Origin of the sequence: Bradyrhizobium sp. YCK136 (assembly GCF_044570075.1) — a bacterium.
GTDB lineage: Bacteria > Pseudomonadota > Alphaproteobacteria > Rhizobiales > Xanthobacteraceae > Bradyrhizobium > Bradyrhizobium diazoefficiens.
The window spans coordinates 4,268,683-4,378,067 of the sequence record NZ_CP172424.1 but is presented as its reverse complement, the minus strand read 5'-3'; the positions used below and the strand labels follow the sequence as shown (position 1 = coordinate 4,378,067).

The following is a 109,385-nucleotide window of genomic DNA, read 5'->3' as shown; positions in this document are numbered from 1 at the left end:
ACGAGGATGACGACGGCGAGGAAGCCGAAGAGGAAGTCGTCGAATCCGTCGGCGGCGACGACGTGATGGAGGAAGTGCCGGAGCGCACCTTCCGTCCGCGCCGCCAGTACAAGATCCAGGAAGTCATCAAGCGCCGCCAGGTGATGCTGGTGCAGGTCGTCAAGGAAGAGCGCGGCAACAAGGGCGCGGCGCTGACGACCTATCTGTCGCTCGCCGGCCGCTACGCCGTGCTGATGCCGAACACCGCGCGCGGCGGAGGCATCAGCCGCAAGATCACCAGCGCCCAGGACCGCTCGCGTCTGAAGGAAGTGGTGCAGGATCTCGACGTGCCCGAGGGCATGGGCATCATCCTGCGCACCGCCGGCGCCGCCCGCACCAAGCCCGAGATCAAGCGCGACTTCGAATACCTGATCCGGATGTGGGAGACGGTGCGCGACCTGACGCTGAAGTCGCAGGCCCCGACCCTCGTCTATGAGGAAGGCTCGCTGATCAAGCGCTCGCTGCGCGACCTCTACAACAAGGAGATCGACGAGATCTCGGTTGCCGGCGAATCCGGCTACCGCGAAGCGCGCGACTTCATGAAGATGCTGATGCCCGCCAACGTCAGCGCGGTGAAGCAGTATCGCGACGGCCAGCCGCTATTCTCGCGCATGGGCGTCGAAAGCCAGTTGGACGCGATGTTCTCGCCGACCGTGCAGCTGCGCTCCGGCGGCTACATCGTGATCAACCAGACCGAGGCGCTGGTCTCGATCGACGTCAACTCCGGACGATCGACGCGCGAGCACCATATCGAGGACACCGCGCTCAAGACCAATCTGGAAGCGGCCGAAGAGGTCGCCCGCCAGCTCCGCCTGCGCGACCTCGCCGGCCTGATCGTCATCGACTTCATCGACATGGACGAGAAGCGCAACAACCGGGCGGTCGAGCGCAAGCTGTCCGATTGCCTCAGGCAGGACCGCGCACGGATCCAGGTCGGACGCATCTCGCATTTCGGCCTGCTCGAGATGTCGCGCCAGCGCATCCGTGCCAGCGTGCTGGAATCCTCGACCGATCCCTGCCCGCATTGCGGCGGCACCGGCCATGTCCGCTCGGTGTCCTCGGTTGCGCTCCAGCTGCTGCGCGGCCTCGAAGAGATCCTGATGAAGGGCGCGACCCACAATCTCGTGGTCCGTACCCGCACCGACGTCGCGCTCTACGTGCTGAACCACAAGCGCGGCCATCTGCGCGACCTCGAAAACGGCTTCAAGGTCACCCTGGCGGTCATCGCCGACCCGAGCGTCAGCGGACCGCAGGCCTACCTCATCGATCGCGGCGAGCAGGTGCATACGCTCGAAGCCGCCAAGGCGCTGCTCGCGGCGCAGGCCGCGGCAAGCCCGCCCCCGGTGGTTGAAGAGGCCTATGACGACGAGGAGTTCGATCCGGAGCTGGAATCCGAGATCGAGTCCGAGGAGACCGAAGGTCTCACTGAAGAGCAGGCTGCCGGCGAGGCGGCCCCCGAGCAGGACGGTCAGCGCCGCAAGCGCCGCCGTCGTCGGCGCGGCCGCGGTGGCCAGCGCGACGGCGAGTTGCGCGAGGATAGCGCGCCCACGCTTCCCGAGCCGGCAATGGTCGCTGGCGAGTCCGAAGAGGACGCCGAGTCCGAGCAGGACGGCGAGGAAGGCGAGGAACAGGCAGCCCGTGGCGAGCAGCAGGGCGGCGGTGAGCGCCGGCGCCGGCGTGGCCGCAGAGGCGGACGCCGTCGGCGTGGGGGCGGCGAGGAAGGTCTTGCCGGCTCCATCGGCGACGAGCTCGGCACCCAATCACCATCGGAAGCGACCGAAGCGGTGGCCGATTTCGACGGCTTTGGCGGCGAGGCTGCGCCTTCGATCGCGCAGGCCGAGCACACCGCCGAGCCGCAAATCGCGCCGCCCGAGCCGCGTGCCGAAGTGCAGGTCGAGGCGCCGGCTCAGCCGGAGCCAGCTCCTGCTGTCGTAACGGCGGAAGAAGAGCCCGCTGACGAGAAGGCCGCGCGGCGTCGCTCCACCGTCAGGGAAAAGGTGAGCTTCCTGTCGAGCAGCCCGAGCGAGCCCGCAACGCCGGTTGCGCAGGCGAGCGAGCCGGTCGCGTCGCCGGCACCTGCGCCCGCACCCGAAGCGGCCAGCGAAACGCCGGCCGCCCCGCGCCGCGCCGGCTGGTGGTCCCGCCGTTTCGGCGGCGGCGAATAAAGTCGGACACAGAATAAAAAACGCCCGGCCAAGCCGGGCGTTTTTCGTTTCACCGCTCGCCAATCCGCTATGGCGGCAGCTCGTCATTACCGAGCGGCGCCATATCGCGCGAGGCGATCTGGCGGAGCTGGTCGTAGAGATCGGGCGCCTCGCTGGTGCAGAGGCAAACGCCTTTTGCGGAAGCTGCCTCGCCGGCGTTGAGGTAGGCGTGGCCCATGGTGCTGTCGAGATAGATGCCGTCGCCCTCACCGAGGATCTCCGGCGCGTAGAACTCGGTGTGGACGGCGACGCGTCCGCTCGTCACCAGGAAATATTCCTCGCCGCCATGGCGCAGCAGCGGGCCGAACTCCTCCAGCGAGCGCGCACGAACCTCGGCCACGATCGGCACCATGCGTTTGCCGATCAGATCGGTGCATTGATAGGTGTAGGTATAGAATTTCGTGGTGATCACCTGCCCCTGCCCGGCCCGGCTGATGCTCCGCCGCGCGGTGACCGGCCGGCCCTGCACAGGCGCCGCGACCGCTGGATTGAACAGCTCGGCGATCTCCATCTTCAGGCCGGAGGTGAGCTGGAGCAGCTTGTCGTAGGTCAGCGACATCAGGCCGTTCTCGACCTTGGACAGGGTCGACAGCGCCATGCCAGTGCGCTCCGCGACCTGCTTGAGCGTCAGGCCGCGGGCCTGGCGCGCCGCCTTGAGGCATTGGCCGAGCTGGGAATTGGCACCTTCGGGCGTCGTTATCTCGCTCATGCAGCAATCCTACCACGGCGATGGAAATATTGTTGGCCTATCCGTCTAATCTTTTCGGCCAAGACGTCCCTTGAGGGGTCCATTTGACGACCCGTTGGGCAGCAGCGCCAGCATTTGGGCACGAAATGCCCCGCTTTGACGATTATTGGTGCGTCGCCTTCACTTTCCGATATGCTAAAATTGTTTTCATAATTTGAAAGGGGATTGGCATTGTCCGGACTTTGCGATTCCAGCGCCGTTGAGCTGCGCCGCCTGCTGGCCGCGCGGGCGATCTCGCCCGTCGAGCTGCTGGAGGCCTGCCTGTCGCGCATCGCCACCATCAATCCTGCCGTGAATGCCGTCGTGACGTTGGACGTATCAGGCGCGCGCAAGGCGGCAACGGCCGCCGAAGCCGCCATCCTGCGCGGCGAGGATCGCGGCGCACTGCACGGCCTTCCGGTGCTGATCAAGGACACCCAGGACACTGCCGGGCTGCGCTCCACCTATGGCAGCCCCCTGTTGCGCGACAATGTACCGGTCGCCGACCAGGGCTCGGTCGCGCGGCTGCGCGCAGCCGGCGCCATCATCTTCGGCAAGACCAACACGCCGGAATGGGCGGCCGGCGGCAACACCCGCAATCCGGTGTTCGGCGCAACCGGCAATCCCTTCGATCCCATGCGCTCGGCAGCCGGCTCCTCCGGTGGCTCGGCGGTGGCGCTCGCCTGCGGCATGGCGCCGCTCGCCTCGGGCTCGGACACCGGCGGCTCCTTGCGCAATCCGGCAGGCTTCTCCGGCATCGTCGGCATGCGTCCGTCCTACGGTCTCGTGGCCAGCGAGAAGCGCGCCTTCGGCTGGTCGAACCTGTCGACCGACGGACCGATGGCGCGCAATGTCGCCGACACCGCGCTGATGCTGTCGGTGATGGCGAGCGACGATGTCCGCGATCCCCTGGCCTATACGCTGCCCGGCGAGCCGGTGCGCAGTCGCGCCGAACGCTGGGCTGCACCGCGCCCCGCGGACCTTGGCAAGCTGCGCCTCGCCTTCACGGAGGACTTTGGCTTCGCCCCGACCGAGCAGGCCATCCGTCGCGTATTCCGCGATCGTGTGGCGAGGCTTGCGCCGCTGTTCGCCGGCTGCCGCGAGGCGACGCCGGATTGCTCCGGCGCCGACGACGCGTTCGCGGTTCTGCGCGCCGGCCTGTTTCTGGCGATGCACGGCAAGAACTACAAAGAGCGCCCCGAGATGCTCGGCCCGAATGTCCGCGCCAATGTCGAGGAAGGCCTGAGCTACACGCTCGAGGATCATGGGCGCGCCGCCACGACGCAGACGCGGATCTATCGCGCCTACCAGACCTTCTTTGAAACTTGCGATGTGCTGATCAGCCCGACCATTACGCTGAGCCCGCGCACCTGGTCGGAGCTCTATCCCGCCGAGATCGACGGCGTGCCGACCAAATCCTATTTCCACTGGCTCGCGCTCGCTTATGCCGTGACGCTTCCCGGCCACCCCGCGATCAGCATTCCGCTCGGCCTCGATGAAGCCGGCCTGCCGTTCGGTCTCCAGATCGTCGGCCCGCGCGGCGGCGACGCCATCGTGCTTTCGGTCGCCGCGAGCATCGAGGCCGCGTTCGCGGGCGATGCGCAATTGTGCCGGCCGGTGCCCGACCTGGCGCGGCTCGCCGCAGCGCCGCCGCTGTCGGCCGCGCCCGGTTTCCTCACCTGGGAATAACCCGACACCAGCCCTGGATGCACCGCCGGCGCAACGGAGACGAGCATGACGGAACTGCCGAGGAAAACCAGCGTCATTGCCTTCGTCCTGCTCTACATCGCCTACTGCATCTCCTACATCGACCGCGCGGCGATCTCGCTGGCGCTGGCGCAGATCGGCAAGGACTTCAATCTGCAGGCCGCCGATCTCGGCATCGTCATCAGCGCGTTCTTCCTCGGCTATGCCGCGATGCAGGTGCCGGGCGGCTGGCTCTCGGATCGCGTCGGCTCGAAATATGTGGTGATCGTCACCATCGTGATGTGGTCGCTGTTCACGGCGTTCACGAGCCTTGCATGGTCGCTGACCTCGCTGATCGCGATCCGCTTCATCTTCGGCATCGCCGAGGGCGGCTTTCCGCCGGCGAGCATCCGCGCCATCGCCGAAGTGTTCAAGAAGGACAGCCGGCCGAAGATGTCGGGGCTGCTGCTGTCGTCCAACTATGCCGGCAGCATGGTCGCGCCGCTGATCATGGCGCCGCTGATCCTCTGGCTCGGCTGGCGCCATGCCTTCAACGCCATCGGCATCGCGGGCATCGTCTTCGCGGTGGTCTATTTCGTCTTCGTCCCCTATCTGGGACGCCCGGGCAAGGCCAATGCAGGCGCGCCAGTGAAGGCCGAAAGCCGCGCGCCGATGCGCGAGCTCATGAAGAATCCGCTGCTGTGGCAGTTGATGGTGGTGTGGTTCGGTCTCAGCTGCGTCAACAAGGGCCTGGATTCCTGGATGCCGCTCTACCTGCTCCAACAGCGCGGGCTCGACCTCAAGACCGTCGGCGTCCTGGCGCCGATCCCGTTCGTGATGGCGACGATCGCGACCGCGATGGGCGGCTGGGTGATGACGACGTTCTTCTCCGAGCGCGAAAAATACCTGCTGATCGGCAGCTCCGCATTGACCGGCATCTTCCTCTACGCCATGTACAAGTCGGAGACGATCACGATGCTGATCGCGTTCCAGTCGCTGGTCTACTTCTTCAAATCCTTCGTGCTGGCCTCGGTGATTGCGCTTCCGACCAAACTGCTCCGCGACGACCAGATCGGATCGGGCGTCGGCATGGTCAATCTCGGCGGCCAGAGCGCGGGCTTCGTCGCCCCCGTCGCGATCGGCTTCATCGTGACCGGAACCGGATCGTTCGATGCGGCCTTCGGCTTCCTGGTGGCGATGACGGCGTTGTCGGTCGTGGTCGCGGCAACCATCAGCACGGCGCAACCGAAGCTCGTACCACAACCGGCCTGACAGGAGCATTCTGCCCATGCAAAGCGCGATCGTTCTCGGCGGCGGCATGATCGGCGTGAGCGCGGCGCTGCACCTGCGGCAGCGCGGCTGGACCGTCACGCTCATCGACCGCAGGGAGCCGGGCCGCGAGACCAGCTACGGCAATGCCGGGATGATCCAGGCGGAAGCCGTCCGCCCCTATCCGATGCCGCGCGACCTCGCCTCGCTCCTGAAGATCGCGACCGGCCGCACCAACGACGTGCGCTACAGCCTGTCGTCGCTGCATCTCCATATCGAGCCCCTGCTCCGCTACTGGTGGCATTCGGCGCCGAAGCGGCATCGTGAGGCGATCGACGCCTGGGCCAGGCTGATCGCCTATGCGACGGCGGAGCACGACATCCTCATTCGCGAGGCCCACGCCGACAATCTCATTCGCCGCGCCGGATACCGGGCGCTGTATCGCGACGCCGCTGCATTGGATCTCTCGATCAAGGCCGCCGAGGAAGACCAGCACGAGTTCGGCGTGAACTTTCGTGTGCTCTCGGGCAGCGAGCTCGCCAAGGCCGAGCCGGTCCTGCGCGACGATCTTCCGGGCGCGATCCATTGGCTCGACACCTGGACCGTGTCCGATCCCGGCGCGCTGGTGACAGCCTATGCCGAGCTGTTCGAGCGCCTCGGCGGCAGGATCGTGCTCGGTGATGCGCAGTCGCTGCAGCAGACTGCAGCCGGCTGGTCGGTCAATACCGATCAGGGACGCATCGATGCCGCGACGGCCGTCGTGACACTCGGGCCGTGGTCGCCCGATCTGTTGTACAAATTCGGCTATCGCATTCCGCTGGTGCGCAAGCGCGGCTATCACATGCACTACAACGGCGGCGCTTCGCTCGACCTGCCGCTGATCGACAAGGCCGGTGGCTACGCCATGGGGCCGATGGCCAAGGGCATCCGCATCACCACGGGCGCGGAGCTGACGAGCCCCGACGCGCTTGCAACGCCGGTGCAGCTCGCCAGCGCCGAAGCCTCTGCGCGGGAGCTGATCGACCTCGGCAAACGCGTCGAGCCCGATCCGTGGTTCGGCACCCGCCCCTGCACGCCCGACATGCTGCCGGTGCTCGGCCGCGCCCCGCTTCACCCCGGCCTCTGGATGAATTTCGGCCACGGCCACCAGGGCTTTACGCTGGGCCCTGCGACCGGGCGCCTGCTCGCCGAGATGATGAGCGGCGAGACGCCGGCAATCGATCCGACGCCGTACCGGCCGGAGCGGTTCTAGCTGCCGGCGTCGCGGCGCGCAGGGCGAGCGCGACTGAGATGCGCGGCAGCGGCCAGATGCAACGCGCGAGGCGGCAATTCCATCAGTCGGCGCGCTCGGCCAGCAGCGTCCTGATGCGGTCGGCATCCTCAGGCGTCGCCGGATTGTAGACGATCATGCTGAGATCGGAGCGGCCCTCGACATTGAAGCTCGAATATTCGAACGACATGGTGCCGTGAACGGGATGCCGCAGCCGCTTGGTGCCATCGCCATGATGGCGCACGTCGTTGTCGCGCCAGAGCGCCGCGAACTCGGGACTGGTGCGGCAGAGCTCGTCGACGAAATCGGCGACATGCGAGACCGCGCCCGCGCGGGCGGCGTCCGCCCGAAACGCCGCCACCACGAAGCGGGCCACACTGTCCCAATCGTACTGCGCGGCACGCACGCGCGGATCGCAGAAGATGAAGCGCAGGATATTGCGCTGTCCCGGCGGGATCGCGCCATAGTCCGTCAGCACGGCGGTCGCGGCGCGATTCCAGGCGACGACATCCCAGGTCGCGGTCCGCACCAGCGCCGGGCTGAATGCGAGTGCATCCAGCACGCGCTGGAGCCGCGGTGAGACGCCTTCGCTCGCCTGGTAGCGCACCTCGGGCGGGCGGCCGAGGCCGATCAGGAACAGATGCTCGCGCTCGACATCGGTCAGCATCAGGGCGCGGGCGATGCGGTCGAGCACGTCGGCCGATGGCGCCCCGCCCCGGCCCTGCTCCAGCCAGGTGTACCAGGTCGGACTGATATTGGCGCGCTGCGCCACCTCCTCGCGCCGCAGCCCGGGCGTGCGCCTGCGGCTGCCGCTGAGGCCGAACGCGGCCGCATCCAGCCGGGTGCGGCGATCCTTCAGATAGGCCCCGAGCAGGTTTTCGGCCGAAGCGGTTTCGCTCATCCTGTTAGCTATTATACCCCGATAAAGTCACTACTTTACCCGGATAATCCTAGCGCAGATGGTCCTCTCCACCAACCCTCTTCCGATCCCTGGAGACTGCTCATGCGTGTATTCGTCACTGGCGCCACCGGCTTCGTCGGCTCCGCCGTCGTTCGGGACCTGATCGCCGCCGGCCACAGCGTCACCGGTCTTGCCCGGACGGATGAAGGAGCGGCCGCCGTCACCGCGTTGGGAGCCGAGGTCCAGCGGTGCGGCCGCCTCCGATGGCGTGCTCCACCTCGCCTTCAACCACGACTTCTCGAAATTCGCAGACAATTGCGAGCTCGACCGCCGCGCCATCCTCGCGCTCGGCGAGGCGCTGAAGGGCTCCGAGCGTCCGCTCATCGTCACGTCGGGCGTGGCATTGCTTGCGCCCGGGCGGCTCGCGACCGAGGACGATGCGGCGGCCCGCCACTTTCCGCGCGTCTCGGAAGCGACCGCCGAAGATCTCAGGGAACGCGGCGTCCGCGCCGGCATCGTGCGGTTGCCGCCCACAACCCATGGCGAGGGTGATCACGGTTTTGTGCCGCGCCTGATCGCGATTGCTCGCGAGAAAGGAGCCGCAGCCTATATCGGCGACGGCATGAACCGTTGGCCAGCTGCCCATCGCGTCGACGCCGCACGCGTCTATCGGCTCGCGCTGGAGCACGGTGCATCCGCTCGCCGCTATCACGCGATCGCCGAGGACGGCGTGCCGTTCAAGGTGATCGCGGAGGTGATCGGCAAACGGCTCGGCGTGCCCGTGGTCTCGAAATCCACTGATGAAGCCGAGCAGCATTTCGGCTGGTTCACGCGATTTGCCGGCATCGACGTTCCGGCCTCGAGCGCGAAGACGCGCGCCCTGCTCGGCTGGGCGCCGCAAGAAAAAGGGCTGATCGAGGATCTCGACCAGCCCTATTATTTCCAGGCCTGACGGCGCTCAGCGCCGCCGTCGGCAGCCTGCGGATCAGTCCGTCGTGATCGCCGTTTCCATGTCGGTCGGATCGATCTGCCGGCTCAGCCCCGCGTTGAGCTTGTCGCGGTCGAGCTCACCCTCCCACCAGGCGACGATCACGCAGGCCACGCCGTTGCCGCAGAGATTGGTCAGCGCGCGGCATTCGCTCATGAACTTGTCGATGCCGAGCACGATCGCCATGCCCGGCACGAGGCGCGGATCGACCACGGCAAGCGTCGCGGCCAGCGTGATGAAGCCCGCGCCGGTGATGCCGGAGGCGCCCTTCGACGTCAGCATCGCCACGACCAGGATCGTGAGCTGCTGGCCGAAGGAGAGATCGAAACCGAGTGCCTGCGCGATGAACAGCGTCGCCAGCGTCATGTAGATGTTGGTACCGTCCAGATTGAACGAGTAGCCCGTGGGCACCACGAGGCCGACCACCGACTTGGAGCAGCCGAGCCGTTCCAGCTTCTCCATCAAGGATGGCAGCGCGCTTTCCGACGACGAGGTGCCGAGCACGATCAGGAGCTCGTCCTTGATGTAGGCCAGGAACTTGAAGATCGAGAAGCCGGCCAGGCGCGCGATGATGCCGAGCACGACGAACACGAACAGCGCGGCCGTGACGTAGAAGGTCGCGATCAGCCCGATCAAATTGAGGATCGCACCGGTGCCGAACTTGCCGATGGTGTAGGCCATCGCGCCGAACGCACCGATCGGCGCCGCGCGCATCACGATGGAGATGACGCCGAACACCGCATGCGCGGCATCGTCGATGAACGAGCGGATCGTGTGGCCGCGCTCACCGAGGCTCATGATCGCGAAGCCGAACAGCACCGAGAACAGCAGCACCTGGAGGATCTCGCCTTGGGCGAAGGCGCCGACCACGGTGTCCGGAATGATGTGCAGCACGAAGTCGACGGACTTCTGACCGGCGGCCTGCTTGGCGTAGGTCGCAACGGCCGCCTCGTTTGCCGCCGCGTTGCCGAAGCCCGCGCCCGGCCTCACCAGGTTGCCGATGATGAGTCCGATCACCAGGGCGAAGGTCGAGACGACCTCGAAATAGACCAGCGCCTTGACGCCGATGCGTCCGACCTTCTTGGCGTCCTGGATGTGGGCGATGCCCGAGACAACGGTACAGAAGATGATCGGGGCGATCACCATCTTGATCAGCTTGATGAAGCCGTCGCCGAGCGCCTTGATCCAGTCGTTGGTGGCAACCGTCGGCCAGAGCCAGCCGACGATGGCGCCGAGCACGATGGCGATCAGCACCTGGACGTAAAGAACCTTGTACCAAGGCTTGGCTGCGGACGGCGCGACCGGCGTCCCCGCCATCGTTGTCGTTGTCATTGTTTCACTCCCCCTCGAAACGCCGGGCCAGCCAAGATCAACTTGGCCGGCCCTGTCAATTGGAACTGCTCGTTCTTGCGCGCTTTACCCGCGGCGATCGACGATCCGGCGAGCCGCCGGCATCAGCGTCGCGCCCAGCGCGTTCTTGACCAGCGAGGCCGCGATGAACGGCGCAAGCCCGACCTGCCAGGCCTTGGACGCGCCAAGACCGAGGCCAAAGGCCAGCCAGCCGAACCCGGCGGCCAGAATGACGATATGGCCGACGGCCATCGCGGCAAACAGCAGCACCACGCTGCGATCCCAGCCGCGCTCGGCGAGCCAGCCGGTCACGAAGGCCGCAGCGATGAAGCCGAACAGATAGCCAGCAGTCGGGCCGACCAGCGGCGCAATTCCACCCACGGGACCTGCGAATACCGGCAGGCCGAGCGCGCCCTCGGCGAGGTAGGCGATCATGGTTGCGCTGCCAAGGCGCCAGCCATAGGCCGCGCCGATCATCAGCACCACCAGCGTCTGCAACGTCATGGGGACGTAAGGCAGCGGCAGGTTCACCTTGGCCGACAGCGCCAGCAGCGCCGTGCCGAGCGCGACCAGCACGAAGGCGCGCAGTGCCCCCACGGTTTCACCAGGCCGGGTCGGCCACATCAATGCGGCGAGAGGAGAATGCGGTGCAGCAGCGGACGGGACAGATCGGTCAGACAAGATGAACTCCGGAGGTAGGGACGAGAACTTGCGGCTATTTAAGCCAGTGAGCGATCCGGTCAACGGCCTCCCGCATCTCCGCCGCCGAACGCGCATAAGAGAACCGGATGAACGAGCGGCCATGGATGGGATCGAAATCGAGGCCCGGCGTTGCCGCGACATGGGCCTGTTCCAGCATCTGCTTGGCGAACTCGAAACTGTCGGAGGTGAAGTCCGAGACATCGGCATAGAGATAGAAGGCGCCGTCGGCCGGCAGGAACCTGGTGAGGCCGGCCTTGGGCAATCCCTCGATCAGGATGCGCCGGTTTTCCTGATAGCCGTGCTTGATCTCCTCCATCTCGGCCGCGCCGTCGAAGGCGGCCTCGGCCGCGATCTGCGACAGCGACGGCACCGAAATCGACAGGTTCTGCTGCAGCCGCTCGATCGGCCGCACCAGGATCTCCGGCACGACCATCCAGCCGACGCGCCAGCCCGTCATGCAAAAATACTTCGAGAACGAGTTGATCACGAGTGCGTGGTCCGACAGCGCCGCCGCCGTCACCGCCGGAAACGCATAGTCGAGCCCGTGATAGATCTCGTCCGAGATGAAGCGGATCTTGGCGTCTTCGGCCGCCGCGATCAGGCCGGACAGCGCCTCGCGGGACATCATCGTTCCCGTCGGATTGGCGGGGCTGCCGACCAGCACACCCTTCAGCGGCGCCTTGCGATGGGCGGCAAGCAGCGCCTCGCCGGTGAGCGCGTGACGCGTCTCGTTCGTGGTCTCGATCAGCACCGGCTCGCAGCCGAGCGCGGTGAGGATGTGGCGGTACGGCGGATAGCCCGGCACCGTCACGGCGACGCGGTCGCCAGGCTCGAACATCGACAGGAAGGCGAGGATGAAACCGCCCGAGGAGCCCGTCGTCACCACGATCCGCTCGGCGCTGACGTCACAGCCATGGGCATCGCGATAGTGCCGCGCGATGCGCTCGCGCAGGCTGGGGATGCCGAGCGCGGAGGTATAATCGATCCGTCCCGCCTCGAGCGCCGCGTGAGCGGCCGCAATCGCGGTCTTCGGCGCGCCGGCCGCGGGCTGGCCGACCTCCATATGGATGACATGGCCCCCGGCGGCCTCGATTCGGGCCGCCGCGGCCATCACGTCCATGACCATGAACGGGGGAACATCGCTACGGCGGGAGGGCTCGAGCCACTGCCCCAACCGGTTCCTCAATGTCGCATCGTGCATCGATTTCTGCTATTTCGCTGGCGGACCGGCCCGTCCGGTCCGGGAAACGGGGCGCTTGCGCCCCAGACTGGCCGCACTGTACGGCTCATAAGGGGTAAGGCTCATAGGCCATATCGCGTATCCGGTCCGCCGCCAATCCCCAAAACCAATCACGAAACTGCTTGCCAAGATCTCTTGCCAAGACCGCTTGACCAAGACCGCTTGATGTTGCTCCAGATCGCATTGCGCAAAAAGGCCTCCGCCCTCACCGCCGTCGTCACCGCCGCGGCGATCGCTTTGCTGCCGCTCCCGGCGGCGCAGGCACAGCAGAAGGGCCCGCCGGTCCTGCGCGACACCGAGACCGAGCAGTTGCTGCGCGAATATACCCGCCCGATCCTGCGCGCCGCCGGTCTGGAGAAGCAGAACATCCAGATGGTGATCATCAACGACGGCTCGTTCAACGCGTTCGTCGCGGACGGCCGCCGCATCTTCGTCAATTACGGCGCGATCCTCCAATCGGAAACGCCGAACCAGATCATCGGCGTGCTCGCGCACGAGACCGGGCATCTGGCCGGCGGCCATCTGTCCAAGCTGCGCGAGCAGCTCGCCAGCGCCCAGACCCAGATGATCATCGCGATGCTGCTCGGCGCCGGCGCGATCGCCGCAGGCAGCGCCCGCGGCGGCAACGCCGGCAACAACGGCCTCGCCAATGCCGGCGCGGCCGCGATCGCCGGACCGCAGGAGATGATCCGCCGCACGCTGTTGTCCTATCAGCGCCAGCAGGAGGAGAACGCCGACCGCGCCGGCGTGAAATTCCTGACCGCGACCCAGCAGTCGCCGAAGGGCATGTACGAGACGTTCAAGCGCTTCACCAGCGAGAGCCTGTTCGCGGCGCGCGGCGCCGATCCCTATCTCCAGTCGCACCCGATGCCCGCCGAACGCGTCGCCTCGCTCCAGGAGTTCGCCAGCTCCAGCCCCTATTGGGACAAGAAGGACGATCCCGCACTCCAGCTCCGCCACGACATGGTGCGCGCCAAGATCTCCGCCTTCATGGAGCGGCCGGAGACGGTGTACCGTCGCTATCCCCAGACCAACGACAGCTTGCCGGCGCGCTACGCCCGCGCCATCAGCACCTATCTGCACGGCGATCTGCGCAGCGCGCTCGCCCAGGTCGACGCGCTGATCCAGGTCCAGCCGAACAACCCGTACTTCTACGAGGTGCGCGGCCAGGCCCTGCTCGAGAGCGGCAAGCCGGCCGAGGCGATCCCTGCCCTGCGCAAGGCCGTCGCGCTATCGAGCAACTCGCCCCTCATCGAGATGTTACTTGGGCAGGCTCTGGTTGGAACCGATAATAAGGCTTACACCGACGATGCCGTTCGGATTCTCCGCGCCGCGGTGGCGCGGGAGCCCGAGGCGCCGCTCGGCTATACCCAGCTCGCGATGGCCTATGGCCGGAAGGGAGATTATGCCGAGGCGGATCTCGCGTCGGCGCAGGCCGCCTACTTGCGCGGCGACAACAAGACCGCCCGCGAGCTCGCCACGCGCGCGAAAACCCGTTTCGCCGTTGGCACGCCCGGATGGGTCAAGGCCGACGACATCGTGGCAGCCAAGCCGCCGCGCAACTAGCCAGAACGACGCCAGACACCACGACGTCACGACACCGAACTTTGAGCCCGCCGGGACGTTTTCCGAAACCTGCTTTGGATAAGAGGATTTGCCTATGCCTTCGCTGCGTCTGCTTGCTCCCGCGCTGTTTGCGCTCGCCATGTTCGGCGCAGCCGCGCCCGCGTCGGCCGACAGCTTCTCCGATGCCCAGCGCACCGACATCGAGGCGATCATCAAGAACTACCTCGTCACTCATCCCGAGGTGCTCGAGGAGGCGATGACCGAGCTCAGCAAGCGCCAGGCCGCGGCGGAAATCCAGAAGCACGAGGCCAGCATAACGCAGAACGCGGACGCGATCTTCAACTCGCCGCGCCAGGTCGTGCTCGGCAACAAGGAGGGCGACGTCACCTTCGTCGAGTTCTTCGACTACAATTGCGGCTACTGCAAACGCGCGATGGGCGACATGCTCGATCTCATGAAGAGCGATCCGAAGCTGAAGGTCGTGCTGAAGGAGTTTCCGGTGCTGAGCCAGGGCTCCGTCGAGGCCGCCCAGGTCGCCGTCGCCGTGCGCATGCAGGATCCCACCGGCAAGAAATATCTCGACTTCCACCAGAAGCTGCTCGGCGGCCGCGGCGCGGCCGACAAGGCACGCGCGCTGCAGGCGGCCAAGGAGGCCGGACTCGACACCGCGAAAATCGAGAAGGATCTCGCCAGCCCCGAGGTGCGCGCCACCATCGAGGAGAACTTCAAGCTCGCCGAGGCGATGGGCATGAACGGCACGCCGAGCTACGTGATCGGCAAGCAGATCGTGATTGGCGCCATCGGTCTCGAAGGCCTCAAGGAGAAGATCGGCGTTGCCCGCTGCGGCAAGGCAACCTGCTGATCACGCGCTTCACAACTCACGCACGCAACGAGGCCGGCTGAAAAGCCGGCCTTTTTGCTGCGCCAAACAATGGCGCGATCCGGCACAATCATTCATCCGGCGTTCAACAAACAAATGCCGCGGAACCGCCGATGTTCCGGAACAACCGATATCTCCTTTCGTTGTTGGCGCGGGCAATGACGCAAATAAACACGTGAGGAGAATCTAAATGTTGAACCGCTTTATGATCTCTGTTGCCGCGCTTGCACTCGTCGCCGGCACCGGACTGGCGAACGCACAGGGCACCATGAACCGCGAGAGCGGCGGCGCCGGCGCGCAGCCCGCGCAGCAAACACAGCCGTCGGGCGGTGCGGCCGAGCGTGGCTCTATGGGCAAGGACTCTGTGACGAAGGAAAAGGGCACCGTCGGTCAGGCTGGCGGCGCCAGCGCCTCGAAGCCGGGTGCGGCCGCGGAAGACAAGGCGCCCGGCGCGATGAAGGACGAGCGCCCGGGCGGCGCGATGCACAAGAACGCCGCCGAGGACAAGGCCGGCGCGACCAAGGGCCAGCGTACCGACGAACGCGCGCAGGGTCAGATGGACAAGTCGCAGCAGGACAAGTCCAAGAGCATGAGCCAGGATACGACCAAGTCCGGCACCAAGGACCACAAGGACATGAAGGCTGAGGACAACAAGGCCGGCACGTCCACCAAGAGCAATGCCGAGAACCGCCCAGGCTCGGGCACCTCGACCGACATGAAGGCCGAGGGCAAGAGTTCGACCTCGTCCTCGACGACGGTCGGCCAGGCCGGCGCTGCCGCCAAGCTCTCGACCGAGCAGCGGACCCAGATCACGTCCGTGATCCGCGAGGAGCGCGTGGCCCCCGTGACCAACGTGAACTTCTCGATCGCGGTCGGCACCCGCGTGCCGCGCGAGGGTATCGAGCTGCATGCCCTGCCGTCCCGCGTCGTGTCGATCTATCCGGAGTGGCGCAGCTACCGCTACGTTCTGGTCCGCGAGCAGATCGTGATCATCGATCCGAATACCTATGAGATCGTCGCGATCCTCGACGTCTAAGGCCGGATGACGGCAACCTCAGGGGCGGGCAGCGATGCCCGCCCCTTTGCGTTCGGCCGACAGCCATGCTTTTGACTGGTTAACAAGCAATTTCCGTAGCTTCCGCACAGGTTTTTGCACCCCGGATGAGGTGCCTGAAGGCCTCTGGGAGGTCCTTCAAGGCTTCCCCTAGGGCGCTTTGTTACCTATAACCCCGCCACGCCGAAACACCTCTTACGGGATTGGAATGGCCGAACCAGCAACCGACACGATCCTCGTTCTCAACGGGCCGAACCTCAACATGTTGGGGACGCGCGAGCCCGAAAAGTATGGTCACGCGACCTTGGCCGACGTCGAGGCGCTGTGCCGGGAGACGGCGGCATCATTCGGTCTCAAGGCCGACTGCCGTCAATCCAACCGCGAGGGCGAGTTGATCGACTTCATCCACGAAGCGCATGCGCGCAAGATGAAGGGCATCATCATCAATGCCGGCGGCTATTCGCACACCTCGATCGCCCTGCACGATGCGCTGCTCGCTGTGCAGATCCCGACGGTCGAAGTGCACGTGACCAACATCCACGCCCGCGAGAGCTTCCGTCATCACTCCTACACCGCGCGCGCGGCCTTCGCCTCGCTCTGCGGTTTCGGCATCGAGGGCTACCGCCTCGCCATCCAGGGCCTTGCCGCCAAGCTCGGCCTCAAGCCCAAAGCCTGACGCTCCCTCCTCACACAGAACATTCGGATCAAGAACATGGCGCGCCAGCCAGACGACAAAGCAGCCGCAAAGTTTTCCAGCGAGGATTCCGCGCTCGTCCGCGAGCTCGCCCTGCTGCTCGATGAGACCAGCCTCACCGAGATCGAGATCGAGCGCGCGGGCCTGCGCCTGCGCGTCGCCCGCAACATCAGCGTTGCCGCGACCATGCCGATGCCGGTCGCTGCCGCTGCCGCCGGCCTGCCGGTGGCCACGGCCGCGCCCGCTGTTGCCGCGGCGGCCGACCTGTCGAAGCATCCCGGCGCCGTCACCTCGCCGATGGTCGGCACCGCCTACTGGGCGCCGGAGCCCGGCGCCAAGCCGTTCATCGAGGTCGGCAGCAAGGTCTCGGTCGGTCAGACGCTGCTGATCATCGAAGCCATGAAGACCATGAACCAGATCCCCTCGTTGCGCGCCGGCACGGTGACGCAGATCCTGGTCGAGGACGGCCAGCCGGTCGAGTTCGGTGAGCCGCTCGTCATCATTGAGTAACGGCCAGGGCAGCTCAGCTGCCCCCGTCGCATTTCGCGCGCCAGTCCCTTAAGGACATCATGTTCGACAAGATCCTCATAGCCAATCGCGGCGAGATCGCCCTTCGCATCCTCAGGGCCTGCAAGGAGCTCGGGATCGCGACCGTCGCTGTGCACTCCACCGCCGACGCCGACGCGATGCATGTACGCCTGTCGGATGAGAGCGTGTGCATCGGACCGCCGCCGTCCAAGGACAGCTATCTCAATGTGCCCGCGCTGCTCGCGGCCTGCGAGATCACCGGGGCGGACGCCGTGCATCCCGGCTACGGCTTCCTGTCCGAGAACGCGCGCTTCGCGGAAATCCTCTCCGAGCACAATCTGCATTTCATCGGCCCCAAGGCCGAGCATATCCGCCTGATGGGCGACAAGATCGAGGCCAAGAAGACCGCCAAGAAACTCGGCATCCCCGTGGTGCCCGGCTCCGACGGCGCGGTCGGTCCCGACGACGATGCGGTGGGGATCGCCAGGAAGATCGGCTTCCCGGTGCTGGTGAAGGCGGCGGCGGGCGGCGGTGGCCGCGGCATGAAGGTCGCGCACAGCGAGGCCGACCTCCTGATGGCGCTGTCGACGGCGGCCAATGAGGCCAAATCCGCCTTCGGCGATGCGTCCGTCTACCTCGAAAAATATCTCCAGAAGCCGCGCCATATCGAGATCCAGATCCTCGGCGACGGCCGCGGCGGCGCGATCCATCTCGGTGAGCGCGATTGCTCGCTGCAGCGCCGCCACCAGAAGGTCTGGGAGGAAGGCCCCTCGCCCGTCCTGTCCGCCGCCGCGCGCGCCAAGATCGGCGAGACCTGTGCGAAGGCGATGCGCGAGATGAAATATCTCGGCGTCGGCACCATCGAGTTCCTGTTCGAGGACGGCGAGTTCTACTTCATCGAGATGAACACCCGCATCCAGGTCGAGCATCCCGTCACCGAGAGCATCACCGACATCGACCTCGTGCTGGAGCAGATCCGCATCGCCGCCGGCGGCGAGCTGCCGGCGAGGCAGGAGGAAGTCCAGGTCATCGGCCACGCGATCGAATGCCGCATCAACGCCGAAAATCCGGTGACCTTCCGCCCCTCGCCCGGCCGGATCCTGCAATATCATCCGCCCGGGGGCCTCGGCGTCCGGATCGATTCCGCCGTCTACCAAGGCTACACGATCCCGCCTTATTACGACTCGCTCGTCGGCAAGCTGATCGTGCACGGCAAGACGCGCGCCGAATGCCTGATGCGGCTGCGCCGGGCGCTGGACGAAATGGTGGTCGAAGGCATCGAGACCACGCTGCCGCTGTTCCGCGCGCTGGTGCGCGAAGACGACATCATCAACGGCGACTACCACATCCACTGGCTGGAGCAGTACCTGGCCGGCAAGGCGGAACCCGCTGCGAAATAGTCTTCCCGCCCCGTGGAACCCTCTCGCCCCAATCGCGTTCTGGACGGTTGGGCAGTTCCAAGGGGGCGTTTTGAACTCCACCGGCGTAACAGGGCGAGACCGTCGTGACCGCTGAGGCGCAGCGGCGGCGCGCATTTTGGCAGATCCTGCTGTTCGCTGCGGGCCTTCTGGTGCTGACTGTGATCAGCGCCGGCTCCGTCTATCTCGTCAACAAGGCGCGGGAAGACAGCAAATCGGTCGTCCACACCATCGAGGTGGAGAACCAGATCAACACCCTGCTGCTCGAAGTCCGACGCGCCGAGAGCAGCGCCCGCGGCTTTCTCCTGACGCAAGGACCGGATTTCCAATCGGATCACGAGAAGGCCGTCGCGGCGATCATTCCGGCGCTCGACAAGCTCACGCGCCAGATCGGCGACAATCCGGCGCAACGCGACAGCATCGAGAAGCTGAGCGCGGCGATCGAGACCCGGCTCGACCAGTTCTCGCGCGAGATGAATTTCGTGAAGCAGGGCCAACCCGACAAGGCCACGGCGCTGATCCGCGAGGCCGCCGCCGGCAACACCACAACCACGATCAGCAACCTGGCCAACGCGATGACCCGCGAAGAGGAACGACTGTTCCGGATTCGCACCGCCAACTCCGACCAGAGCCAGACGCTGGCCGCGTCGATGACCGGCATCGGCTCCGGCCTCGTCGTGGTGCTGGCCCTGATCTCGATCTGGCTGGTGCGGCGCTCGGCCCGCGCCCGTGACGAGGCCGAAATGCGCCTGCGCGATGCCAACGTCAACCTGGAGACCGTCGTCGACGAGCGTACGGCAGACCTGCGCGAGGCCAACAACGAAATCCAGCGCTTTGCCTATATCGTCAGCCACGATTTGCGCTCGCCGCTCGTCAACATCATGGGCTTCACCAGCGAACTCGAAGAACTCGGCGGCGACATTTTCCGCCGCATCGGCAGCCTTACCCGCGTCCCGGCCGACGGGCCACCCCTGGCCCCCGGCGAGATCGCGCTCGAAGGCCCCGACCAGCAGCTTTCAGCGGACTTTTCCGAGGCGCTCGGCTTCATCAAATCGTCGATCGCCAAGATGGACCGGCTGATCTCGGCGATCCTCAACCTCACCCGCGAGGGCCGGCGCGAATTCCAGCCGGAGAAGATCGACATCCGCGAGTTTGTCGAGGCCATCGTGTCGACACTGGCGCATCAGGCGGTGGAAGCGCAGGCCGAGATCCACATCGCGCCCCTGCCGAATATCGTCAGCGACCGCCTTGCGCTGGAGCAGATCTTCTCCAATCTGATCGACAACGCGATCAAATATCTCAAGAGCGGGGAGCCCGGAGAGATCAGAATTCGCGGGCGCACCAAGCTCGGCTACGCTATCTTCGAGATCAGCGACAACGGCCGCGGCATCGATCCAAAAGATCATCAGCGGATTTTCGACCTGTTCCGGCGCGCGGGAACCCAGGATAAGCCCGGACAGGGCATAGGTCTTGCACATGTGCGTGCACTTGTGCGCCGTCTCGGCGGCACCATGTCGGTATCGTCGGAACTGAACGCGGGCAGCACATTCACGATCACGCTGCCCGTCGCCTGGAACGCCAGCAACCGGAACGTAGATCGATGACGCAGCCTGTTACCATCATCATGATCGAGGACGACGAGGGGCACGCCCGGCTGATCGAGCGCAACATCCGTCGCTCCGGCGTCAACAACGAGATCATCCCGTTTGGCAACGGCACCGACGCGATGAGACACCTGTTCGGCGCCGACGGCAGCGGGCTTTCCCAGAAGGGAAATGCCCTCCTGATCCTGCTCGACCTCAACCTGCCCGACATGAGCGGGATCGACATTTTGAAGCAGATCAAGGAAAACAGTCATCTCAAGGCATCGCCCGTAGTCGTCCTCACGACCACAGACGACTCCCAGGAGATCAAGCGCTGCTACGAGCTCGGCTGCAACGTCTACATCACCAAACCCGTCAACTACGAGAATTTCGCCAACGCCATCCGGCAACTCGGGCTGTTCTTCTCGGTCATCCAGGTCCCGCCCGCCGCCACATGAACCAGAGAACGCCGACACTGCTGTATATCGACGACGACGACGCGCTCGCGCGCCTGGTCGACCGCGGCCTGACGCGGCGCGGCTACAGGGTCGTTCATGCCGCGAGCGGCGAGGAAGGCCTCGAGCACATCCGCCGCGCCGGCGCCCAGGACAGCATCGAAAGCGGCATCGACGTCGTTGCGCTCGACCAGTACATGCCGGGTCTCGACGGCCTCGAGACGCTGGAGCAGATCATGGCGATCCCGGGCGCCCCACCCGTGGTGTTCGTCACCGCCTCGCAGGATTCCAGCATCGCGGTCACCGCGCTGAAGGCGGGCGCGGCCGATTACCTCGTCAAGGACGTCAAGGGCGACTTCATCCCCCTGCTTCACGTCGCGGCGGAGGGCGCGCTGCGCCAGGCCGAATTGCAGAATGCGCGCGAGGAGGCCGAAGCCGAGATCCACGCCTCGCGCGACCGCTATGCCGCGCTCGCCGCCGAGCGCGAGATGCTGCTGCGTGAGGTCAATCACCGCGTCGGCAATTCGCTCCAGATCATCGCCTCGCTGCTGCATCTTCAGGCGAGCTCCGCCGGGCAGGAAGAGGTCAAGGCCGCGCTGACCAACGCGATGGGCCGCGTCGCCGCGGTCGCGCAGGTGCACCGCCGCCTCTACACCTCGCAGGACCTCAAGAGCGTCGTCCTGAACCAGTACCTGGACTCGCTGCTCGAGGACCTGCGCCGTTCGGCCGAAGGTAACCGGATGTCGCGCCTGACGCTGAAGGCCGAGCCGATCGAGATCGATCCGGACCGCGCGGTCGCCGTCGGCATCATCGTCAACGAGCTGGTGATGAACGCGGTGAAATACGCCTATCCCGACGGGGCCGGCCCGATCCATGTCGAGCTGACCCTGCAGGACGAGAATCTGCTGCTGGCGATTGCCGATGACGGCGTCGGCGACAACGTCAAGGCCGATCCGCGCTCCACCGGCATGGGCCAGCGCATCGTCGCGGCCATGGCCACCAAGCTCGACGCCTCGGTCGAGCGCGATCCCGCCCACAGCGGAACCCGCATCTTGCTGAGGTTCCCCCGCATACCCGTCGCGCCCGGCAAGAGCAACAGCGCCGCCGCGAGCTGACCCGCGCCCCCATCGCAACCGCATTGCGATCCTGCTATTGTTGCACCATGACTTCGCGCGACTCCGCTTCGTCTGAAATTACGCCGGCCGTGCTGCTGCGCGCCTATGCCTGCGGCATCTTTCCGATGGCCGAGAGCGCCGACGATCCGACCCTGTTCTGGGTCGAGCCGGAATTGCGCGGCGTCATCCCGCTCGGCGGATTCCGCGTGGCCTCGCGGCTCGCGCGCACCGTGCGCTCGGATGGGTTTCGCGTGACCGTCAACACCGCGTTCAAGGCCACGATTGCCGGCTGCGCCGCGCCGCAGGCCGGGCGCGAGGACACCTGGATCAACAAGCGCATCCGCGACCTCTATGGCGGCCTGTTCGAGCTCGGCCATTGCCACAGCGTCGAGGCCTGGCAGGGGGACGACCTCGTCGGCGGGCTCTACGGCGTGAGCCTGGGACGTGCCTTCTTCGGCGAGAGCATGTTTCACACCGCGCGCGATGCCTCGAAGGTCGCGCTGGTGCACCTGGTTGCGCGGCTCATCCACGGCGGTTTCGAGCTGCTCGACACGCAATATGTCACCGAGCATCTGAAGAACTTCGGCGCGGTCGAGATTCCGCGGCGACGCTACACCGCGCTGCTCGACAAGGCGCTGGCGGGCGAGCCCGGCGATTTCCTCAAGCTCTCGCCCGGCGAGGCGATCTCCGGCGCACGCGCGCTCGAGATCATCGCCTCGCGGCAATAGTCGATAGCCGGCTTAGCGACCTAGCGGCCGAACCCGGGGATACCGAACAGGCCTGGCCGCTGCTCCGGTGGCGGCGGCGGTGCCGGTTGCTGCTGCTGGATCGGCGGCAATGGCTGCGGCGGACGCTGCTGCACGGCCTGCTTGGGCGCGGCCTTCTTCTGCGCGGGCGGCGGCGGCGCAGCCGGCTTGGTCGCGGGATCCGGTGCAGCCGTCGCAATGGTCTGCTGCGGCTCTTTGCAGTCGGTCAGCCAGATGTCGTAGATCGGATGCTCGACGCCGTGCAGGCCGGGGCTTGCCGCGTACATCCAGCCCGAGAAGATCCGCTTCACCTCGCCCTGCAAGGTGATCTCGTCGACCTCGACGAAGGCGTCGGTGTTGGCAGCTTCCGTCGCCGGCCGCGTGTAGCAGGCGTCGGTCTTGACCCGCAGCGCGCCGAACTGGACGGTCTCGCCGATATCCTCGTCGAAATTGATGATGCGTCCGGTGATCTTGTCGAGGCCGGAGAAGGTCGCCTTCTTGTTCACGATCTTCTGGGCCGGCGGCTCGGTCACGACCTCGTCGCCCGGCTGCAGGCTCGCCGGCGTCTGCGGCACGGCACCGCCCGGCCCGCCCTTCTGCTGGGGCTGGCGCTGACCGGGCGCGCCCGGCTGGGGGGCGCCTGGCGGCGCGACCGCCACGGGCGGCGGCTGGTTCGGCGGAGCGACGGTGGAGCCTGGCGGCGGCGCCAAAGGCTGGGTCTCGACCGGCCCCGGCATGACATTGCCCTGACGTCCGGGCGGCGGCGCCATCGGACGCGATGGCAGCACGCGGCCCTGCGGCGGCAGCTCGGGGACCTCCTCGTCGTCGTCGGGCACCTGCGGCTGCGGCTGTCCGCGCGGAATGCTGCCGGGCGGCCGCAGCGGCGGCGGATCGGAGAAGATCGTGCCGATCTGCGCCTGTGCGGGCGTCGCAGCCGTGAGCGCAGTGGCGGCCAGAAGCGCCGCAAGACCTGTCAGGGTAAGGGTTCGAACCATCTTCTCGCGCGGCTTCAACAGCGAATCGGGCTTGCTGGACATTCTACAGGGGATACCGCCGCTCGCAGGCCATCCGGTTAACACGCCGAATACGGCGGGGAAAGGGCGGCATTCCTGCCCTGCCCGGCCCCGGCTGGCCAGACCGCCGGCCGAATGGGATAGTCGGACGACCCTTCCCCGGGGGCCGAGGCGGGTCCCGCCCCCCGAACACGCCGTCCAACGATAAACAGAAGCCCCAAGGTCGCTCCCCCATGCCCGTTGTGCTCGATCCCGATGCCGCCGCCGTCTACATGGCCTTCCAGGAGGCCGGCCGCCCCGCCTACGAGACCCTGACCGCAGCGGAAGCGCGCGCCTATTACGCCCAGGCGCGCTTTGCCACCAACCCCGAGCCGCCCGAACTTGCCCGCGTTGCTCCGCTAGCGATCCCGGCGCCGCACGGCACCATCCCGGCCCGCATCTACGTGCCGAAGGACCCGCGCCGGCACGACGGCCTGTCGCCGGCGCTGGTGTTCTTCCATGGCGGCGGCCGGGTGATCGGCGATCTCGACTCCCATGACGTCGTCTGCCGCCAGCTTGCCGTCGAAGCCGCGCTGATCGTGATCTCGGTCGACTACCGCCTCGCGCCCGAGCACAAATTTCCCGCCGCGGCCGATGATGCGATCGCCGCGACCAAATGGATCGCCGCGAATGCGCGCGAGCTCGGCATCGACGCCTCCCGTCTCTCGATCGGCGGCGACAGCGCCGGCGGCAATCTCGCCGCGGTCGTCGCGCTCGCTGCGCGCGATGGCAACGGCCCCGCGATCGCCGGCCAGATCCTCATCTACCCGGCCGTCGATTTCGCCATGACGCACGGCTCCCACAGCGAGCCCGAGACCAGCGTGCTGCTGACCCATTCGGTGATCCGGTGGTTCCGTGACCATTACCTCAACGGCACCGCCGACATCCACGACTGGCGCGCCTCGCCGGCGCGCGCGGAAAACCTTGCCGGCCTGCCGCCCGCTTATGTGCTGACCGCCGGTGCCGATCCCCTGCGTGACGAAGGCGACGAATATGCCGCGCGCCTGAAGCAGGCCGGCGTCAGCGTGACCTACAAGCACTTTCCCGGCCAATTCCATGGCTTCTTCACCATGGGCAAGTTGTTGCGAGAGGCCAATGTCGCGGTCAGCGAGATCGGCGCGTGGTTGAAGGGATTGGGCTAACGACGCCGTTGCGCATGGCTTCCAATCTTCAAACGATCTTCGCCATTCCCCTGCGCGGGCTGACATGGCTCGGCGACCAGGGCACGCGCGCCGTGGCAGCCATCGCCTTCATCGCGGTTGCGGTGCCGCCGCTCGGCGCGCTGCTGCGCCCCTACGTCACCGAAGCGATCTTCCTTCTGCTCTGCATCTCCTTCATGCGCGTCGACCTGGCGGCGCTCTACGGACATCTGCGCCGGCCGGCCCTGGTCGCGGCAGCCACGGCCTGGACCACGATCGGCGTGCCGCTGATCGTCGGGCTGCTCGCACATGTAAGCGGGCTCGACAGAAGCTCGCCCGGCCTCTTCCTCGCGCTGATGCTGCAGGGCATGGCCTCGCCGATGATGGCGGCCCCGGCGCTCGCAGCGCTCATGGGTCTCGATGCGACGCTTCCCCTGGTCGCGCTGGTGACCGCCACCGCGCTGGTGCCTTTCACGGCCTCGTTGTTCGCAAGCCTGTTTCTCGGCGGCATGCTCAGCATCTCGCCGCTTACGCTTGGCCTCAAGCTGCTCGGAATTCTCGCGGCGTCGCTGCTGGCCGCGACCGTCATCCGCCGCTTGTTCGGCACCGAGACGATCCAGCGCCACAAGCGTCCGATCGACGGCATCAACATCGTCATCCTGCTGGTGTTCGCCTCGGCGGTGATGGGCGACGTCGCAGCCGACTTCCTCGCCGCCCCCCTGTTCACGATCGGTGTCGCGCTGCTCGCCTTCGCGGTCTATTTCACCCTGCTCACCGTCACGACGCTGATCTTCCGCCGCGTCGGCTATGAGCGCGCCTTCGCGATCGGCCTGATGGTGTCACAGCGCAATCTCGGGCTGATGCTGGCCGCGACCGCGGGCGCACTGCCGGCCACAACCTGGCTCTACTTCGCGCTCACGCAGTTTCCAATTCATCTTGCGCCCTACCTGCTGACGCCGATCGCGCGCCGGCTGACGGCACACGCAGGTACCTCCGGCCGGGCAGCTGCAGATAGCCCGACCTAGGCATGTGCTCATAGATCCGGGGATGTCTGCTTTCGAGGGTGAACGGGACAGGCGGTCCCACTCTCGGAACTTCACACCCTGTGCCCCAGAGCGGCCATCAAGGAGTGGCGGCTTACGCTCGCTGGCGCTCAGGCGGGGTACTCCCGCCAACATGCGTCAATCCGCCACATAACCCCGGAGGATGATTCTCCCCGAGCGATGCGAACGCTATCCAACGTTGCCTGCGGCTTGGTCGTCGCGTGCCACCCAGAGGCGGGTTTGGAGGAAGTCGTGTTCCGTCCCGATGCTCATGGCATCGCACATTCTCAGCTCACTGCTTTCGGCCAATGGTGTGAGGCCCGAACGGGGCAGCGGCTGAGCGATCACGCTGCGATGGACCGCTTCTCGGTGGAGGATTTCCACAGCTTCTGGCGTCTCTTCCTTGAGTGGTCCGACGTGCCGCGGGACGGTGCAGCCGAGCCCGTCTGCGTCGGCGATGCCTGCGAGACCGCGCGCTTCTTCCCGGATCTTCGTCTCAACTACGCCGAGTGCCTCCTCGCCGGCAGTCCCGGCCAGCCGGTCCTGACAGCCTGCCACGCTGACGGCAGCCGCGACCGGTTCACGCGTGGCGCGTTGCGCGTCGCGGTTGATCGATTGGCAAAGTCGTTGCAGCGGCTCGGTGTGCGCCGCGGCGACCACGTCGTGGCAATCGCACGCAACAATGCCGAGGCGGTCATTGCCTGTCTGGCGACCGCCGCGATTGGCGGGACTTTTGCCAGCTGCGCGCCGGAGATGGGCGTACCCGCTATCCTGGCGCGGTTCGCCCCTCTCGAGGCCGTGGTGCTCTTCGGCTGCCTTCGAGCGGAGCGATGGGATGCGGGAATTCCGGTCGCCGAGCGCGTCCTCGAAACGGCGGCCGGCCTGCCGAGCCTCGCGGCGATCATTGCGCTGGACGATGGCTCGCTGGACGTCGATGAGGGGACGGCACCTCTGCACAGGCTTGCCGATCTGCTCGGTGATGATGATGGTGGCGAGATTGGGCCAAGCTGGCCTCGTCACCCGTTCAACCATCTGCTGTTCACGATGTTCTCTTCGGGCACCACGGGCCCGCCAAAATGCATTCAGCACGGCGCCGGGGGCACCTTACTGGAGCATCTGAAGGAGCACCGGTTGCACTGTGATCTCAGCCACGGCGACAGGCTGTTCTTCCAAACCTCCTGCGGTTGGATGATGTGGAACTGGCAGCTCTCGGCGCTGGCGTCCGGCGTCGAGATAGTCCTCTACGACGGGCCGCTCGCAGCGGCGGACACGTTCTGGCGGATTGTTGCCGAGGAACGTGTGACCGTGTTCGGCACCAATCCCGCCTATCTGCACTTCTGCGAGGAGAAGGGTTTCTCCCCGGGGCGGGTGCTCGACCTTTCTGCCCTGCGCACCATGCTCTCGACCGGCTCGATCCTCTATCCCCGCCAGTACGACTGGGTCAGCAGCAAAGTGAAGTCGTCGATGCCGCTGCAGTCGATCTCAGGCGGCACGGACATCATCGGCTGCTTCGTCCTTGGCAATCCGAATCTGCCGGTCCATCGCGGCGAGGCACAGTGCCGCAGCCTCGGCCTCGATGTCCGCTCGCTGCCACCGCCCGACGATCCGCGGGCGAAGATAGGCGAATTGGTCTGCGCCAACCCTTTCCCCTCGCGGCCCCTCGGCTTTCACGGCGATGCCGACGGCACCCGCTTCCACGCCGCCTACTTTGCTCAGAACCCCGGCTATTGGACCCATGGCGATCTGATCGAGGCCACGCCTCATGGGGGCTGGCGCTTGCATGGTCGTTCAGACGGCGTCCTCAATGTGCGCGGCATCCGCATAGGGACCGCGGAGATCTACCGCATCCTCGATGACGTCGGCGGGATCGTCGAGGCGATGGCGGTCGAGCAACAAGCGGAAGACGAGCCAGGCGGCACACGCATGGTTTTGTTGCTCGTGTTGCGCGAAGGCGTGGTGCTCGACAGCGCTCTCGCCAAGCACATCCGCTCCGAGCTTGCACGCTGCGGCTCGCCGGCCTTCGTGCCGGCGCGTATCGCACAGGTCGACGCGCTTCCTGTTAAATCGCAGCCCGGGATGCGGTGAACGGCCGCCCTGTACGGAATCGCGACGCCCTGCAGAATGCCGAATGCCTTGAGGCCATTGCCAACCATCCGGTTCTGCGAGCGCCTCCGACCGCCAGTGTGTCTCGGGAGCCGACCCCGGTCTGTGGAGTGCTCCCAGACGTTGAGCAGCTGCGGAAAGACCTGCAGGCGATCTGCCAGCGCGTGCTGGACCTGGCTCCCATCGGCTGGTCCGATAATCTTCTGGACCTCGGCGCGGACTCGCTGGCCATAGTCAGCCTGCTCCTGGAGATCGAGAGCTATGCAGGGCATCCGGTGCCACTTTCGGCCTTTCTGCGGGCGCCGTCGATCGAAGGCCTGATCGCGGTCCTCTCCGGCGCGGAGGCAATGACGGCCCAGCAGCTTGGCCGGTCGGGCCTGCACGTCCGTGCCCTCGGTCCGGAGGACGTGGAGCCGGTCTGCCGCTTTCTTGAGGAATCGTTTCGCGGGGCGGGCATCGATGCCACGAAATGGCGCCGTCTGTTCGATCATGGCTGGTCGGATCACACCCGCGGCTTCATGCTTTTCGACGGCAACGCCTTGGTTGGATTCATCGGGGCAGTTGCTGCCCGGCGGCAGGTGAACGAGGAGGCAGTCCTCGTCTGCAATCTGTCCTCTTGGGTTGTACGCGCGCAGTACCGCGGCTGGGGCATGGCGCTGCTCGCATCAATGCTGGATGACGCGAACGCCACATACACGTGCTTCACTCCACAGCCGTCGTCTTGGGCCGCCCTCATCGCACAGCGTTTCAAACCGCTGGACTCGCAGCGCATCGCCATACCGCCATTGCTACAGGCCGCGACCTTGTTCGGCTCGACCCGGCCGATGATCAGCTTCGATCCGGCCGTGATCCGCGAGAGACTGACCAGCCACCAAAGCCAAATCTTCGACGATCACGCGGCGTATGATTGCCTGCAGCTCATCGTCGTCGACGGGCCTGATTACGCCTATCTCGTGGTGAAGCGCCGCGATCAGCGTCTTGCAGCAAGTCGATTGGGACGACTGGCACGGTTTCTGCCGCTCAAAATCCCCTATTCGGACATTCTGCATTGTAGTGCGCCGGTTCTGTTGTTGCGGCATCTCGAGCGCGTCAAGCTGGCGATCTTGCGCCGGCAGCGAACGGTGGCGCTCGTCGCGGAGGCGCGAATCTTTCCGGTCCCACCACGAGGCATGATGCTCCCGATGATCACGTGCTTCCGTTCCCCGTTGATCGCCGACGGCGAGCTCGACAGGCTGTATTCGGAAATCGTACTCCTGCCCATCTGAAGGCGGACATTCGCTTTGCGCATTGTCGACGTCCGCTTTCGTGGCAACGCCGACCTCGCTATCACGCACGCGCGCGGCACATTTACGAGCACACCACCTACCCCGTCCGCGCCGCGCGCCGCAACGCCTGCGGCGGCTGGCCGAACGCGCGGATGAAGGCGCGCCGCATCCGTTCGGGGTCGCGGAATCCGGTCGCCTCCGCAACGAGCTCGATCGCCTCGCGCGAGGATTGCACGCGCTCGCGCGCGACCTCGATCCGCAGCCGCTCGATCGCTTTCGACGGCGTCGTGCCGGTCTCGGCGGCAAAGGCGCGGGCAAAGTGCCGCGCACTCATGCCGGCGCGATCGGCGAGCTCCTCCACCGTGAGCGGCGCGTCGAGATTTTCGCGGGCCCAGGACAACAGCGCACCGAACCGGCCGTTCGGCGCCTTCAACTCCAGCAGCGATGAGAATTGCGACTGGCCGCCGCTGCGGCGATGATAGAGCACGAGTTGGCGCGCGGCCGCCTGCGCGATCTCCTCGCCATGGTCCTCCGTGACCATCGCCAGCGCGAGGTCGATGCCCGCCGTGATGCCTGCCGACGTCCACACATTGCCGTCGCGGGTAAAGATCTGGTCCGGCTCGAACTTCACCTTGGGATAGCGCGCGACGAAATCGCGTGTGCGGCCCCAATGCGTGGTGGCGCGGCGTCCGTCGAGCAGACCCGCTTCGGCGAGTACATAGGCGCCCGAGCAGACGCTGGCGACCCGAACGCCGCGCCGCGCCAGCCGCTGCACGAAGGCACGCGTGACCTCGCAGCGCGCGGCATCCGCTACACCCGCGCCGCCCGCGATGACGAGTGTCGTGATGGCGTTCGCCGATTTGAAATCACGCGCCATCATCTCGACGCCCGAGGAGCTGCGCACCGGTCCCGCATTCATCGCCAGCACCCGCAGCGCAAGCGGCTTGCCGGCGCAGCGTGCTGCGACCTCGAACACCGAGATCGGGCCCGCCGCATCGAGCAACTGGAAATCCGGGAAGATCAGAATGCCGATCATGGTTATGTCCGAAATTGAGGGAATTATGACATTTTGGACAGAAGGGCATCATGCCAGTGTGCCCGCGTCAAGCCCATGATTGGAGGATCTCCCGATGTCGTCCCCGCTCCAGATCGGACTTCTGGTGTTTCCGCGCGTCACCCAGCTCGACTTCACCGGCCCCTTGCAGGTGTTCTCCGCCGTTCCCGGCGCCAAGCTGCATCTGATCTGGAAGCGGATCGAGCCGGTGCCGAGCGATTCCGTGCTGACATTGACGCCCACCACGACATTCGCCGACTGCCCGCAGCTCGACGTGATCTGCGTGCCTGGCGGCGGCGGCACCAGCGATCTGCTCAATGACGAAGCGGTGCTGGATTTCCTGCGCAGGCAGGCCGAAGGCGCCAGGTACGTCACCTCGGTCTGCACGGGGGCACTGGTGCTCGGCGCCGCCGGCCTGCTCAAGGGCTACCGCGCCGCCACCCATTGGAGCGCGATGGAGATGCTCGGCCAGTTCGGCGCAACGCCGACCAAGACGCGCGTCTGCATCGACCGCAACCGCGTCACCGGCGGCGGCGTCACCGCCGGGATCGATTTCGCGCTGACGCTGGTGTCGATCCTGGTCGACCGCACCACGGCGGAAGCGATCCAGCTCCAGATCGAATACAACCCCGCCCCGCCGTTCACGTCCGGCTCGCCCGACACCGCGCCCGCCGAGGTGCTGGCCTTGCTGAGAGAGCGCGGCGCCGCAAATCAGGCCCGCCGCCTCGAGGCGGTCAAACGCGCGGCTGAACGGGTCATCTGATTCCACGCAATCAGTCTCGTGTCCCGGACGCGCTGCAGCGCCTCTTTGCGCTGCGGCGCTGAGCCGGGACCCAGATTGCGGCCCCTGGGTCCCGGCTCAGCGCCGCAGCGTTACACGCTGCACCGCGTCCGGGACACGCAACTCATCCCAACAGAAAAAGGCCGCTCGGTTTCCCAAGCGGCCTTTCCTGTCTTACGGCGGCTGCACATTTCATCGGGCGATTTCGGAACTTCCAGACCGGGGGCCTATCTCCCAATCGAGTCCTGGTCGGCGGCCGCTGCATTTCGGGACAGTCGCGAACTGTTGCCCGAACCGAACGCGATGGTCTCCCATCTCCGTAAGATGGGACCATTGAGCCGCATCGCCGGCGCGAACACAACGGCCGCGCAGCCGGCATCCCCGCTGTTCCCGTTGTCCACAGCGGGATCAGCCGGATGCGCCTGCATCCAATCCGAAGATGACGATTCGACGAAGGCTGGAAGCCTAGCCGGGGGTCCAGGGCTGATAGTCGCCGGTCGCCTTCGGCCGCTTGCCGCCGGCGAGCGTCGAGCCCGAGGGGCGGTAGGCGTTGGCCGTGCCCGTGAGATTCGGCTGGTGCGGCTTTTCCCACTCGCGCGGCTGGTAGTTGTCCTGCGTCGGCGGCACGTCGACGACGTGATGGATCCAGCCGTGCCAGGACGGCGGGATCCGGCTCGCTTCCGCATAGCCGTTATAGATCACCCAGCGCCGCTCGAAGCCGAGCGTCGGGTCGATCGCCCCGCCGCGGGTGCGATAATAGAGATTGCCCTGCTCGTCCTGACCGACCAGCTCGCCGTATCGCTTGGTCCAGAGCTGGGTGCCAAACGTCTGGCCACTCCACCAGGTGAAAAACTTGAGGAAGAACTGTTTCATGCGGCAAGGGCCCTGCTTCGTCGGGTCCTGATGCCATCCGGTCACGGAAATGTCCAGTTCGGCGGCTGCGGCCGTGCCCCACGCGAACGTCGGAGCGCGGCAGCGCCGCCGCAAAGCTGACGCGATCCGTTCATGCCGGGTACAGCGACCGCGTGAAAATCTCCCCTTCACACGCGCACACCCGCGTGAATCCAGGAACCTCCGCCCTTTCAAGGGGTTTGCTCCCTGGAAAAGGAGTTTGAACATGAACAGTCTGAGAGTTCTAGGCGCGGCGGCAGCCCTGGCGCTGGTCCTTCCGATGGCGACACCGAGCTTCGCGCAGGGCCGTGGCGGTGGCCATTTCGGCGGCGGGGGCGGTGCTCACTTCGGCGGTGGCGGCGGCGCTCACTTCGGCGGCGGTGGCGGCGGCGCCCGAATGGGCGGGGGCGGCTTCAGCGCCGGTCCACGGATCGGCGGTGGCGGCGGCAATTTTGCGGCTGGCGCAGTGGCGCGTCCCGGCCTCGGCACTGCTCCGTCGTTCAGCGGTGGCGGTGGCCGCAACTTCGCAGCCGCCGGCAGCAACTGGCAGGGCGGTGGCGGCAATTGGAACGGCGGCTGGCGTCATCATCATCGCGGCGGGTTCTGGCCCGGTTTCGCGGCAGGTGCTGCTATCGGCGGCCTCGGCTCATACGCCTATTATGGCGGCGGGTATTACAACGATCCCTACTACTACGGCGACGACAGCTACTACGACGAGCCGTCGGTGGCGGTCGTTCCCGACAGCGGCGGCGATTCCGCGGGCTACTGCGCGCAGCGCTACCGCTCCTACGACCCGGCGTCGGGCACCTATCTCGGTTATGACGGCCTGCGTCATCCCTGCCCGTAACCGCATCTGCAATGCTTGACAGAAACGGCGTCGCAGTGATGCGGCGCCGTTTTCGCGTGTGCTCCGCTTTCACCAGTTGCGCGTGCACCTGTTCCCGCGACGATATGTACAAGTCGACGCAAACGGACCTTTATTCACCGCACCGTGCATATCTACCCTGATCCAATCCAAAATTGACCCGACCCACGATTCGCGGATATCACCAATGCGGGGACTTCGATCTACTGGGAAAGGTCATGCCGCGTATTCTCGTGGTAGATGACGATCCGATGGTCGGCGCGACCATCGAGGTCCTTCTCCAACGTCAGGGCTTCGACGTTACGCTGGCCGACGGCGGTGAAGCGGGACTGGCTGCGCTGGAAGCGCAGACGTATCACGTGATGCTGGTCGACATCTTCATGCCGCATATGCGCGGCTTCGAATCCATCCGCATCTTTCACGAGCGCGCGCCGGCGATCCCGCTGATCGCGATGTCCGGTTACGCCTTTGCATCGTCGGCCTCGCCCTCTCCCGATTTCCTCCGCATGGCGCTGGAGCTCGGCGCAACGCGTTGCCTGCGCAAGCCGTTCACGCCGGAAGCGCTGCTGACGACAATCCGGGAATGTCTCGCGGGCGAGAGCGCACAGCCGAAGGACAAGAAAGAAGCCCCTTGATTCCAACGCAGCGCGTCATTCTCGGTGCTGGACTTGCAATCCTCCTGATCATCACCGCCGCCTCGATCGGCCTCGACGTCAAGTCGCGGTCCGACTCGGCGTGGGTCAGCCGTACCGTCCAGGTCCAGAAGAAGATCTCCGATCTGCGCGTCCTGATGCGCCGCGCCGAGAGCGCCGCGCGCGGCTACGAGATCTATCGCAGCCCGGCCTTCAGCGACGAATTCCAGGCGGTGCATGCCCAGATCGCGCCGGCACTCGCCGACCTCAAGCGCGGCGTGGGCGACAACCCCGATCAGGTCACGCTGCTGGAGGGCACCGAGCCGCTGGCGCTGCGCCGGGTCGAGATCGCTGCCGAGGCGATGCGCCTGCGCGCCATGAATGACCAGGCCGGCATTGCCGCGCTCAACGGCAAGGCCGAGGGCCGCGGCCTGATGGACACGGTGATGGGCAATCTCGACCGTCTGAGCGCAGAGCAAGAACGATTGCTCGCCGCGCGCTCCCAGGATTCGCGTCGCACCGGCATCGTGCTGCTCGGCATCGATGTCGCCGGCGCGCTCGTGATCCTGCTGCTGGTGGTGATGGTGATGCGCGAGAGCCGGCGCACCGAGGGCGCGCTCAAGAGCACGCTGCTGGAGACCACGGCCGCCAAGGAGCAACTCGAGGCGGCGGTGGCCGAACGCACCGAACATCTGGTCACCGCGCATGACGAGCTCCGCCTGTCCGTCAACGTGCTCCAGAGCACTTTTCGCAGCATGGCGGAGGCGGTGCTGGTCATCGACGTCGACAGCAACGTTCTTCTGTCCAATCCGGCCGCGGAGCGCATGCTGCTGCACCGCACCGGCATGAACCTGAGCAGTCTGCGGGTGCTGTCGGACGTCTTTCATGGCGACGGCGTCACGCCGATGAAGGCCGAGGAGCTGCCTTCGGTGCGTGTGCTGCGCGGCGAGGAGTTCGAAGACCTGGAGATGATCGTCCGCCCGCACAGCGGCAATCAGGTGCGCCACCTCATGATCAGCGGCCGTCCGATGCGGGACGGACAAGGCGAAATCTCGGGCGCCGTGCTGGTCTATCACGATGCGACCACCTCGCGCGAGACCGAGCGGCAATTGCAGCAGTCGCAGAAGCTGGATGCGATCGGCAAGCTGACCGGCGGTGTCGCGCACGACTTCAACAACATGCTGACGGTGATCTCGGGAAATACCGAGACGCTGGTGGCGAGCCTGAAGGAGCAGCCCCAGCTCCAGCGCGTGGCGCGCCTGATCGACGATGCCGCCGAGCGCTGCGCCGAGCTGATCCAGCACCTGCTCGCCTTCGCACGCCGGCAGCCGCTCCAGCCGCGCAACGTCGAGATCAACGCCGCGATCACGGACATCGCAAAACTCCTGCGCCCCACCCTCGGCGAGCAGATCCAGATCGAGACCGTGCTGGAACAGGGGCCGATGACCGCGCACATCGATCCGTCCCGGCTCACCAATGCCGTGCTCAACATGGCGATCAACGCCCGCGACGCCATGCCGAACGGCGGCAAGCTGCTGCTGGAGACCCACCGCGTCGTGCTGGACGAGGCCTATGCGCAGGCCAATGCGGACGTGGTGTCCGGCCCCTACGTCATGCTAGCGGTCAGCGACACCGGCACCGGCATGCCGCTGGACATCCAGGAGAAGGCGTTCGAGCCGTTCTTCACCACCAAGGAGGTCGGCAAGGGAAGTGGCCTCGGCCTCTCCATGGTCTACGGCTTCGTCAAGCAGTCCGGCGGACACATCAAGATCTACAGCGAGGAAGGCCACGGCACCACGATCAAGCTCTATCTGCCGCCGGGCGAAGGCATGGCGGAAGTGGCCGCGACCGTCGCGCCTCAGGCCGAAGGCGGTGCCGAGATCATTTTCGTGGTCGAGGACGATCCACTGGTGCGCAACTTCGTCACCGCGCAATTGCAGAGCCTCGGCTACCAGACGGTTGCCGCGCCCGACAGCCGCGCCGCGCTGCAGGCGATCGAGGCCGGGCAGGCCTTCGATCTCCTCTTCACCGACGTCGTCATCCCCGGCGGCATGAGCGGGCGCGAGCTCGCCGAGGAAGTGGCCAGGCGGCGGCCGGGACTGAAGGTGCTCTACACCTCCGGCTACACCGACAACGCCATCGTCCACCACGGCAAGCTCGACGACGGCGTGCTGCTGCTGACCAAACCCTACCGCCGCAACCAGCTCGCCGAGATGATCCGGAAGGCGCTGGGCGGCGGCGGGATGGCGGTCTAAAGCGTTTTCAAGCGAAGTGGATACCGGTTCGCGTAAAGAAAACGCGTCAAACAAGAATCTAGCGCGTCGCCAGCACCACGGCACCGAGCGTGAAGACCAGCGCCGCGATCTGCCCTGGCCCGAGCGGCTCGTGCAGTGCGATCGCCGAGGCCACGACGCCGATGACCGGTACGGCCATGGTCCCGATCGCGGCAACCGAGGCCGGCAGGCGGGCCAGCGCGGCGAACCAGCTCACATAGGCGATGCAGAACTGCACCACGGTCGAATAGACCAGGAGCCACCAGCCGACCGGCGTCACCAGCTCCAGATGCGAGGTCTCGATCAGCAGACCGACGATCGAGATCGGCAGGCAGCCGATCCCGATCTGCCAGGCCGCGGCCGTGATCGGCGGCAGGCGGATCGGGTACTTTTTCGAGAACACGGTGCCCAGGGCAAAGCCGAGCGCGCCGAACAGCGCCATGATGATGCCTGGCAGCTTCGCCGCGCTGGCGGCAATGCCGTTGCCGCCCATGATCGAGGCGAGGCCCACGAAGGCCATCACCAGCCCCAGCGTGCGCAGAACGGTCGGCCGCTCGCCCAGCACCGGCCAGGCGATGATCGAGGCCCAGACCGGCATGGTGTAGGCGATCAGCGCCGCCTCGCTGGCCGGCAGCCAGAGCAGCGCCAGCCCCATCAGCACCATCCAGCCGGTGACGTTGAGGACGGCGGCGGTCAGCAGCCGCGGCCAGATCTCGCGCGCCACCTTCAGGCTGTCGCCGCGGACCAGGGCGAGCGCGGCCAGCAGACCAGCCCCGAGCACGCCGGTCACCCCGCGCAAGGTCAGCGGCGGCAGCTCGGCGAGCAGGAATTTCGTCACCGGCCAGTTGAAGCCCCAGCCGATCGAGGTGATGGCAAGGAACATCAGGCCGGCCGGGGCGATGCGCGGTCGCAGCACCGGCCGAGTCGAATCAAGCATGTGGGGTACCCGGCAAAATCGAGGTCAGCTTGGCGCGGATTCGCGCCCCCCACCACCACCTCGGCGGGCATGCCTGCCCTCACCTTCCGTAAGGCTACGTGAGTCCTGCTGGCGCAACCCCGCCGGCCAAAAATATACCTGCCCTGTGAAGAGCGGGGTGAAGGGTTCCGATCACGACGGGACACAAATTTTTTCAGTTGGGAATCCCTGAGGACTCACTGATACTTGCCTCCACAACAGGCGCGGGCTTGCCCCCTGTTATCCCCCGCAATCCACCATATTTAGTATTTGATTCAGGAACTCGCACTAGTTCTTGACGGGCGCAACGGAGAGTCCTAGCTTTCGGTCCGTTCGGCGCGAGTGAGTTTGCGTCCCGCCGGCACTCCCCCAAAGGGTCTCGCAAATCGTCACTCCGCCAGCCAGCCAAAGGCAGCGGGATGAGGGCTTGTCTGCCCGCGGTAAGCGGACTTTTCGGGCGCCAGAACGGGCCGGCAACAGGCTCGGATGGCATCGATAGAAGTTGTGACGTTGTGGGGCGTTGAACGCATGTCGCGCGCATCCCGTTGGGGCGGATGAGTGTGGACATGCCGGCGGGTGATCGATGCACGCATCGAGAAACCGCGCCGGGAGAAACTGGGCCGGATCCACCGGCTGAACTGCGAAGCCTTAAGGCCGGACGGCCCGGGAGGAATCGCGAAGCGAAATGTCGACCCGGCTGCCTGAACGGAGGCGGTTCGGTCAAAGATAAGGACGGGGCAAGACCATGCGGATTGAGCGGCGGCACACCACCACGGGACAGTCACCTTACGCCGGGATCGATTTCCGGCTGACCACGTCGGAGATTCGCAATCCCGACGGCTCGGTCGTGTTCAAGCTTGATAATGTCGAGGTGCCGACCGAGTGGTCGCAGGTCGCCTCCGACGTCCTCGCCCAGAAATACTTCCGCAAGGCCGGCGTTGCCGCGCGCCTGAAGAAGGTCGAGGAGGAATCCGTCCCCTCCTTCCTGTGGCGCTCCGTGCCCGACACTGAAGCTCTTAGCCAGCTGCCCGAGAAGGAGCGCTATGTCAGCGAGCTCAGCGCCAAGCAGGTGTTCGACCGCCTCGCCGGCTGCTGGACCTATTGGGGCTGGAAGGGCGGCTATTTCACCAACGACGAGGACGCCCAGGCCTTCTATGACGAGCTCCGCTACATGCTCGCCATGCAGATGGTCGCGCCGAACTCGCCGCAATGGTTCAACACCGGCCTGCACTGGGCCTATGGCATCGACGGCCCCGGCCAGGGCCACTATTACGTCGACCCCTTCACCGGCAAGCTGACCAAGTCCAAATCGGCCTACGAGCATCCGCAGCCGCACGCCTGCTTCATCCAGGGCGTCGGTGACGACCTCGTCAACGAGGGCGGCATCATGGACCTCTGGGTCCGCGAGGCGCGCCTGTTCAAATACGGCTCCGGCACCGGCTCCAACTTCTCGCGCCTGCGCGGCGAAGGCGAGAAGCTCTCCGGCGGCGGCCGCTCGTCCGGCCTGATGAGCTTCCTCAAGATCGGCGACCGCGCCGCCGGCGCGATCAAGTCGGGCGGCACCACGCGCCGCGCGGCCAAGATGGTCGTCGTCGACGTCGATCACCCCGACATCGAGACCTATATCGACTGGAAGGTGAAGGAGGAGCAGAAGGTCGCAGCTCTCGTCACCGGCTCCAAGATCAACCAGAAGCACCTCAAGGCGGTGCTGAAGGCCTGCGTGAACTGCGAAGGTTCGGGCGACGACTGCTTCGACCCCGAGAAGAACCCTGCCCTCCGCCGCGAGATCAAGCTCGCGCGCCGCAGCCTCGTGCCCGACAACTACATCAAGCGCGTCATCCAGTTCGCCAAGCAGGGCTACAAGGACATCCAGTTCGACGTCTACGACACCGACTGGGATTCGGAAGCCTATCTCACCGTCTCCGGCCAGAACTCCAACAACTCGGTCTCGCTGAAGGACGATTTCCTGCGGGCCGTGGAAACGGACGGCGACTGGAATCTCAACGCCCGCACCTCCAAGAAGGTGACGAAGACGCTGAAGGCGCGCGACCTCTGGGAGAAGATCGGCTACGCCGCCTGGGCGTCGGCCGACCCGGGCCTGCACTTCAACACCACCATGAACGACTGGCACACCTGCAAGGCGTCCGGCGACATCCGCGCCTCCAATCCGTGCTCGGAATACATGTTCCTGGACGACACGGCGTGCAACCTCGCCTCCGCCAACCTGCTGACCTTCTACGACGTCGCCACCAAGCATTTCGACGTCGAGGGCTACGAGCATCTCTGCCGGCTCTGGACCGTCGTGCTCGAAATCTCGGTGATGATGGCGCAGTTCCCGTCCAAGGCGATCGCCGAGCTCTCCTACGAGTTCCGCACGCTCGGCCTCGGCTACGCCAACATCGGCGGCCTGCTCATGACCATGGGCCTGCCCTATGACAGCAAGGAAGGCCGTGCGCTCTGCGGCGCGCTGACCGCTGTGATGACCGGCATCACCTACAAGACGTCGGCGGAGATGGCGGCCGAGCTCGGCACCTTCCCCGGCTACAAGAAGAACGCCGCACACATGCTGCGCGTGATCCGCAACCACCGCCGCGCCGCGCACGGCCAGTCCAACGGCTACGAGGCGCTTAGCGTCAACCCGGTGCCGATGGACCTGGTCTCCTGCCCGCAGGCCGACCTCGTCAGCCACGCGCAGGCGGCCTGGGATGCGGCGCTCGAGCTCGGCGAGAAGCACGGCTATCGCAACGCCCAGACCACGGTCATCGCGCCGACCGGCACGATCGGCCTCGTCATGGATTGCGACACCACCGGCATCGAGCCCGACTTCGCGCTGGTGAAGTTCAAGAAGCTCGCCGGCGGTGGCTACTTCAAGATCATCAACCGCGCGGTCCCCGCGGCGCTGCGCGCGCTCGGCTATCGCGAGAGCGAGATCGCGGAGATGGAAGCCTACGCCGTCGGCCACGGCTCGCTGTCCAACGCGCCTGGCATCAACGTCTCGACGCTGAAGGCCAAGGGCTTCACTGATGAGGCCATCGCCAAGGTCGAAAAGGCCCTGCCGACCGCCTTCGACATCAAGTTCGCCTTCAACAAGTGGACCTTTGGCGAAGACTTCATCCGCGACCAGCTCGGCATCGGCGCCGAGGCGATCGCGGCCCCCGGCTTCGACCTGCTCCAGGCCGTCGGCTTCACCAAGCGCGAGATCGAGGCGGCCAACGTCCACATCTGCGGCGCGATGACGGTGGAAGGTGCCCCGCACCTCAAGGCCGAGCACTATCCGGTGTTCGACTGCGCCAACCCCTGCGGCAAGATCGGCAAGCGCTATCTGTCGGTCGAGAGCCACATCCGCATGATGGCAGCGGCCCAGCCCTTCATCTCGGGCGCGATCTCCAAGACCATCAACATGCCGAACGACGCCACGGTGGAGGACTGCAAGTCCGCCTACATGCTGTCGTGGAAGCTCGCACTGAAAGCCAACGCGCTCTATCGCGATGGCTCCAAGCTGTCCCAGCCGCTCAACTCGCAGCTCATCGCCGACGATGAGGACGAGGACGATGCGGTGGAGACGCTCTACGACAAGCCGATGGCGGCGCGCACCGCCCAGGTCTCGGAAAAGATCGTCGAGAAGCTGGTCGAGCGCATCATCGTGATGCGCGAGCGCGAGAAGATGCCGGACCGCCGCAAGGGTTACACCCAGAAGGCGGTCGTCGGCGGACATAAAGTCTATCTCCGCACCGGCGAGTATGACGACGGCCGTCTCGGCGAGATCTTCATCGACATGCACAAGGAGGGCGCGGCGCTCCGCTCCTTCATCAACAACTTCGCCATCGCCGTGTCGCTGGGCCTCCAGTACGGCGTGCCGCTCGACGAATATGTCGACGCCTTCACCTTCACCCGCTTCGAGCCGGCGGGCCCCGTGCAGGGCAACGACAGCATCAAGTACGCGACCTCGATCCTCGACTACGTCTTCCGCGAGCTCGCGGTGAGCTACATGTCGCGCTTCGATCTCGCCCATGTCGATCCGACCGAGTCGAACTTCGACGCGCTCGGCAAGGGCGTCGAGGAAGGCAAGGAGCCGGACGAGGGCCACCACGCCTCCAAGCTGGTGTCGCGCGGCCTCACCCGCTCCCGCACCGACAACCTCGTCGTGATGCGCGGCGGCTCTACCGCGGTCGCGCAAGGCAACGACAGCGCGCCATCAGGCGGCAGCAAGGTCACGGCCCTCGCCTCGCACGGCGCGAGCGCCCGGGTCGGCGATGTCATGGAAGGCGCGGTCGCGCTGAAGCAGGAAGTGAGCCACGACCTCTCTCCGACGGAGAAGCTGGAAGCCCTCCAGTGGAGCAAGTCCGGCACCGCGCAGACCCTGGTGCCCTCCAAGGCCGAGCGCCGCGCGGAAGCCAAGGCCAAGGGCTACGAAGGCGAGATGTGCTCGGAGTGCGGCAACTTCACGCTGGTGCGGAATGGCACCTGCATGAAGTGCGATACTTGCGGAAGCACGACGGGGTGTTCGTGAGGGGGTAGAACGTCTCGAGGATCGTTAGATCCGGACATATGCAAAGGGCGGCCGAAAGGCCGCCCTTCTCATTTCAGCAACCTCATCCGCTTAATGCGTCGGATCGCTCGTAAGCGACGTTCGCGTCCCATTCGCAAAGGTTTGGCGTGGGGATTGCAGTCTGTTGATCAACGTGTTTGCAAATCGTTGGCGGGGGGTATGGAGGCGGCAACGACGGAGAATTACGAGGTGCGGCCGAACGACCAGGGCAGGAGCTCGTCGATCCGGGACTGCGGGTGACCGGTTGCGATCGCTTTGAGCGTCGCTTTCATCCAGACGTAGGGCTCCACGCTGTTGATTTTGCAGGTGGCGATGAGCGAAGCTATGCGCGCCCATGAACGACCACCTTCGTCGTGACCAGCAAATAAACTATTTTTACGCGTCAGAGTCAGCGGCCTGATTTGATTTTCGACGGGATTGGTGTCCATCTCAACGCAACCATCGTCGAGAAACAAGGTGAGGCCATCCCAATGGTTCAGGAGATAGGCGATCGCCTTGCCCATCTCGCTGCCCGGCGACAGGCGAGCGGCTTGCTCGCGCAGAAACCTCTCGAGTTCAGCGACGAGCGGCCGTGATCGCTCGTTACGGGTCGTTTGCCGAGCCGGGGCGTCGGCGCCACGGATCTCCTTCTCGATCGCATAGAGTGCGGCGATGCGCGCGAGAACGGCTTCGGCGATGGGTGAGCCGGCTTTCGGAGTCGCTGCGATGATCTTGCGCCTTGAGTGGGACCAACATGCGGCCAGCCGCAGCGGCACGCCGCCTTTGCGCTTGGGCCGTGCGAGCCGATGATAGCCCTGGTATCCGTCGACCTGAAGGATGCCGTCGAAGCCCTCGAGGATGCGCTCAGCATGGTCACCACCGCGTCCTGGCGCGTAGTGGTAGACCACGATTGGTGGATCAGCGCCGCCGTGGCCGCGATCGTCGCGCAGGACAGCCCACAGATAGCCGGTCTTCGTTCGGCCCCGGCCCGGATCGAGCACAGGCGCCCTGGTCTCGTCTATGAACAAGCGGCCCGATTGCTTCATCACGACGCTCATGCGCTCGACCAGCGGCGCGAGGTGGAAGGCGACCGTTCCCATCCAGTCTGCCAGAACGGCGCGATCGATGAAGATGCCATGCCGAGCCAGAACCTGCGACTGACGATAGAGTGGCATGTGCTCGCTGAACTTGGCGACCGCCACCTGCGCCAGCAGCGCCTCGGTGGGGATGCCACCCTCCACGAGATGGGCGGGCGCCGGCGCCTGAGCAACACCGGTGCAGCCCTTTGCGCAGGCGTAGCGCGGTCGCACCGTCTCGATCACACGATACTGGGCGGCCATGACATCGAGACGGCGGGAGCGATCCTCGCCGATCTGGACCATCCGGCCGCAGCCGCAGGGACACTCGAGGTTCTCGGGTTCGATCACCTGCTCGATGCGCGGCAGGTGCGCGGGAAAGGCACGGGCAGCGCGCCTGGTCCGGCGGCTGGACGGCGCCGTGCCGGCGCGGCGCGCACGATCGTCCTGGCGTTCCTGGACTTCGGCGATGGCAATCTCGATGTCCTCGAGAACCAGTTGCATCTGATCGGGATTGAACTTCTCCGAGCGTTTACCGAAACGTGCGCGCTCGTACTCCTTCACGAGCAGTTCGAGGCGTTCGACGCTCTCTTTGGACGCAGCCAGTTCACTCTCGACATGAAGGCGCGCCGAGCATTCATCGTCTGCGCGACGACGCTCGGCTTCAATCATCGCTTCCTGCGCGCGGAAGAGCGCGCGCAAATCGGCGGGCAGCGCTGCAAGACGGGCGGGATCAAAGGGGGACGGCGGCACATCCGCAAGCTATCATCCCAAAGCCCCGCGCGAAACAGGTTGTCGGGTCTGAGTCAGTTCGCCGCAGCTGGCGTCGCGACAATCCGTTCGCCCACTCGCTTCCAGTTCCTTCGAACTGCACGCGCGTCAGATGCATGACGCCGTCGCTGATCTGCGGCCACTCGAAACGACCATCGCGGCCAAGGCGCTTGTAGACCAAAACGAGGCCCGTGCCGTCCCATAGCAAAATCTTCAGCCGGTCGGCGCGCTTCGAACGAAAAACCACGATCAGGCCCGAATGCGGATCGAGCCCAAGCGTGTTTTGCACAAGACCGGCCAGCGCGTCGTGCCCACACCGGAAGTCAACAGGACGCACAGCAAGCACAATCCGCAGTCCCTGCGCCGGAATGATCATGCGCCGCGCTCGATCGCAGTCACGATCTCCGCGATCCGCACCGCCGACACGTCCGCATCCAGGCGGACCGAAACCTTGCCAATCGTAATCTCGACGGGCCCCTCGCTCTTGCCTGACGCCACTGGATCGCTCAGCTCGATCGACACGAAATCCGCCGCGTCGTCCGTGACCAATGCGAGCCGGCCAGCACGCGCCAATCTGCGCCACGTCGTCAACTGCTGGGCCTTCACACCATAACGCCGTGCGACATCACATACCCGGGCGTCGGGCTTCATGCTCTCGAAAACAGCGCGCCCCTTGATCTCCGCAGACCATAACCGGCCTCCAGAACGCGTCCGGCGCGTAAGCTTCCCCACAAAGCCATCAGCTTCGGCTTCCTCCCCCGATTGTTCCATCGCCTTCAGTCTCCTCTCGGCTCTCTGACAAGCCAAGGATCGCAGAGCGAAAGCCGAAGCGAAACCAGTCAATCAAATGGGAGAAAAGCTCCGCTTACGATCGCTCTTGCGCTGACTCGCGTTTTGCCGGCTCCATCTGCGTGAGGTTCCCGCAAGCGTAGCCCGGATGCCCCACAACCTCCATCCGGGCCACTCGCTCCTCACCGCTCATCATTGGCCACCGCATTGCAGCGTGCCCGTCTCGCAGCTCGCCTCGCCGCCTTCCTCGCAACCCAGCGCGCGCGAAACTGCTTTGCGGCACGAAAGGTTCGTGGTGCCACGACCTGAAATGCCATTGAGGCTATTCCGGCGACCATTCCTTTCACCACGTCGAAAGCGAAATCGGGTCCAAAATACTCCCACATGACCCTGCCTCCTTCTCGCGAAGGCTCCGCCGGGCGGAATGGGCAGATTGCGAACATGAAAAAGCCCCGTCCGTCACCGGCGGGGCCTCGGGAAAATCTCTGTGCGCCTTGTTCAGCGCACGCGAAATCTCTCGGTACACCCGCTCATGGTGGACTCGATGAACCAGCTGCAAAGCATGGCCGTGCGATAAAAAACGCCCATAGCGATCACCCAGAAATTTCGAAGAACGAAGGCGCCAGATGCGCAAGGCCAAACGCGCGCACGAGGGGCCGGTTGGCGGCAGATAAACAGACTGGACGGCCGCCGTCTGTGGAGCAATTCACAATTGCGGTATGACTTTTTTGGGGCGCGCTGCGGTTAGCTCGTAGGATGGGTTGAGCACTTGCGAAACCCATCATTCGATCGCGGCAATCGATGGGTTTCGCTACGCTCTACCCATCCTACGTGATCCAAATTACGGTGACAGTGCACTAAATTCACTCGCTCCGTCCCGCCGATCTGCGGCTTCGGCTCGCGCTTGGTGGGCGGCGTCAATTAAGTGTACTGTCGCCGTAATCGCAGATTGGTTCCGGCTTCGATGCTCATCAATGCTCTACCGCCGAAATAGCCTTTGCGGTCGAGCTCTTCCCTCCTAAACTCCAGACACCACCGACATGGGTTCCGACGGGCCCGGTAGAAGCGGAGTCGAGTTATGCCCAAACCGGAGAGCTTCCCGATCGAGAAGATCTTCGTTCCCACGAAGCAGAAGAAAGCTATCAAGCCCGAGATCGTCGGGGAGATCGCGGAAAGTATTCTGGACATCGGACAACAGGCCCCCATTTCCGTTCGGCTCGACGGAGACCGCCTCGTTCTGGTCGAGGGACTGCATCGGCTCGAAGCCTGCAAGGCGCTCGGTGAGACAACCATTATCGGTGTCCTGGTCCCGGCCGAGCTTGCTCAACACAAGCCGCTGCTGTCCGAAGGACCCGAAGTCGAGGCAGAGCGCATCAAGATGGCGCGATTGAAAAAGCTGCGCCTCGAGAAGGAAGCCGCAGAGACATCGACTGCTGCCTTGAAGAGCGTCAACGAAACGGAAGCACCGCGCGCCAGTCCGGCGAAAGGCGTCCGCGGCAATCCGAAGGCATCACTGGGCCGGACTCCGAAATCGACACCGAAAACATTGTCGGATTGGATCACGCAGCAAAAGGGCAACGGCGGCCGCTATTGATTGTCGGCTCCAGAATTTCTGCGACTACGGTGACGGTGCACTTAACCGGCCCACCAACTTAGATTGAATGCACTGTCACCGCCACCAAGCCCGGCTCAACCGGTTACTCGGTGACCGCTGCGCCAAGACCGGCTAGTAGCAAGGGGGGTAAGGTTCGTAGCCGCAGCGGCGATAGCCTCCGTAGGCTCCGTAAGCCCCGTAAGCAGCAGCACCAACCGCAGCAGCTCCGACGCCCACGGCAACTCCACGGCGCACGGCTGCACCACGATAGACGCCACCGCGATAGACACCGCCGTGATAGACACCAGCGCGACCAACCCCAACGCCTCTTCGATACGCGAAGGCGTCGGTCGAAACAGTCACGATGCAGGCGATGCCAATGATGACGGATGCGGTAAGCGAAACGATGGTTCGGCGCGACATGACCACACTCCCTCCTGGACTGGAACGGTTCGTCAGCGTAAGTCGCCAATGAATGGGTTTGTTGATTTAGAACAATGCGGGCCGCGATCTGGCTGCCGAGGTCATGACGGGACAGTGAAGCTGTCACGCTTACCTTCATCGGCATCAGCGAGAACCACACCGATTTCGGCTATGTACCTGACTTGCGCGACGCAAGGCTCAACCCGTCCTACCCGCTCCCCACAAGACCCATGCCAAGAAAGAGCAAGAGCCTCCTCCCTCGCCTTCGCAACGTCCGACGGGCCGCACGGTGGGTGCGCAAGACGTTCGCGCGCGCACCGCGGGCGGTTCGCATCGCAAGCAGCGCGGCGATCCTGCTTGCCGCCCTCGCGCTTCTGAACATCGCCTATCACGTCATCCGTAAGCGCGTATTTTACCGCACAGGCTACGCGCGCGGCTGGCCGCGGCGTCGCGTGACGCCGGGCCCCAGCAGTGTCATCGGAACGGCTTGGTTGACCTGAGCGTTCGAACGTCAGCCGCTATTCTCAGCTGGCAGGTTTTTTTGAGCGGTGCAGTTGAACGGCAACAGATCTTCGATATCGGCGTCTGGCGCGCGCTGGGGCAATTCGGTGAGCGCGTGACGTAGCCATGCATAGGGATCGACGCCGCATGCCCGGCATGTCAGCACCAAACTGTAGATCACGGCGCTTGCCTTGGCGCCGGCAACGGTGTCGCTGAACAGCCAACTTTTTCGTCCGGTGCAAAACGGCCTGATGTCGCGCTCCAGAACATTGTTATCGATCGGGGCGAGACCGTCACTGGTGTAACGGGTCAGATAATCCCATTGGTTGCGCGCATAGGCGATCGCCTTGCCGGTCAAGCTTTCGGGGAGGACCTTCGGCGCCTGGTCGTCGAGCCAGGTCCGGAAGGCGGCCAATACCGGCAGGCTATGCTGCTGGCGCAGCCGCAAGGTGTATGCGGCGCGCGTTTCGTCGTCGGGCGGCGTCTGGCGCGCCACCCTCTCGACCTCATACAACGCCTCGAAGAACTTGAGCGCCTGCAATGGCGGACCGCCGGGCGTCTTCCTGGCCTTGAGCGCATCGGTAAATTTCCTGCGCGCATGCGCCATACAGCCAAGATGGGTCGCGCCTGTCAGCGTGCCCCAGGCGTCATAGCCGTCGCTCATCAACAAGCCACGATAGCCGGCCAGGAAGGCCTGAGGATGTTCCTGGCCGCGACCGGGCTGGTAATCGAACAGCACGACCGGCTGCGCGCAGTCCTGGCCGCTGCGATAGGCCCACATGAAGGATTTGGCCTGCGCATCCCGGCCGTCCTCTTTCAGAACCTGGACCCAGGTTTCGTCGCCGTGGACCAGGGGCTGCGACCTGAGCTTTTGCTGTAGCGCGTCATAGACCCGATGCAGATGCAACTCGCTCGCCCGGATCACCCAGTTGCCCAGCGTCCCGCGGCTGATGCTGACGTCGGCGCGCCCCAGCGCGTCCGCCACACGGTACAGCGGCGTGCCGTCGACGTATTTGTTGGCGAGCACCAGCGCCAGCGTCGATGGCGTGGCGACGCTACCCGGCAGCGGCTGCGCCGGCATCGGCGCGGTCACGATCGGGGTGTTCAGCGCGGTGCGCTCGCAGTGACGGCAGGCATATTTGAACCGCACATGTTGCAGCACTGACGCCTTCACCTCGACGTGCAACTGCTCGGTGACGGTCTCGCCCATCCGATGCATCCGATTGCGGCAGCACGGACAGTCCTTTTGATCCTCACCCAGATCATGTTCGACGCGTTGGCGCGGCAGATCGTCAGGCAGCGGCTTGCGGCCGCGTGTCTTCGGTGCCGGCTTTGGAGCCTCCGGCAATCCCGTGTCCGGCACGGCGACCGCCTCGACATCGTCGTCGTCCCGGCTTTCAGCGGCGGCCTGCTCGGCTTCGTTGAAGATGCGCTCCTTGAGCTTTTCGCTCTTCGGCGCGTAGCGGCGCAAGCGCTCCAGGCGCAACTGCTCCTCAAGATGCAGGACGCGTTGCGCGAGTTTCTCGTTCTCCGCCTTCAGCGCCGCGAGCTCGGCCGCGTGCGCCGCGATCAAGGCTTCCAGCTCGTGCGTCGTGGGCCTGCGACTCATCGTAGTCTTGAATCGAAGTCATGCCGCCGCGTCAACCGAGTTCCATGCGGTGGCCGGCGTCATCCGATAGCGCTGATGACGCCGCCCGCATCGAACACGCTCAGCCCACGCTGTGATATTGCCGCACCGGATGACGACGCACCGCCGCGATGTTGATGCCGTCAAGCAGCCAGTGCAGCTCCTCCGTCGTCAGCGTCAGCACCGCCTCCTGACTTCGGGGCCAGTGGAATCTGTCGGCCTCCAGCCGCTTCAGCAGCATCCAAAATCCTGACCGGTCATAAATCAGCAGCTTGATCCGGTCGCGGCGACGATTGCAGAACGCGAACACCGCGCGCTGGAACGGATCCAGCCCCATCGACTGCTCGACCACGATCGCCAGGCTGTTGATGCCCGCCCGGAAGTCAATCGGTTCGCGGTGAAGGTAGACCCGAAGATCAGACGCCAGCCGGAACATCGCAACGCCCCAGCGCTTCAATCACCGCCGACAGCAACTGCGCGTCGCCGCCTTCCAGCGAAAGCGTCACGCCGTTGGGCATCGATGCCGTCAGCCGCCCTGCACAGGATCGCTCCGTCGCGCAAACCGCGATCGCGCCAGCAGATCGAGTTGGCGACGGCGACGGCGCGCGAACCGGAACAAAGGCTGGCGCAATCGGCGCCTCCGGCTGGCCATCCCCGTTCTGACGTTGTCGCTTGGCCACCCATTTGCGCAGCAGGTTCGCGTTCACGCCGTGTTGCAACGCCAGCCCCGCCAGCGACACGCCAGGCTGCAGACAGGCCTCGACCAGCCGCTGTTTGCTGGCCGGATCATAGCGACGCCGCCCATTGCGCAACACGCCGACCGTCTCAAGTCTCAAAAGTTCTTCTGGAGTGATCATCGATGGTGTCCACCTCGTTCATGGTGGACACCTCATCCCATCCCCGCGCTCAACTGCATAGGTGCGTAGAAAGGAGCGCTTACCGTCATCCGCAAGCCGACCGAGCTGTTCGTCAGAGCTGGCCCTTCGTCGGCAATTCCCTCGACAAGGAGCCGGCCGGGACCTGGCGGCAATACGCCCCCCTCTTCCGCGCCTTTTCCACCGCGACGATCACGCCCGAATTGCTGGCCGCGCTGGCGCAGGTCGAGAGTTCTGGCAATCCGGTGGCGCGCACTTACTGGCGCTGGCGATTGAGCCTCAATCCACTCGCGATCTACCGGCCCGCCTCCAGCGCCGTCGGCCTCTTCCAGATGACCGATCCGGCCCTGGCTGAAGCCGCGCGGTTCTGTGTCCACGGCAACGCGGTCACGGAGACCGGCTGCGGGTCTACGTCCTTCTACATCCGCGCGATCCCGAGCCACGCCATCGAGCTGGCGTCGGTGTATCTGGACCGCCAGGTGGCCATGGTTCTCAGCCTCGCGGGCGATGTGAAGGCAAGTCGCGAGCAGAAGCAGGATCTGGCCGCCTTCATCCATCTCTGCGGCGCAGGTCCCGCCACGGCCTATGCACGCCGCAAGTTTCAGATGATCGCGGGCGAGCGCTGCGGCGATCACCTTGTCGCGGGCTATGTCGCGAGGGTCAATGCGATGAAGCGGCAGTTTCTGCGGCTGGCGGCGGATGGCGACGGTTAGTCCGTAGACGGTTAGTCCGTAGGATGGGTAGAGCCCTTGCGAAACCCATCATTCCACGACGGCTATTGATGGGTTTCGCTTCGCTCTACCCATCCTACGAACTGCGAACTATTCACCACCAGTACGGCCACCGCCATCCCTCATAGCGAACATACGACGACACCAGCGGCGGGCCGTAGGGATCGACCCGGTCGTCTTCGGGGCGATAACGATAGCGGGGAATGACATTGTAATCCCACGGCGTTGGCCTCAGGACGGGCGCCGTGACGATGAGCCTCTCTTGCGGTGCACGAACGACTTGCGCCTTCCGCGCCCGGGCTTCAGCGCCTGATATCCCGAGGTTGCACAGCACCAGCGCCGTTCCGAGAGCGCACACGACGGCTATTTTCTTCATGCGTTGGTCTCCTTGCGACGAGAGTGCAAAAGGACTCAAGGCAAGGCAAGCGAATTCGCTCTCGACCTGCATGAATGACGCTCTCGGCCCTGGCGGATTTCGGCTGCCGCTCACGAGGCCTGAAGAGGTGGGTTTCACAACCTGCGGCGCCTGGCAGGTTGCGAAGCCAACTCCACCGCTCGCCCGGCCAGCGAAGCCGGACTTGTCCCGCCGAAGCTCCGAGAGCGAAGGCGGAAGCGATACCCATCATTCGGCATGACGGGTTTCGCCGGGGGGCCCAACCTGTCCCACGTTCGACGTGCCGTTGGGTCCCGTCAGTGCCTGGACTTCAGTCCCCTCTGGACTTCAGTACGCTCGCTTTGTGCTCGTGCCGGTGGTCGGCCTCGTGCTCGCGCCGGTCGTTTGACCTGGAGCGGCGTTCGTCGCGGCGGGGCTGGTGGTCTTCGAGGCCTTCGCGTGGCGCATCGCGTGACGCTTCTTATGTCCGGGAGCGTAGCTGGAAGCGCCCGGCTCGCCTGTCTTGGACCCCATTTGCTGCATCTCCTGACCTGGCGCCTTGCTCGACACACCCTGAGCAAACACGGCTGGCGCCGTCGCCACGAGAGCGGCAGCAGAGAGCGCAATGATCTTGGCTTTCATGTCGTCCTCCTCTCAACATGCCCTCCCAATGCAACGAAATGAACCAGCGCCCGTTCCCCTGAACGGTTGTTCATCGTGACAACAGCCCTGCTCAACCCATCGCTTTCGCCGCCGCAACGGGACGATGGGTCTTTCGAAGCGGATCATGCCGCGAGACAAAACCGGATCACGAGGATTCGATCAGCATCGGTGAACCGAGCTCTTCGAAATGAAAGAGCTGAAAGACCCGCTGGCCGTTGAAGTCGAGCACTCTCAAATCATCGGTCTCGTGCAGATTGCTTTCGACCGCGTGAAAGTGCCCGCCGTAGCGCTCCCTGGCGAGCGACAAGGGAACCTCGAACGCGACGAACTTGCCAATACCTTTTTGCCTGAGCACCCCAAGGAGCTTTTGGTCGTTCAGGGATTGGTGCGAGGTGAGAATGAGCAGCGGACCGCTCGCCGTGAGCAGCAGAAGCGATTTCATCGGATCCTCCTTTGCGCCCCCGCCCTACCTGATCTTCGCCAGGCACTCCTTCAGGCGCTCCAGCTCCGTCCGAACTTGTGCCTCCATGGCGTCTTGCAATGCGAGTATGCCCCTGCTGGACAGTTCTGCAGAGGCCTTTTTGTCCAGATTCTGCTTCCAATCCCGGATGCCCTGCCTGGTCGCCCTTTGCGCCTCCGACGTCGTCTTGACGTACTCCTTCATGCAGGCGTCGGCCATCGCGCATGTCTGGCACTCCTGGGCGGCGGCCGGACTTGAAAGAAGCAGGGCGAGTATCGCGGTGGGGACCCTCATGGCGCTTCCTCCCCCGACAGCATAGCACGTCGCAGGGATGCCTGGGGGAGCACGGCTGTTTCAGCAACCGTGGCCCGCCATAATTTCTCCTTCGCACGCGCGTTGTGTTGGACAAATGTGAGGCCTATCCTTCCGACGATCGGACTGCCGCACTCCCATGAACGCCCGACTGGATGGAGCGCGCATCGATGCCTGAAGCGAACGACCCCAAACCTGATGTCCAGAAGCCCGATGCCCACAAGCCGGGCGAGGTGCGCGCCGATGGCGGACTGGCGCGGGCCTACGACCAGATCAAGAGCGCCAATGAAGACCTTGCGCGGCTGGACCGGCTGGTTTCCGGAATGGAACACGGCGGCGAGGCCCTGCGGACCTCGCAAGCCAGCGCCGGTACGACAGCAGCCGAGCCCCCTAAGGACAAGGCGCCGGATCGCAACGTTCGCGATCAAGGCCTGAAAGGAGATCGGACCATGCTGCGCGCTTTGGTTGGCCTCGTGCTGGCGATCGGCATTCTCGGTGCCGCCTTCGCTTCGCAATATCGTGATGAGGCCAGGTCGATCAGCAAGTCGATCATGGCGCGATGGGCTCCGCCGGCCAGTCAGCCCCGGCAAACGGCCGCGGTTGAAACTCCGGCGCAGCCGACGGCACTGCACCTGGCGGCGGCGGATGAACCCACTCCGGTGCCCGCACCGCCGCCCGGCAAGGAAACGCAAAGCGCTCCAACACCTGGTGCTCCAACACCTGGCGTTCAAAATCCTGGCGCCACACTGCCTGACCAGTCATCGTCCGATCTTGCGCAATCGCTCAAGACCATCACGAGCGAGCTTGCGAACATCAACGGTAAGCTCGAGCAGCTGAAAAGCCGCAACGAGCAGACGCAGCGCGAGCAGGCCGACACCATTCAACAGCTCAAGGCGGCGCGGGAGAAGGATGCGGCCGACAATGCGCGCCTCGCCGCGCAGGTCCAGGCGCTGCAAACGCAACTGACGGCTTCGTCCACGCCTGCGGCCGCGAAACCCGTCGTGCGGAGCGTGGTGAACAACGATACGGCCGCGCCGGCACGGCCGCACGTGCAGGCGGCCGCACCTCGGCGGCCCAGGCCGCCGCCGCGCGGCCCCTGGATGCCGCCGCCCTATATGGCCGACCCTTACGGCGATCCGGATTGGTAAGCCGTTAGCGAGCTCGCAGGACGGGCGAGCGCAGGCGCTCGACCCATCCTGCGAACGACGCTCTACGCCCGCCTCACCGGACCTCGCACACCGACACCTTGGCCGCGATCCCGGTCAGCTCGCGCTCTGGCATTGGGAGCTCCTCATCCGGATCGGGGGCCTCGCCGACCGAGACGTCCTTCATGCGACGCTTGACCTCTTCGCATGTCCTGCGGACGTCTTCCGTGAACAGCGCGCATTCCTCGATGCGCTTGAAGATCTTCCGTCCCTCTTCACGATACCCCGCCGCTTTCGCGCATGAAGGCAATGGCATCGTGGACCTGGGCCGTCAGCGCCTCGCATTTTTGCGCGGCGTCGATCAGTTCGGCGCCCATGGCCTCGATCTCCTTTGCAGCGGACTCATAGTCGCGAACCACCGCCTCCGCACTGAGCGCGCCGACCCGCGTGACCCCCTCGGTGTGCTCGACGTAATCAGGAAGAGCAATTGAAGCGATCGAGCTTCCCGCGCGGACCGATGCAATGTCCGCCTCGAGTTGGACCAGGTTCACCCCGTCCCGTCTGCGCAATTGTTCAACACTTGCCATGATCAGTCCCTCCCAATACATGACCCCGAACCCCAAACGGCGATCAGTGTATTCCGTGGGTAAGCGGCCTCCTCACCCGATCTGCCGTTGACAGCCTCAGCTCTGCCATTTTTTCCCAATTTCGGGCGCGGCACGCAGCGATGATCGATGTCATCGGCGCTCAACCTGTCCTAGTTGCGGATCGCGTGGCGGGCTCGTGGACGCGTGAGCGGTTCGCGGCGGGCTACGAGCCTCAGCCGCCGCACCTGCCCACCGTGCCATCATACCCCTCTCTTGCCCGACGGGTCAAATTCACTTCGGTATTTCAGAACCATTGAAATCGCTGGCGATTTCTAATGTGCATGGGGTTGTTTTCAACATTTTTGCCGGGAGCGCGCTCAATCGCCTCTCAGGCTCAGAATGTAGCTAGAGAGCGCCTCGGCCTGCTCCGGCGAGATCACCAGATTGGGCATGTTCTGGTGGCTGGTCCGCCAGAACACCTTGAGCGACAGCGCGGTGGTTCCTTTCCGGTCGGCGACGGCCTGGAAGCTCGGAGCCAGGTCGAAGAATCCGGCCATGTGCGGCTCCACGGCGTGGCACGTCTGGCACCACGCCTGCGCCAGGCGATGTCCTTCCTCTGCCGTGCGTGAGGAAGGCCTCGATGCCCCCGCGGCCGTGTGGACGACGCTGAACAGAAACAGCAACGACAACAGGATCAGGATGCCGAGGCCGATATAGATTCGAACGCTGCGCGACATGGTTTCACCTCGCCATTGCTGCGTAACTCGAAGCGTAGGTCGGTGCGAGCGGACCAGGTTGACCTGCATCAAGAGAGCGGATCCCGGCAGGGCAACTCCCTCAGCACGCCACAAGGTCGGTGTGGCCAAATCCCTTGGAATAGTCGAGCAGCGAGATCACGGTCGGCGTCAACGCGATCAGGCGAACCTCGGACGGTTTCGGCACGGCGAGGCCGGTGGCCTTCTGTTCCGGATAGCGTGCCATCAGCAGGCCGATCGCCTTCTCGGCTTCGGCCGGATCGGTCAGGATTCGGGCCCGCGCGGCCATGGACAGGCCGGTGATTTCCATCACCTGCGCCGGGTCGTCATCGATCGCAAGCGAGACCCGATCGTCTCGCGACAGGTTTTGCGCCTTCTGGCTGTCGATGCCGCACAGGAAATAGATGGTGAAGCCTTCGTTCGCGTAGCCGACGGTGGTCACCTGCGGCCAGCCGTCCGGCCGCAACGTCGCGATCCGCATGGTGCGGTGCTGGTCCAGCAAGGTCTGGATCTTTTGTCTGATTAGATCGTCCATCGCGCCCTCCGCAGATCTTCCTCGAGAAGGATAGTGAGCGGCTCGCGCAATGGGGTTGATGCACCTCAAGTCACGGCGGCCGGCATTGACGGAATCATGGCCTCACGGGGCTTGCGCCCATTCCACGATCGGGGAGATATCACCATGAACGGCAACCGCTATTACGGCGTCCGCGTCGAGGGCGCTAAATACGGCGTCGGCTTCGGCTCGGCGCTCGCCATCGCGATCTCCTACACCAACAACCATTCGATCCTGTGGGCGATCATCCACGGCATCCTGGGCTGGCTCTACGTCATCTTCGTTGCGCTGTTTCGGTGACATCGCACCGGCAGGCAGCCGCCTGCACGCGCACGCCCCAGCTTTCCCTTGCATTCTCCGGTTCCGCCCCTACGGTGCGCCGCGCAACGCCACCCGAGACGAGACCTGCCATGCCCGACGCCATGAAATGCCCGAACTGCCAGTCGGAGCACGCCTATCAGGACCGCGATCTCTGGGTCTGCCCGGAATGCGCCCATGAATGGAGCGCTACGGCCGGCGCTGCGGCGGATGCGCCGCAGGAGGCGGGCGTGCGCGATGCCCATGGCAACGTGCTGACTGATGGCGACAGCGTCATCGTGATGAAGGACCTCAAGGTCAAGGGCTCCTCCTCCGTCGTCAAGGGCGGCACCAAGGTCCGCAACATCCGCCTCCAGGACGCCACCGACGGCCACAACATCGCCTGCAAGATCGACGGCATCGGCGCGATGAATTTGAAGTCGGAGTTCGTGAAGAAGGCCTAGCGCTACGCGCCCAGCAGCGCGTCATATCCCTTCGCGCTGAACGCCAGCAGACAAAACCCGTGCCCGAACGGATCGGCCAGCATCGCGATCCGTCCATACGGCGCATCGCGCGCGGGCGCCTCGAGCACGGCACCGGCGCGCACCGCGCGCGCGACGGCGGCATCGACATCGTCAACGACGACATCGACATGCAACGGCGTCCAGTGCCGCTCGTAGCGGCGGCGGTCGCTGCCGGCGCCCAACGTGCCGGCCTGCTTGGTCAGCAGGTAGATCGGCGCCGGCCAGCCGAGCAGTTCGACGAAGTCGGCGCCGAAGCGGCGGCCGACCGTCAGCCCGAACGCTTCGGTGTAGAAATTCGTGGCGGCGGCGACGTCGGGGACGTCGATGTTGAGCAGCAAGGTCATGGCGGGCTCGTCAAGTTACGGCGTGCCCGGGAGCGTAGCCGGGATGGAGCGTCGCGCAATCAGGGATAGTGCCGCACGTCCCGCCCCGGATTTCGCTTGCGCTCCATTCGGCTTGTGCAGATGCGTTCACCGCTGCCGTTGCGCCAGATAAAACCCGCACAGCACCGTCACGAGGCCCGCGGTCTGCAACATCGTCGGCGGCTCGCCGAGCAGGAGCCAGCCGGTGAGCAGCGTCAGCGCCGGCACGCAGGCCGGGAACACCGCCGCGCGGGCGACGCCGAGCCGCTGGACCGAGACGGCGAAAAGATAGAGCGCAGCCGGACCCGCGAGCACGCCCTGCGCCAGCGCCTGGATCGCATTCTCCGTCACGCCGATCGCAGCGACGCGGGCGGGCCCGCCGGTCAGGAGATAGGCCGGCAGCAGGAGCAGCGACAGCACGTTGATGACGAGCGCCGCCGAGACGGCGGAGACGCGCCAGTGGCGCAGCAGCGCGCCAAAGCCTGCGAACATCAATCCGGTCAGCACGAAGATCAGATCGCCCTGCACGCCGTCGGCGCCGATATGGCCGATCGATTCGGCGCCGATCACGCCGAGGCCGCCGACGATGACGATGGCACCGGCAAGGCGCGAGGCGGAGATCTTCTCTTTGAGGAACATCGCGGCGAGCAGCAGGCCGCCGAGCGTCGCCGAGGACGGCTGGATCACGCTGCCATGGCCGAGCGGCACGAACAGGAAGCCGGTGTAGGAGATCAGCGACATCACGGGGCCGCCAAGCACCATCAGCGCAAGGCCCCTGCCCCAGCCGATACCGCAGAGATCGGAGATCCCGGCGCGGGCTACCAGCGGCAGGAACACGATGCCCGACCAGACGTAGCGATGCACCAGCAGATCGACCGGCGTGAAGCCGACCTTCAGCCCGTGCCGCGTGCCGGCAAAGCCGAGCGCCCAGAACAGCGCCGCCGACAGGCCGCAGACGACGCCGAGAAGCGCCGGCGCCGCATCGTTCTTCTGAATGAGAGCGTCAGCGCCGCTCGTCCGCTGATCCATCGGCAAGCCTTATGTCAGCGCGCTCATCCGCTCAACCCACGCGGTTGCAGGTCTGGCACGCGGCCGAGAGGCGAGGATTCCCGTAGCAACTTGTCATGCATGTGGTCCGTGTGATCGAGCGCGACCGCAGTGGCGTTGCCCTTCGGCGCGATCCATTCCGCGTCGTCGGTGAACAGCGCGGCGATCGGCGTCACGCGATGAAAAGGTCTTCCAGGCGTTCAGGACGACGTCTTTCGGGCAGGTCACGGCGGGCTCTCCGGCTGCATTGAATTGAGAGCCGCCTTCTAGGCCGCCATGCGCGTTGCGGCTCGCCACAATCGGACTCGGTCATCCCGCGGCCCTTCCGCCCGCACGAGCTTGCGCTATCATTCGGCCATGCTGAGCTTTGCGACCTGCGACGCCGCGCGCCTGCGCCGCGATCCCCGCTATGATGGCCGCCTCTTCACGGCGGTGAAGACCACGGGCATCTATTGCCGCCCGGTCTGCCCGGCCAAGCAGCCGCTGACGCGCAACGTCGCCTATTATCCGACGGCAGCCGCAGCCGAGGCCGCGGGTTTCCGGCCCTGCCTGCGCTGTCGTCCCGAGACCGCACCGTTCTGCCCGGCCTGGAACGGCACGCGCTCGACGGTCACGCGGGCGGTGAAGCTCATCAATGAGGGCGCGCTCGACGAGGATTCCGTGGTGACGCTTGCGATGCGGCTCGGCATCTCCTCGCGTCATCTGGCGCGGCTGTTCGAGCGCCATGTCGGCGCAACGCCACAGCAGCTTGCCAGGACGCTGCGCGTCCAGCGCGCAAAACGCCTGCTCGATGCCGGCGGTCACACCATGACTGACATCGCGTTCCAGGCGGGTTTCGGCAGCCTGCGCCGCTTCAACGCCGCGTTCGCCGAGCTCTACGGCCGCTCGCCGTCAAGTTTGCGCGACTATCAGAAAAACCCGGGGCTGAGATCGAGGCCGTAGGTCAGGCTCAGCACGAACACGAACAACGCGGCGGCCGCGAACAGCGCGAGATGCCTGATGATAAACTCACGCGGCGAGGTGCTGGCAACAACGGCTTTTTGCGCAACGGGCATGAAACGGCCTCCAGTATGATTCCAGAATTGGCCGCTCAATATGCGGCGCGCGCATCAGGCGCCGTGATCTCCGAAACAAGTATTAAGGAGATCACACTCGTCTTGAACCGCCGTACACAGCGAGGCCGTCGCGCGATGCTTTTGTCGCGCCGGCTTCTCGATCCGCGCACGCAAAGAAAAACCGCGCTCATGCAGGAGCGCGGTTCCAAAGTGACGCGGAAAATTCTGAAACCCGACGGTTGCGAATTCATGCACGCGACAGCGGCACGATGCGCACGCACCGTGCCTGTCGCATGAAGCTTAGCGGGCGCTGCCCACGGTCGCGGTCTTCAGCTTGCGCGGCGACAGAACGCTGGCCTGAAGCGCCGTCACGCTGGTGGCGGGCGCCGAGGCCTGCTGCTCGACATGCGCGGCACCGAGCACGCGAACCTGCAACGGGGAGACCGGGAAACCGTTGGCCTCATAGGCCGGCAGCTCGGCGGCGAAGGTGGCAGTCGAGCCCGCGATCGTGAGGGCGGCGACTGCGATCGACAGCGTCTTCTTGTTCATTGATGATGCTCCAGGAGGAAGTCTCGGAGCACATCTAAACCTGATTTGCTGCATTGCGACATGCGCCGCTGCATTGCAACAACGCGCTTGGCGCATGGCGATATGTTTAATGCGCACAAGGCCTTGGCCGAATCCCCGCCGGCCGCGACATGGCGCCTTTATAGGCGCTGCTCAGCCACCGAGCACATTGCCCCAGCCGTCGAAGACATAGGCCTTCCAGGCCACGGTTCCATCGTCGCGCGGCCGGCTGGCCCGCCGATAATCATCCGCCTGTTCGGCGGTCCAGGTGATGATCCTGTCGGAGAGAAGATCGTGCAGGATGGCGGGCTCGGTGGGGTCGAAGGCGTCCATGGGACGAAGCGAGGAATGCGTCATGGCCGCACCAACGCGCAAGCCGCCGCAAGGTTGCAGCGAAAACACCGCGTCCAGACGATGCGCACAGACGAGCCTACCCGGCCCTGTGAGAGGGGGCGCATCATGATCGTCACGAAGCGCGGGTCGGCCGCCCGCACGCCTCGCGCCTCAGCATGACGGATGATTTTATTTCAGCGCGGTCGCCAGCGATTGCAGCTTCGCAACGAGATTGGTGCCGAGCGCGTAGATGATCTCGATGATCGCAAGCGCGATCCCCGCTGCGATCAGGCCGTATTCGATCGCGGTGGCGCCGGATTCATCGGCGGCAAAGTCGGCCAACAGGCATTTCAATTTCAAAACTCGTGTCCTTCCCAGCGAATACCGGACGTTACCGGTGCGAGAGAGATGCCAGACCTCAATCCAAGATTGAGTAAATTCGGCCGGCTCAATTTGACGACAATGAACGCAGCATTTGCAGGCCATTTCCCGCTCCAAAGCTCCGGAACCGCAATGGAACCCGCGTTGCATCTTCGCAACACCTGCTCGAAAAGCCTGTTCCAAGCTATTTGCGCCATTGCGCCGCCACACCGTCCTCCGAACAATCGACGCGCTGCGTGCCTTTCTGTGCAAGACTGTTCGACGAGACGCGTTCGAACAGAACCGTTTGGAGGCAGGGATCATGGACGATCGGCGGTCTCTTCTGGTGGCAGTCGCATGCCCCTCGGCCGTCATGGCCGGCTGGCTGGCGCTCTCTCTGTCCGCCTATGCCCCTGCCCTCATCGAGAACAGCGGCGCCAATGCAGCCACCGTCTCACGCGCAAAGGATCTCGGCCGCCTCGACCTCGCCGACGTCCCGCGCGCTGCGACCATCGAAGATGGCATCGCCCTGACCGCCGACATCGCCGCAGCGGTGGCTCAAGCCCCCGAGCCGGCAAGCGCTGAAGCAGCAGTGCTCGAAGTGCCCGCCCCCGCCATCAAGCTCGCCTCGGCCGATCCCGCGCTGATCTTGCCGAGCACGTCGCCCGCGCCGCAGATCTTGCCCGAGCCGGCGCCCGTCGTCAGCGAGGCCGTACCGGTGCAGGAGCCCGTCAAGCTCGCATCCGCCGATCCCACCGAGATCGTGGCGACCGACGCGCTGTCGCCCGCGGCGATCGCGACCGGGCCGGCCGCAACCGAGAGCAAGGCCTCGCCGTCCGCCGACACCGTCGCCGTGCTCGACGAATGCTTCGTGATGGATGCCTGCATCGACCGCTATCTCTGGGCGCTCTACCAGCGCACTCCCAAGGAGGATTCGATCAAGGTCGAGGAGCGCCGCGCCGTCACCGTCAAGCGCAGGGGCAAGATGGTCACGGTGATGCGCAGCTTCACGAAGCTGGTCGACGAGGACTTCGGCTGGAAGGATCCGAAGGCGGCCGAGCACGCCGGCATGTCGATGATGGATTACGTCATCGGCGGCATGGACAAGAGTTTTAAGCGCAAGCTGTTCCGCACGCTGCTCGCGGCGGAAGCCGCCGGCCTCTCGCCGGGGATCACCAGCGCGTTTCGCGACGACTATCGCCAGTCGATCGCGAGCGGCCTGAAGGCCGCCTCAGACCGCTCCTATCATGGCGGCAGCACGCGCGGCGGCTACGGCCACGGCATGGCCGCCGACATCGTCTCGACCGCCGGCAACAACCGCGCGCAGCGCTGGGTCTCGACCGAGGTGCTGTGGAAATGGGTCGATGCCAACGGCAAGGCGCTCGGCATCGGCAGGCCCTATCTCGGCCGCGATCCGCCGCATGTCGGCCCGGTCGACGGCGCGGAATATGTATCGAAGCGCGGCTCGGCGGACCGCAGGGAAGCCGCCAACGCCAGGCCGAAGAAGATGCGGGCTATGGCCAGCGCCAAGCCGCCAAAGGCACAGGCCGCGCGTGAGAAGGCGAAGCCGCAGAAATCGGCGCAATCGGCCGGCAAGCGGGCGACCTGAACCGTTACGGCTTCCGCGTCGGCAGCGGCACGAGACGCATCTCGGCTGATCCCGCTTCCTGCGTACGCACCAGCACGGCAAAGATGGTCTCGACCGCGAGCCGCACCGCCGCCTCCATCGCCTTTCCCTTGGCGAGATGCGCCGCGATCAGGCCGGTGAGGAGATCGCCGGTGCCATAGGGGCGGATCGGCAGGCGCGGCGTCGCAAAGCGCGACAATTGCCCGTCGACGCAGAGGATCGTCTCCACCTGCCCGTCCGGCGTATCCGCGAGTGTGCAACCGGTGGCGACGACGTCGATGCGGCCGGTCCCCGCGAGCGCCGCGCACGCCGCGCGCAAGTCCTGCGCGTCCGCGATCGTGATGCCCGAGAGCAGCTCGAGCTCGAACTGGTTCGGCGTGGTCAGGTTCGCCGCCGGCAGCAGGCGGTGCCGCACCACGTCCAGAATGCCGTCGGCGACATAGACGCGGCCGTCATCCCCGATCACGGGATCGCAGAGATAGATGAGCTTGGAATTGCGGTTCAAGGCGCGCTCGACGAAATCGGCGACAACGGCGGCATTGCCGGGCGAACCGAGATAGCCGGTGACGAGCACCGCGGCCTCGTCGACGAGATCGCGCTCCTCCACGCCTTTCAGGAGATCGGCGACGAGCTCGGTCTCCAGCACCCGCCCGCGCAGGCTCGGATAGCGTGGATGGTTCGACAGCAGCGTCGTCGGCACCGCCGCGACGTTCACGCCCTCCGCCTGCATGGCATAGGCGGCCGCGCTGTTGCCGACATGGCCGTGGACCACCTGGCTTTGAATGGAGATGACGAGCATGTGGCGGTCCGTAAGGTTAAATGCTGAGCGAGGCAAGGGTAGCAAGCGGAGCCCGGATGGAGCGAAGCGTAATCCGGGAATTGGCCCCCCGCTGAGCCCCCGGATTTCGCTTCGCTCCATCCGGGCTACAAGACTTCATACCCAAGCTCCGGCCGCAGCTCCTGCATCTTCCGCGCCAGCCGCCGGTGCCCGGTCTCCTCCGACCTCGCCAGGTGGTCGGAGACCGCGACATGGTCCGCATCGCTCTTGTGCTGGTTGAGCTTGGCCTGCCCCTCGATTTGGTCCACCACGAGATCGATGACGCGGATCGCAGCCAACATGCTCTCGCGCTTGTCCGGCTCCATCTGCGCGAGGTCCCAGGGCTGCTTCGGCAACCGCGCCTCGGCGACCGCGAGCAGCGCATCGCCGTGCCCGCGGTTCTCGTCGAGCCCGCGCAGATGCGCCACGCCCGACAGGTGCACCGCCTCGTAGAGCCAGGTCGAGAAGTTGTCGCGCGAGGAATACCAGTCGTTGGAGATGTAGGCATCGTCGCCGGCAACGATCAGCAGGAAACGCCTGGTACCGTCCGCGAGCGGCACGAGCGGATTCTTTGCGGTGAGATGCATCTGCACGATGACTTGCCCGTCGCGCTGATCCAGCACGAACGGCACGTGCGAGGCGCGCGGGCCGCGCTCATCCGCCGCAACGATCACGCCGAAGCCGCGCTGCCCAGCGAATTCCAGCGCGCGCTGCTCCTCGATGCGGAATTGGGGACGGAGGACATGCATGGCGCGGCGCTCGATGGCTGGACGAAAGATGTTGCGAGGCTACCTCATCATCCGGCGAAATCCGAAACGATATTGGGTGCAAACGCGGATGTCAGGAATGATCTCGGCGCCGTGCCAGCTCGCCGAGATAGGCGCAGAACATGTCGGCGAGCCCCTCGGCATGGCGCGCGATCTCCGCCGCGCTGCGCGGCGTCTCCGAGAAGCGCTTGCCGACCTCGCTCAGCGTCGTCGTGATCAGTTCGCCGGCGACAGCGCGCGTCGCATCCGATGTCTTGGGCAGCGCCTCCCGCATGAAGGCCGCGACGATGCCCTTGCCGGCGGCCCGCGCATCGTGTGCCTCGGGCGCATCGCGATAGAGCGGCGCGGCGTCGCTGAGCGCCGTGCGGATCGCAGCCTCCTCGCACTCGGAGCGAATGAAAGCGTGGACCAGCGCGCGCAGCCGCGCCGGCGGCGGCTTTGCCCGCTCCGCGAGGATGCCGCGCAAGAGCTCGCTCGTGCGTTGCCACTCGTCGCGCTGGAGGCGGAACAGGATCGCCGCCTTGTTCGGAAAATATTGATAGAGCGATCCGACGCTCACCCCGGCCCGCTCGGCCACCCGCGCCGTCGTGAAACGCTGCGCGCCCTCCTTCGCCAGGACCTGAACAGCCGCATCCAGAATGGCCGCCACAAGCCCCGTGGAGCGGGCCTGTTGCGGCTGCTTTCGCGAGGAAATTGAACGGCTTCGACGATCGGCCATGGCGCGCCTGGGGAATGCGAATAGGAAATCAAGCACGCGCTTCTTCGCGAACCCTGGAGGCAACGAATGACCACCCCAACCATCACATCGCTTGCGCCGCTGCTGGACCGCCTGTTCCTCGAGGCCGAGGCAACACGGGGCGCAACGCTCGCAGCCGTCGCCGATTTGTCCGACGCCGACCGGGCGCGGATGATGCGAAGCAAGACCGATTACGCCGACCTCTACGGACGCCTGAAGGACGTCCCGCTCGCGGTCTCCCGCGAGACCGGCGCCCTGCTCTACATGCTGGCGCGCAGCTCCCGCGCCAGAACGATCGTCGAGTTCGGCACCTCCTTCGGCATCTCGACCCTGCACCTCGCCGCGGGCCTGCGCGACAATGGCGGCGGCCGTCTCATCACCAGCGAGTTCGAGCCGTCCAAGGCAGCGCGGGCACGCGACAACCTCTCGGCCGGCGGGCTGCTCGATCTCGTCGAAATCCGCGAAGGGGATGCGCTGAAGACGCTCAAGGCCGATCTCCCTGAAACGATCGATCTCGTGCTGCTCGACGGCGCCAAGGCGCTCTACCCTGAGATCCTGGATCTGGTCGAGGGCCATCTCAAGCCGGGCGCGATCATCGTCGCCGACAATGCCGACGACAGCCCCGACTATCTCGCGCGCGTGCGCATGCCCGGCAGCGGCTACATCTCCGCGGCCTTTGCCGAGGATGTCGAACTTTCCGTGCGGATCAACTGACGCCACGTCGAGGCGCCGCGATGCCATGGAGCCGCTGCGCGATTCATCGCGCGGCGGCTTCGCGTCATCGGCGACAGACCGCGGAACATCACGTCCGCGTCCGTGTCGCACCCTCGTCACTCACATGTGATAGCAGCTACCAGCAGAGCGATGTTCCACGTGCTAAACATACCTACCGCGCGGTATCTTTCCTGCGCTACGCCCGAGCCTGCCATGACCTCCGCCTTCAATGCCTACACCGCGCTTGCCCTCGCCATCGTCTCCGAGGTCATCGCGTCCGCCTTCCTGCAGCAATCCGCACAGTTCACGCGGCCGTGGCCGACGCTCGCCATGGTGCTGTTCTACGTCGCCTCGTTCTACGCGCTGTCGGTCGCGCGGGTGATCCCCCTGAGCATCGCCTATGCGATCTGGGGCGGGGTCGGCATCATCCTGACCGCCACCGTCTCCTTCGTGCTGTTCCGCCAGATGCTCGACGCCGCGGCGTTCGTCGGCATCGGGTTGATCGTATCCGGCGTCGTCATCATCAACCTGTTCTCGGAGACGATGGTGCACTGATGCCGGCCAGCGCCTATAGCCGCGCCAAGCAGCCCGAGCAGGTGCGGCGCGCCCTGCTCGACCACGCTGCGGCCATTGCCACGGACCATGGCGTCTCCGGCATCACGGTGCAGGCCGTGGCGGCGGCGGCCGGCGTCACCAAGGGCGGCCTGTTTCATCACTTCGGCAGCAAGCAGGCGCTGATCGAGGGCCTGTTCGCCGATCTGCTCGCCCGCGTCGATGCCGAGATCGACGCCGCAATCGAAACCGATCCCAAGCCGCGCGGCAGCTTTACGCGCGCCTATGTCAATGCGGTGTTCACCGGCAAGGCGTTCGGCTTCACCACGCCCTGGGCGGCGCTGAGCATGGTGGTCGTCACCGATCCGTCACTGCGCCGGCTCTGGAACGACTGGATGAAGGCACGCCTGAAGCGGCATCGCGCGACCGACGGCACGCCGGAGCTCCATGTCGTGCGCCTCGCCGCCGACGGCGCCTGGCTGTCCTATGTCACGACCGGACAGACGCGCATGAACGCCGAGCTGCGCGCCGTGCACGGCCGGCTGATCGCGCAGACCTATCGGCGCGGATAGCGACCTTTTTGTCGGCGCTGGCTACTGGCTTGTCACTGGCTTGGGCGGACGCGGCGCGGATCGGGAGGATTTTGCGCCGGGCTTGGCCGCGGCTCGCGGTGGCGGCGCATCGACGGACTCCAGATACGCGGCGAGCGCCTTGGCGGAGTCAGAGCTGGTCGCGTAGTGGTCCTTCAGGAACCATGACAGCGTCAGGCTGAAGCGCCCCTTGGCAAGACCGCGCGGGCTCCGGTGGCAGGTCGCGCAACCATCGGCAAACAGCTTTTCGGCCGACTTGCCGGCATCGAGATTTTGAGCGGATGCGACCGTCGCCGTCAGTGCGGCGGCGGCTGCGAGAATCATCAGGGGCGCGATCAGGTCGCGCCCTGGCCGAAAGTGCGAAGTCAAATGTCGTCCCCTAGCCCCGTCTTGCGGTCACGCCGCCAGCAATTGATCGAATTCGGGCTGCGCGTAGGCCTTGCCGTCCTGGTCGGTGATGACGACCCGCCATCCCTCGCTCGCCCACACCCTTGCCTTCGCCACGATGAGCAGGCGGCTCTCGCGGGCGAAACTGTACTTCTCGTTGTCGCGTTCTGCGATCATTTTGTAGGCCAATGCGTGTCCCCTTGCGTTGCCCCTGCACCCGGTTCCTCGTGGCAGCGGGCTTTGGCGGCAATTCGCCGGGAGCGTGGCAATTTGGTGCCATCCGCAGGCAGCATCGCACCGGCGCACCCGCAGCCGGGTGACCGGATCGAACGCGTGCCGCGTTCGGCAGCTGGGGGCCGGCCCGTCACATCAGCAACGGAACCGATCGCGCCACCTCCGAACTCCGCTAATGGACGCGGATGATGTGCGGACGGCCGAGATCGATCAGCCCCTGCACCGCCGACAGGCGATCGTCCAGGGCCGCGATCGTAAGCAGCAGATTGTTGCGCCGTTCGTCGAGAAGACCCATCTCGGCGCCGGAGAGTTTGGCGTTCGCCCGCTGCTTGTGGATGCTTTCGAGCGACTCGCGCAGTGTGGCGATCAAGCCGGTCAACTGCTTGACCTCTTTCGTCATGGACCGCTTCGCGACATTTTGGCGGCGCGTCTCCGCCTGGCTCTGTCTCATCGTCATCCTCCCGTGCCCCGCTGCCCCGAGTGGATGCTTACAGCTTTGGGTAGACATATTACGATCGATGAAATCTGCCCGCGAAGAACTTTCTTAAATTGTACGCGCAGGGAACCCGACTAACAGAAAGCCCGGCGCGAGGGCCGGGCTTTCGCAATGACGTTAGTGCTTCTCGTGACCGCCACCGGGACCGCCGGCCGGCGCGCCACCACGCGGAGCGGCGTTGATGTGCTGAGCACCGCCGCCCGGATGCGGCATCGCAGGTGCTGCCGCGCGCGGCGCCGGCATCTGCGCATGGGCATTCATCGGCGCGCCATGGCTGACGTTCGGCTGCGCCACATGCGGCGTCGCGGGCCGGGCCGCAGGCGCGGCCGACACGCGCGGAGCTTCATGAGCACGCGCCATCGGCTGCGCACGCGTTACCGGCTGCGGCTGCGGCTGCGCACGCGTTGCGGCGCGGCTCGCCGCATGCTCGTGCATCATGCGCGCCTGCGCGTCGCGCGGGTTGCGGTTCTGCTGCACGGTCGTCCGCGCATTCACCAGGCGATCGCTTCGCCCGACGCGAGTCCGGTCGGCCGCAACCGCAGCGTCGCGCTTGGCGATGGCTGCGTCATGCCGTGCCGTCACGGCATCGCGTCCGGAGATCGCGGCGGCGCCCTTTGTATTCGCGCCATTGCGCCCCAGTGCGATCGCCGCATCGCGTGTCGCCGCACGGCCGATACGGGCCGCACTCGGATCAATCGTCATCCGCGTCGCGAAGCGCTCGTGCGAGCTCCAGTAACTATTCCAGTAGGCATGGCGGCGATACCAGGGCCGCCCCTGATAATAGCTCGACCAGTACGAGCTCAGCACGAAGGGCACGACGGGCACGTCGATCTCGTCGACATAGTCGGGGAGATAGACGTAGTGATTGCGGTAGAGATATTCGAGATATTGCGACGACACCCAGCCGCGATCGTCGGAGAAGCTCACGTCGCACCAGGCATTGCCGCGCAGGCAGCCATGGATGTTGACGCGGGCGCCCTCGGGGATGCGATCGACCACGGGGAATCCCGACCCCGGTCCGGCGCGCAAGCCGGTCGAGACGGTGACGATGCCCGGCGCGGCCAGCGCGGCCGTCGGGGCGAGTAGCAGTGCTGCAACCAAAATGCTTCTGAGTCTCATGGCGTATTCCTCCTCTGCGAGTCGGAACGCGCAGAAGGAACGAGCGTTCCTCCTAGAGCTGCCGCATCAGCCGAAAGATTGAATGCGCGCGGAGTTCAATATTCATCCGCCGTTCATCGGTACGACGAGCGCAACACGGCGAACGTCAATTCACCGGCAGCATGAACCCGTCGAAGTACGACGCGAGCCCGGCAAGATCGTCGAGCCGCAGCACGTTCGCGACGTATTGATCCGGCCGCACGACGACCATGCAACCGGCCTTCCGATCGATGCCGCGCATCGCAAACACATCGTGACCGCTCTTGAAATCCGGACAGAACATCTTTTCGTAGTCAAGCAAACCGTAGCGGCCTTTGCGCGGCAGCAGCAGCGGTGGCATCGCCTCGATCGCAAGCTCGCGATGATCTTGCTGAAACACCGCGCGCAGATCGATCACGGCGTCGATGTCGGCGCCTCCCGGGGTATATCGTCTCACCGGCGATTCCCCTGCCTCGGTGAGAAAATTGCACAATGCACGAATGGCGGAGCCGGCCGCCGCCGGATTCTCCGCGCCGGAAAATGCATAGATGCGGAAGCGTCCGTCGGCCTGCGCCGCGTGGCCGAGATGAACGGGCTTTGCGTCCGCCAGCCGGATCACCGGCGCGGAATGGAAGCGCTTGCCGATCACGAGGCCTTCCGCAAGATGCTGATGGGACAAGGCCCCCGTGAGGACCGAGGGCGTGTAATGCGTCGCGGTGCCGGCCGTATAGCGGCCGTGCCGGACAAAATAGTCCTGCGTCATGGCGGCATCGGCGCCACCGGCCTTGGCCGCAGAGGCCAGAATCCCCGACCATTCGCGGTCGAAGTCGATCAGCTCTTTCGCGACGGCCTGGCGCTCCGCCGAATAGGAATGCAGCAGGCTTGGCGCACTTTGTTTGTGGAGCACGGCGGCGAGCTTCCAGCCGAGATTGAAGGCATCCTGCATCGAGACGTTCATACCCTGCCCCGCCTTCGGGCTGTGGGTATGGCAGGCATCGCCGGCGATGAAGATGCGCGGCAGGCGGGTCGCGGTCTCGGCTTCCGGCACGTCGTCGAACTTGTCGGTCAGGCGCTGGCCGATCTCGTAGACCGACCACCAGGCGATCTCCTTCACCTCCAGCGTATGCGGTTTCAGGATCCGCTGCGCCTTGGCGATCACGTCATCGGCGGTGATGTTGCGGCTGGCGACGCGCTCGCCGACGTCGAGCTTGGCGAGCTCGACATAGATGCGCACCATGTAGCCGCCTTCGCGCGGAATGATCAGCAGGCTGCCGTCCTTCGCCGACTGGATCAGGGCCTTGAAGCGGATGTCCGGAAAATCGGTCACCGCCAGCACGTCCATCACGCCCCAGGCGTGGTTGGCGGAATCGCCGTGCAGTTCGCGGCCGATCGACTTGCGTACGGTGCTGCGCGCGCCGTCGCAGCCGACGACATAGCGCGCCCTGATCGTCTCGACCTTGCCCTCGTTTTCGGCGTCGACGCGTTCGAGGCGCACGGTCACGGCATGGTCGGCAGGCCCCGCGGCCGGATCGACCTGGAGGTCGAGCAGGCGGCGGCTGTAATAGGGCTCGAGCTTGGCCGGCGATTTGCGCATGACGTCGAGAAAGCCGTCATGGATGCGCGCCTGGTTGAGGATAACGTGCGGGAATTCCGACAGCCCGTCCTCCACGTCCTGCACCCGGCCGCTGCGGACGATGGTCTCGGGCCGCCGTTCGTCCGGCTTCCAGAACGTCGTCTCGTTGACCCAATAGGCTTCCTTCAGCACGCGCTCGCTGAAGCCAAAAGCGTGGAACATCTCCATGGTGCGGCAGGCGACGCCGTCCGCCTGGCCGACCGACAGCCGGCCCGGCTTCTGCTCGATGATGCAGGTCTTGATGTCAGGAAATTGGGCAAGCTGGGCCGCGAGCGTCAGGCCTGCGGGCCCACAGCCGACGATGAGGACGTCGACCTCGTCGGGCACGCCGCCCGCTGCACCGGGGGCCTGAACGCGTTCAGCGGGATCGGCGATTTCAGGGTCGCCCGGCTGAAATCCATTGAGATGGAATTGCATGAGCACCTCTCCCGTCAACGTCTTCTTCGATATTGCTCAGTATGCTGACTATCAGTATACTTGTCAACGGATCCCGCCCTCCCTGTGACCTCAGGAGAATTCGGTGAAAGACAACAACGACATGCCCGGTCATCTGGCGCGCCGCTTCCAGCAGATCGCGGTCGCGGTCTTCCTGGCCGAGGTCGGGGATGCCGGCTTCGACCTCACGCCGGTGCAATACGCCGCGCTCGCGACCATCAAGGCCAATCCGGGGCTCGACCAGGTGACGCTCGCAGGGTTGATCGCCTATGACCGCACCACCATCACCGGCGTGATCGATCGCCTCGTGCAGAAGGGGCTGGCGGAGCGCCGCGCCTCGAGCCGCGACCGCCGCGCCCGCGAGCTCGAGGTCACCGACGAAGGCCGGCGCACGCTGCGCAAGATCACGCCGGCGGTCGAGTCCGCACAGCGCATCATGCTGCGCGGCCTCAGCGCCAGGGAAGGCGAGGAGCTGATGCGTCTGATGCGCAAGGCGATCGCTGCCGGCAACGAGCTCAGCCGCGCCCCGCTCCGCGATGTGCAGGCCTAAGCCGCATTCATGCCCGTAATTGTCGCAGCGCCGCGAAACCAGGAACTAACCTTCGGCTGCTACCGTCGGCCCCATTCGGCGCTTAACGCGCGATTAACTTTGCCGTTCGGGAGTTTCGGATGTTCAGGTTCCTCATTGCGGCCGCGGCCATCGCGCTCTCGACCGGCCATGCGCTCGCAAACGGCCATGGCGGCGGCGATACCCCTCCTCCGCCCAAGCCCGAGGCGACGACCGCGCCGGCGAAGGTGGTCATCACCAAGCAGGGTCCCAAGCTCGTCGATCCCAAGGGCATGACGCTCTACTATTACGAGCGCGACACCACCGGCAAGACGTCGAACTGCAACGGTAAGTGCGCCGAAAGCTGGGTTCCGCTCGCCGCAACGGCCGACGCCAAGGCCGTCGGCGACTTCACCGTGATCAGCCGCAACGACGGCAGCAGGATGTGGGCATACCGCTATCGCCCCCTCTACACGTCACCCGCCGACAAGGCGCCGGGCGATGCCAACGGCAACGCCACGACGCTGCAATGGCGCATCGCACGGCCCGGGGAGTAGGGCCCGAGCGGCAGCTCCGATCAGCGCCGCGACGCGCTGGTCACCCGCGCCAGCGCGTGCCCGTCTCGACCTGCGCGTTCTGCCCGGGCGGCAGCACCACGACCATCGAATTGAGCTTCACCCGGTCGTAGAGATCGATCACGTCCTCGTTGCGCATCCGGATACAGCCTGACGAGATCGCCTGCCCGATATATTCGGGCTGGTTGGTGCCGTGGATGCGGTAGAGCGTGTCCTTGTTGCCGACAAAGAGATAAATGCCGCGTGCGCCCAGCGGATTGGCGGGACCGCCGGCGACGCGCGCCGGATACGGCCCAAGCCGTGCCTGAATGTCCGCTGTCGGAACCCAATCGGGCCATTCCGCCAGGCGGCCGACGCGCGCGACGCCCGAGAAGGCCATGGCCTCCTCGCCGACCGCGACGCCGTAGCGGATCGCCTTGCCCTCGGGCAGCACGAAATAGAGGTAGCGCGCATCGGTATCGACCAGGATCGTGCCCGGCTGCTCCTTGCGCTGGTAATCGACGATATGACGGAGATATTGCTCGGGCACGTTCGCCTGAGCGTATGGCGTATGCGCGAGCAACTGCCGGTCGCGCGGCGTCATGCTCGCATCCGTGGATGGCGAAAGCGTCGTCTGCATGCAGCCGCCGAGCGGCAGCATGGCAACAACGAAAAGAGCGAGAACAGATCTTGGCACCGCCGGCCCCCCCCCGATAGCGGATAGCAGCACCCCCAGCAGCGTCAGATATTGCCCAAATCGTGCTGAAAACAAGGCAATGCGGAACACGTCCGCGTGTTTTTCCGGCGGAGTTCCATCACCACAAACGGCAGAAGACCGTCGCATCATCTCCATCCCCTCGCCTTGCTTTGGTCAAACCCGGCTGGACTCGTGCGTCATCAGACTTGGGATGGGGCTCACCTCAACAGATCGGCTCGCGCCAATGCGGACGACGAAGGCTTCAAAGGAGCTGCGATGCTCGCGATGCTGAACAGCAAGCAAATCGTCGATGAGATCGTGAAGGACACGGTCAAAGACAACGATCCGCACGACGCGGTTCAGATCTCGCCGGATATCGTGCTGGCCTCGCGCCCCGTCGGCGCTGCCCCCGCGCTGGCGCCTGACATCACGCCGCGTCCGGAGCCGAAATTCGCGCCCGGGCCCAGAATCAATCCGGAGCCGAAGTTCAGCCCTGTTGTGGAGCCGCAGCCGGCGGCGCCCTCGGTCGACACCGCGGTGCGCGTAACCGCCGGCGATGGTCACGGCCGGCAGAAGCGATCCGCCGCCGGCAAGTGGCTGCGCGGCGCTTTCGTCACGTTTCTGTTCGCGGGCGGCAGCGCGGCTGCCACCATCGCCTGGGAGAGGCACGGCGACGTGGCGAGGCAAATGCTCGCCGACTGGAAACCCGTATTGGCGTCGCTGATGCCTTCGACGTCACAGCCGGCGCCGGTCGCCGCTGCGCAGTCCGCCCCGCCCGCGGCGGAAGCTGCAACCGATCAAACAGCCGACCAATCCCCGACGCCGGCAGCGACTCAGTCGGCGTCTGCGGCCGTGCCCGCAGCAACACCGCCCGAAGCAGCTCAGTCGGTGCAATCGATGACGCGGGATCTTGCCGCGATGGCGCAGCAGATCGAGCAGCTCAAGGCCAATATCGCCGAGTTGAAGGCCGGACAGGAGCAGATGGCGCGCGAGATGGCGAAGCCGTCCGCACCGAAGCCGATGGCTGCGACGATGCCGATCGATCCGCGCGCGCGCGTTTCCGCGCTACCGCCGCGGCCTCCGGTTCCACCGGTTCGCAAGCCGAAGCCGGCCGTGACGCAGACCTACATGCCGGCGTATTCGCCCGCACCGGCCGCGTCTCCGCCGCCACCGTCACAGGCTGCCGCGGTCCCACCGCCGGTCGCGCCGGCCGCCACGACACAAGCCGTTGCCGATGACGATGGACCCGTCGTGCGTCCGCCAATGCCGCTGCGCTAGAGCGTTTTCGAGCGAAGTGGATACCGGTTCGCGTAAAGAAAACGCGTCAAAACAAGAATCTAGAGCCTTTCCCGTTCCGATTCCATCGGAACGGGAAAGGCTCTAGACCAACGCCGGGCGATCGCACGGCATCGGCAACGCAGCGTCGCTGCAAGCTGTCCGACTCGATGTGATGCGTTGAGTCCGGGCGACTACGGAGATCGATGCTTCGATCGTTCTTCCGGCAAACGAATCCGCCAAGAGAAAAGGCCGTCGGGATTTATGCCGACGACCTTCTCTTGCAACTGCCGGTTCCCGGAGCCCGGTTCTGTTGCAATTCCATGCCTCATGATCACGCTGACATATTTAATAAAATCTTAACGCACCTGCATGCTGCACATCATTTCTGCGCCATAAGCACAGAGATTGCGCGCTTCATTCATTCGATAAAGATCGACTCAGTGGTACCATCCGGGATGTGTTGAGACTTCCGTTGAAGACTTGTTTTCCAGACTTGTCGTCGAGACTTGGGTCGTAACACCGGGGAATTCGGATGCCTTACTACTACTTCGATCTTGTGGTTGGTGAAGAGTTCAAGAACCAGGGCGGAATCATCCTCGAGGATATCGAGGTCGCCTCCGATCGCGCCCACCAACTGGCCAATGAGCTGTCGCAGGTGAAGCCGGAGCTTCAGCAAAAGGGTTGCGCGGTGCGCGTCACCGACCGCGATCACAACGAGCTCTATCGCACGCCGCTCGATCCCGTGCCGGCCTGGCAGCGCTAAGCTACTCCAGCACCGGCGCCTCGAACCAGTTCGTCAGCGACAATCCGCCGTCGACGACGAAGGCCGCGCCGGTGACGTAAGCGGAGAGCTTGTTCGACAGCACCGCGAGCGCCATCGGTGCGAGGTCTTTCGCCTCGCCCAGACGCCCGAGCGGGATGTGCCGCGCCAGCGAGGCATCCGCGACGAAACCGCCGGCAGCGATCGCACCGGGCACCAGCGCGTTGACGCGAATGTTGTGGCGCCCGAACGTCTTCGCGAGCTCCTTCACCAGCATCGCCATCCCCGCCTTCGCCGTCGAGTAATGCGGCAGGTTACGCGGCGTGCCCGCATGCAGCGAGGTGAGGAACAGGAACGAGCCGGGCCGCTTCGCCGCGATCAGCCGCTTGGCGATCTCGCGCGCCAGGTGAAAACCCGCATCGAGGTTGACGGCGTGCATCTGCTGCCAGGTCCTGCGATCCACCGCGAGCGCATGATCGGCCTCGCGTCGCGGCGGCGAAGCGCTATGCACGAAATGCGTCACCTCGCCCAGCGCGGCGTGTGAGGCGGCAAGCAGCGCATCGCAGGCGTCGAGCTTCGCAAGATCGCCGACCCAGGGCACCGCGTGTCCAGGCCTCTCGCTCGCGCCGATCGCGGCACTGACCCGCTCCGCACTCACGTCGGCGAACACGGTCCGGACGCCCTCGCCGACCAGCGCCTGCGCGATCGCGCGGCCGATGCCGTTGCCCGCGCCGGTGACGAGCGCCGTGTCGGTTGCGGGATCGAACGGCGCGCTGAACAGGCTCATGTCGCTCTCCGGGTCCGGGAGCAGCCAATCTAGCGCACCGCACGGAGACGCGACAATTGCGTCCCGGCGCCATTGCGGAGCGGCGCGCCGGACGCTAGCCTCCCAAAAAAATCGAGGAGGTACCAAGGATGCGCTATGGTTTTCTGATGACGGGCCTTTTGCTGCTTGCCGCGCCGGCACAGGCGGGCGACGCGCCGCCACGCTCGACCTATGTGACGATGGTCTTGCAGGCCTTCGCCGCCAAGGTCGAGTGCCCCAACACGGATCTCGTCTATCAGGACCTCGTGCAGAGGCGCAGCAGATGCAGCTGCCCGACGGCACCACCGAGAAGGTGCGCAAGGCGATCGCCTGGATGCACACCGGCGGCAAGATGGGCGAGAAGCAGGACGACGAGCTGATGGCCGAGGTCGCGGTGGCGACGCAGGCGACCGATATGGACCAGCGCCGCCTTGGCATGCCCGGCTGGTGCGAGGCCCAGAAGACCAACCTCGCCGGCCTGATCCGCAGCAAGGGCGGCTAGAGCGTTAAGCACACCGCGGCGGAACCGCCGCCGCGGCCAATAATCGTCACAATCCTCGCCAGCATGCGGGCTTCTTCGAACAGGAGATCCCTATGCGGATGGCTCATTTCGTCTTCGCCGGCGCCCTCGCGATCAGTGCCGTGCTGATCGCCCCGGCCTTTGCGAAGAATACCGACGCCCAGAAGGGCGAGGACAAATCGACCTCCTCGTCGTCCTGTAGCGCCTATCAGCAGGCGCCCGACGGTTCGTGGGAGCAGCTTTCCTGTAAGGAAATGAACGAGCGCGGGCAGCCGCAGACGCAACATCGCGCCCCGGCACAAGGAGCCGATCACGAAGAGCGCTGACTGTTCCCGTTCCCCGTGGTCAGCTCTGGTGCGGCCCACGGATGACCTTCATGGCATCCTCGATGTGACGCCATTCCTTGGCCTCATCGGCCTCGCCGCGGCCCTCGCAGGCCTGGGCCTGCTCGGCGGCCTTCGCAATCGCAGCAAAGCCGTGCCGTTCGAGCATCTGGCGTGCGACGGTGTGGACCTGGAGCTCCGACATCATGGGTGCTCTCCCGTGTGATGAAACCGCGATGCACGCTTGGTGGAGCCGCGGATTTCCTACAACGATCAAGTCGCGGGTCTCGTTCCGATCACCCGCAGCAACGATAAAAGGCGGCCCGCCATGCCCGGCGGACCGCCTTCTCACCCACCCCAAAACCTGATGTCGTCGGCCGCGTCCCCTACGCGACCGCCACGCGCTTGCGCTCGAGATCGTTTGGCACCTCGATATCGACCTCCAGGGTCGACACCTCGTCGCCGCGCTCGAGCCGCACGATGACCTTGGTCGGATCCAGCGTGACGTGCTTGGACACGACGGCGAGAATTTCCTCACGCAGCACGCCGAGCAGGTCGGGCTGGCCGCGCATTCCGCGTTCATGCGCGAGCAGAATCTGCAACCGTTCGCGTGCGACGGGTGCAGAAGCCTTGTTGCCGCGGAGAAGTCGGAGCAGACCCATGCTCATGCAGCCCTCCGTCGCAGCAGACGATCCATGAAGCCCTTGCGCTCCGACGGCACCTGCATGGCGACGGTCTCGCCGCACAGCCGCCGCGCCGCATCGATATAGGCCCGTGCGGGTGCGCCGTCCGCGTTCGACAGCGTCACCGGCGTGCCGACGTTGGAGGCCTTCAACACGTCCTGGCTCTCGGGAATGATGCCGAGCAAGGGCGTTGCCAGGATTTCGAGGATGTCGTCGATGGTCAACATCTCGCCGCGCGCCGCGCGGGAGGCATCATAGCGGGTGATGAGAATGTGCTTCTCGACCCGCTCGCCCTTCTCGGCCCGCACCGTCTTGGAATCGAGCATGCCGATGATGCGATCGGAATCGCGCACCGAGGACACTTCCGGATTGGTGACGATCACGGCCTCGTCGGCAAAGCGCATCGCCATGGAGGCGCCGCGCTCGATGCCGGCCGGGCTGTCGCAGATCACCCAGTCGAAGCGGCCGCGCAAATCGTCGATGACCTTGCCGACGCCCTCTTCCGTCAACGCGTCCTTGTCGCGGGTCTGCGAGGCCGGCAGCAGCCAGAGATTCTCCAGCCGCTTGTCGCGGATCAGCGCCTGCGGCAGCTTTGCCACCCCCTGCACCACGTTGATGAGGTCGAACACCACGCGGCGTTCGGCGCCCATGACGAGATCGAGATTGCGCAGGCCGACGTCGAAATCGACGACGACGACCTTGTCGCCGCGCTGCGCCAGCGCAGCCCCCAGCGCGGCGGTCGTCGTGGTCTTGCCGACCCCGCCCTTGCCTGATGTCACGACCAGTACCTTACTCATCTGAAATGTCTCCTTTGCTGGTCAGTTCAGTGGTGTAATTCGCATGGTATTCCCCTGCAGCCAGGCCTGCGCCGGCTTGCCGCGCAAGGCGGCATCGATGTCGTCCGCAGTCTGGTAAAACCCATCAATTGCAAGCAGTTCGGCCTCGATCTTCTGGCAATAGATGCGGGCGCTCGTGTGCCCGTTAACCCCCGCCATGGCCCGGCCGCGCAGCGCGCCGTAGACGTGGATGGAGCCGCCGGCGACGACCTCGGCGCCGGAGCCGACGGAGCCGAGAATGGTGACGTCGCCTTCGGGGAAGATCACGGTCTGGCCCGAGCGCACGGGGTTTTCGAGCAGGAGCGAGGTTGGCTTGGCCTCCGCCTTCTCGACCTTCTTTGGCGCGCTCGGCTCGACCACGCAGCTGCGCCCGCCCGAGAGCAGCGGCGGCATCATGGGGGTCAGCCGGCCCTCCTCCACGCCCTCGATCCCGAGCACGCGGATGTTGCGGTCCTGAAGGCTGGTGAGCAGATGATTGATGCCGGACTGGCTGAGATCGACCGAGGACAGGTCGATCACCACGGGCCGGCCGGCGAAGAAACCCGGCGAACGGGCGATGGTGGTGTCGATCTCCTGGAGCCAGTCCAGGATCGGAACCGTCGGCACGAACACGAAGGCCACGTAGGAGCGCCCGCGCAGGCGCACCATTTGGCGTTGGACTTTTGCTGCAGCCTCCATCGGCCGACTCGTTCCCTGTTATTGAATGGTTAACGATGCGGCGGATGTGGTTAACGGCCGGTTAATTTCTCCGTGGGGTTACATGAGTTGGGTGTGGGTCTCGGGCGGCTCGTCCGCACGGGACAGCCGCCGTGACATCCGGTGTCGTCCTGGCGAAGGCCAGGACCCATACCGCGGAATCCATCGATTACGGACGGTGGGACTACCGAACGACGAGTCTTCGCCAAACGACGTCTTGGGGTAATCGCGGCGAGCGCGAGCGCTCGCGCGGGGGTCCTGGCTTTCGCCAGGACGACGATACGGAAGCCCCCCTACTTCTTCACCTTGCTCGCATCCATCTTGATGGCGGGATCCAGCATCTTGGTCGTGAACGCCGTCGTCACGTCGAACGGCTTCTCCATGCCGAGATAGGTCTGGACCAGTTCGTAGTCCTTCTTCATGCGCTCGCCGTCGATCCAGCCGAGGCTCTTCGTCGTCGTGAACTCGTCCGTCATCAGGAACTTGATCCGCTCCCACTGGCGCTCCTGGTTCTCCTTGTCGAGGCCGGAGACCTGGTCGAGCAGCGCCTTCAGGCACGGCGTGACGTCGGCGACGCAGGCCGCGAAGGCCTTCTGCGTGACGCGAACGAAATCCTCGACCACCTTCGGGTTCTTCTGCAAGTAAGCACCGTTGACGATCAGCGAGTTGCCGTAAGGGTTGAGCCCGATGTCCTTCCAGTTGACGTAGCCGAGGTCCTGGCCGAACTCGATCGCCTTCACATCGTGCTCGTTGTAGAAGTCGCTGATGATGTCGACGGTGTGGCTCTTCAGCGCCGCGACCTTCGCGGTGGGCCCGATATTGACGAAGCCGACCGCATCAGGCGCAAGGCCTGCGGCCTTGGCGAAGGCCGGCCACATCACGCGCGAGGCGTCCCCGGGCGGATTGCCGATCTTGTGGCCGGCGAAATCCTTCACCCCGTTCACGCCGTAGCTCTTCAGCCAGTAGAAGGTCTGGCCGGTGTTGGCGTAGACGCTCATCACCGCGACCGTGTCCGCGCCCTTGCTCTTGGCCACTAGCATGGTGGCGAGGTCGGCGACGCCGAACGGCGAGCCGCCCGAGCCGACCTTGGCGGCGGAGACGCCGGAGCCCTTGCCGGTCTCGATGGTGAGGTCGATGCCGGCCTTCTCGTACCAGCCCTGCGCCTTCGCGTAATAATAGGGCGAATGGTCGGCCGTGGGCGTCCAGTTCAGGATCAGGTTCACCGCCTCGCCCGCGTTCGCGGGCATGCCCGCCAAGCCGAGCATCAGGGTCACGACCGCCGCCTGCAAACGCTTCATCGCTTGTCTCCTCATTGCCGCGACCCGGCTTGTCGCTCTCCCCATGTGAGGCTACCAATGCAACAAGTCCGCCCTCCAATTGTCAACTGTTTGGTTGGAAATGCCCGCAAAACGATCTGGCGACACCGTGCCGCAGCGGCGCGACCCGGTCGCCACCCGCAAGAAGCTGCTGACCGCGGCGCGCCTGGAGTTTGCCCGGCACGGCCTTGCGGGCGCCCGCGTCGACGAGATCGCCGAGCGCGCCGGCGTCAACAAGCAGCTCGTCTACCACTACTTCGGCGACAAGGACGCGCTCTACCTCGCCGTCCTCGAATGGGTCTATGAGGACATCCGCGAGCAGGAGCGCAGGCTCAATCTGGAAGGCCTGCCGCCCGACAAGGCGATCCGCCGGCTGATCGAAGCCTCGTTCGACCACCTGGCGGCAAACCCTGATTTCATCGTGCTTCTGAACGACGAGAACCGCGGCGGTGCCCGTCATGTCCGCGGGTCCACGCGGCTGGAGGCGATGCATTCCCCGCTGGTGAAAAGCGTCTCCCACATCCTCCATGAGGGCGTGCGTTGCGGGCTGTTCCGCAAAGGGATCGACCCCGTCCAGCTTTACATCTCCATCGCGGGCCTCAGCTATTTCTTCTTCTCCAACACGCCGACGCTGTCGGCGATCTTCGGCAAGGACCTGTCGAGCCGCGCTCAGCGCCGTGCCCGGCGCAGGCATGTCGTCGACCTGGTGCTCCAGTCGCTCCGGCCATAATCAACCAGATGGTTGAAACTTGCCCCGGGGACGGTTAGGCTTGCCGTCGTGGCGGAGAGGCCACGAGCAACGGGGAGCGAAAGGTGGCAGGTGACGGAGCAGGCCCGGCCCGCAACTTTGCGATCATCCTGATCGTGCACCTCGCCGTGCTCGTGCTGTGGCAGGTCGCGGTCGATGCCTTCCACGTGCCGAAATTCATCCTGCCCTCCCCGCTCGCGACCGTGCAGACGCTGGGAACCGCGAGCTAACGCCTGGGGCTCCAACACGCTGGTGACGGCGATCGAGATCCTCGGCGGCTTCGCACTCGGCGCATTCGTCGGCGTCACCCTCGCGGTGATTTTCAGCTGGGCGCCGCTGGTCAGCATGGTGCTGCTGCCGCTGTTCGTGACGCTGAACATGATCCCGAAGGTTGCGCTCGGCCCGCTTCTGATCGTCTGGTTCTCCTACGGCATCGTGCCGAACATCCTGATCGCCTTCAGCATCTGCTTCTTCCCGATCCTGCTCACCACCGCCCGCGGCCTGCGCGAGGTCGAACCGGATCTGCTCGATCTCGTCAAATCGCTGCGCGGCTCGCGCTGGACGCTGTTCCGCAAGATCCAGCTGCCGGGATCGCTGCCCTACGTGTTCTCCGGCATGAAGGTCGGCGCCATCCTGGCGGTCGCCGGCGCCATCGTCGGCGAGTTCATCGCCTCCGAGCGCGGGCTCGGCTACCTCATGATCCAGGTGCAGTCCTCGCTCGACACCCCCGCGATGGTGATGGCCGTCGTGCTGCTGACGCTGCTCGGCGTCGCCCTCTACGGCCTCGTGCTCGCCCTCGAGCGCATGTTCGTGGTCGGCGATGCCAGGCAAACCTAAAGGACCGACCGATGCTCCTCACCCGCCAGACCCTGCCGAAGACCATTCCTGACATCGCCGCGCTCGACGATCTCCTGTGCCGGCCGACCCAGGCGCTGATCGACGACCTCAACAAGGTCGAGGGCGACATCATGATCCTCGGCGTCGCCGGGAAGATGGGCCCGACGCTGGCGGGGCTCGCCAAAGCCGCCGCGCCGGATCGCCGCGTCATCGGCGTCGCGCGCTTCAGCGAGGCGGGCGTCAAGGACTGGCTGCATCGGCGCGGCGTCGAGACGATCAATTGCGACCTGCTCGACGAGGCCGCGATCAACGCGCTGCCGAAGGCGCCCAACATCGTCTTCATGGCCGGCCGCAAGTTCGGCGCCGAGGGCGATCTGTCGCTGACATGGGCGATGAACGCGCATGTCCCGGCCCTGGTCGCGCAGGCCTTCCCGTCGTCGCGGATCGTGGCGTTCTCGACCGGCTGCGTCTATCCCTTCGTGCCGGTCGATGGCAACGGCGCGACCGAGGACATGGCGCCAAATCCGCCCGGCGAATACGCCCAGTCCTGCGTCGGCCGCGAGCGCATGTTCGAGTATTTTTCGCGCAAGTTTTCGACGCCGGGCCGGCTGTTCCGGCTCAATTACGCGATCGACATGCGCTATGGCGTGCTGCACGACATCGCCACCAAGGTCCTCACCGGCGCGCCGATCGACGTCAGCCTGGGCCATGTCAATTTCATCTGGCAGGGCGATGCGTCCGCGCAGGCGCTGCGCTGCCTCGCCCATTGCACGGCGCCGACCTCGCCGATCAATGTCAGCGGTCACGAAATTCTCGCCGTGCGCGATCTCGCCGCGAAATTCGGCGCCCGCTTCGGCCGCGCCCCGGTGCTGACCGGCAAGGAGGAGCCGACGGCGTGGCTGACCGACACCTCGCAGGCGGTCGAGCTGTTCGGCCTGCCGGTGGTCGACACCGAGCAGTTGATCGCCTGGACCGCCGACTGGGTGTCCCGCGCCATGCCGAGCCTCGGCAAGCCCACCAAATACGAGGTGCGCGATGGCCGCTACTGACACCCCGCCCATCATCAAGCTCGGCGCGGGCGATGCCATCGCCGGGCTCGTGCTGTCGGTCGAAGCGCACTGGAATCAGACCGAAGAGGACTGGCGCATTTTCCTGCGCGACGGCGTCGTGTTCGGTATTCGCGATGGCATGCGGCTGGTCGCGACAGCGGCACTGCTGCCCTATTCCGGCAGCAACGCCTGGATCAGCATGGTGCTGGTATCAGGCACGCATCGCCGCCGTGGCCTTGCGACGCGCCTCGTCGACGCCTGCCTGGAGACGGCGCGCAGGAACGGCCTGACCAGCTGGCTCGACGCGACACCCGATGGGGCTGCCGTTTACGGGCCGCTCGGCTTCACGCCGATCCTGCAATTGCGCCGGCTGAAATTGGTCAATTCAGCGCAAGCGTCGGCGCGACCGCCTGCGGCCGCGACGCTTGACGCGCTTTGTGCGCGGGACCGGCGGGTCACCGGCTTCGACCGAACCGCCCTCCTGACCGCCTTCGCACAGCGCTCCGGCTCGCGTATCGTCGCTTCGAATGGATGCATCGCGCTGGTCCGCGACGGCAGAACCGCGCGCCACATCGGTCCCTTGTTTGCAGATCATGCCGTCGAAGCGCTGGCCCTGGTCCAGGCGATCGCGCGATCCGAGACCCGCCCCCTCCTGCTCGACGCCGTCGCCTCGCAAGGCGCGTTCCTGGAGGGATTGACCGCTTCGGGCTGGACCGTCGAACGGCCGTTCCAGCGCATGCGCTTCGGCCCCGCCACCACTGCCGCCGAGGAAATGCCATTCGCCGTCGCCGGCCCTGAATTTGGATAGGACATCATGCACCACAGCCAGATCAATGCCGACGTTCGCAAGCTGATCGCCGACGGCACCGTGCTGCCGGCGCACCCTCTTGCGCTCACCGCCGAGCGAAAGCTCGACAAGACGCATCAGCGCGCGCTGACGCGCTACTACATCGACGCCGGCGCCGGCGGCCTTGCGGTCGGCGTGCATACGACGCAGTTCGCGATCCGCGACGTCGGCCTCTATCGTCCCGTGCTGGAGCTCGCCGCCGAGACCGCGGCGAGCTGGACCAGGCGTCCGCTGGCGATGGTCGCGGGACTTGCCGGTCCGACCAGGCAGGCAACCACTGAAGCGCGCACCGCGCGCGACATCGGCTATCACGCCGGCCTGCTCAGCCTCGCCGCGATGAAGAGCGCCTCCGAGGACGAGATTATCGCGCACTGCACCGCGGTCGCCGCCGAAATTCCGTTGGTCGGCTTCTATCTCCAGCCGGCCGTCGGCGGCGTCATCCTGTCGAGCCAATTCTGGCAACGCTTTGCCGCGATCGACAATGTGATCGCGATCAAGATCGCACCGTTCAACCGCTACCGCACGCTCGACGTGCTGCGCGGCGTCGCAGCCGCGGGTGCGCTCGACCGCGTCGCGCTCTACACCGGCAATGATGACCATATCCTGCTCGATCTCATGCTGCCGTTCGACCTGCGCGACAACGGCGTCACCACGCGCACCTATTTCAAGGGCGGACTGCTCGGCCATTGGTCGGTGTGGACGGCGAGCGCGATCGGGCAATTCGAGCGCTGCAAGGCGGCGCGGCACAAGGACAGCGTGCCGGCCGACCTGCTCGCGCTCGATGCCCGCGTCACCGATTGCAACAGCGCCTTCTTCGACGTCGCCAACAATTTCCACGGCTGCATCGCCGGCTGCCACGAGATCCTGCGGCGTCAGGGCCTGATGCAGGGGCTGTGGTGCCTCGATCCGGCCGAGGGCCTCAGCCCCGGCCAAAAGGAGGAGATCGACCGCGTCTGCCGCGAGCACGCCGACCTCAGCGACGATGACTTCGTGGCCGCCAACCTCAGCAAATGGCTGGCATGACGGACGAGCCCTTCATCAGCCTGCGCGGCGTCCGGAAGGTCTACCGCAGCGGCGGCGCGGAGTTTCTCGCCGTCTCCGACGTCACCATGGACGTGAAGGAAGGCGAGCTGGTCTCGCTGGTCGGCCCGTCCGGCTGCGGCAAGACCACGGTGATGAAGATTCTGGCTGGCCTACACGGCGCCGACGGCGGCACCGTGAAGATCGGCAGCGCCAGGAGCCCGTTCGATCCGACCCGCGACATCGGCATGGTATTCCAGCAGGCGCTGCTGCTGAAATGGCGCACGATCCTGGACAACGTGCTGCTGCCGGCCGAGATCGTGGGGCTACCGATGAAAGCCGCGCGCGAGCGGGCGCGCGACTTGCTCAACCTCGTCGGGCTTGCCGGCTACGAGCAGAAATATCCGCAGCAGCTGTCAGGCGGCATGCAGCAGCGCACCGCCATCGCGCGGGCCTTCATCCACGATCCCAAGCTGATCCTGATGGACGAGCCGTTCGGCGCGCTGGACGCCTTGACGCGCGAGCAGATGAACCTGGAGATGCTGCGGATCTGGCGCGAGAGCGGCAAGACCATCATCTTCGTCACGCATTCGATCCAGGAAGCGGTGTTCCTGTCCTCGCATTGCGCCGTGCTGACCGCGGGCCCGGCGAAGATGGCCGACTACTTCCCGATCGACCTGCCCTTCCCGCGCGACCTTCCGCTCAAGACAACGGATGCGTTCGGTGCCTATGCGCGGCGCATCTACGCAAAGCTCGGGCTGGGCGCGGCGTAGACCGCTCCCTCCGCCGTCATTCCGGGGCGCGACGAAGTAGCGAGCCCGGAATCCATCGGGCGGCAAGACACGCGGTGAAATGGATTCTCAGATGCGCAATTGCGCATCATAGCTCCCGCCAAGAGGCGCGCCCCGGAATGACAGTGTCCTTCGGATCACGCCTGAAAACACCGCGCCCTCTTGCTGCAATCAGGTCTTGTTGCGCATCTTGCTGAGCAAATAGTTGTCGTAGAAGTTTTCCGCGATCTGCGTGTAGAACAGCAGCTCCTTCATATACGCGTCGTGGCTCTCCTTGGTCCGCTTGAACAGGTCGCTCTTGGCAGCGAGCTCGTTCAGGTGCTCCTGGGTCGCGTTGTAGCAAGCCTCCAGCACCGGCTGCGGGAACGCCTTCAGCTCGGCGCCGTTGGCGATCAGCCGCTTCAGCGCCGCCGGGTTCACGCTGTCGTACTTCTCGAGCATCCAGGCGCCGGCCGCAGAGGCGGCCTGGTTGACGATGGCCTGGTAGTGCTTGGGCAGCGAAGCCCACTTCTCGTCATTGACGATCATGTGCAGCATGGCGCCGCCTTCCCACCAGCCGGGGAAGTAGTAGTATTTGGCCACCTTCTGGAAGCCGAGCTTCTCGTCGTCATAGGGACCGACGAATTCGGCGGCGTCGATCGAGCCCTTCTCCAGGGCCGAATAGACGTCGCCACCGGCGAGCTGCTGCGGCACGATGCCGAGGCGCGCCAGCACATGGCCGCCCATGCCGGCGATGCGGAATTTGAGGCCCTTGAGATCGTCGACGGTCTTGATCTCCTTGCGGAACCAGCCGCCCATCTGGGTGCCGGAGTTGCCGCAGAGGATCGCATGCGCCTTGAACGGCTTCAGCGCCTCGTTGGCGAGATCGGCGCCGCCGCCGAAATACCACCAGGACTCCTGATGGCGATGGTTCATGCCGAACGGCGCGCCGGTGGCATAGGCCAGCGCCGGCTCCTTGCCGATGTAGAAGTAGAGCGGCGTCTGCGCCATCTCGACGGAGGCCGCGCTGACGGCGTCGAGCGCCTGCAAACCGGGGACGAGCTCGCCGGCCGCAAAGGTCTGGATCTGGAATTTGTTGTCGGTGGCGTCAGCGACGTATTTCGCGAAGGTCTGCGCCGTGCCGTAGATCGTGTCGAGCGATTTCGGGAAGCTCGAGGTCAGGCGCCATTTGATCTCGGGCGCGCCTTGCGCAATCGCGGGTGCAGCAACCAGCGTCGTCGCGCCGGCGACCGCGCCACCCTGGAGGAATGTACGGCGTTTCATGATGGGGTCTCTCCCTAAAGCAAGGCTTCAAATGGATGGCCTGGGCCACGGTCTTCGCAGACCGTTTGCCCGTTCCCGCCGCGGAGTTCAAGGTGTTCCGGATCAAGTGTCCTGGAGGAAGATCGACAGCGCTCGCTGCAATTCCTTGTACGCGCGCGGCCCGATCTTGGCGGCGAGGGTCTTCTCGCTTTCGGCGATCGACGGCCGCAAGCGGCCGAGGAGCGCGGCGCCGGTCTGGGTCACATACAGCACGTAGTAGCGGCGGTTGACGGCGGAGGCCGAACGCTGCACCAGCCCGCGCCGCTCCAGATGATCCACCAGCCGCCCGAGCCCCGCCCGCTCGATCGACAAGGATTGCGCGATGGCAAGCTGATTGACGCCGGGATTGGCTTCGATCACCGACAACACGGAGAACTGCGCCGGACTGATGTCGAAGGCGGCCAGCCGCCGGCTGACATCCCTGAACACCCAGAGCTGGGCCCGCCGGATGCGATAGCCGAGTGAACGGGACAGATCGTCCGAGGCAAGCAGCTTTGGCCGGGCGGGCTTTCCGGCCGGCGCGGCACGCGAGGCGGATCGCGCCGGCTTTGCAACCTGCGCCCTGCGCGACGCTCCCTTCGGGGATCGCTTCCTGACGCCAGCCTTCTCCGGCTCCATCGACGACCATCTTTCAAAAGCCGGCGCGGCGGCATCCGCCCGGTGGTCCGGGATTCGAACGCCAAGTCTATCGCAGCGGACCGGGATCGAGAAGCCGCGCGGCGTCGCGCCCTGCCGATGCAGCTTCTACGACAGGTTGCACCGCGGACTCGCGTGTTGCGTCATGTTGACACGGCAACATCGCTTGCCTAAGGATCAAGAAAACCTGCCGTCACACGAGCAGGCTTCAGGGGAGCTAACGTCGGTGCCTGCATCAGGGAACGGCGACGATCCGCATGCCATCGCGCATCGCGGCGACACGATTGCGGCCGTCGGCGCATTGCGTTCCGCGCACTGCGATCCGCATCGCGAAGCTCCCCGGCCTCCCGACGACCAGGACGTCCCGACCGACAGCGACATCGCTTGCAGCCGTGACGACGCCTGCCGCAACGGCCGGCGCCGCACGATGTCGCGTGGACGACCGCTGCTTTCGACAATCATCAAGCTGGAGGGCATGACATGAAACGGTTACTTCTCGCCTCGACCATTGTTGCCGGCTGGACGGCTCTCGGCCCGCAGGCAATGGCCCACGGCCTGCCGCCGAGTGGTGTTGCCCCGCGCGCATCCTGCACGGCCCTCACCGGCCTCACGCTGCCGAACACGCAGATCCTGAGCGCGACCCAGAAGGCGGGCTACTGCAACGTGATCGGCATCATCAACAAGCGCGTCTCGACGCAGGACCCCGATCATTTCACTTACGGGATCGGCTTCGCGCTCAATCTGCCCGATACCTGGCATGGCCGTTTCGAGATGATGGGCGGCGGCGGCACCGACGGCAGCCTCCAGGCCGATCCGCAGGGCGCCGCCGGCGTCGAGCTCGGTCAGGGCTGGGCCGTGGCCGCCGACGACGGCGGGCATGAAGACAACGCCAGCAATCCGGTCGGCGGACATCAGGACGACGATGCCAATGCCGGTGGCTCCGCGCATTTCGCGATCGACGCCCAGGCGCGCAGGGACTACGGCTACAACGGCATCGAAAAGACCGCGACGATCTCGAAGCAGATCATCTCCTATTACTACGGCCTCGACACCGTCTATTCCTACATCATGGGCTGTTCGAACGGCGGACGTGACGCCATGATGGCGTCGCAGCGCTTCCCCTGGCTGTTCGACGGCGTGATCTCGCAAAATCCCGGCTTCAACCTGCCACAGGCGGCCCTTGCGGAAGCCTGGAACGAGCAGGTGCTCGGCACGCTCGCCACCAGCAAGGACGTCAACGGACAGCCCTTCATTCCCGACACGTTTCCGGTGCAGGATCTCCAGGTGGCCTCGGCCGCGATCCTGAGCGCCTGCGACGCGCTCGACGGGCTGGTGGACGGCATCGTCGACAATTATCACGCCTGCACGGCGAAGAAGGTGTATCCGGCGCTCGCCAGCTATACCTGCGGCACCGGCTCGCACGGCAGCACGCCGCATGGCGGCACGTGCCTGACCGGCGCGCAGGTGGACGCGCTGAAGAAGATCTATGCCGGGCCGGTCAATTCCCGCGGCCAACGGCTCTATTCGAACTGGTTCTGGGATGCCGGCATCTGGACGCCGCCCACCGCGCCCGGCGCGGGCTGGCAACTATGGAACGTCGTCACCGCGCCGGTGCCGAACGTCAACACCGCGATCAACCTGACGCTCGGCGCAGGCGCGATCCCGATGATCTTCCAGACCCCGCCCGTCGTCACGCCCGTCAACGGGCCGAACGGCCAGGAAGCCTTCGTGTTCCGCTTCAACTTCGACACCGACGCGCCGAAGATCTTCGCGAAGACGCAAGCCTATCCTGAAAGCAGCATGGACTTCATGGCCGCGGTCTCGACCGACCTGCGGCCGTTCAGGGCGCGCGGCGGCAAGCTGATCGTCTCCTCCTCCGTCAATGACGGCATTTTCTCCGGTGCTGCCATCGCCCGCTGGTATCGCAACATGGACAGGCGCATGAACGGGCGCGCGACCGACTTCGCGCGGCTGTTCATGGTGCCGAACATGGCCCATTGCGGCGGCGGTGCGGCCACCGCGAGCTTCGCGCAGAACGAGGTCAAGGCCATCACCGACTGGGTCGAGAAAGGCATCGCGCCTGAACGCATTGTCGCGACCAATACCAACGCCACCTCGCCCTACCCGACCGGCGGACTTTTTGATCCGCGCATAGCCATGAACTTCCCGGCCAGCGGCACGAGGCCGCTATGCGTCTATCCGAAGATTGCAGCCTACAAGGGCAGCGGCATGACCAACGATGCCGGCAATTTCGCCTGCATCGACCCCGGCTTCAGGCCGGGCGGCGACCACGACTTCCATGATGACGACGACGGGCATGGCGACGGCAGGCACTGAGACGCTCTCAGCCTCTCTCGTGCCCCGGACGCAGCGCAGCGTCTCCCTCGCGATGCGAAGCATCGTCGAGCGCGATGCGCTGCTGAGCCGGGGCCCATCCATCCGCCATGCCGAGTGGCCATCTGGGTCCCGGCTCTGCGCCGCAACGCTGTAAGCGTTGCGGCTTGTCCGGGACACGAGCAGATTCTCACGAGGCCTCAGCCTGCTCATACAATCCGGCGACGAAATCGCCGAATGTCGGTGCGAGCGGCAGCACGTAGCCCCATTCGTTCGACATCGCCTCGGCAAGCGTCCAGGGCTTCTCGTATTCGGCGATCTCGTGATCGATGAACCAGATCTTGCCGAAATGCGCCTTGTCGATCGTCATGCAGATCGGGTTGCCGCCGTGGTCGCTCATGATCCAGAGGAGTTCATCGACGGTCGGCCATTGCGGAGTCTGACGCGTCTGGACCAGCGAGCATTCATCGCGCCGCAATCCCAGCACCTCCTGGACCGCGCCGGCCCAGTGCCCTTGCGGCCAGTTGAACTCGGCAGAGCCCTGGAAATAGCCGCCGGCGCAGACCATCAGGAACTGGCGATACTCGTCCGGCAAGCGGCAGCCGATGGATTTTTCGAATGCCTCGAGCGCTGCGAGCGTCGGTTGCTCCGCGCGGGCGCGATCAACGCCGGCAATGAAGTCTGCGATATTCATGCGATCCCGTTCCTCGGCGCAGAAGCGCGCCACGCCTTCGTCGCAGGCATTCGGGAGCGGGTTCGACGATTGGAGGGGAGTAACGGCTGTCTCAGAGCAGCTTCGCGCTGACGAACAGCGCGCGCACGGCGTTGGTCGCCTGCACCGCGAGCATGGCGTTGCCGGCGGCGCCTTCCAGGGCCGAGATGGCTTCCTCGTGCAGCGTGCGGAATTCCATCCACTCGACCGACTTGAAGTTGGTGAGGAATTGATAGGCCTGGCCGACGGTCGCGATCGCCAGCGTGTCACCGTTCAGCTTGATCTTGAACGTCGTACGCAGCGGGGTCTCGGAATTCTGGGGATCACTCATGGGCTGCTTCTGGACAAGGACGGCTTAACGAAGGGGAAACGGCAGCCCCGCCGCGGCAGGCAAATATCAGGAGTCGGTGCTGCCGCGCTGTGACGCGGTCGCCGATCCTCTCAGGCTCGGCACCACGACCAGGCGGTTGAACTCGCCGTTGTCGTAGGCCTTGAGGAAGCGCTCATAGTCCTTGATCGAGACGCAGCCGTTGGAATCGCCGCGCGGCCCGAGCATGTAGCTGTGGGTGAGAAGGCCGACGCGGCCGAGCGCGCTGGTGCCCTCGGCGGGCGTCAAGCGCAGCGCGCGGATGCCGTGGAACAGCTTTTCGCGCGGCTTCAGATCGTAGGTCGCCGGCGGGGTCGCGCCCACCATGCGCTGATCGACATGCTGGGGGTCGTCCATCAGCGCGCCCATGCCCGAATGCGCTTCCAGCGCGAGGCCGCTCGGCAGGTAAAGCGCCTTGGCCGAGATGTCGTAGACCGCCGTGCGCGAATCATAGCCGAGGGCGGCGAGATCCGGCGCCTTGCTGAACAGGCCATCGCCGGGGGTCAGCGAGGCCAGCTTGATCTTGTCGGTGAATTTTTCGAAGAAGTTGCGGTTGTCGACCCTGGGGGTGGTGTCGGCATAGGCCTGGCTGGACGCGATCTGGGCCGAGAAGTCCGCCTGCACCGGCCGCGAACGCGGCATCGGGACCGCGTCGGCACGCTCCGAGGGCCGCCTCTCGTCAACCGCCGTCCGGTCATCTTCGGTCAGGGTCGAGCGCCAGTCGTCGCCCTGGAGTTTCTGGGCCAGCATCGCCTTGGCATCGCGCAGCTTGAGCTGGACCGCATTCAGGGCAGAGCGCTCCAGCGTCCGCAGGCCGAGCTCGCGGGCGGGCGCGCTGCCAGATGCCGAAGCAAAACGGTCCTCGAAGGAAGGGGCATTGGCCGGCGGTAGCGCGGCGGAAACCAGCGGAGTCGAATCGCCCATATCGGCGACCCAGGCGGCGGCACCGAGCGACAGCGCAACAGCGGCCAGAGACAGCAGAATCGTCTCGGCCCGCCCGATACGGCGGCGCGACAACAGCCTCTCGGCTCTTGCGGTGTCGGAAACCATCAGATCCCCAAATCGACCCCCGGGGAGACCCACCCCCACCCGGAGACTCTCTATACCAGCTACCACATTGGGAGCCAAAAGTTAGGCATAATCACGGCCGTCAAGGCACCCCCAAGGTATCCAATGACCGCTCCTTTCGATCTAGACCGGTTCGTCCAGGCCCAAAATCCGGTCTATCCCACCGTGACCGGGGAACTGTCCCGGGGCCGGAAGCAGAGCCACTGGATGTGGTTCATTTTCCCGCAGGTCGCCGGCCTCGGCTTCAGCGCCATGGCGCAGCGCTACGCCATCGGCTCGCGCGCGGAGGCCGAGGTCTATCTCGCCCACCCTGTCCTTGGCCCGCGCCTGATCGCGTGCACCAGACTCGTGCTCGCCGTTCAGGGGCGGACCATCAACGCGATCCTCGGCGCGCCCGACGACGCCAAATTCCGCTCCTCGATGACGCTGTTCGGCGCCGTGTCCGACGATCCCATTTTCAGTGAGGCGCTCGCCCGGTATTTCGCCGGCGAGCGCGACGGCGCGACGCTGGAGATCCTGTCGAAGCTCGATCAGCCGTCCAGCTGAGCTCGCGCGGCGGCAAGCAGCGTAAACCCGAGATTAACACGGGCGACCTATCGTCCGTGGAAAATAATTCTCCCCGCGCCAATTGCCGGACAGAACATGAAAATCGGAACGCTCCTGACCACCGCCATCGTCTCGCTCTCGACCGTCGGCGGCGGCCTCGCCGTCTACGTCGCCGTGACGAAGTACCACACGATGGAGCGGATCACCGAAGCACAGGGGCGGCTCGCGATCGTCCGCGCCGTCGGCGACATCCCCCGCTATCTCAACCCCGAGCGCGGCTTTTCGACCAACATCCTCTATGGACCGGCGACGGTGGACCCGGCGCTGCTCGCCGAGCAGGACAAGCTGCGCAAGCAGACCGACGGCGCCCGCGACCGGATGAACGCGTTGCGCAAGGACCTTCCCGGCCCGTTCGACGACGGCGCCACCACCGGCAACAACATCGACGGCATCAATTCGAAATTCACCGCGCTGCGCGAGGCCATCGACAAGGCGCTGGCGGGACCGGCGGAGGCGCGCAAGGACGCCGCCAAGAAGATCGTCGCCGACAACGCCGTGCTCAACGGCGCCGTGACCGCGCTGCTCAACGAGCAGGTCCGCCGTATGGCGATCCTCAACGGCGACGCCTACCGGCAGGCGAGCTACGCCAACATCGCGATGACGCTGCGCGACGTCGGCGGCTTCAACTCCAGCCTGCACAAGAACCTCGTCGGGGGCAAGAAACCGGCGACGGACACGGAGAAGGCCGAGATCAGCCGCTCGCAGGGCCGCAACGACCAGATCGTGATGGCGCTGCTGGAATTGCGCGGCAATCCGGCAACGCCGGCGAACGTCGCCGCTGCGCTGGAGAAGTTCAACGCGGTCTATATCGAGGAGTTCGGCCGCGAGCTCAAGCTGGTGAAGGACGGTGCGATCAGCGGCAAGTACGAACACGACATGGACACCTATTACGCCGCGACGCAGCGCGGCCTCGGCACCATCATCGAGGTCCGCGACGCGCTTTATGACAATGCGGAGCAGATCCTGGCGGGCGCCTCCTCGGCTGCACGCACCAGCTTCACTGTCGCGCTCCTCGGCCTTGTCGCCGTGCTGATCGCCAGCATCGGCCTCGTCGTGACGGTGCGCCGCCGCGTCTGCGCGCCCATCGTCGGCCTGACCACTCGGATGTCGCGGCTTGCCGAAGGCAACGTTGCCGAGGAGATCCCCGGCGCCGAGCGCTCCGACGAGATAGGGGCGATGGCCGCGGCCGTGCAGGTGTTCAAGGACAACATGATCCGGGCCGACCGGCTCGCCGCCGAGAAGCAGGCCGAGAACGACGGCAAGATGCGCCGCGCGCAGGCGCTCGACGAGCTCACCCGCGCGTTCGAAGCCAAGGTCACCGAGCTCGTCGGCGGGCTTTCGAAAGCCTCCTCCACCATGGAAAGCACGGCGCAGTCGATGACCTCGACCGCGGCCCAGACCAACAGCCAGGCCGCGGTCGTCGCCGCCGCCTCGCAGCAGACCTCCAGCAACGTCCAGACGGTCGCCAGCGCGACCGAGGAGTTGACCTCCTCGATCTCCGAGATCGGCCGTCAGGTCGCACAAAGCACCGAGATCGCGGCCCGCGCCGTCGACAACGCCCGCCGCACCGGCGACACGGCACGTACGCTCGCCGAGGGCGCGCAGAAGATCGGCGACGTCGTCACCCTGATCCAGAGCATCGCCGAGCAGACCAATCTGCTGGCGCTGAACGCGACCATCGAGGCCGCCCGCGCCGGCGACGCCGGCCGCGGCTTTGCCGTGGTCGCATCCGAAGTGAAGTCGCTGGCCGGCCAGACCGCCAAGGCCACGACCGAAATCTCCGAGCAGATCACGGCGATCCAGTCTGCGAGCGACGAGACCGTGGCCGCGATCCGCAACGTCGCCGACGTCATCGCCGAGATCGACCAGATCGGCACCGCGATTGCCGCGGCGATCGAGGAACAGGGTTCGGCGACCAAGGAGATCGCCCGCAGCGTGCAGGAAGCCGCCCGCGGCACTCAGGAAGTGAACACCAACATCTCAGGCGTGCAGCGCGCCGCCGACGACACGGGAGCTGCCGCACGGGAAGTGCTGGGCGCGGCCGAGCAGCTCTCGACGCAGTCGCGCGATCTCGCCGGACAGTTCGACCGCTTCCTCGGCGAGGTCAGGGCCGCCTGACGCTGCCGCTCGCTCAAGCTCAATAAGGCGGCGCCTTGCGCGCCCGCTGCGCCTTGGCCGCCTCGATCCACCAGGCGAGGTCGTCGGCAAAGCGCGGGAACGAACGCTCCAGCGCCTTGCCGCCCTCGCCGATCGGCTCGGAATCCGCCGACAGCGTCTGCGCGATCGGGCCGACGCCGATGGTGCTCGACACCACCACCATGCCCATTTCCGACAGCGTGCCGTGCCAGGCGGTCGAGGCGCGCGCGCCGGACAGGCGGCCGGCGGAGTAGCTGACGATCGCGGCCGGACGCCAGAACCACTCTTCGAGGAAATGGTCGGTCAGATTCTTCAATCCGGGCTGAATGCCCCAATTGTATTCGCCGGTGACGAAGACAAAACCGTCCGCGCCGCGGATCTGCCCGGCCAGCTTCTCCAGCGCCTCGGGCGCGGCGCCCTTGGGATATTCCTTGTACATGCGGTCGAGCATCGGCAGGCCGATCGCCTTGGCGTCGATGAACTCGACATCCTCGCCGCGCTCGCGCAGGCGATTGATGACAAAATTCGCAAGGCGGATGCCCATGCGGTCGGAACGGTAGGAACCGTAGAGGACGAGGATGCGATTGCTCATGGCTGAAGGCTAGCACAAAACCGGAGTCCGGCCCCAACCCATTTGTCGTGCTAGCGCCTGCGTCCGCGCTCCAGCGTTTCCGACGGCGCCTCGCCGAACCGGTCGCGATAGCTTCTGGAGAAATCGCTGAGATGCCAGAAGCCGAAGGCCAGCGCGACGGCCTTGACGCTATCGGCGCCCGCCAATAGCCGCTGGCGGACCAACCACAGCCGCCGCAGGCGCAGGTAACGGTGCAGGCTCATGCCGCGATAGCGGCGGACGACATCATGCAAGGTGCGGACGGAAAGGCCGAGCTCGCGCGCGATCTCCTCGCTGTAGATGGGCTGGGCGAGATCGCCGGATAACAGCGCGCGGATGTCCTGAAAGATCTTGAACTGCCGCTCGTCGTTCGGCCTCACCGTCCATCGCGCCGAAACCAAGTTGGCGAAGACGGCGTCGACCGCGCCGAACAGGGACTCCTTCATCGCCGCCGCCTTCAGCGGCGCCTCAGTGGGATCGATGGGCTCGGACGCGGCGGCCACCACCTCCCTGACCACGTTCCGCAACCCATTCAACGCCAATGTGCTGGTCTCAAAGATCTTGAAATTGGAACGCGTCTCGGGCCAGCCGCGGTTCTTGACCTCTGGTCGGAAGACGACCGAGGCGATTTGCCGCTGCACTTCCTCGATGGTGTTGTAGGCCGCGCCGCCGCTGCCGATGACGACGACCGCGCGGTCGCGTTGCGCACCGTTGAAGCGAATGGGAACGTCGAGGTCGTCCATCGCAAAACCAACCGCCGTGCAATCCGCGATGAGTTCAGCGTCCACAACCCGCGGAAAAGCGCGCGTCACGTTCACGTCGCAGCCTGGCAATTGCAGGATGATCTGCTCAGCCGCGATCCTTCGCACAAACGGTGTGAACTCGAAGTTCAGACCGCGGATCGCGTTGCGAAACTCATCGACGTCGGAAAAGCGAAATATCTTTGGCGCCAGTGTTGGCGCATCATCATCGCTGGTCATGGCAAAATGAAAACCGCGTCAGGAAAAATACCCGTGTCCGGGGTGAAAGCGCGGACCTGAATTCCCCCCTTTCGGTTGCCCCGTTAGACCGAAAAAATCATCCTAGTACCCGGAATCAGAGCTGAGTGATACGGCGGCCTTTGAAACGGCGTTGACGGACCTTTTTCTTGGTCCAGACGAAGGGCTCGGCTCTGTCGTTGTATGCGTTGACGTAGGCATCGATGTGTTCCTGAAGCTGCTTGAGGCTCGTGAAGGAGGTGCCGCTGAGCGACTGCCCCTGCAAGATGGAAAACCATACTTCGACCTGATTGAGCCATGACGCACTTGTCGGCGTGAAATGAAATTGCACGTTGGGGTGGGCCTTGAGCCAGTCCTCGTTCTTTTTATGGGTGTTGAGGTTGTCGAGGATGACGTGAAGCTTGCGGTTCGGAAAAGCCGCGGTGACGCTGTTCATGAAATCGAGAAACTCGACGCGGCGCCGGCGTTTTGAATGGGTCGCGATGATCTTTCCGGTGGCGACTTCGAGCGCCGCAAACAATGTTGTGGTGCCATGCCGCTTGTAATCGTGGCTTTGGCCGGTCAAGGCGCGGCCATTGGGCAACTTCAGATAACCCTGCGCTCGCTCCAAAGCCTGGATCGAGGGCTTCTCGTCCACGCACAGCACAATGGCCTTCGCCGGCGGCGCGACATAGAGGCCGACAACATCGGCGGCTTTGGCCGTAAAGTTCGGGTCGTTGCTCTCGCACCAGGACTTGCGAGCCACCAGGTCAATCTTGTGGCTGCGCAGGAACCGCCAGACATATTGGACATCGACATCGCCCAGCGCCTCGGCCAGCAGGGGGCCGGTCCAGCGCGCAAACCCTTGCGGTGGCGGCTTATCCAGCAGCTTCAGAATCCGCTTGTCGGTCGTCTTCGTATAGATCGGCTGCTTGCCAGGCCGCGGCTTGTCTTGCAGCCCTTCAAGGCCATGGTCGGCATAGCGATGCCGCCAAAGGCTGACAATCCGCGGCTGGACCCCAACTTCCTTGGCGATCGACCGGGTGCTGCGCCCATCCGCCGCCAACAGAACTATCCGCGCCCGCTTCAAATCGCGCTGCAACGTCACCGGTGAGCGACAGCACGCCTCAAGCACCTTGCGATCTTTCCTCGAAAGGTGGACTTCTCTTGCTTCGGGTATCATCCCGACCTTGAATCACGACTCACGTTCCAAGAAAAGTGGGTACTAGTCGAGCACTCCTCTCACACAACTGTATCGCAAGCCTACGCGCTCGGCGCCACGCTCGTTCTCCCCGGGGCGATCAACAGGATCAAGCTGCTGGCAGCGCTGGCTGATCCGGCCGAGCCTGTGTCTGCTTCCTCAAGCGGCACAACGCAGCTGGACAATGCGGCAGCAGCCGCGGCAACCGCCATCGCGTCGATGTTCACGGCCGTCACGCTCGGCGAGCCGCTTGATGTCGCCGGCACCAGGAAAGCCGGTCGCCAGATTGCCGATCGTATCACCCAGCACGGCCTGTCGGAATGGCTCACGACGGTGCGGCGCCACCACGAGGGCACCTATCAGCACTGCCTGCTCGTGACCGGCGTCGCCATCGACTTCGGCCTCAGCCTCGGCGTCGGCAGGGCCGATCTGGAACGCCTCTACTCGGCCGCCATGTTCCACGACATCGGCAAGGCTCAGATCCCGCTCGCCATCCTCGACAAGCCGGGCCGCCTCGACGCCGAGGAGCGAGCTCTGATCGAAACGCATCCGACCGCGGGCTATGAGTTTCTGAAAGGGCACGAGGGGATTTCGCCTGAAATCCTCGATGCCGTGCGTCATCATCACGAATATCTCGACGGCAGCGGGTATCCGGATGCGCTCTGCGCCGAGAGCATCGGCGATATCGTGCGGATCCTCACGATCTCGGACATCTTCGCAGCGCTGATCGAGCATCGCCACTACAAGCCGACGATGCCGCGCGTGGAAGCCTACAATATTCTCTGTGGGATGACTGGAAAGCTGGAGAAGGCGCTGGTCGCCTCGTTCAAGCGGGTCGCGCTGACGCGATAGCCCGGAAAACCGGCGAGCGCCTCCATGCGATAATTGCAGCCGACAATTGCTGCCGAACGCTAGTGCGTCGCCCGGTATTTGGCGCGGCGGGGGATGGAGCGGCAGGCGAGGCCCTCGGCCAGCAGCTTCATGTCTTCTCGTTTGCCGCTGCGGATCAATCGGCCGAACTCGTCGGCTGAGAAAGGAAGACTTGGATCATCATCGATCGGGCGCCGCACTCGCGGGCCGAAGAACCTTAGAATCAGGCTAGCCAGCCGCCGCATGCCTATTCCCTCGCGCCAGCAACAAACCTCTCACGAGGCACATTGTTCCTGCTGGCGCGAAGAGAATGCAAGTGCGATCTGAACGGTCGTCACCGAAATTTGCGAAGCGGCAGGCTCTGTGCCCTACCCAATCCGCTTGAGCGTCTCGATGTCGCTCATGGCGCTGGTCAACGCCCCGTTGCGGTCGCGCACGAAGCTCTCGAGGTCCGATAGCACGGTGTTGATCATCTGAAGATTCTTGAACATCTCCTCGATCTGCGTCACGATGCTGTTGTAGCCTTCCTGGGTCTGGATCAGCTGGCCCCGGGTGTCGTTGATATTGGCTCCGAGCGACTCGAGCGATGTTTTCATGCCTCCGATCGAGGCGTGGGTACGCGTGAGGCTGGTTTTAGTGTCCTGCGCGAGCTTCTTCACCTCGGTCGCCACCACCGAGAAGCCCCGTCCCGCTTCGCCCGCGCGCGCCGATTCGATGGTCGCGTTGAGCGCCAGCAGGTTGGTCTGGCCCGCGATCGTGTCGATGATCTTCAGGATGTCCCGTAGCCCGTTCATGGCCTGAGTGAGGCCGGCGAACTCCTGCGACAATGCCGTCGTGTCGGTCGCCCGCGCCGCCGATTGTGCGCTCGCCACGATGACCGAGCGGATCTCCTCCACGATCGCGTTGATCGAAGCCGTCTGGCGCAGCGCGCCCTCGACCTTCCCGCTCAGCGTGGCGCTGGCGCTGAGATATTCCGTCAGACGATGCACGATGTCGTCCTTGATCCGGTTCAGCATGACCATGCGGTTGAGATGGGTGCGCGTGAAATATTCGACGAAATGCGCGTAGTGGATCGGGAACGTCTCGATGAACGGATCGTTCAGCGGCTTTTCCCTGACGTCGAAAAACACGATCGCGGTCAGCGTCTGGTTGATGTTGATCCCGAACAGCTCCCCGAAGGTGGAAAAACCCGCGACCGGCATCGGCCACATGCCGCTCATCTTGCGGAGCTGGCTCTCGTTGTTCAGGCGGCGCAGGATGCAGTCGTTGAGGATCGCGCCGATCGCCGGCGGCTTGTCGCGCAGGAAGGCCTCGAGGTCGCGCCGCGTCTGGTCCACGAAATCGGTGGCTTCCAGCAACTCGAGTCTGTCGCCCGAATTGACGTCGCAGAAGAACGACACGACGCCGCTGTCCGCATCGATGCCCGCGACCGAGCGCACGAACAGGTCTCCGCCGACCTCGATGCCGAAGGAGTGCTTCGTCATCATCGACATGAGGTTCGCCGGAATCGTGTTCAGCGCCTTCGCCACCACGGAGGCGAACGGCTTGATCTCGCTCCCTTCCATGACGCCCGAAGCGGTGCGACGATCCGGATCGGCGTCCATCACGACGAAGGATTTTCCGGTCTTCTTGAAGTTCTGCGTCTTGAAGATACCGTAGGCGCGGCCCGGCGCCAGCTTCATGAAGACGATCAGCGCATGGTTCTCGAGCACCTGCCTGCCGTCGTAGAGATGGGTATGCTGGAAGTCGAGCTTGCCGCCGGCGGATCCTCCGACGAAACCGCACGGAAACTTGCCGCTCCTGTACACGGCCTCCATGAAGTAGCTCTCCGACGCCGACACGCCGTCCACGAGCGCGAAAGCGATCGTATCGCGCACGTCGATCGCGAAGGGCGTCCTTATCGCGGCGACCTCGCGCGTGATCGCTTCGATGCGCGCGTCATGGGCCCTGGACGGCTCCCCCTTGCGGATGTCGTCGTTGTGGAGGCGGACGCTGTGGATGCTGACGGACTGAAACAGATCGGCCGGAAAAACCTGCACGACGACGGACGACCAGTTCGACCCCGTCGGCTTGTAGAGCGACTGGCCCGCCGAGCACAGCTCGCCCGCGGTCGACATCGCGATCACCGGCGTCGACCCCGCCAGCCTCTGCAACGACGATGCAACGCGCGCGAAGTCGCAGTGGGGCGAGATGAACGCGAGAACCAGCGGCGACCGCGCGCCCTCTACGACGAAGTCGCCCTCGGAAATATTTTGCAGCCGGTCGTCGCTCTCCAGCACCCGAATCGCGCAGGCCTCACGAACCGCCGGAGCCTCTTCCCGTACCTCCGCAACGATCGACGGCGCGGGCTGCTTGTGACTTGCCTGGGAAAACAACGAGAGCATGGCAATATCCTTGTTCGACGCGCGACGCGTCTCAAAGGAGTGAACTACGGATTCGAAATTGCCATTCGGTTAGGAAGCGCGCGGCGCAGGCGCGTTTGTGCCGTGAATGCGCACCGTAGGATTACGGCGTCGCATCGTTTCGCGGGCTCATGATACCGATCGCATCAGTGCATTTGATCCAGATCAAATCCGCGCGGCGCCCTCGCGCCGGCGGCATTGCAACGGACATCGGCACGATTCCGTGGCGCCAACACATCCACGCCTGCGTGCACTACTCGGCGAATCCGACGAACCGGACGAAGTCGCTGTTCGCCTCACGATCCGAGCGCACCGCGTTGGCGGCAAAGCCGTCGTCGGGATATCCCATCGCGACGCAGGTCATGATCACCTCGTCCTCCGGAATCTTCGCAACCTCGCGCACGATGTCGGAGCGCATGATGCCCTGCCCGTTGATCACCGAACCGAGCCCGCGGTCCCAGGCTGCGAGCACGATGCCGTAGCAGAGCGCGCCGAGATCGAAATGGCAGACCGCGCCGGGATCGAGCACGCGGTCATAGGTCAAGACCAGCGAGACCGGCGCGTCGAACTGGCGGAAGCCGCGCAGCACCCAGTCCTGTCGCATCGGCTTGTCGTCGCGTGCGATCCCCATCGCGCCGAACAGCTTCTTGGCGATGTCGACCTGCCGGGTGCGATGCACGCCCTGGTACTCGCCATGGCTGATGATGTCGCGCTTGACCTTGGCGCCGCCGACCATCTCTTCCATGTTGCGGCGGCGCAGCTCTTCCAGCGGGCTGCCTGTCAGCACATGAACGTGCCAGGGCTGGGTGTTCATCGACGACGGCGCGCGCTTGGCGCTCTCGATGATCGCTTCGATCACCGTGCGTGCCACCGGCTTGTTCTTGAAGCCGCGCACGCTGCGGCGCGACTGGACCAACGTTTCGAATTCCAACCTCAACCTCCCTGGCGCAGACCCGTCTGGCAGTTGCCGATGCGGCGCGCAAAATCTATGCTAACCCGCAAGCAAGACCAAGAACCCTGCCGTGGAAGGACCCGCAATGGCCGCACCGCTCGATCCCGTCATCGCCCAGATCATTCCGCTGCTGCCGCTTCGCGATCCGACCACGATGACGCCACAGAGCGCCCGTGATTCCTTGCGCGCACTGGCTGCCGCGCGTGCGGCCGTGCCGCCGCCATCGGTCGATACGGTGCAGGATATCAAGGTGAAAGGCGGTGCCGGCCCGCTCGATGCACGCCTCTACCGCATCGGTACCGATCCCGCGCCGACCGTGGTGTTCTTCCACGGCGGCGGCTGGGTCGCGGGCGATCTCGAGACCCATGACCGGCAGGCGCGCAATCTTGCGATCGAGACCGGCGCGGTCGTCGTCTCCGTCGACTATCGTCGCCCGCCGGAGACGCGCTTTCCCGGCGCCTTCGAGGATGCCTTTGCCGCGGCGCGTGACATCTTCAACCGCGTCGCGGAATTTGGCGGCGACTCAAGGCGCCTCGGCGTCGCCGGCGACAGCGCCGGCGGCAATCTCGCAGCCGCCACCGCGATTGCCTGCCGCGATGCCGGCATCAAGCTCGCCGCGCAGCTGCTGGTCTATCCCGTGACCGACGTCGCAGGCCACTATGCCGATGCGCGCGAGAACGCGCGCTTTCCCTCGCGCGCCGAGAATGCCGACGGCTACTTCCTCTCCCGCGCCGTGATGGAATGGTTCTGCGGCCATTATCTCGCCGATCCCGGCCACGGCGCCGACTGGCGCGTCTCGCCGCTGCGCGCGGCTTCGCTTGCCGGCCTCGCACCCGCGATCATTGCCACCGCCTGGTTCGATCCCCTGCGCGACGAGGGCGCCGCCTATGCACGGGCGCTGGAGGCCGCCGGCGTGCGCGTCAAGCACCATGAGGGCCCAGGCTTGATCCACGGCTATTTTGGTCTCGGCGACGCCTCGGACGTCGCGCGGGCCGAGGCGCAGCGTGCACGCGCCGACTTCAAGGCGCTGCTCGCGCGCGGCATATGAGGACCGGCTAGATGCGCGGCGCCCGCTGCGCCGCCGTGTGCCCCCACGTTTCGTCCCAATCCTGACCGGCGGCATCGACGACGCGGCCGTCGGCTTCAAAGAACTTGTTCGGCACCTGGAAGATCGCAAGGATCAAGGCCCCGTCCGGACACCAGGCGGCGTGGCGGCTGCCCGCCTCGCGCCAGATAAATTCGCCGGCCTTGCAGGCGATGCCCTTGGCTGGGCCCTCCTTGTCGACGAGAGCGCCTTCAATGACGTAGCTCTGCTCGATGCCGACATGCTCGTGATCGGGCAGCACCGATCCCGGCGCGAAGCGCATCAACGCCGTCATCAGGCCCGTGCCGCGATCGAACAGCAAGGTCTTGGCCTCGCAGCCGGGAAAGCGCGTCTTCTGCCATTCCATTGTCGCGGGTTGAACCAGATGAGAATGCTGGTCGGCGGTCTGCGGGCTCGTCACGGCATCCATGGCAACGCTCCGTTCCTGCTGGAATGGGGTCAGCCTAACAGGTCTCGGCCGCGCGGTCAGCGCGCAGTGCAGCAAGCGGCGGGCGCGAATCCGGAGGCCGGCCCGGAGCCGCGCGCGTCAAGGCGGAATGCATTCATCGCGCGCAGCGAAAATATCAGCGCCCGCGCCCGGCACGCGCCGATCCTGCTTGATTGCGCCACGATTCCCGGCTCCAATCTCCGCACCATTTCTGGTTTAGGGAGACACCCATGCTGAAACGTATTTTCCTGGCTGCGATCGTCGCCACCTTTGCAGCAGGCTCGGCCTTCGCGGAGGACACCTGCGAGAGCAAGGCCGTCGGCAAGGACGGCAAGCCCTTGGCGGGAGCGGCCAAGACCTCGTTCCTGAAGAAGTGCAAGGCCGACGCCTGCACGCCCAAGGCCGTCAGCGCCGACGGCAAGCCGCTGGCCGGTGCCGCCAAGAACAGCTTCATGAAGAAGTGCGAAGTCAGCGCGTAACGCGGGCTGCGACACTCTCGTGCCCCGGACGCAGCGCAGCGCTTCTTCAGCGATGCGCTGCAGAGCCGGGGCCCACGCTTTCACGTGCATTCCGAGAGATGGGTCCCGGCTCAGCGGAGCGTCACTGCGCGCCGCACCGCGTCCGGGACACGAGACCTGCCTACGCGCTTACGAGTTTCGCCGCCATCACTCCCGCTTGAACCGGTAGTCGAACGCCCCGTCCAGCGGCTTGATCAGCCCGACCGTCGGCGCCGGAAAATGGATCGGCAGGATCAGCGTGTCGGTGTCGGCGACGGAGGCGAAGAACTTTCGCCGCGAGACCGCCGACTGTTTCGCATCCCAATCCGGCATCGCCGACCAGTCCGGCTCACGGCACTGGATCTGGTGATGCATGAGATCGCTCGCGACCACCGCGCGCTGGCCCTTCGAGAAGATGTTGACGCAGCAATGGCAGGGCGAATGCCCCGGCGTCGGCGTCAGCGTCACGGTGTCATCGAGCGCGTAGTCATCGTCCACCAGCAGCGCCTGCCCGGCCTCGACGATCGGCAGGCAATTGTCGCGGAAGACGGTGCCGGGCGGGTTGCTGCCCTTGGCGTTCTCGGCCTCCCAGGCTGCATACTCACCCTTGTGGAAGACGTATTTCGCATTCGGGAACGTCGGCACCCAGCGGCCGTCGCGCAGGGTCGTATTCCAGCCGGTGTGATCGATGTGAAGGTGCGTGCAGAAGACGTAGTCGATTTGTTCGAAAGAGATGCCGAGCGCGAACAGTTCGTTGCGCCAGCGCTCCTTGCCGGGAAAGTCGAACGGCGGCGGATGCCCCTTGTCCTCGCCGGTACAGGTATCCACCAGGATCGTGTAGCGCGGCGTGCGCACGACGAACGTCTGATAGGTGATGACCATCATGCCGCGCGCTGTGTCGAACACCTCCGGCTCCATCGTCGGCAGATGACGCCTGAACACGACCTCGTCATAGGCCGGGAAGAAATCCTGCGGCCGCCGCCACGGCCCTTCCCGCTCGATCACCGCGTCGATGGTGATCTCGCCGATCCGCAGTTGCTTCATGGTTGCTTTGCTCCTTTTTTAAGGGAGCGTAGCGCGAGGCATCGACGCGTCAAGGCATGTATCGGAATGCTAGCTCAGCCCCCCGGTACATCGTTGTGCGAGCCGAACGGCATGTCGCTTCTTGGCAAACTCCACACCAATGTTAGCATAACACGGTGCCCCTCGGAGAGATGCTGTGGCTGTCCCAGTCGAATTGCTAGCTCGGGTGATCGGTTCGCTACCGGCGAGCGAAGACGCCGAGGCGGCTCTTGGCTTCCTAAAGCGGTCGGACCTGACCAGAATCGTTCCGTCTGGAGAAGAAGCTAGCTTCGGGCAGGCAGACGAGTCCTTGCGAATTTGCAGGATCAGGCAAGTGAGCGCGACAGAGGCCGGCATTGTCACATACGGCTTTCATTCGCTGCTGTCCGCTCTAGAGAAATTGCATCCGACGGAGATCCTTACCCTCACGGCGTTCGCCACCGCCGAGTGGTACGGCACCTTTTGGTTGGACCAAGCCGATCGACTTGTGGGGTTCGTCCTCGTCCAGCGCCGCCCCCCTGAAGAAGAGCAAGAGCGCCTGGAGTGGCTTCGGCGAAACCTGACATAGAACGCAAGACGAGCGCCAACAGCGTTTTGATCCCGGAGCGCTACGCTCCATCCGGGCTACAGGCCGCCGCTACGACCGCAACCCCGGCGCTTCCTGCCCGGTCCGCGCGACATATTCGGTGTAGCCGCCGCCAAACTGGTGGATGCCCTCGGGCGTCAGCTCGAGCACGCGGTTCGACAGCGTCGCCAGAAAATGCCGGTCGTGCGAGACGAACAGCATGGTGCCCTCGAAATCCGACAGCGCCGAGATCAGCATCTCCTTGGTGGCGAGGTCGAGATGGTTGGTCGGCTCGTCCAGCACCAGGAAGTTCGGCGGGTCGAACAGCATCTTGGCCATCACGAGGCGCGCCTTCTCGCCGCCCGAGAGCACGCGGCAGCGCTTCTCGACGTCGTCGCCGGAGAAGCCGAAGCAGCCGGCGAGCGCGCGCAACGAGCCCTGCCCTGCGGTCGGAAACGCGTCCTCCAGCGACTGGAACACGGTGCGCTCGCCGTCGAGCAGGTCCATCGCGTGCTGGGCGAAATAGCCCATCTTGACGCTGCCGCCGACCGCCACCGTGCCCTGGTCCGGCTCGCTCGCGCCCGCGACGAGCTTGAGCAGCGTCGACTTGCCGGCGCCGTTGACGCCCATCACGCACCAGCGCTCCCTACGGCGGATCATGAAATCGAGGCCATCATAGATGCGCTTGCTGCCATAGCCCTTGTGGACGCTCTTGAGCGCCACGACGTCCTCGCCCGAGCGCGGTGCCGGCGGAAAATCGAACGCGATGCTCTGGCGGCGGCGCGGCGGCTCGACCCGCTCGATCTTGTCGAGCTTCTTCACCCGGCTCTGCACCTGGGCGGCATGCGAGGCACGCGCCTTGAAGCGCTCGATGAACTTGATCTCCTTGGCGAGCATCGCCTGCTGGCGCTCGAACTGCGCCTGCTGCTGCTTCTCGTTCAGCGCGCGCTGCTGCTCGTAGAACTCGTAGTCGCCGGTATAGGTCGTGAGCGAGCCGGAATCGATCTCGATCACCTTGGAGATCACACGGTTGATGAACTCGCGGTCATGCGAGGTCATCAGCAGCGTGCCTTCGTAATCGTGCAGGAATTTTTCCAGCCAGATCAGGCTTTCCAGATCGAGATGGTTGCTCGGCTCGTCCAGCAGCATGACGTCGGGGCGCATCAAGAGGATGCGGGCGAGCGCCACGCGCATCTTCCAGCCGCCCGAGAGCTTGCCGACATCGCCGTCCATCATCTCCTGGCTGAAGCCGAGGCCGGACAGCGCCTCGCGCGCCCGGCCGTCGAGCGCATAGCCGTCGAGCTTCTCGAAGGCGTGCTGCACCTCGCCATAGCGCGCGATGATCTCGTCCATCTGGTCGGCCTTGTCAGGGTCGGCCATGTCAGCCTCGAGCTGGCGCAACTCGGCTGCGACCTCGCTGACGGGACCGGCGCCGTTCATCACCTCGGCCACGGCGCTGCGGCCGGACATCTCGCCGACGTCCTGGTTGAAATAGCCGATGGTGATGCCGCGATCGGTCGAGACCTGCCCTTCGTCGGGCAGTTCCTCACCGGCGATCATCCGGAACAGGGTGGTCTTGCCGGCGCCGTTCGGCCCGACGAGGCCGATCTTCTCGCCCTTGTTGAGGGCCGCGGAGGCTTCGATGAACAGGATCTGGTGGCCGGCTTGCTTGCTGACGTTGTCGAGGCGGATCATGGGGTCATTTTGGGGGAATTTTGCGTTGCAGCGTCATAGGCCATGCGGGCTCCCAGGGGAAGCCCGGCGGGGCCCGGAGGCACCGGTTGCCAGCGGGTAAATATTGCATGGCAGGGCTGGACCGCAGCAGGAGCCGGTCGGAGCGGCCGTCTGCGCCTCCTGGCAGGCTAAATCGCCATGCCCCCCGAAACCTCAATCCGCTGCGCATTGACCCAGCGATTATCGTCAGACAGCAACGATGCGATCATCGGGCCGATGTCATCGGGAGCGCCAGCCCGGCCAAGGGCCGTCATCCCGGCAACCTGCTTGTTAAGCTCCGGATTGTCCCGGACCATCCCTCCGCTGAAATCTGTCTGTACCGCACCCGGAGCCACCGCGTTGACGGCAATCCCGCGAGAGGCGAATTCCTTTGCCTGGTAGCGGGTCAACACATCGATTGCGGCCTTCAGTGCGCCGTAGGGACCGCTTCCGGGAATGATGATCCGTGCGAGCCCGCTCGAGAGGTTTACGATCCGGCCACCGTCACTCATCAATGGAAGCAATTTTTGGGTGAGAAAAAAGACGCCTTTGAAGTTCACCCGGTATATGTCGTCGAGCTCTGCTTCGGTCGTCTTCTCAAGTGAATTATGGTGGGAAATACCGGCATTGTTGACGAGATAGTCGAAACGGATCGCGCCAATTTCGCCCAGTGCCTCTCGAACTTGCGAGACGAAGGTTTCGAATGTACTCGTTCGTCCGACGTCGAGTTGCAAGGCCCTCGCTCTGCGCCCCATTTGCTCGACCTCTCGCGTGACCATTTCGGCCTCGGCGACGGCCGAATGGTAGGTGAACATGACATCGACGCCTCGCCGTGCGAGATTGAGCACCGTGTTTCGCCCGAGGCCTCGGCTTCCGCCGGTGATCAACGCAATTCTTCCCCGCTGCTTCATCACGCTCTCCTGATAACCCCAATCCGGCAGATTGACGCTACCGCCGCTCCGAAGCGCGGCGCGCGTTAGAAGCTGTTAGAAAATGAAAAATTCTGACGTCTGCCGGGTCACCTGGAGACTGGCCAGATCGACATCTTGCACCCGAAGCGCTCAATGCAAGGGACGGGCAGTCGACCTCGATACTTCTGGACGTGCCTCGAAGACCCGTTGAAGCAGCGCGTGCGCATCAGCTCCTAGGCCTCGATTTTTCATCGACCGCGCCAGCGGAACAGCGGCCTTCAGCTCCCACCCTGATGCTCGTTGGCTTCTTGCACTATCCATCGATCGACGAAGCGCCAGCTCTGCTGCCTTGCGGTCGGGATTTGGGCTCGTCAGGATGATTTGCGCCTGCGTGCGTAGCAATTCCGGCATCCAGAACGTCTGGCGCATCCGCTCCGCAAATAGAATTGCCGATTGAATGGTCTCGCGCGCCTCGTCATACCTTCCGCTTCGAGCAAGTCCATCGGCGAGCGCGCGGGATGCCGCCGGGATGACCATGTGAAGTTGCTCACGGTGGAGCCCTCTCAGCGCCTGGCGCAGCGCCTCGACGCCGTCGGCGGGCCTCCCGCTCATGAAAAGCCACTCTCCCCTCAGAGCCTGAGCGGCTGCTGCATGACCTCGGAGAGAATGCTTCTCAGCCAGTGAGATTGCACGATCGACATGGTCGGCAACGTCACCGGTGTTCCCGCTCCACAGCAGCACCGGGACGGAGTGGACCACCGCCATGCAATAGTTCGCCGCCGGAGCCAACCGGGCTGCCTCGTTCATCGCCTCGAGCGCCTGCTTGCGAGCTTGCTTGCGGGAGCCCAGCAACCATAGAGAACGTGCCAGTGCGATCTCGGCGCGCAGACGGTGATCATATCCAAACAGATTGATGTCGAGCCGACCAATTGACGTCTCCAGCTCGAAACCGCACTTGCAATGCGCCACCGCGGCGACTTGATCGCCAGCGAGGTGGCAAGCCGCCGCCAGCATCCATTCGGCAATAATTCTGTCGCTCAATGAGCCGCTTAGCTCGGCTACAGTTCTGCATCTCGTCGCTGCAGCCAATGCTCCTTCAAAGTCGCCGAGCCTTGTGAGGAAAAGGTTGAGTCCGGCCAGCAGTCGCAGCTGTGGCAATGCTTCTTCGCTCGCTTCGTGAAGTGCCAGCCCGCGCCGTATGGCGGCCTGAACTTCGGTCGTATTACCCAAGGTATGCAGTGACGAGACTGCATATGCCTCCTGCAAGCGTGCCTCTCGATGCGAGAGTCGGCCGAAATTCGCAATCGCTTTCAGTGCCAACCCCGACCAACGCCGGCACTCGACCAGCAACCACAGACCGAGAAACAAAGGGGCGGAATCTGCGGCAAGCTCGATGCCGATCGAGCGATCCTCTTTTGAGAAGCTCCACTCGAGCGCCTTCCGCACGTTTCCGATGTGAGGCGAATAACGCCCGATGTCAGCGTAAGCCCCCTGCTCGAGCGCGATTGCCTTGAAAAAAGCACCGAAATAGAGCGCGTGGCGCAGGGAAACCGGTTCAGCCTCCCCGATTTCCACGAGCTTGGCCGCAGCATACGTGCGCGTCACATCGGGTAAACGATAGAACACGGTATCACCGACCAGATGAACCCAGACGAGCGATTTGTTCACCAACCTCGCAATCGCGATCTCGACTTCGGCGCTTTTTCGCTCCCCACTTCCGGCAACGGAGCAGGCAGCCTCAATCGTGAACAGACCGACAAATATGGAAAGATGGGAAAGAACACGCTGTTCGCTTTCGGCAAGCAACCTGAAGCTCCAATCGAGCATCGCCTGGAGCGTGCGGTGTCGTGGGACAGCGTTTCGCTGGCCTGTCAGTGACAGCTCCATATGGCTGGCCAGCAGACCCGCAACACCCCGAAGGCCATAGGTCCCCACTCGGCTGGCGACCAGTTCGATCGCCAGCGCGATGCCATCGGTACGGCGACATATTTCAGAAACGACCGGCGCATCAGCGTCATTCAGCGCCCCCTCGAAACCAGCGGATGAGGCTCTATCCATAAACAGCCTCACTGCCGGGGTCGCCATGGCATCCGCGGCGCTCGGAACGTCGTCGATTGGGCAAGCAAGAGGGCTGAGAAGGTGCACAATCTCGCCCTCGACGTTCAATGCTTCCCTCGACGTGACAAGCAGACAAACGCCGGAAGTACACTGAAACAGTTGGCTGGCCAAATGCGAGGCCGCATCGAGAAGATGTTCGCAACTATCCAGCACGATTAGAATTCGCTTACCGGCAACGAACCCCAGAAGTTCCGCAAGGGGCTCGGCTCCTCCGAGCGGGCAGCCGACCGCGGAGAGAACCGCCCCAGCGACTAGGCCAGGTTCGTCAACCGCGCCCAAATCGACAAAAACGGCGCCTTCATCGCCAAATTCGGCTTGTAGCCGGCGAATGATAGCCCCGGCCACGGTAGTCTTGCCGATACCGCCAGCTCCAACGACGCTGACAAAACGCTGCTTCACGATGAGCGTACAGAGGTCGTCGACGACTTCGTCCCGTCCAACGAACAATCTGGGGATCGACGGGAATTGGCGTCCATGCCTGGGGGGCGGAACGTATCCAGAAGATGCAAGCCCATTGCCACGTTTGCGCTCGATCGGAGCCACAAAACTATAGCCCCGACCGGAAACAGTGACGATGTAACGCGCGCCATCCTGACCTTCGCCCAAGGCCCGGCGAAGGGAGGCCACGTGCACTCTCAAGACGGCCTCGTCGACGACAACGTCACGCCACACGGAGAATAGGAGATCGCGTTTGCTGACGAGTTCGCCGGCGCGCTCGGTCAGCGCAATCAGTATGTCGAAACCGCGCGAGCCGATCCGAACTTCAACTCCATCCTTCAGGAGTTGCCGACGACGCTTGTCCAGTTGGAAGCGACCGAAGAATACTTCCGCATCGGAACTTTCGGCAGAGTCGATGCTCATGACCATACCAGGCCTTTCCTTGAGCTTTCGTGCACAGGAATAGCCGCTCGTCTCGCAATCCTGCGCGTCAATCGGCAGTGGGCAGCAGTTGACGCACTGCTTTCAAATCATCGCAGTGCCGCGAGCGCTTCTTCCATGTGACAGTCAGTCACATCTTGGCGTCTTTGCAAATTCGCACGTTTTTATGACGCGCTTCGCGAGGCACATGCGGCCCCTCAGGCCCTTCGCATCAGCTTGAGCGAGGCCGCCAGTCGCAAGCTGCGCTTGCCGGCGAGCGCGATGCCTTCGAATTCGCCGCTATCCGCCGTGCAAGTCCCGGAGAAGCCGCCCTTGCAGGCGCTCTGCGAGCGTGGGCGCTCCCGGCGCGACTGCGCCGGGAGTCGTACCGTCACTTCACGAGCGCGGCCTTTTCGATCACCTCAGCGACCACCTTCGCGTGCACGACAAGCGAGGCATGGCTACCGGCGACTTCCGTCGTTTCAGCCTTCATCCTTGTCGCGAAGAATTTCTGGGCCTCGGGCGCGATGACTTTGTCCTTCGTGGTGATGACATCGAACGTCGGCTTGTCGTGCCAGGCCGCAATGCTGACGGGGGCTTCGAACGCAACGTGATTCAACGGAAGCTGCGAGTTGGCCAGGTGCTCAGCGATCTCCGGAGGAAGGTCAGCCGCGACGGCCGACGGAAAAATCTTGGGATCGATGTACAGATTGCCCTTCGCGTCGGGATGGATCGCGTTGCCGCCTTC

General features: G+C 65.1%; 113 protein-coding genes and 4 pseudogenes (2 of these 117 only partly in view). 56 read left to right on the top strand and 61 right to left on the bottom strand.

Annotated features, from left to right (window positions below; genetic code table 11):
* Positions 1-2,204 carry the 3' portion of a ribonuclease E/G gene (locus tag ACFLEY_RS20965; RefSeq protein ID WP_304564958.1) on the top strand. Its footprint begins 70 nt before the window's first position, so 2,204 of the gene's 2,274 nt are visible here — the last part of the coding sequence; its start codon lies beyond the left edge, outside the window; its stop codon occupies positions 2,202-2,204.
* 67 nt (positions 2,205-2,271) lie between these two features.
* Here the strand turns inward: ACFLEY_RS20965 and ACFLEY_RS20960 are convergent, their stop codons facing one another.
* Positions 2,272-2,952, bottom strand: a complete 681-nt coding sequence (locus tag ACFLEY_RS20960; RefSeq protein ID WP_060911836.1) for a helix-turn-helix domain-containing protein — start codon at positions 2,950-2,952, stop codon at positions 2,272-2,274.
* Between the two features lie 210 nt (positions 2,953-3,162).
* Here ACFLEY_RS20960 and ACFLEY_RS20955 point away from each other — a divergent pair, with 210 nt between their 5' ends.
* From ACFLEY_RS20955 to ACFLEY_RS20945, 3 genes are read left to right on the top strand one after another with little or no spacing between them, the layout of a single operon-like run.
* Positions 3,163-4,659, top strand: a complete 1,497-nt coding sequence (locus ACFLEY_RS20955; protein WP_060911835.1) for an amidase family protein — start codon at positions 3,163-3,165, stop codon at positions 4,657-4,659.
* A 45-nt stretch (positions 4,660-4,704) separates the two neighbouring features.
* Positions 4,705-5,928 carry an MFS transporter gene (locus ACFLEY_RS20950; RefSeq protein WP_060911834.1) on the top strand — a complete coding sequence of 408 codons (1,224 nt, stop codon included), beginning with the start codon at positions 4,705-4,707 and terminating at the stop codon, positions 5,926-5,928.
* Between the two features lie 16 nt (positions 5,929-5,944).
* Entirely contained in the window at positions 5,945-7,177 is a 1,233-nt protein-coding gene (locus tag ACFLEY_RS20945) for an FAD-binding oxidoreductase (protein ID WP_060911833.1), read from the top strand.
* 82 nt (positions 7,178-7,259) lie between these two features.
* On the opposite strand, the gene ACFLEY_RS20940 is transcribed toward ACFLEY_RS20945, so the two are convergent.
* On the bottom strand, positions 7,260-8,096 hold the full coding sequence (locus ACFLEY_RS20940; protein WP_060911832.1) for a helix-turn-helix transcriptional regulator: 837 nt from the start codon (positions 8,094-8,096) through the stop codon (positions 7,260-7,262).
* A 102-nt stretch (positions 8,097-8,198) separates the two neighbouring features.
* On the opposite strand from ACFLEY_RS20940, the pseudogene ACFLEY_RS20935 reads away from it, so the two are divergent.
* A pseudogene (locus tag ACFLEY_RS20935) lies at positions 8,199-9,048 on the top strand (SDR family oxidoreductase).
* A 33-nt stretch (positions 9,049-9,081) separates the two neighbouring features.
* Here the strand turns inward: ACFLEY_RS20935 and ACFLEY_RS20930 are convergent.
* The 3 genes from ACFLEY_RS20930 to ACFLEY_RS20920 all read right to left on the bottom strand — a co-directional run bounded on the left by ACFLEY_RS20930 (position 9,082) and on the right by ACFLEY_RS20920 (position 12,337).
* Entirely contained in the window at positions 9,082-10,416 is a 1,335-nt protein-coding gene (locus tag ACFLEY_RS20930; protein WP_060911831.1) for a dicarboxylate/amino acid:cation symporter, read from the bottom strand.
* Between the two features lie 84 nt (positions 10,417-10,500).
* Positions 10,501-11,058 (bottom strand): biotin transporter BioY, encoded by a 558-nt coding sequence (locus ACFLEY_RS20925; protein WP_011087070.1) that lies wholly within the window; start codon positions 11,056-11,058, stop codon positions 10,501-10,503.
* Positions 11,059-11,149: 91 nt separating this feature from the next.
* The gene (locus tag ACFLEY_RS20920) at positions 11,150-12,337 is read right to left on the bottom strand and encodes a pyridoxal phosphate-dependent aminotransferase (RefSeq protein WP_028171231.1); all 1,188 of its coding nucleotides are present in this window, start codon (positions 12,335-12,337) and stop codon (positions 11,150-11,152) included.
* Positions 12,338-12,541: 204 nt separating this feature from the next.
* Between ACFLEY_RS20920 and ACFLEY_RS20915 the strand changes: the two genes are divergently transcribed.
* The 10 genes from ACFLEY_RS20915 to aat all read left to right on the top strand — a co-directional run bounded on the left by ACFLEY_RS20915 (position 12,542) and on the right by aat (position 22,397).
* A complete protein-coding gene (locus tag ACFLEY_RS20915) occupies positions 12,542-13,942 on the top strand; it encodes a M48 family metalloprotease (RefSeq protein ID WP_028171230.1) in 1,401 nt (466 codons plus the stop codon).
* 94 nt (positions 13,943-14,036) lie between these two features.
* Positions 14,037-14,804 carry a DsbA family protein gene (locus tag ACFLEY_RS20910; protein ID WP_060911830.1) on the top strand — a complete coding sequence of 256 codons (768 nt, stop codon included), beginning with the start codon at positions 14,037-14,039 and terminating at the stop codon, positions 14,802-14,804.
* A gap of 208 nt (positions 14,805-15,012) precedes the next feature.
* On the top strand, positions 15,013-15,858 hold the full coding sequence (locus ACFLEY_RS20905) for a DUF1236 domain-containing protein (protein WP_060911829.1): 846 nt from the start codon (positions 15,013-15,015) through the stop codon (positions 15,856-15,858).
* A gap of 226 nt (positions 15,859-16,084) precedes the next feature.
* Positions 16,085-16,552: a type II 3-dehydroquinate dehydratase gene (gene aroQ, locus ACFLEY_RS20900; protein WP_011087065.1), complete on the top strand. Its 468-nt coding sequence runs from the start codon at positions 16,085-16,087 to the stop codon at positions 16,550-16,552.
* 36 nt (positions 16,553-16,588) lie between these two features.
* The gene (gene accB / locus ACFLEY_RS20895; RefSeq protein WP_028171229.1) at positions 16,589-17,080 is read left to right on the top strand and encodes an acetyl-CoA carboxylase biotin carboxyl carrier protein; all 492 of its coding nucleotides are present in this window, start codon (positions 16,589-16,591) and stop codon (positions 17,078-17,080) included.
* A 59-nt stretch (positions 17,081-17,139) separates the two neighbouring features.
* Entirely contained in the window at positions 17,140-18,498 is a 1,359-nt protein-coding gene (gene accC / locus ACFLEY_RS20890; protein WP_028171228.1) for an acetyl-CoA carboxylase biotin carboxylase subunit, read from the top strand.
* Positions 18,499-18,602: 104 nt separating this feature from the next.
* Positions 18,603-20,120, top strand: a complete 1,518-nt coding sequence (locus ACFLEY_RS20885; RefSeq protein ID WP_028171227.1) for a CHASE3 domain-containing protein — start codon at positions 18,603-18,605, stop codon at positions 20,118-20,120.
* Positions 20,117-20,557, top strand: coding sequence for a response regulator (locus ACFLEY_RS20880; protein WP_011087061.1), 441 nt, complete (start codon positions 20,117-20,119; stop codon positions 20,555-20,557). Before ACFLEY_RS20885 ends, ACFLEY_RS20880 begins: the two co-directional genes overlap by 4 nt.
* The gene (locus ACFLEY_RS20875; RefSeq protein WP_060911828.1) at positions 20,554-21,669 is read left to right on the top strand and encodes a sensor histidine kinase; all 1,116 of its coding nucleotides are present in this window, start codon (positions 20,554-20,556) and stop codon (positions 21,667-21,669) included. Before ACFLEY_RS20880 ends, ACFLEY_RS20875 begins: the two co-directional genes overlap by 4 nt.
* Before the next feature lie 47 nt (positions 21,670-21,716).
* Entirely contained in the window at positions 21,717-22,397 is a 681-nt protein-coding gene (gene aat, locus ACFLEY_RS20870; protein ID WP_060911827.1) for a leucyl/phenylalanyl-tRNA--protein transferase, read from the top strand.
* A 20-nt stretch (positions 22,398-22,417) separates the two neighbouring features.
* Here the strand turns inward: aat and ACFLEY_RS20865 are convergent, their stop codons facing one another.
* The gene (locus tag ACFLEY_RS20865; RefSeq protein WP_211433561.1) at positions 22,418-23,452 is read right to left on the bottom strand and encodes a DUF2155 domain-containing protein; all 1,035 of its coding nucleotides are present in this window, start codon (positions 23,450-23,452) and stop codon (positions 22,418-22,420) included.
* A gap of 209 nt (positions 23,453-23,661) precedes the next feature.
* On the opposite strand from ACFLEY_RS20865, the gene ACFLEY_RS20860 reads away from it, so the two are divergent.
* The 4 genes from ACFLEY_RS20860 (at position 23,662) to ACFLEY_RS20845 (ending at position 29,017) form a co-directional block, all read left to right on the top strand.
* Positions 23,662-24,609 carry an alpha/beta hydrolase gene (locus tag ACFLEY_RS20860; protein WP_060911826.1) on the top strand — a complete coding sequence of 316 codons (948 nt, stop codon included), beginning with the start codon at positions 23,662-23,664 and terminating at the stop codon, positions 24,607-24,609.
* A gap of 14 nt (positions 24,610-24,623) precedes the next feature.
* A complete protein-coding gene (locus tag ACFLEY_RS20855) occupies positions 24,624-25,631 on the top strand; it encodes a Na+-dependent transporter (RefSeq protein ID WP_060911825.1) in 1,008 nt (335 codons plus the stop codon).
* Positions 25,632-25,901: 270 nt separating this feature from the next.
* Positions 25,902-27,734: an acetoacetate--CoA ligase gene (locus tag ACFLEY_RS20850; RefSeq protein WP_211433562.1), complete on the top strand. Its 1,833-nt coding sequence runs from the start codon at positions 25,902-25,904 to the stop codon at positions 27,732-27,734.
* Positions 27,731-29,017 carry a phosphopantetheine-binding protein gene (locus ACFLEY_RS20845; protein ID WP_171901265.1) on the top strand — a complete coding sequence of 429 codons (1,287 nt, stop codon included), beginning with the start codon at positions 27,731-27,733 and terminating at the stop codon, positions 29,015-29,017. Before ACFLEY_RS20850 ends, ACFLEY_RS20845 begins: the two co-directional genes overlap by 4 nt.
* Before the next feature lie 97 nt (positions 29,018-29,114).
* On the opposite strand, the gene ACFLEY_RS20840 is transcribed toward ACFLEY_RS20845, so the two are convergent.
* Positions 29,115-30,053, bottom strand: coding sequence for a GlxA family transcriptional regulator (locus tag ACFLEY_RS20840; protein ID WP_060911822.1), 939 nt, complete (start codon positions 30,051-30,053; stop codon positions 29,115-29,117).
* Between the two features lie 94 nt (positions 30,054-30,147).
* On the opposite strand from ACFLEY_RS20840, the gene ACFLEY_RS20835 reads away from it, so the two are divergent.
* Positions 30,148-30,834 (top strand): DJ-1/PfpI family protein, encoded by a 687-nt coding sequence (locus ACFLEY_RS20835; protein ID WP_060911821.1) that lies wholly within the window; start codon positions 30,148-30,150, stop codon positions 30,832-30,834.
* A gap of 483 nt (positions 30,835-31,317) precedes the next feature.
* On the opposite strand, the gene ACFLEY_RS20830 is transcribed toward ACFLEY_RS20835, so the two are convergent.
* A complete protein-coding gene (locus tag ACFLEY_RS20830; RefSeq protein WP_011087052.1) occupies positions 31,318-31,725 on the bottom strand; it encodes an NADH:ubiquinone oxidoreductase subunit NDUFA12 in 408 nt (135 codons plus the stop codon).
* Positions 31,726-31,969: 244 nt separating this feature from the next.
* On the opposite strand from ACFLEY_RS20830, the gene ACFLEY_RS20825 reads away from it, so the two are divergent.
* The 3 genes from ACFLEY_RS20825 to ACFLEY_RS20815 all read left to right on the top strand — a co-directional run bounded on the left by ACFLEY_RS20825 (position 31,970) and on the right by ACFLEY_RS20815 (position 35,495).
* Positions 31,970-32,590: a BA14K family protein gene (locus ACFLEY_RS20825; protein WP_028171220.1), complete on the top strand. Its 621-nt coding sequence runs from the start codon at positions 31,970-31,972 to the stop codon at positions 32,588-32,590.
* Positions 32,591-32,826: 236 nt separating this feature from the next.
* Positions 32,827-33,243: a response regulator gene (locus ACFLEY_RS20820; RefSeq protein WP_011087050.1), complete on the top strand. Its 417-nt coding sequence runs from the start codon at positions 32,827-32,829 to the stop codon at positions 33,241-33,243.
* Entirely contained in the window at positions 33,240-35,495 is a 2,256-nt protein-coding gene (locus tag ACFLEY_RS20815) for a CHASE3 domain-containing protein (protein WP_060911820.1), read from the top strand. The genes ACFLEY_RS20820 and ACFLEY_RS20815 overlap by 4 nt, the downstream gene beginning before the upstream one ends.
* Positions 35,496-35,553: 58 nt before the next feature.
* On the opposite strand, the gene ACFLEY_RS20810 is transcribed toward ACFLEY_RS20815, so the two are convergent.
* The gene (locus tag ACFLEY_RS20810; protein WP_060911819.1) at positions 35,554-36,450 is read right to left on the bottom strand and encodes a DMT family transporter; all 897 of its coding nucleotides are present in this window, start codon (positions 36,448-36,450) and stop codon (positions 35,554-35,556) included.
* 763 nt (positions 36,451-37,213) lie between these two features.
* Between ACFLEY_RS20810 and ACFLEY_RS20805 the strand changes: the two genes are divergently transcribed.
* Positions 37,214-40,978: a vitamin B12-dependent ribonucleotide reductase gene (locus ACFLEY_RS20805; protein ID WP_060911818.1), complete on the top strand. Its 3,765-nt coding sequence runs from the start codon at positions 37,214-37,216 to the stop codon at positions 40,976-40,978.
* Between the two features lie 221 nt (positions 40,979-41,199).
* Here ACFLEY_RS20805 and tnpC (ACFLEY_RS20800) read toward each other — a convergent pair whose 3' ends face one another.
* The 3 genes from tnpC (ACFLEY_RS20800) to ACFLEY_RS20790 form a co-directional block, all read right to left on the bottom strand.
* On the bottom strand, positions 41,200-42,744 hold the full coding sequence (gene tnpC / locus ACFLEY_RS20800) for an IS66 family transposase (protein WP_224517700.1): 1,545 nt from the start codon (positions 42,742-42,744) through the stop codon (positions 41,200-41,202).
* 61 nt (positions 42,745-42,805) lie between these two features.
* Positions 42,806-43,219 (bottom strand): IS66 family insertion sequence element accessory protein TnpB, encoded by a 414-nt coding sequence (tnpB, locus tag ACFLEY_RS20795; protein WP_396604745.1) that lies wholly within the window; start codon positions 43,217-43,219, stop codon positions 42,806-42,808.
* A complete protein-coding gene (locus ACFLEY_RS20790; RefSeq protein ID WP_026192391.1) occupies positions 43,216-43,614 on the bottom strand; it encodes a transposase in 399 nt (132 codons plus the stop codon). Before ACFLEY_RS20790 ends, tnpB (ACFLEY_RS20795) begins: the two co-directional genes overlap by 4 nt.
* A gap of 1,096 nt (positions 43,615-44,710) precedes the next feature.
* On the opposite strand from ACFLEY_RS20790, the gene ACFLEY_RS20785 reads away from it, so the two are divergent.
* Together ACFLEY_RS20785 and ACFLEY_RS20780 are read left to right on the top strand one after the other, a co-directional pair.
* On the top strand, positions 44,711-45,226 hold the full coding sequence (locus ACFLEY_RS20785) for a ParB N-terminal domain-containing protein (RefSeq protein WP_060911816.1): 516 nt from the start codon (positions 44,711-44,713) through the stop codon (positions 45,224-45,226).
* A 716-nt stretch (positions 45,227-45,942) separates the two neighbouring features.
* Positions 45,943-46,149, top strand: a complete 207-nt coding sequence (locus ACFLEY_RS20780) for a hypothetical protein (protein ID WP_396604744.1) — start codon at positions 45,943-45,945, stop codon at positions 46,147-46,149.
* Between the two features lie 11 nt (positions 46,150-46,160).
* Here the strand turns inward: ACFLEY_RS20780 and tnpC (ACFLEY_RS20775) are convergent, their stop codons facing one another.
* The 3 genes from tnpC (ACFLEY_RS20775) to tnpA all read right to left on the bottom strand — a co-directional run bounded on the left by tnpC (ACFLEY_RS20775) (position 46,161) and on the right by tnpA (position 48,634).
* Positions 46,161-47,759, bottom strand: coding sequence for an IS66 family transposase (gene tnpC, locus ACFLEY_RS20775; protein WP_018270215.1), 1,599 nt, complete (start codon positions 47,757-47,759; stop codon positions 46,161-46,163).
* 100 nt (positions 47,760-47,859) lie between these two features.
* Positions 47,860-48,213 (bottom strand): IS66 family insertion sequence element accessory protein TnpB, encoded by a 354-nt coding sequence (gene tnpB, locus ACFLEY_RS20770; RefSeq protein ID WP_018270214.1) that lies wholly within the window; start codon positions 48,211-48,213, stop codon positions 47,860-47,862.
* Positions 48,194-48,634 (bottom strand): IS66-like element accessory protein TnpA, encoded by a 441-nt coding sequence (tnpA, locus tag ACFLEY_RS20765; protein WP_035693717.1) that lies wholly within the window; start codon positions 48,632-48,634, stop codon positions 48,194-48,196. The genes tnpB (ACFLEY_RS20770) and tnpA overlap by 20 nt, the downstream gene beginning before the upstream one ends.
* An 87-nt stretch (positions 48,635-48,721) precedes the next feature.
* Between tnpA and ACFLEY_RS20760 the strand changes: the two are divergent.
* Positions 48,722-49,365: pseudogene (locus ACFLEY_RS20760) on the top strand (transglycosylase SLT domain-containing protein).
* A gap of 112 nt (positions 49,366-49,477) precedes the next feature.
* On the opposite strand, the gene ACFLEY_RS20755 reads toward ACFLEY_RS20760, so the two are convergent.
* From ACFLEY_RS20755 to ACFLEY_RS20740, 4 genes are all read right to left on the bottom strand, one after another.
* A complete protein-coding gene (locus tag ACFLEY_RS20755) occupies positions 49,478-49,759 on the bottom strand; it encodes a hypothetical protein (protein WP_082757249.1) in 282 nt (93 codons plus the stop codon).
* A 345-nt stretch (positions 49,760-50,104) separates the two neighbouring features.
* Positions 50,105-50,398 (bottom strand): hypothetical protein, encoded by a 294-nt coding sequence (locus ACFLEY_RS20750; protein WP_060911814.1) that lies wholly within the window; start codon positions 50,396-50,398, stop codon positions 50,105-50,107.
* 166 nt (positions 50,399-50,564) lie between these two features.
* The gene (locus ACFLEY_RS20745; RefSeq protein WP_028171212.1) at positions 50,565-50,861 is read right to left on the bottom strand and encodes a hypothetical protein; all 297 of its coding nucleotides are present in this window, start codon (positions 50,859-50,861) and stop codon (positions 50,565-50,567) included.
* A 24-nt stretch (positions 50,862-50,885) separates the two neighbouring features.
* On the bottom strand, positions 50,886-51,173 hold the full coding sequence (locus tag ACFLEY_RS20740; RefSeq protein WP_011087017.1) for a hypothetical protein: 288 nt from the start codon (positions 51,171-51,173) through the stop codon (positions 50,886-50,888).
* 173 nt (positions 51,174-51,346) lie between these two features.
* Between ACFLEY_RS20740 and ACFLEY_RS20735 the strand changes: the two genes are divergently transcribed.
* Positions 51,347-52,339, top strand: a complete 993-nt coding sequence (locus ACFLEY_RS20735) for a hypothetical protein (protein WP_060911813.1) — start codon at positions 51,347-51,349, stop codon at positions 52,337-52,339.
* A 272-nt stretch (positions 52,340-52,611) separates the two neighbouring features.
* Here ACFLEY_RS20735 and ACFLEY_RS20730 read toward each other — a convergent pair whose 3' ends face one another.
* From ACFLEY_RS20730 to ACFLEY_RS20720, 3 genes are all read right to left on the bottom strand, one after another.
* Entirely contained in the window at positions 52,612-52,923 is a 312-nt protein-coding gene (locus ACFLEY_RS20730; protein WP_249163128.1) for a hypothetical protein, read from the bottom strand.
* A gap of 377 nt (positions 52,924-53,300) precedes the next feature.
* Positions 53,301-53,660: a cytochrome c gene (locus ACFLEY_RS20725; RefSeq protein WP_028171209.1), complete on the bottom strand. Its 360-nt coding sequence runs from the start codon at positions 53,658-53,660 to the stop codon at positions 53,301-53,303.
* Between the two features lie 100 nt (positions 53,661-53,760).
* Entirely contained in the window at positions 53,761-54,213 is a 453-nt protein-coding gene (locus ACFLEY_RS20720) for a pyridoxamine 5'-phosphate oxidase family protein (RefSeq protein ID WP_060911812.1), read from the bottom strand.
* Positions 54,214-54,357: 144 nt separating this feature from the next.
* Here ACFLEY_RS20720 and ACFLEY_RS20715 point away from each other — a divergent pair, with 144 nt between their 5' ends.
* Together ACFLEY_RS20715 and ACFLEY_RS20710 are read left to right on the top strand one after the other, a co-directional pair.
* On the top strand, positions 54,358-54,531 hold the full coding sequence (locus ACFLEY_RS20715; protein WP_018644642.1) for a hypothetical protein: 174 nt from the start codon (positions 54,358-54,360) through the stop codon (positions 54,529-54,531).
* A gap of 110 nt (positions 54,532-54,641) precedes the next feature.
* Positions 54,642-54,992 carry a zinc ribbon domain-containing protein YjdM gene (locus tag ACFLEY_RS20710; protein WP_028171207.1) on the top strand — a complete coding sequence of 117 codons (351 nt, stop codon included), beginning with the start codon at positions 54,642-54,644 and terminating at the stop codon, positions 54,990-54,992.
* A gap of 2 nt (positions 54,993-54,994) precedes the next feature.
* Here ACFLEY_RS20710 and ACFLEY_RS20705 read toward each other — a convergent pair whose 3' ends face one another.
* The 3 genes from ACFLEY_RS20705 to ACFLEY_RS20695 all read right to left on the bottom strand — a co-directional run bounded on the left by ACFLEY_RS20705 (position 54,995) and on the right by ACFLEY_RS20695 (position 56,637).
* Entirely contained in the window at positions 54,995-55,396 is a 402-nt protein-coding gene (locus ACFLEY_RS20705) for a VOC family protein (protein ID WP_028171206.1), read from the bottom strand.
* A 126-nt stretch (positions 55,397-55,522) separates the two neighbouring features.
* Positions 55,523-56,443 (bottom strand): DMT family transporter, encoded by a 921-nt coding sequence (locus ACFLEY_RS20700; protein ID WP_028171205.1) that lies wholly within the window; start codon positions 56,441-56,443, stop codon positions 55,523-55,525.
* A gap of 23 nt (positions 56,444-56,466) precedes the next feature.
* Positions 56,467-56,637 carry a hypothetical protein gene (locus ACFLEY_RS20695; RefSeq protein WP_246740264.1) on the bottom strand — a complete coding sequence of 57 codons (171 nt, stop codon included), beginning with the start codon at positions 56,635-56,637 and terminating at the stop codon, positions 56,467-56,469.
* A 181-nt stretch (positions 56,638-56,818) separates the two neighbouring features.
* Between ACFLEY_RS20695 and ACFLEY_RS20690 the strand changes: the two genes are divergently transcribed.
* Both ACFLEY_RS20690 and ACFLEY_RS20685 read left to right on the top strand, forming a co-directional pair.
* A complete protein-coding gene (locus ACFLEY_RS20690) occupies positions 56,819-57,403 on the top strand; it encodes a bifunctional transcriptional activator/DNA repair enzyme AdaA (RefSeq protein ID WP_211433920.1) in 585 nt (194 codons plus the stop codon).
* Between the two features lie 50 nt (positions 57,404-57,453).
* Positions 57,454-57,813, top strand: a complete 360-nt coding sequence (locus tag ACFLEY_RS20685; RefSeq protein WP_211434671.1) for a hypothetical protein — start codon at positions 57,454-57,456, stop codon at positions 57,811-57,813.
* Between the two features lie 3 nt (positions 57,814-57,816).
* Here the strand turns inward: ACFLEY_RS20685 and ACFLEY_RS20680 are convergent, their stop codons facing one another.
* The 3 genes from ACFLEY_RS20680 to ACFLEY_RS20670 form a co-directional block, all read right to left on the bottom strand.
* Positions 57,817-58,065 (bottom strand): hypothetical protein, encoded by a 249-nt coding sequence (locus tag ACFLEY_RS20680; protein WP_028171202.1) that lies wholly within the window; start codon positions 58,063-58,065, stop codon positions 57,817-57,819.
* A 171-nt stretch (positions 58,066-58,236) separates the two neighbouring features.
* Positions 58,237-58,440: a hypothetical protein gene (locus ACFLEY_RS20675; protein ID WP_028171201.1), complete on the bottom strand. Its 204-nt coding sequence runs from the start codon at positions 58,438-58,440 to the stop codon at positions 58,237-58,239.
* Between the two features lie 165 nt (positions 58,441-58,605).
* Entirely contained in the window at positions 58,606-58,770 is a 165-nt protein-coding gene (locus ACFLEY_RS20670; protein ID WP_027542544.1) for a Flp family type IVb pilin, read from the bottom strand.
* 328 nt (positions 58,771-59,098) lie between these two features.
* On the opposite strand from ACFLEY_RS20670, the gene ACFLEY_RS20665 reads away from it, so the two are divergent.
* Entirely contained in the window at positions 59,099-60,385 is a 1,287-nt protein-coding gene (locus ACFLEY_RS20665; protein WP_038966823.1) for a hypothetical protein, read from the top strand.
* Between the two features lie 4 nt (positions 60,386-60,389).
* On the opposite strand, the gene pdxY is transcribed toward ACFLEY_RS20665, so the two are convergent.
* From pdxY to ACFLEY_RS20650, 3 genes are all read right to left on the bottom strand, one after another.
* A complete protein-coding gene (gene pdxY, locus ACFLEY_RS20660; RefSeq protein ID WP_211433922.1) occupies positions 60,390-61,202 on the bottom strand; it encodes a pyridoxal kinase in 813 nt (270 codons plus the stop codon).
* A 125-nt stretch (positions 61,203-61,327) separates the two neighbouring features.
* Positions 61,328-61,969, bottom strand: coding sequence for an FMN-binding negative transcriptional regulator (locus ACFLEY_RS20655; RefSeq protein WP_060911809.1), 642 nt, complete (start codon positions 61,967-61,969; stop codon positions 61,328-61,330).
* Between the two features lie 91 nt (positions 61,970-62,060).
* A complete protein-coding gene (locus tag ACFLEY_RS20650; protein WP_060911808.1) occupies positions 62,061-62,705 on the bottom strand; it encodes a TetR family transcriptional regulator in 645 nt (214 codons plus the stop codon).
* A 66-nt stretch (positions 62,706-62,771) separates the two neighbouring features.
* On the opposite strand from ACFLEY_RS20650, the gene ACFLEY_RS20645 reads away from it, so the two are divergent.
* The 3 genes from ACFLEY_RS20645 (at position 62,772) to ACFLEY_RS20635 (ending at position 64,561) form a co-directional block, all read left to right on the top strand.
* On the top strand, positions 62,772-63,437 hold the full coding sequence (locus tag ACFLEY_RS20645) for an O-methyltransferase (protein WP_060911807.1): 666 nt from the start codon (positions 62,772-62,774) through the stop codon (positions 63,435-63,437).
* A gap of 213 nt (positions 63,438-63,650) precedes the next feature.
* A complete protein-coding gene (locus tag ACFLEY_RS20640; protein WP_060911806.1) occupies positions 63,651-63,992 on the top strand; it encodes a multidrug efflux SMR transporter in 342 nt (113 codons plus the stop codon).
* Positions 63,992-64,561 carry a TetR/AcrR family transcriptional regulator gene (locus ACFLEY_RS20635; RefSeq protein ID WP_060911805.1) on the top strand — a complete coding sequence of 190 codons (570 nt, stop codon included), beginning with the start codon at positions 63,992-63,994 and terminating at the stop codon, positions 64,559-64,561. The genes ACFLEY_RS20640 and ACFLEY_RS20635 overlap by 1 nt, the downstream gene beginning before the upstream one ends.
* Positions 64,562-64,582: 21 nt before the next feature.
* On the opposite strand, the gene ACFLEY_RS20630 is transcribed toward ACFLEY_RS20635, so the two are convergent.
* The 5 genes from ACFLEY_RS20630 to ACFLEY_RS20610 form a co-directional block, all read right to left on the bottom strand.
* Complete coding sequence (locus ACFLEY_RS20630; RefSeq protein ID WP_011086999.1) at positions 64,583-64,903, bottom strand: hypothetical protein; 321 nt, start codon at positions 64,901-64,903, stop codon at positions 64,583-64,585.
* 72 nt (positions 64,904-64,975) lie between these two features.
* The gene (locus ACFLEY_RS20625) at positions 64,976-65,143 is read right to left on the bottom strand and encodes a hypothetical protein (protein ID WP_171901263.1); all 168 of its coding nucleotides are present in this window, start codon (positions 65,141-65,143) and stop codon (positions 64,976-64,978) included.
* Positions 65,144-65,372: 229 nt separating this feature from the next.
* A complete protein-coding gene (locus ACFLEY_RS20620; RefSeq protein WP_028171192.1) occupies positions 65,373-65,651 on the bottom strand; it encodes a hypothetical protein in 279 nt (92 codons plus the stop codon).
* Between the two features lie 162 nt (positions 65,652-65,813).
* On the bottom strand, positions 65,814-66,815 hold the full coding sequence (locus tag ACFLEY_RS20615) for an SH3 domain-containing protein (RefSeq protein WP_161535101.1): 1,002 nt from the start codon (positions 66,813-66,815) through the stop codon (positions 65,814-65,816).
* Between the two features lie 145 nt (positions 66,816-66,960).
* Positions 66,961-68,883: an FAD-binding monooxygenase gene (locus ACFLEY_RS20610; protein WP_060911804.1), complete on the bottom strand. Its 1,923-nt coding sequence runs from the start codon at positions 68,881-68,883 to the stop codon at positions 66,961-66,963.
* A gap of 103 nt (positions 68,884-68,986) precedes the next feature.
* On the opposite strand from ACFLEY_RS20610, the gene ACFLEY_RS20605 reads away from it, so the two are divergent.
* Positions 68,987-69,451: a MarR family winged helix-turn-helix transcriptional regulator gene (locus ACFLEY_RS20605; protein WP_011086994.1), complete on the top strand. Its 465-nt coding sequence runs from the start codon at positions 68,987-68,989 to the stop codon at positions 69,449-69,451.
* A gap of 119 nt (positions 69,452-69,570) precedes the next feature.
* The gene (locus ACFLEY_RS20600; RefSeq protein ID WP_028171189.1) at positions 69,571-70,005 is read left to right on the top strand and encodes a hypothetical protein; all 435 of its coding nucleotides are present in this window, start codon (positions 69,571-69,573) and stop codon (positions 70,003-70,005) included.
* Between the two features lie 40 nt (positions 70,006-70,045).
* On the opposite strand, the gene ACFLEY_RS20595 is transcribed toward ACFLEY_RS20600, so the two are convergent.
* Positions 70,046-70,699 (bottom strand): L,D-transpeptidase, encoded by a 654-nt coding sequence (locus ACFLEY_RS20595; protein WP_011086992.1) that lies wholly within the window; start codon positions 70,697-70,699, stop codon positions 70,046-70,048.
* 276 nt (positions 70,700-70,975) lie between these two features.
* Between ACFLEY_RS20595 and ACFLEY_RS20590 the strand changes: the two genes are divergently transcribed.
* The gene (locus tag ACFLEY_RS20590; RefSeq protein WP_060911802.1) at positions 70,976-71,977 is read left to right on the top strand and encodes a hypothetical protein; all 1,002 of its coding nucleotides are present in this window, start codon (positions 70,976-70,978) and stop codon (positions 71,975-71,977) included.
* A gap of 532 nt (positions 71,978-72,509) precedes the next feature.
* Positions 72,510-72,740, top strand: a complete 231-nt coding sequence (locus ACFLEY_RS20585) for a DUF6894 family protein (protein ID WP_028171187.1) — start codon at positions 72,510-72,512, stop codon at positions 72,738-72,740.
* Between the two features lies 1 nt (position 72,741).
* On the opposite strand, the gene ACFLEY_RS20580 is transcribed toward ACFLEY_RS20585, so the two are convergent.
* Positions 72,742-73,524 carry an SDR family NAD(P)-dependent oxidoreductase gene (locus ACFLEY_RS20580; protein ID WP_060911801.1) on the bottom strand — a complete coding sequence of 261 codons (783 nt, stop codon included), beginning with the start codon at positions 73,522-73,524 and terminating at the stop codon, positions 72,742-72,744.
* A 128-nt stretch (positions 73,525-73,652) separates the two neighbouring features.
* On the opposite strand from ACFLEY_RS20580, the pseudogene ACFLEY_RS20575 reads away from it, so the two are divergent.
* Positions 73,653-74,044 (top strand): annotated as a pseudogene (locus tag ACFLEY_RS20575) (hypothetical protein).
* A 92-nt stretch (positions 74,045-74,136) separates the two neighbouring features.
* Positions 74,137-74,388, top strand: coding sequence for a hypothetical protein (locus tag ACFLEY_RS20570; RefSeq protein WP_060911800.1), 252 nt, complete (start codon positions 74,137-74,139; stop codon positions 74,386-74,388).
* Positions 74,389-74,407: 19 nt separating this feature from the next.
* Here ACFLEY_RS20570 and ACFLEY_RS20565 read toward each other — a convergent pair whose 3' ends face one another.
* The 5 genes from ACFLEY_RS20565 to ACFLEY_RS20545 form a co-directional block, all read right to left on the bottom strand.
* The gene (locus ACFLEY_RS20565) at positions 74,408-74,593 is read right to left on the bottom strand and encodes a hypothetical protein (RefSeq protein ID WP_028171184.1); all 186 of its coding nucleotides are present in this window, start codon (positions 74,591-74,593) and stop codon (positions 74,408-74,410) included.
* A 178-nt stretch (positions 74,594-74,771) separates the two neighbouring features.
* The gene (gene minE, locus ACFLEY_RS20560; RefSeq protein WP_011086986.1) at positions 74,772-75,053 is read right to left on the bottom strand and encodes a cell division topological specificity factor MinE; all 282 of its coding nucleotides are present in this window, start codon (positions 75,051-75,053) and stop codon (positions 74,772-74,774) included.
* Positions 75,050-75,865 (bottom strand): septum site-determining protein MinD, encoded by an 816-nt coding sequence (minD, locus tag ACFLEY_RS20555; protein ID WP_011086985.1) that lies wholly within the window; start codon positions 75,863-75,865, stop codon positions 75,050-75,052. The genes minE and minD overlap by 4 nt, the downstream gene beginning before the upstream one ends.
* A gap of 21 nt (positions 75,866-75,886) precedes the next feature.
* Positions 75,887-76,582 (bottom strand): septum site-determining protein MinC, encoded by a 696-nt coding sequence (minC, locus tag ACFLEY_RS20550; protein WP_060911799.1) that lies wholly within the window; start codon positions 76,580-76,582, stop codon positions 75,887-75,889.
* Positions 76,583-76,893: 311 nt separating this feature from the next.
* Positions 76,894-77,898, bottom strand: coding sequence for an ABC transporter substrate-binding protein (locus tag ACFLEY_RS20545; protein WP_060911798.1), 1,005 nt, complete (start codon positions 77,896-77,898; stop codon positions 76,894-76,896).
* A gap of 100 nt (positions 77,899-77,998) precedes the next feature.
* Between ACFLEY_RS20545 and ACFLEY_RS20540 the strand changes: the two genes are divergently transcribed.
* From ACFLEY_RS20540 to ACFLEY_RS20515, 6 genes and pseudogenes are all read left to right on the top strand, one after another.
* Positions 77,999-78,646: a TetR/AcrR family transcriptional regulator gene (locus tag ACFLEY_RS20540; RefSeq protein ID WP_011086982.1), complete on the top strand. Its 648-nt coding sequence runs from the start codon at positions 77,999-78,001 to the stop codon at positions 78,644-78,646.
* Between the two features lie 83 nt (positions 78,647-78,729).
* Positions 78,730-79,501, top strand: a pseudogene (locus ACFLEY_RS20535) (ABC transporter permease).
* Between the two features lie 11 nt (positions 79,502-79,512).
* Complete coding sequence (locus ACFLEY_RS20530; protein ID WP_060911797.1) at positions 79,513-80,550, top strand: NAD(P)-dependent oxidoreductase; 1,038 nt, start codon at positions 79,513-79,515, stop codon at positions 80,548-80,550.
* Positions 80,537-81,358: a GNAT family N-acetyltransferase gene (locus ACFLEY_RS20525; RefSeq protein WP_060911796.1), complete on the top strand. Its 822-nt coding sequence runs from the start codon at positions 80,537-80,539 to the stop codon at positions 81,356-81,358. Before ACFLEY_RS20530 ends, ACFLEY_RS20525 begins: the two co-directional genes overlap by 14 nt.
* A gap of 6 nt (positions 81,359-81,364) precedes the next feature.
* Positions 81,365-82,420: a dihydrodipicolinate synthase family protein gene (locus ACFLEY_RS20520; RefSeq protein WP_060911795.1), complete on the top strand. Its 1,056-nt coding sequence runs from the start codon at positions 81,365-81,367 to the stop codon at positions 82,418-82,420.
* A complete protein-coding gene (locus ACFLEY_RS20515; RefSeq protein ID WP_211433923.1) occupies positions 82,408-83,190 on the top strand; it encodes an ABC transporter ATP-binding protein in 783 nt (260 codons plus the stop codon). The genes ACFLEY_RS20520 and ACFLEY_RS20515 overlap by 13 nt, the downstream gene beginning before the upstream one ends.
* Before the next feature lie 189 nt (positions 83,191-83,379).
* Here the strand turns inward: ACFLEY_RS20515 and ACFLEY_RS20510 are convergent, their stop codons facing one another.
* The gene (locus ACFLEY_RS20510) at positions 83,380-84,471 is read right to left on the bottom strand and encodes a TRAP transporter substrate-binding protein (protein WP_011086976.1); all 1,092 of its coding nucleotides are present in this window, start codon (positions 84,469-84,471) and stop codon (positions 83,380-83,382) included.
* 102 nt (positions 84,472-84,573) lie between these two features.
* Positions 84,574-85,128 carry a MarR family winged helix-turn-helix transcriptional regulator gene (locus tag ACFLEY_RS20505; protein ID WP_028171175.1) on the bottom strand — a complete coding sequence of 185 codons (555 nt, stop codon included), beginning with the start codon at positions 85,126-85,128 and terminating at the stop codon, positions 84,574-84,576.
* Positions 85,129-85,312: 184 nt separating this feature from the next.
* Here ACFLEY_RS20505 and ACFLEY_RS20500 point away from each other — a divergent pair, with 184 nt between their 5' ends.
* Both ACFLEY_RS20500 and ACFLEY_RS20495 read left to right on the top strand, forming a co-directional pair.
* Positions 85,313-85,630 carry a hypothetical protein gene (locus ACFLEY_RS20500; RefSeq protein ID WP_171901262.1) on the top strand — a complete coding sequence of 106 codons (318 nt, stop codon included), beginning with the start codon at positions 85,313-85,315 and terminating at the stop codon, positions 85,628-85,630.
* Positions 85,627-87,483, top strand: a complete 1,857-nt coding sequence (locus ACFLEY_RS20495) for a tannase/feruloyl esterase family alpha/beta hydrolase (RefSeq protein ID WP_060911792.1) — start codon at positions 85,627-85,629, stop codon at positions 87,481-87,483. The genes ACFLEY_RS20500 and ACFLEY_RS20495 overlap by 4 nt, the downstream gene beginning before the upstream one ends.
* Positions 87,484-87,670: 187 nt before the next feature.
* Here the strand turns inward: ACFLEY_RS20495 and ACFLEY_RS20490 are convergent, their stop codons facing one another.
* From ACFLEY_RS20490 to ACFLEY_RS20480, 3 genes are all read right to left on the bottom strand, one after another.
* Complete coding sequence (locus tag ACFLEY_RS20490; protein WP_171901261.1) at positions 87,671-88,174, bottom strand: SMI1/KNR4 family protein; 504 nt, start codon at positions 88,172-88,174, stop codon at positions 87,671-87,673.
* A gap of 91 nt (positions 88,175-88,265) precedes the next feature.
* Positions 88,266-88,523 carry a hypothetical protein gene (locus ACFLEY_RS20485; protein WP_028171171.1) on the bottom strand — a complete coding sequence of 86 codons (258 nt, stop codon included), beginning with the start codon at positions 88,521-88,523 and terminating at the stop codon, positions 88,266-88,268.
* Between the two features lie 66 nt (positions 88,524-88,589).
* Positions 88,590-89,540 carry a DUF2778 domain-containing protein gene (locus ACFLEY_RS20480; protein ID WP_028171170.1) on the bottom strand — a complete coding sequence of 317 codons (951 nt, stop codon included), beginning with the start codon at positions 89,538-89,540 and terminating at the stop codon, positions 88,590-88,592.
* A 192-nt stretch (positions 89,541-89,732) separates the two neighbouring features.
* Here ACFLEY_RS20480 and ACFLEY_RS20475 point away from each other — a divergent pair, with 192 nt between their 5' ends.
* Positions 89,733-90,173, top strand: a complete 441-nt coding sequence (locus ACFLEY_RS20475) for a DUF1810 domain-containing protein (protein WP_211433924.1) — start codon at positions 89,733-89,735, stop codon at positions 90,171-90,173.
* A 96-nt stretch (positions 90,174-90,269) separates the two neighbouring features.
* Complete coding sequence (locus ACFLEY_RS20470) at positions 90,270-92,351, top strand: methyl-accepting chemotaxis protein (RefSeq protein WP_060911789.1); 2,082 nt, start codon at positions 90,270-90,272, stop codon at positions 92,349-92,351.
* A gap of 19 nt (positions 92,352-92,370) precedes the next feature.
* Here ACFLEY_RS20470 and ACFLEY_RS20465 read toward each other — a convergent pair whose 3' ends face one another.
* The 3 genes from ACFLEY_RS20465 to ACFLEY_RS20455 all read right to left on the bottom strand — a co-directional run bounded on the left by ACFLEY_RS20465 (position 92,371) and on the right by ACFLEY_RS20455 (position 95,139).
* Entirely contained in the window at positions 92,371-92,961 is a 591-nt protein-coding gene (locus tag ACFLEY_RS20465; RefSeq protein ID WP_038966812.1) for an NADPH-dependent FMN reductase, read from the bottom strand.
* A gap of 50 nt (positions 92,962-93,011) precedes the next feature.
* Complete coding sequence (locus ACFLEY_RS20460; protein ID WP_060911788.1) at positions 93,012-93,959, bottom strand: helix-turn-helix domain-containing protein; 948 nt, start codon at positions 93,957-93,959, stop codon at positions 93,012-93,014.
* A gap of 115 nt (positions 93,960-94,074) precedes the next feature.
* A complete protein-coding gene (locus ACFLEY_RS20455) occupies positions 94,075-95,139 on the bottom strand; it encodes an IS630-like element ISRj1 family transposase (RefSeq protein ID WP_026192128.1) in 1,065 nt (354 codons plus the stop codon).
* On the opposite strand from ACFLEY_RS20455, the gene ACFLEY_RS20450 reads away from it, so the two are divergent.
* Entirely contained in the window at positions 95,113-96,009 is an 897-nt protein-coding gene (locus tag ACFLEY_RS20450) for an HD-GYP domain-containing protein (RefSeq protein WP_396604743.1), read from the top strand. The two genes, ACFLEY_RS20455 and ACFLEY_RS20450, sit on opposite strands and share 27 nt — an antisense overlap.
* A gap of 59 nt (positions 96,010-96,068) precedes the next feature.
* Here ACFLEY_RS20450 and ACFLEY_RS20445 read toward each other — a convergent pair whose 3' ends face one another.
* From ACFLEY_RS20445 to ACFLEY_RS20435, 3 genes are all read right to left on the bottom strand, one after another.
* Positions 96,069-96,272 (bottom strand): hypothetical protein, encoded by a 204-nt coding sequence (locus tag ACFLEY_RS20445; RefSeq protein ID WP_028171162.1) that lies wholly within the window; start codon positions 96,270-96,272, stop codon positions 96,069-96,071.
* Positions 96,273-96,395: 123 nt separating this feature from the next.
* A complete protein-coding gene (locus tag ACFLEY_RS20440; RefSeq protein WP_060911787.1) occupies positions 96,396-98,411 on the bottom strand; it encodes an FIST N-terminal domain-containing protein in 2,016 nt (671 codons plus the stop codon).
* A 271-nt stretch (positions 98,412-98,682) separates the two neighbouring features.
* Complete coding sequence (locus ACFLEY_RS20435; protein WP_038966804.1) at positions 98,683-99,360, bottom strand: nitroreductase; 678 nt, start codon at positions 99,358-99,360, stop codon at positions 98,683-98,685.
* Between the two features lie 106 nt (positions 99,361-99,466).
* Between ACFLEY_RS20435 and ACFLEY_RS20430 the strand changes: the two genes are divergently transcribed.
* Complete coding sequence (locus ACFLEY_RS20430) at positions 99,467-100,429, top strand: alpha/beta hydrolase (RefSeq protein WP_060911786.1); 963 nt, start codon at positions 99,467-99,469, stop codon at positions 100,427-100,429.
* 7 nt (positions 100,430-100,436) lie between these two features.
* On the opposite strand, the gene ACFLEY_RS20425 is transcribed toward ACFLEY_RS20430, so the two are convergent.
* Positions 100,437-100,895, bottom strand: a complete 459-nt coding sequence (locus ACFLEY_RS20425) for a cupin domain-containing protein (protein WP_060911785.1) — start codon at positions 100,893-100,895, stop codon at positions 100,437-100,439.
* Positions 100,896-101,143: 248 nt separating this feature from the next.
* Between ACFLEY_RS20425 and ACFLEY_RS20420 the strand changes: the two genes are divergently transcribed.
* Positions 101,144-101,392 carry a hypothetical protein gene (locus ACFLEY_RS20420; protein WP_011086960.1) on the top strand — a complete coding sequence of 83 codons (249 nt, stop codon included), beginning with the start codon at positions 101,144-101,146 and terminating at the stop codon, positions 101,390-101,392.
* A 186-nt stretch (positions 101,393-101,578) separates the two neighbouring features.
* On the opposite strand, the gene ACFLEY_RS20415 is transcribed toward ACFLEY_RS20420, so the two are convergent.
* Positions 101,579-102,454 carry an MBL fold metallo-hydrolase gene (locus ACFLEY_RS20415; RefSeq protein ID WP_060911784.1) on the bottom strand — a complete coding sequence of 292 codons (876 nt, stop codon included), beginning with the start codon at positions 102,452-102,454 and terminating at the stop codon, positions 101,579-101,581.
* 175 nt (positions 102,455-102,629) lie between these two features.
* Here ACFLEY_RS20415 and ACFLEY_RS20410 point away from each other — a divergent pair, with 175 nt between their 5' ends.
* Entirely contained in the window at positions 102,630-103,040 is a 411-nt protein-coding gene (locus ACFLEY_RS20410; protein ID WP_129557568.1) for a hypothetical protein, read from the top strand.
* Between the two features lie 69 nt (positions 103,041-103,109).
* Here the strand turns inward: ACFLEY_RS20410 and ACFLEY_RS20405 are convergent, their stop codons facing one another.
* The 5 genes from ACFLEY_RS20405 to ACFLEY_RS20385 all read right to left on the bottom strand — a co-directional run.
* The gene (locus tag ACFLEY_RS20405) at positions 103,110-104,732 is read right to left on the bottom strand and encodes an ABC-F family ATP-binding cassette domain-containing protein (RefSeq protein WP_060911783.1); all 1,623 of its coding nucleotides are present in this window, start codon (positions 104,730-104,732) and stop codon (positions 103,110-103,112) included.
* Between the two features lie 167 nt (positions 104,733-104,899).
* Positions 104,900-105,661, bottom strand: coding sequence for an SDR family NAD(P)-dependent oxidoreductase (locus ACFLEY_RS20400; protein WP_211434286.1), 762 nt, complete (start codon positions 105,659-105,661; stop codon positions 104,900-104,902).
* A gap of 150 nt (positions 105,662-105,811) precedes the next feature.
* Positions 105,812-108,640, bottom strand: coding sequence for an ATP-binding protein (locus ACFLEY_RS20395; RefSeq protein ID WP_396604742.1), 2,829 nt, complete (start codon positions 108,638-108,640; stop codon positions 105,812-105,814).
* Positions 108,641-108,855: 215 nt separating this feature from the next.
* Positions 108,856-109,032, bottom strand: coding sequence for a hypothetical protein (locus ACFLEY_RS20390; RefSeq protein ID WP_171901095.1), 177 nt, complete (start codon positions 109,030-109,032; stop codon positions 108,856-108,858).
* A protein-coding gene (locus ACFLEY_RS20385; protein WP_060911780.1) for an alpha/beta hydrolase crosses the window boundary here: on the bottom strand, positions 109,029-109,385 show its final stretch. It continues 414 nt past the right edge of the window; the window shows 357 of its 771 coding nt (coding positions 415-771); the start codon falls outside the window, past its right edge — the gene reads right to left on this strand; its stop codon occupies positions 109,029-109,031. Before ACFLEY_RS20385 ends, ACFLEY_RS20390 begins: the two co-directional genes overlap by 4 nt.

Coding starts and splice junctions, on each gene's coding strand:
- tnpB (WP_396604745.1), bottom strand. CDS start 43,219: ATGATCATTCCGGCGCAGGGACTGCGGATTGTGCTTGCTGTGCGTCCT.
- ACFLEY_RS20495 (WP_060911792.1), top strand. CDS start 85,627: ATGAAACGGTTACTTCTCGCCTCGACCATTGTTGCCGGCTGGACGGCT.
- ACFLEY_RS20675 (WP_028171201.1), bottom strand. CDS start 58,440: ATGACGCATTCCTCGCTTCGTCCCATGGACGCCTTCGACCCCACCGAG.
- ACFLEY_RS20615 (WP_161535101.1), bottom strand. CDS start 66,815: ATGAGACTCAGAAGCATTTTGGTTGCAGCACTGCTACTCGCCCCGACG.
- ACFLEY_RS20460 (WP_060911788.1), bottom strand. CDS start 93,959: ATGACCAGCGATGATGATGCGCCAACACTGGCGCCAAAGATATTTCGC.
- ACFLEY_RS20905 (WP_060911829.1), top strand. CDS start 15,013: ATGTTGAACCGCTTTATGATCTCTGTTGCCGCGCTTGCACTCGTCGCC.
- ACFLEY_RS20755 (WP_082757249.1), bottom strand. CDS start 49,759: ATGAAGAAAATAGCCGTCGTGTGCGCTCTCGGAACGGCGCTGGTGCTG.
- ACFLEY_RS20925 (WP_011087070.1), bottom strand. CDS start 11,058: ATGTGGCCGACCCGGCCTGGTGAAACCGTGGGGGCACTGCGCGCCTTC.
- tnpC (WP_224517700.1), bottom strand. CDS start 42,744: ATGATTGAAGCCGAGCGTCGTCGCGCAGACGATGAATGCTCGGCGCGC.
- ACFLEY_RS20745 (WP_028171212.1), bottom strand. CDS start 50,861: ATGAAATCGCTTCTGCTGCTCACGGCGAGCGGTCCGCTGCTCATTCTC.
- ACFLEY_RS20730 (WP_249163128.1), bottom strand. CDS start 52,923: ATGGCAAGTGTTGAACAATTGCGCAGACGGGACGGGGTGAACCTGGTC.
- ACFLEY_RS20790 (WP_026192391.1), bottom strand. CDS start 43,614: ATGGAACAATCGGGGGAGGAAGCCGAAGCTGATGGCTTTGTGGGGAAG.
- ACFLEY_RS20440 (WP_060911787.1), bottom strand. CDS start 98,411: ATGCTCTCGTTGTTTTCCCAGGCAAGTCACAAGCAGCCCGCGCCGTCG.
- ACFLEY_RS20425 (WP_060911785.1), bottom strand. CDS start 100,895: ATGGATGCCGTGACGAGCCCGCAGACCGCCGACCAGCATTCTCATCTG.
- ACFLEY_RS20485 (WP_028171171.1), bottom strand. CDS start 88,523: ATGAGTGATCCCCAGAATTCCGAGACCCCGCTGCGTACGACGTTCAAG.
- ACFLEY_RS20620 (WP_028171192.1), bottom strand. CDS start 65,651: ATGAGACAGAGCCAGGCGGAGACGCGCCGCCAAAATGTCGCGAAGCGG.
- ACFLEY_RS20400 (WP_211434286.1), bottom strand. CDS start 105,661: ATGAAGCAGCGGGGAAGAATTGCGTTGATCACCGGCGGAAGCCGAGGC.
- ACFLEY_RS20840 (WP_060911822.1), bottom strand. CDS start 30,053: ATGATCGGCATTCTGATCTTCCCGGATTTCCAGTTGCTCGATGCGGCG.
- ACFLEY_RS20640 (WP_060911806.1), top strand. CDS start 63,651: ATGACCTCCGCCTTCAATGCCTACACCGCGCTTGCCCTCGCCATCGTC.
- ACFLEY_RS20685 (WP_211434671.1), top strand. CDS start 57,454: ATGCCTGATGATAAACTCACGCGGCGAGGTGCTGGCAACAACGGCTTT.
- ACFLEY_RS20455 (WP_026192128.1), bottom strand. CDS start 95,139: ATGATACCCGAAGCAAGAGAAGTCCACCTTTCGAGGAAAGATCGCAAG.
- ACFLEY_RS20960 (WP_060911836.1), bottom strand. CDS start 2,952: ATGAGCGAGATAACGACGCCCGAAGGTGCCAATTCCCAGCTCGGCCAA.
- ACFLEY_RS20565 (WP_028171184.1), bottom strand. CDS start 74,593: ATGATGTCGGAGCTCCAGGTCCACACCGTCGCACGCCAGATGCTCGAA.
- minE (WP_011086986.1), bottom strand. CDS start 75,053: ATGAGCATGGGTCTGCTCCGACTTCTCCGCGGCAACAAGGCTTCTGCA.
- ACFLEY_RS20910 (WP_060911830.1), top strand. CDS start 14,037: ATGCCTTCGCTGCGTCTGCTTGCTCCCGCGCTGTTTGCGCTCGCCATG.
- ACFLEY_RS20545 (WP_060911798.1), bottom strand. CDS start 77,898: ATGAAGCGTTTGCAGGCGGCGGTCGTGACCCTGATGCTCGGCTTGGCG.
- minC (WP_060911799.1), bottom strand. CDS start 76,582: ATGGAGGCTGCAGCAAAAGTCCAACGCCAAATGGTGCGCCTGCGCGGG.
- ACFLEY_RS20820 (WP_011087050.1), top strand. CDS start 32,827: ATGCCGCGTATTCTCGTGGTAGATGACGATCCGATGGTCGGCGCGACC.
- aat (WP_060911827.1), top strand. CDS start 21,717: ATGACTTCGCGCGACTCCGCTTCGTCTGAAATTACGCCGGCCGTGCTG.
- pdxY (WP_211433922.1), bottom strand. CDS start 61,202: ATGCTCGTCATCTCCATTCAAAGCCAGGTGGTCCACGGCCATGTCGGC.
- ACFLEY_RS20710 (WP_028171207.1), top strand. CDS start 54,642: ATGCCCGACGCCATGAAATGCCCGAACTGCCAGTCGGAGCACGCCTAT.
- ACFLEY_RS20785 (WP_060911816.1), top strand. CDS start 44,711: ATGCCCAAACCGGAGAGCTTCCCGATCGAGAAGATCTTCGTTCCCACG.
- ACFLEY_RS20805 (WP_060911818.1), top strand. CDS start 37,214: ATGCGGATTGAGCGGCGGCACACCACCACGGGACAGTCACCTTACGCC.
- ACFLEY_RS20610 (WP_060911804.1), bottom strand. CDS start 68,883: ATGCAATTCCATCTCAATGGATTTCAGCCGGGCGACCCTGAAATCGCC.
- ACFLEY_RS20930 (WP_060911831.1), bottom strand. CDS start 10,416: ATGACAACGACAACGATGGCGGGGACGCCGGTCGCGCCGTCCGCAGCC.
- ACFLEY_RS20645 (WP_060911807.1), top strand. CDS start 62,772: ATGACCACCCCAACCATCACATCGCTTGCGCCGCTGCTGGACCGCCTG.
- ACFLEY_RS20505 (WP_028171175.1), bottom strand. CDS start 85,128: ATGGAGCCGGAGAAGGCTGGCGTCAGGAAGCGATCCCCGAAGGGAGCG.
- accB (WP_028171229.1), top strand. CDS start 16,589: ATGGCGCGCCAGCCAGACGACAAAGCAGCCGCAAAGTTTTCCAGCGAG.
- ACFLEY_RS20705 (WP_028171206.1), bottom strand. CDS start 55,396: ATGACCTTGCTGCTCAACATCGACGTCCCCGACGTCGCCGCCGCCACG.
- ACFLEY_RS20525 (WP_060911796.1), top strand. CDS start 80,537: ATGGCCGCTACTGACACCCCGCCCATCATCAAGCTCGGCGCGGGCGAT.
- tnpA (WP_035693717.1), bottom strand. CDS start 48,634: ATGATCACTCCAGAAGAACTTTTGAGACTTGAGACGGTCGGCGTGTTG.
- ACFLEY_RS20405 (WP_060911783.1), bottom strand. CDS start 104,732: ATGATCCGCCTCGACAACGTCAGCAAGCAAGCCGGCCACCAGATCCTG.
- ACFLEY_RS20590 (WP_060911802.1), top strand. CDS start 70,976: ATGCTCGCGATGCTGAACAGCAAGCAAATCGTCGATGAGATCGTGAAG.
- ACFLEY_RS20830 (WP_011087052.1), bottom strand. CDS start 31,725: ATGAAACAGTTCTTCCTCAAGTTTTTCACCTGGTGGAGTGGCCAGACG.
- ACFLEY_RS20855 (WP_060911825.1), top strand. CDS start 24,624: ATGGCTTCCAATCTTCAAACGATCTTCGCCATTCCCCTGCGCGGGCTG.
- accC (WP_028171228.1), top strand. CDS start 17,140: ATGTTCGACAAGATCCTCATAGCCAATCGCGGCGAGATCGCCCTTCGC.
- ACFLEY_RS20835 (WP_060911821.1), top strand. CDS start 30,148: ATGTCGTCCCCGCTCCAGATCGGACTTCTGGTGTTTCCGCGCGTCACC.
- ACFLEY_RS20470 (WP_060911789.1), top strand. CDS start 90,270: ATGAAAATCGGAACGCTCCTGACCACCGCCATCGTCTCGCTCTCGACC.
- ACFLEY_RS20600 (WP_028171189.1), top strand. CDS start 69,571: ATGTTCAGGTTCCTCATTGCGGCCGCGGCCATCGCGCTCTCGACCGGC.
- ACFLEY_RS20635 (WP_060911805.1), top strand. CDS start 63,992: ATGCCGGCCAGCGCCTATAGCCGCGCCAAGCAGCCCGAGCAGGTGCGG.
- ACFLEY_RS20945 (WP_060911833.1), top strand. CDS start 5,945: ATGCAAAGCGCGATCGTTCTCGGCGGCGGCATGATCGGCGTGAGCGCG.
- ACFLEY_RS20950 (WP_060911834.1), top strand. CDS start 4,705: ATGACGGAACTGCCGAGGAAAACCAGCGTCATTGCCTTCGTCCTGCTC.
- ACFLEY_RS20690 (WP_211433920.1), top strand. CDS start 56,819: ATGCTGAGCTTTGCGACCTGCGACGCCGCGCGCCTGCGCCGCGATCCC.
- ACFLEY_RS20420 (WP_011086960.1), top strand. CDS start 101,144: ATGCTGAAACGTATTTTCCTGGCTGCGATCGTCGCCACCTTTGCAGCA.
- ACFLEY_RS20530 (WP_060911797.1), top strand. CDS start 79,513: ATGCTCCTCACCCGCCAGACCCTGCCGAAGACCATTCCTGACATCGCC.
- ACFLEY_RS20740 (WP_011087017.1), bottom strand. CDS start 51,173: ATGAGGGTCCCCACCGCGATACTCGCCCTGCTTCTTTCAAGTCCGGCC.
- ACFLEY_RS20700 (WP_028171205.1), bottom strand. CDS start 56,443: ATGGATCAGCGGACGAGCGGCGCTGACGCTCTCATTCAGAAGAACGAT.
- ACFLEY_RS20655 (WP_060911809.1), bottom strand. CDS start 61,969: ATGCATGTCCTCCGTCCCCAATTCCGCATCGAGGAGCAGCGCGCGCTG.
- ACFLEY_RS20510 (WP_011086976.1), bottom strand. CDS start 84,471: ATGAAACGCCGTACATTCCTCCAGGGTGGCGCGGTCGCCGGCGCGACG.
- tnpB (WP_018270214.1), bottom strand. CDS start 48,213: ATGTTCCGGCTGGCGTCTGATCTTCGGGTCTACCTTCACCGCGAACCG.
- ACFLEY_RS20920 (WP_028171231.1), bottom strand. CDS start 12,337: ATGCACGATGCGACATTGAGGAACCGGTTGGGGCAGTGGCTCGAGCCC.
- ACFLEY_RS20445 (WP_028171162.1), bottom strand. CDS start 96,272: ATGCGGCGGCTGGCTAGCCTGATTCTAAGGTTCTTCGGCCCGCGAGTG.
- ACFLEY_RS20430 (WP_060911786.1), top strand. CDS start 99,467: ATGGCCGCACCGCTCGATCCCGTCATCGCCCAGATCATTCCGCTGCTG.
- ACFLEY_RS20580 (WP_060911801.1), bottom strand. CDS start 73,524: ATGAGCCTGTTCAGCGCGCCGTTCGATCCCGCAACCGACACGGCGCTC.
- ACFLEY_RS20515 (WP_211433923.1), top strand. CDS start 82,408: ATGGCTGGCATGACGGACGAGCCCTTCATCAGCCTGCGCGGCGTCCGG.
- ACFLEY_RS20720 (WP_060911812.1), bottom strand. CDS start 54,213: ATGGACGATCTAATCAGACAAAAGATCCAGACCTTGCTGGACCAGCAC.
- ACFLEY_RS20625 (WP_171901263.1), bottom strand. CDS start 65,143: ATGATCGCAGAACGCGACAACGAGAAGTACAGTTTCGCCCGCGAGAGC.
- ACFLEY_RS20940 (WP_060911832.1), bottom strand. CDS start 8,096: ATGAGCGAAACCGCTTCGGCCGAAAACCTGCTCGGGGCCTATCTGAAG.
- ACFLEY_RS20540 (WP_011086982.1), top strand. CDS start 77,999: ATGCCCGCAAAACGATCTGGCGACACCGTGCCGCAGCGGCGCGACCCG.
- ACFLEY_RS20395 (WP_396604742.1), bottom strand. CDS start 108,640: ATGAGCATCGACTCTGCCGAAAGTTCCGATGCGGAAGTATTCTTCGGT.
- ACFLEY_RS20715 (WP_018644642.1), top strand. CDS start 54,358: ATGAACGGCAACCGCTATTACGGCGTCCGCGTCGAGGGCGCTAAATAC.
- ACFLEY_RS20570 (WP_060911800.1), top strand. CDS start 74,137: ATGCGGATGGCTCATTTCGTCTTCGCCGGCGCCCTCGCGATCAGTGCC.
- ACFLEY_RS20465 (WP_038966812.1), bottom strand. CDS start 92,961: ATGAGCAATCGCATCCTCGTCCTCTACGGTTCCTACCGTTCCGACCGC.
- ACFLEY_RS20680 (WP_028171202.1), bottom strand. CDS start 58,065: ATGAACAAGAAGACGCTGTCGATCGCAGTCGCCGCCCTCACGATCGCG.
- ACFLEY_RS20475 (WP_211433924.1), top strand. CDS start 89,733: ATGACCGCTCCTTTCGATCTAGACCGGTTCGTCCAGGCCCAAAATCCG.
- ACFLEY_RS20650 (WP_060911808.1), bottom strand. CDS start 62,705: ATGGCCGATCGTCGAAGCCGTTCAATTTCCTCGCGAAAGCAGCCGCAA.
- ACFLEY_RS20865 (WP_211433561.1), bottom strand. CDS start 23,452: ATGTCCAGCAAGCCCGATTCGCTGTTGAAGCCGCGCGAGAAGATGGTT.
- tnpC (WP_018270215.1), bottom strand. CDS start 47,759: ATGAGTCGCAGGCCCACGACGCACGAGCTGGAAGCCTTGATCGCGGCG.
- ACFLEY_RS20630 (WP_011086999.1), bottom strand. CDS start 64,903: ATGATTCTCGCAGCCGCCGCCGCACTGACGGCGACGGTCGCATCCGCT.
- ACFLEY_RS20725 (WP_028171209.1), bottom strand. CDS start 53,660: ATGTCGCGCAGCGTTCGAATCTATATCGGCCTCGGCATCCTGATCCTG.
- ACFLEY_RS20585 (WP_028171187.1), top strand. CDS start 72,510: ATGCCTTACTACTACTTCGATCTTGTGGTTGGTGAAGAGTTCAAGAAC.
- ACFLEY_RS20665 (WP_038966823.1), top strand. CDS start 59,099: ATGGACGATCGGCGGTCTCTTCTGGTGGCAGTCGCATGCCCCTCGGCC.
- ACFLEY_RS20520 (WP_060911795.1), top strand. CDS start 81,365: ATGCACCACAGCCAGATCAATGCCGACGTTCGCAAGCTGATCGCCGAC.
- ACFLEY_RS20735 (WP_060911813.1), top strand. CDS start 51,347: ATGGAGCGCGCATCGATGCCTGAAGCGAACGACCCCAAACCTGATGTC.
- aroQ (WP_011087065.1), top strand. CDS start 16,085: ATGGCCGAACCAGCAACCGACACGATCCTCGTTCTCAACGGGCCGAAC.
- minD (WP_011086985.1), bottom strand. CDS start 75,865: ATGAGTAAGGTACTGGTCGTGACATCAGGCAAGGGCGGGGTCGGCAAG.
- ACFLEY_RS20860 (WP_060911826.1), top strand. CDS start 23,662: ATGCCCGTTGTGCTCGATCCCGATGCCGCCGCCGTCTACATGGCCTTC.
- ACFLEY_RS20875 (WP_060911828.1), top strand. CDS start 20,554: ATGAACCAGAGAACGCCGACACTGCTGTATATCGACGACGACGACGCG.
- ACFLEY_RS20490 (WP_171901261.1), bottom strand. CDS start 88,174: ATGAATATCGCAGACTTCATTGCCGGCGTTGATCGCGCCCGCGCGGAG.
- ACFLEY_RS20880 (WP_011087061.1), top strand. CDS start 20,117: ATGACGCAGCCTGTTACCATCATCATGATCGAGGACGACGAGGGGCAC.
- ACFLEY_RS20825 (WP_028171220.1), top strand. CDS start 31,970: ATGAACAGTCTGAGAGTTCTAGGCGCGGCGGCAGCCCTGGCGCTGGTC.
- ACFLEY_RS20915 (WP_028171230.1), top strand. CDS start 12,542: ATGTTGCTCCAGATCGCATTGCGCAAAAAGGCCTCCGCCCTCACCGCC.
- ACFLEY_RS20750 (WP_060911814.1), bottom strand. CDS start 50,398: ATGAAAGCCAAGATCATTGCGCTCTCTGCTGCCGCTCTCGTGGCGACG.
- ACFLEY_RS20415 (WP_060911784.1), bottom strand. CDS start 102,454: ATGAAGCAACTGCGGATCGGCGAGATCACCATCGACGCGGTGATCGAG.
- ACFLEY_RS20810 (WP_060911819.1), bottom strand. CDS start 36,450: ATGCTTGATTCGACTCGGCCGGTGCTGCGACCGCGCATCGCCCCGGCC.